This is a genomic window from Pseudomonadota bacterium, assembly GCA_016195085.1.
Classification (GTDB): Bacteria; Pseudomonadota; Alphaproteobacteria; order SHVZ01; family SHVZ01; genus JACQAG01.
In genome coordinates this window covers 1-99,818 of record JACQAG010000001.1, presented here as the reverse complement: position 1 = coordinate 99,818, position 99,818 = coordinate 1, and the positions used below count along the sequence as shown (strand labels likewise).

The window sequence follows — 99,818 nt, the reverse complement described above, 5'->3', positions numbered from 1 at the left end:
GATCAGCGTGCTATCCTGCTCGAGGGCGGCGAGGCAATGGCTCAGGTCGTCTACTTTCGGCATGGGACGCGCTCCATTGAGGTCTTTGGCGACGACAATGGTGCACCGCTTCGCCGCCCGCCCCATAGCATCTCTCCCCCAGTGGGGGGTCGGAACGGTCGGGGACGGGTCCTTCCGTCCCCGACGCAGCGTCGGAAGGATCCGGCGCTGCCGTTCCCGACGGTTGCGAAGGTTTGGCGAGGCGAAGCCAAGCCTAGCCGTAGCTGGGTGAGGGGGATTCCATCTCACCGGATCAGACTCTAGCGCGGACGGCGATGATGGACCGCGCTGCCCTCGAGGCGCTTGGGCGCCGGTGGATGCAGCTCTGGCAGGGTGGCGACCTTTCCCTGTTCGAGGCGACCCATGCGCCGGACTTCAGCGATGAGTCCAGCGCCGGGCGCGGGACCGACTGCGCCGCCTTTGGCCGCGGCGTGGCCCAGCTCTATCGTGCGTTTCCGGATTTCACGGCGACGATCGAGGCCATGGTGGTCGATGAGACGCAGGCGATGGCCGCCATCCGATGGCGCGCGACCGGTACGCAGAACGGCCCCTTTCTGGGCTTGGTTGCATCCGGTGCGGGCATCTCCTTCGATGGTATCGAGATCATCGCCTGCCGCGGCGGGCAGGTGACCAGGCGCTGGGGCCATTGGGACGAGGCGGCGCTCCTAGGCCAAATGACGCGACGCCTCGAACCCTAGTGGATCGCCTTGCATCCGCTCGCGGCACCCGCCGGCTGAGCCGGGCAATCCATCGGCGGCAGCAGCGCCCAGCGGACCTTGACCGGCATCCGTGCGGGGATGCGCGACAGCGGCAGGATCACGGTGGGTTGCGGGACCGCCGTCGGGAAGCTCCTGGCGAGCCACTCCGGCATGGCTTCGCCATCAACGTAAAGATTCCAAACGACGATGCCGCCCCGGACCCGCAGATCGTTGTCATCGATCCACGGGCTGATGCGCGGATTGGCGTCGATGAACACCGAGGGGCGATCCGCTGAATAGAAGGCGAGGTTGCCGGCGACCCACATGCGTCCGACGACATAGCGGAGCTTCGTGCCATAGGCCTCGTGCCACGCTTCGGTCGCCTTCGCAGCCAAGGTCTGGCCGGGAAAATGCGTGCGCCGCTCATGCCCGGTCAGGATCGGCCCGATCATCTGCGCTCCGGCATAGGCGACCAGCGGCAAGACGAACAGGGCCGCCCATGCGAGGCGAAACCATTTGAGCCGCAACGCCGTGAAGTGCGGTCGCACCATCATGATCACCCAAAGAGTGATCCACACCCAAAGCGGCGCGCCCCACATGCTGCGCAAGCCATGGCCGGTCACGATCGAGATGAAGATCGAGAAGGCGAAGGGGCCTAGGGCCAGCACGGAAATATAGAGTCGATCGAAGCTATCGGGCTCCCGTGCGATGGCGACGATCCGATCCGCCGGGCCGGCGCGGATCTGCGTGAGGATGAGGACGAGGAAGCCCACCGGGGCCAGGGCGAACAGCTGGCTCAGCGCAAAGCGGGCGGCGAACACGACACCGTTCAGCGGATCGGCCGCGACGCGGGCGCGATCCTGCACATAGGCGACGGACTCGTAGCCATGGGCGTGCATCCACAGGAGGTGCGGCGAAATGAGGAGGATGGCGAGGCCGAGGGCGATATACGGCCCCGGGCGCATCAGAAGCCGCCGCGCCGCCGGGTGGTTCAGCATGAACATCGCCATCGGGATCAAGAGTGTGACAATCGAGTACCGCGACAGCATGCCCAGGGCCGTCAATGCTCCGAGCAGCGCCCAGTCGCCGCTCCGGTCCTGCTTCAGGGCGCGATGGCCGATCCAGCCGATGAGCGCCGTGAACGGGAACTCGAGGATGATCGGATTGAATTCCGGCGTCGGGAAGTTGAAGTAGTAGATGGTGGCGAGCAGCAGGACCGCGATGATGGCGTCGTCGTCGCCCAGAATGTCGGATGCCAGCCGCCAGACGCCATAGAACATGACGGCGAGGCAGACTTGGCTGAGGAGGAACACGCCCCAGAGGCTGGTGCCCCCAGCCAAGCGCGTGAGCTCGAGCAGCCAGGCGAAGAGCGGCGGGCCCTTGTGGTAGCCCCATTGCCATTCGTGGCCCCAGGCGAAGCCCTCGATGACGTCGAGCGAAGCGTTGTCGGTGACCAGGGCGGGAATCAGCGTCCAGGCGAGGAGCTGGAGCACGAGAAAGCCGCAAAACACCTGGCCTGGGCCAAGGGATCTCGCGGATCCCAGGAGAGCCGGGGCGAACCCGGCTTGGGCAGAAGGGGAGCTTCGGATATCCATCGCCAGCCTCATACGGTCTAGCAAATGGGTCGTCTGCCCCCGGACCCAAAGCAAGCTTAGCATGAATTGCGGACCGCTGCTGCTCCTCGATGTCACGATGGCGCGACAAGACGCGGTGCGGCGGACGGCATAATCTTTCTAAACGCCGCAGATTGAAGACGCGTGCCGCAGACGGCGCTTGCACGTGGGAAGCAATCTACCGCCGCTCCCGGAAGAAGCCGCGCAGGAGCTCGGCCGCCCGGCTCTCCTCGATGCCGCCATAGACCTCCGGACGGTGCAGGCAGCCGGGAAGCGTGAACAGACGCGCCCCGTGTTCGACCGCACCCCCCTTGGGATCATAGGCGCCGAAATAGAGCCGGCGGATGCGGGCATGGGCGAGGGCGGACGCGCACATGGCGCAGGGCTCGAGGGTGACGTAGAGATCGCAGGCGTCCAGGCGCGGGGCACCCAGGATTGAGGCGGCCTGGCGGAGCGCCAGCAGCTCGGCATGGGCGGTCGGATCCTTGAGCTCTTCCACGCGGTTGCCCGCTTCCGCCAGCACCCTGCCGCTCGGCCCGTCCACCACCACGGCACCCACCGGAACCTCGCCGCGTCCGGCGGCGGCCTCGGCCGCGCGGATGGCGCGCAGCATGGGCGGGAGGGCCGGATCGTGAGCCTGCATGGCGCAGCTTCACGGGATGCGCCCCCAGTAGTCAAGACGAGGGGGCGTCAAGACGAAGAGGGCCCGATCGCGGGCCAAGGCATAGGGTGCGGCAACGGCGAAGTGCTATATCCCGGCCATGAGCGAATCCAAGGATGAGGGCGAACGCATCGCCAAGCGCATCGCTAGGGCTGGGCTTGCCTCGCGCCGCGAGGCCGAGCGCATGATCGCCGACGGAAGGGTCGCGGTCGACGGCAAGGTGCTCGACAGTCCGGCCGTGCTGGTGACCCAGGCGAGCCAGATCACCGTCGACGGCAAGGCGTTGCCGGCAGCCGAGAAGACCAGGCTCTGGCGCTATCACAAGCCGCGCGGCCTCTTGTCCACCCATCGCGATCCCGAAGGGCGGGCGACCTTGTTCGACAATCTGCCCCAGGACTTGCCGCGGGTGATCTCAGTCGGCCGTCTCGACCTCAACTCCGAAGGCCTCATCCTGTTGACCAATGACGGAGCGCTCGCGCGCCATTTGGAGCTGCCCAGCACCGGCTGGATCAGACGCTACCGGGTGCGGGTGCACGGGCGCGTCGATGCCGAGGCGCTCCGGCCGCTTGGCAAGGGCATCACCGTGGACGGCGTTGCCTATGGCCCGATCGAGGCAGCGCTCGAGCGCCAGCAAGGCAGCAATGCCTGGCTCGCCGTCGCGCTGAGGGAGGGCAAGAACCGGGAGGTCCGCAAGGCGATGGAGCATCTGGGCTGGTCCGTCACCCGCCTCATCCGGATCGCCTACGGTCCCTTCCAGCTGGGCCATCTCAGCCCGGGTCAAGTCGAGGAGGTCACCGGCAAGGTCTTGCGCGAGCAGATCGGCCGTGTGGGGGTCCCGGCCGCTCACGGAGGCAGGCGGCGGTGAAGATCATCGCCGGTCGGTTCAAGCGCCGGACCATCGAAGCGCCGCCGGGCACCGATGTGCGTCCGACCTCGGGTCGCGCCCGCCAGGCGCTGTTCAACACCCTCGCGCATGGCGATTGGGGCGTGGGCTTAGAGGGTGCCGCGGTCCTGGACGCGTTCGCCGGCACCGGCGCGCTCGGGCTCGAAGCCCTCTCCCGCGGCGCCAGCCATGTGAGCTTTCTCGAGAATGACCGACAGGCGCTGGCCTCGCTCCGGCGCAACATCCGCACGCTTGCGGTCGAGGCCGAAACCACGCTCATCGCCGTGGATGCGACGCGCCCCGGCCGGGCCAAGGCTGCCGTCGACCTTGCCTTCCTCGATCCGCCCTATGGGAGGGGCCTCGCCCAGAAGGCGCTGACGGCGCTCGGCGAAGGCGGCTGGTTCAAGCCCGGCGCCTTGGTCGTGGTCGAGGTCGCGGCCGCCGAGGACATCGATGATTCCGAGGCGTTTCGTCTCTTGGAGGAGCGTCGCTACGGCAAGGCGAAGCTGGTCTTCCTTGCGGCTGCGGACGGGCGGGGTTAGCCCATCACGTCCTTGACGTAGACGCCCTTGATCTGCCCCTTGAAGCGGGCATCGAGCGCCGTTTGCGCCTCCTTCTTGAAGCCCTCCACCCGCGAGGGTGTCGGCCGCCCCCCCTCGAACAGCTTCACCGCCAGCGGAAACAGGATGCCGTTCACCAGCGGCTTGTTGCCCCACAGCATCTGCCGGGCGGAGGAGTTGATGGCCTCGACCGAGACGGTGACCCGGCCCTCGAATATCTTGCCGTCCTGCAAATTGCGGATGGTATAGGGACCGAAGGGCGCATAGGTCTCCGGCAATTTCCGCTCATAGGTCTGCTCGGTCGAAAGATCCTTGCGCTTCTTTTTCGTCTCTTCCGCTTGGGCCGCGCCGAGCTCAGCCAGCACGAGAACTGCCGCCAGCGATGCCAGCAATGCGCGGATCAAGAAGGTTCGGCCCATGAGAAAATTATAGCACGGATCCGGCGCGGCGGCTTTGGCCGGGCCCGAGAGCGCTGGTAGGATCGCCTGCCTTGACCCTACCCGCCGCCTCCGCCGGGGGCGTCCGCCCCGCCCTTGCCGACCGCCGCCCGCTCGGCATCGCCTCCATGCTCATCGCCGCCGCGGTGTTCTCGGTCACCAATGTGCTGATCAAATACCTGTCGGACGGCTTTCCGACGACGGAGATCATGTTCTTCCGCAGCCTGTTTGCGCTGCCGACCGCGCTCCTCATGGTGTGGCGGGCGGGCGGCATCGGGCTGATCCGGACCAAGCATCCCATGGGGCATTTGTTGCGGGCACTCTTGGGCCTGGGCGCCATGGGCTCGCTCTATTACGCCTTCAAGCTGCTGCCGGCCACGGACACGGTCGCGATCTTTTTCGGCACGCCGATCGTGGTGACCTTGCTGTCGATTCCGCTCCTGGGCGAGCGGGTCGGCTGGCGGCGCTGGTCGGCCATCCTCGTCGGCTTCCTCGGCGTGCTGGTGATCGCCGGCCCCGAGGGCCGGATCTTCGAGATGGGCGTGGTGGCCGCACTCGCCTCCTGCCTCTTCTATGGCCTCGTCTCGGTCTTGCTGCGCACGTTGAGCCGCAGCGAGGAAAGTTGACCATCGTCTTCTACTATGGCTTCTTCTGCACCCTCGTCCTCGGCTTGGTGCAGCCCTTCTCCTGGACCTGGCCGGACTGGCGGGCGCTTCTGCTCTTTGCCCTGCTCGGCACCTTGGGGGGCGTGGCGCAATACTTCCTGACTCAGGCCTATCGGTTCGCCCCGGCGAGCCTGGTCGCTCCCTTCGACTACAGCCAGCTCGTCTGGACCGCGGCCTTCGGATTCCTGGTCTTCGGCGATCTGCCCGCGCTCGCCACCTGGATGGGGGCGCTCTTGATCGCCGGCAGCGGCGTCTACATCTTCCAGCGCGAGGCGCGGGGCCGCGAGAAGCCGTCGACACCAGCGTGAAGGAGCGGGCGCCGCATGCGAGGCCGGCCTGACCGCCATGCAGAGCGGGCACTGGTCCGGCTGGGCGCGGCACAATAGGATGCGCCGGAAGCCGTCCGAGCCCCGATCTCCCTTGCCAGCCCTCTTGCTCCCCACACCCACCCGCGAGGATATCAAGCGCGGCATCGCCTATATGTCGGCCTCGGTCTTGCTGTTCGCGCTCCTGAACGTGCTGGTGAAGTGGCTGATGGAGACCTATGCCGCACCCCAGGTGCTGCTCTTCCGCTCTCTCTTCGCCGTCATCCCCTGCGCCTGGCTGATCTGGCGGAGCGGCGGAATCGCCGTCCTGCGCACGCGGCATCCGTTCTGGCATGTGAGTCGGGCCGGGGTGCAGTTCATCTCCATGGTCGCCATCTTCACCGCCTACGGCATGATGCCGCTCGCCGACGCGGTCGCCATCACCTATGCCTCGCCCTTGTTCCTGACCGCGCTTTCGGTGCCGGTCCTGGGCGAGAAGGTGGGGGTGCATCGCTGGGGTGCGGTGATGCTGGGATTCATCGGCGTCCTCATCATGGTTCGGCCTGGGGCCGGCGGCAGCCTGATCCAGCTCGGCGCCCTCTTGGCGCTCACCAACGCGCTCATCGGCGCCTGCCTCTCCTTGAGCGTGCGCGCCATGACGGTGAGCGAGACAGCGGTCGCCATGGTGAGCTACCAGGCCTTGTTCACCTTCCTCCTGGCCCTGCCGATGCAGCCCTTCGTCTGGGTCCAGCCCACCCCGTTCGATTTCCTGCTGCTGGCCTCGCTCGGCCTCGGCTCGGCGGTCGGGCAGTATTGGTGGACCCAGGCGTTTCGCCTGGCACCCGCCTCGGTCAACGCGCCCTTCTCCTACACGGCGCTGGTCTGGGCGATCGGCTTCGGCTGGCTCATCTGGGGCGACGTGCCGAGCCAGGGACTCATGCTCGGCGCCGGCATCGTGGTCGTGAGCGGTCTCTACATCCTCTACCGCGAGACGGTCCGCCGGGTGCCGCGCTCGGCGCTGGCCGCCAAGCGGCCGGTGATCTAACGCCGCCCGAACAGGCGCTCGATGTCGGCGAGCTTCAGCTCGACATAGGTGGGGCGGCCGTGATTGCACTGGCCGGAATGGGGGGTGGCTTCCATCTGCCTGAGGAGCGCGTCCATCTCCGCCTGATTGAGGCGGCGGCCGGCGCGGATCGAGCCGTGGCAGGCCATGGTGCCGCAGACATCGGCCAGCCGATCCTTGAGGCTCAAGGCCTGATCGAGCTCAATCAGCTCGTCGGCGAGATCGCTGACGAGGCCTCTGACATCGGTCTCGCCCAGCAAGGCCGGAGTCTCGCGCACCACCACAGCACCAGGTCCGAACGGCTCCAGGACCAGGCCCAGCTCGGCCAGCTCGGCCGCCCGTTCGCCGAGCCGGCTGGCGGCCGCCTCGTCGAGCTCGACCACCTCGGGCAAGAGCAGGATCTGCCGCTTGATGCCGCCATCGCCCAGCGCTTGTTTCATGCGCTCATAGACCAATCGCTCATGGGCGGCATGCTGATCGATGAGGGCGAAGCCGGTCGCGGTCTCGGCCAGGATATAGGTGCCGTGCAGCTGTGCCCGCGCCACGCCGAGCGGCTGCTCGGCGCTGGGAGCGATGTCGGCGACCGCGACGGGCTTGCCCGCGGCCGGCATCGACAGGCCGGGGATCGTCGCCCCACTCGCGCCTGTGCTTGCCAGCGGCACCTGGTAGGCCAGCGCCTGCTCGGCCAAGCCTGGGGACACGGCGCCGCCGGAGGAGCGCCACGGCGAGCCGCCATGGACACCGGGGCGAAAGGCGCCGAGGGTCGCCGCCGAGACCGTCGTCGAGGCGCGGTGGCCGGCATCGGCCAAGGCATGCTTCAAGGCGCCGACGATGAGGCCGCGCACCATGCCGGGCTCGCGGAAGCGGACCTCGGTCTTGGCCGGATGCACGTTCACATCGATGAGCTCGGCGGGCACCTCGAGAAAGAGCGTGACCAGCGGATGGCGATCGGAGGCGAGGAAGTCCATGTAGGCGGCGCGGATGGCACCCAGGAGTGCCCGGTCGCGCACCGGCCTGCCATTGACGAAGAGATACTGGCTGCGGCTGGTCGGGCGGTTGAGCGTCGGTAGCCCGGCATAGCCGGTGAGCCTGAGGGAATCGCGGCCGGCGTCGATCCGAACCGCATTGTCGGCGAAGTCGCGGCCCATGATCTGGGCGAGGCGATCCAGACGGCGAACGAAGAGCTCACCCTGGCTGGCGGCGAGCCGTAGCTGGGTGCGTTGGCCATCGGTCACGCTGAAGGCGACATGGGGATGCGCCATCGCCAGGCGGTTAACCGCATCGATCGAGTGATCGAGCTCGGTGCGCGGCGATTTCAGGAATTTGAGCCGCGCCGGGGTCGCGTAGAAGAGATCGCGCACCTCGACCCGTGTTCCCTTCGGCTGCGCCGCCGGCACCGGCGTGCCCACCCGCCCGCCTTCGACCTCAATGCGCCAGGCTTCGGCGGCGCCTTCGGCGCGGCTGGCGATGGCAAGGCGGCTGACGGCGCCGATCGAGGGCAGCGCCTCGCCGCGGAATCCAAGCGTGCGGATGCGCAGGAGATCGTCGTCGGGCAGCTTCGAGGTGGCGTGGCGCTCGACCGCGAGCGCGAGCTCGCCCGCCGCGATGCCGCTGCCGTCGTCCTCGACCAGGATCAGGCTCTGGCCGCCGTCGCGCAGTGTAACGGCGACGCTGGACGCACCCGCATCCAGCGCGTTCTCCACCAGCTCCTTGACCGCGCTTGCCGGCCGCTCCACCACCTCGCCCGCGGCGATGCGGTTGACGATGATCTCCGGCAGGCGACGGATACTCATTCGGGCGGTGTTCCGGCAAGCAGCGCCCGCGCCCGGCGCTTGCCGTCCTCGACCGCAGGCTGGTCGAAGGCGTCGATGCGCCAATGGTGCGCGGCCAGCATCGTCTCCAGCATGAAATGCATCATGAGCCCACCCAGGCCCTCCTCGTCCAGCCGATTCAGCCGCATGACCCGGGTGGGCCGGCCGGCGCCGATGAGGGTGTCGACGGTCGCCCGCTGCTCGGCATCGAGGAGGTCGCCGAGACGCCTTCCCGCCAGATGCGCCGGGCCATCCTTGGCCAGGACCGGGCCTTTTCCGGCGGCGTCGGCAAGGATGAGGGTGAAGAGCTTGTCGCGCGGGCCGTCGAGATAGAGCTGCAGCTGGCTGTGCTGGTCGACCGGCCCCTGGGCGCGAATCGGGGTCATGCCATGGCCGCCCTTACCCAGGCTTTCCGCCCAGAGCTGCGCCCACCATCCCGACAGCGAGGCGAGCCGGTCGACATAGGGCATGAGCACGCTTTGACGAATGCCGCGGGCTTCGGCGTAGCCGACGGCGAGGGCTGCGCCGAGCGCAGGACCCGCATCCTCCGGCCGCCCTGCGGCCAAGGTCGCATCCAGAACCTGCTGGGCGCCGCGGCGAAGCAAGCGGGCGTCCAGCCCGGCGATCATCGCCGGCAGCAAGCCCACGACGCTCAAGGCCGAGAAGCGGCCGCCGATATTGGGATCGTGGTCGAAGGTGAGCAGGCGATGCCGCCGGGCGAGGTCGCGGAGCACGCTCGCCTTGGGCTCGGTGATCACGATCACCCGCTCGGCCATGTCCAAGCCGGAGAGCGGCTGCTGGAGCGCCAGGAACTGCGCCAGGGTCTCGTCGGTGCCGCCGGACTTGGAGATGACGATGAAGCCGGTATGGCGGCAATCGAGGGAGGTCATCAGCCGCGTCCAGCTCGTGGGGTCGATCGAGTCCTGGAAGATGACGCGCGGACCGGACCCAGGCCCCGTCAGCGCCGATTGCGCCAGTGCGGTGAGCGTGGCGCCGCCGAGGCTGGAGCCGCCGATGCCGAGCACCACGATGGCGGCGAAGCGCTCGCGCCAGCTCCGGGCGATCGGCGCCAGCTCGTCCAGATCGGATGTGGCCCGCGGCAGATGCAGAACCGGGAGGCTCCGATCCTCGTAGCTCTGGCGCAGCCAATCCAGGCCGTACTCGCCGCGCTGGAACAAGGGCCGGCGCTCGTCCGGGCTCAAACCGAAGGCGCCCAGCTTCTCGCCGAGCCAGCCGCCGACGTCATGCTCGAACGGGACGAGGCAGAGGTCTGGCGATGCGGTCTCGCGGACGTGGTGACGCATCTTGGCGAAGCGCTCGTCAGCTCGGTTGATCGGGAACGGGACGCGTGGGCTCGAGCCCGGAGGGTTGACCGACGACGACGAAAACCAACGCCTCGGGGTCCATGAGACGCCGGGCCACGCGGCGGAGGTCATCGAGGGACACCCGCTCGATGAGGGCGTTTCGGCGATCGAAATAATCGATGCCGAGATTGTCCTCCTGCACCTGGGCCAAGGCCCCGGCGATGGCGCGCGAGCTGTCGAAGCGGAGCGGATAGGAGCCGATGAGGTAGGTTTTGGCGTCCGCCAGCTCCTCGGCGGTGACGCCGTTCTCGCGCACCTCGCGCCAGATCTGGCGGACGAGGTCGATCGACTGGGCGACCCGGCCGTTCTGGGTGGCGACGGAGCCCATCCACAAGCCGCTCAGGCGAAAGGCGACGAGGCTGCTGTTGGCGCCGTAGGCGAGACCGCGCTTCTCGCGGATCTCGGTCATCAGCCGCGCGCCGAAGCCGCCGCCGCCGATGATGTGGTTGAGCACGAAGGCGGGAATGAAGTCGGGATCGCTGCGCAGGATGCCGGGCTGGCCGAAGGTCACGACCGATTGCGGAATGGCGCGAGGCACCACCATGATCCCGCCGGGCCCGGAAGCGATGGCGGGCTTGGGGTCATCCGCCTTGGCGCCGGAGGCCAGCCGACCGAAGGTCTGATCCAAGAGGCCCGCGAGCTCGGCCGCGGTGATGTCGCCGACCACCGAGACGATGAGACCGCCGCGGTCGATGCGTTCGGCGGCAAATCCGAGGAGATCCTCGCGCTGGATCCGGCCGATGCTGGTGGCGGTGCCGCGCCCGGGCCGTCCATAGGAATGGCCGGGAAAGGCCGCGCTGTACCAGACCCGATTGGCGATGGCGCGGGGATCCTGCCGGGAGCGCTGGACCTGCGCCAGGATCTGCGCGCGCACGCGCTCGATGGGCTCGGCGTCGAAGCGCGGCTCGGTCAAGGCGAAGCGCAGCATCTCGAAGGCGATGGCGCGGTCGCGCGAGAGCGTGCGCAACGCCGCGTGCAGGCGCTCGGCGCCGGCTGAGAATCCAAGCGAGATCGCCCGATCATCGAGGCGCGTCTGGAAGGAGGCGCTGTCATACGGGCCCGCACCCTCGGTCAGGAGCTCGGCGGTGAGATTGGCGAGCCCTTCCTTGCCTTGGGGATCGGCGGCGGAACCGCTGCCGGCGAAGGAAGCCTCCAGGGTCACGATCGGCACGGAGTGATCCTCGACCAGCCAGGCGACGATGCCGCCGGGGCTGGCAATCTGCTGGATCGGTGCAAAGGCATGGGCCGGCTGGGCGGAGACCAGGCCCGCGACGAAAAGCGCCAGGCAGAGGATGAGCCGAGCCGAAGCGGGTGGTGCCGTCCCGGCACCCGCGCCGGCCGGAGGAATCGACGTCGACATCCTCGCCTTCCCCTTCATGACGTCCGCTTCGGAAGGAGCACGCCGGTCACCGAGGATTCTAGGCGAATGACGGCTCGCGCGGCCCGCTCCACATCCTCGCGGGTGACCTTGGCGATGCGCTCCGGCCAAGCCTCGATATCGGCGATGGTGCGTCCCCGCACCAAGGCTTCGCCGAAAAGCCGCGCCGGTCCGCGGGTGCTGTCCAAGGCATAGAGATAGCTCGCTTGCATGCGCAGCTTGGCCCGCTCGACCTCATCGGCCTCGACGCCATCGGCAAGCAGGCGTGCCAGCACCTGGTCGATGGCGGCCTCGCATTCCTCCACCGTGCGCCCTTCGCGCGGACTGGCATAGACGTCGAAGGTGGAAGGACCGATCGGGTCAGGGGCGTAGCCGGCGCCGGCGCGGGTCGCGGCCCCGCCATCGCGCACCAGGGCCCGTTCGAGCCGGCTGGTCGGGCCGGAGCCCAGCACCTCGGCCAGGACCTGCAGCGCATAGGCGTGCTCGCTCGGGCCGTTCTGATAGCTAGGTGCGAGGTAGGAGCGGCTGAGCGAGGCATTGCCGACGAGGGGGCTGGTCAAGCTCACCCGCTTGGCGGCCTGGTGCGGCGGCTCGCTGGTCCAGCTTCGCTCGGGCACGGAGCCGGCGGGGATGACGCCGTAGTATTTCTCGGCGAGCCGACGGACCTCGGCCATGGTGACGTCGCCGGCGACCACCAGCACGGCGTTGTTGGGCATGTAGTAGCGCCGGTAGAAGTCGAGCGCATCCTCGCGGGTCAACCCCTGCATCTCGTGGGCCCAGCCGATCACCGGCATGCGGTAGGGATGGTTGAGAAAGAGCGCGTTCGACTTTTCCTCGTGCAGCAGCGCCGCGGGGCTGTTGTCCACCCGCGAGCGGCGCTCCTCCAGGATCACGTCGCGCTCGGAGCGCACCTCCGCCTCGGCAGGCTTGAGATTGGCCATGCGGTCGGCTTCGAGCCGCATCACCAGCTCGAGCCGGTCGGCGGCGATGTCCTGATAGAAGCCGGTGTAGTCGTAGGAGGTGAAGGCGTTGTCTTGGCCGCCATTGCGGGAGATGACGCGCGCGAACTCGCCCGCGGCCAGCGTGCTCGTGCCCTTGAACATGAGATGCTCGAGGAAATGCGCGATCCCGGTCTTGCCGGGCCGCTCGTCGGCGGAGCCGACCTTGTACCAGACCATGTGGGCGACCAGCGGCGCGCGATGATTGGGGATCACCACGATCTCGAGCCCATTGGGCAAGGTGGCGCGCTCGGCGTTGAACAGAGCGGCGGCCGCAGCCCAACTGGGGCCGAGGCAAACCGCCAGCACGAGCGCCAGCTGGCCTAGCACCGGCCGTATTCGGCACATCCAGGCGCGCTCGCCGCCGTAGAGCATGGAGCCTCCCTGCCTTGCAGCAATGGACACCGCTAAACTTAAGGCCGGAGGTTGCCGGTTCCAAGCTAGCGCCCGAGAATGGCCTCGGAGTTGGGCGAAACTGCGGCGGCAGGCCCGCTATCGCCGGCCGGGAGCGGCGCGCACGGATTTGTCGCCGGCCGAGACCGCTTGGGGTGGCCTCCCGGCTCGCCGGCGCTAGAACCAGTTCTCGAAGATGCTCTTGCCGACCCGCTTGATGCTCGGCGTCTCGCCCTCGGTCGCCGGCTTGCCGAGCGCGGCATTCTCCTGCAGGCGCTGGCTTTCCTTGCTGGCGTCCAGGATCTTTGCCGGCGCCTCCGGCTTCCGCCACCACAAGAGCTTGTTGATCGTCGGTTCATCCGCAGCGGCGAGCTGGGTCAGCTCCTCGGTCAAGACCGAGCGGATGTTCGGAAGCGCCTTGTCGGCGCCGAGACGGCTCAACAGCGCCTGCTCGCCCGAAGCGGAGCGAGAATCGGCCGGCTGAGCCGCGGCGGCAGGGCTCGGGGTGCCGGCGGGCGCTGCTGCGCTCCGGCCGAGGACACCCGGCGCATTGGCCGATGCCGGAACGGTGGGGGCGGCACCGCCGATCACCATCGCCGACACCGGGTTGCGCGGGGCAGAGCTCGGCGGTGGCGGGTCGCTGGCGACGGAGGCGGTCTGGGTATTCCCGCTGGCCGGGGCCGTCGGCTGGGGCGTACCGACGGGCGCGGGACTGCCATTGCCGAGCACTGCGGCGCGCGCGCTCAGGCTGGGCGAGGCTTCCTGCGGGCGGCTGGCACCGGGCGTGGGCGGCCGTAGCTGGGAATCGGGCGGGATGCTGAGGGGAGCATGCGCGACGACCTGGAACTCGTCGGGCGCATTCTTGCCGAGGCCGAGCATCTTCCTGGCGTCATCGGCGCAGCCGGCGAGCGCGAGGCTCGCCAGGACGGCACCGACTGAGACGACACGAGGGTTGAGAGTCACGGGCGCTTGCCTCCCCACAATTGAAGTTTATTTATCACTTTCGGGCGAGCGCTGGAACAAGGCATGCAAGATCAGCAAGGCGGCTCCGACCGTGATCGCCGCGTCGGCGAGATTGAAAACCCAGAAATGCCAGCCAAGAGCATGAAAATCGAGGAAATCCGCGACCGCCCCGAACCGGGTCCGGTCGATGACATTGCCGATGGCGCCGCCGATGACCAGCGGAATCGCCAGAATTAGCAGCCAGTCCCTCGCCCGGACCAGCCAGACCAGGAGCACACCCACCACCACGAGCGCCAGGGCAGAGAAAGCCCAGGGGCCCGCGGGGTGGCCCTGGGACAAGAGTCCGAAGGTCACGCCCCGATTCCACACCGGCGTCAGGTTGAAAAAGGCGGTGACCACGATCTGCTGCGGGGGGAAAAAGATGAGGCCGAGCAACCAGCTCTTGACCAGCTGATCCAGCCCGACGACCGCCAGCGCCAGCGCCAGCCCGATTGCCAGCCGTCGCGTCAACGTTAGTCCGCGGCCCTGGCCGCGCCGCCGACCACGCCCTCGCAGCGCCGGCAGAGCGCGCCATGCTCCTTTGCCTCGGGCAAGACCCGCCAGCAGCGTTCGCAGCGCTGGCCGGGAGCCAGCTCCGGCGCCACCGCGATCCCCGGCAATTCGGCGAGCCGGAAGGCGTCATCGGGGCCGGGGGCTTCGCCCTCGGCCTCGATCAGGGCGGCCGCCGACGTGATCCAGATTTCCGCCGGGTCGAGCCCGTCATAGGCTCGCGCGTAGGGCGGATTGACCCAAACCTTCGGTGCCGCCTGAAGCGAAGCGCCGATCCGCTTGCTGGCCCGCTCGAGCTCGATAGCGCCGGTCACGACGCGGCGGACCGCGCGGATCTTCTCCCATTTGGCCGCGAGCGCCTCGTCCCGCCACGCCTCGGGCACCTGAGGGAAGACCCGGAGATGCACGCTTTCGGCAGCATCGTCGGGCACGGCGGTGCCGCGATTGAGCCAGGCGTCCTCGGCGGTGAAACAGAGCACCGGGGCAAGCCAGGCGGTGAGGCAGGAAAACAGCGCGTTCATCGCCGTGCGCGTCGCCCGCCGCCGCGGCGAGTCCGGCGCATCGCAGTAAAGCGCGTCCTTGCGCACGTCGAAATAGAAGGCGGAGAGATCGACGGTGGCGAAGGTGTGGAGCGCGGTGAAGAGCCGATGGAAGTCGTAGTCCTCGACGGCTTGGCGCACGAAGCGGTCGAGCTCGAAGAGGCGATGCAGGACCCAGCGCTCCAGCTCCGGCATGTCTTTGGGTAGGACGATCTCCGCCTGTGAGAAGCCGGCGAGCGCGCCCAGGAGATAGCGCAGCGTGTTGCGCATGCGCCGATAGAGCTCGGCCTGGTGCTTCAGGATCTCCGGGCCGATGCGCAGATCCTCGGTGTAGTCGAGGGACACCACCCAGAGCCGGAGAATGTCGGCGCCGTACTGATCGGTGACTTGTTGCGGGGCGACCGTGTTGCCGAGCGACTTCGACATCTTGCGCCCCTGCTCGTCCATGACGAAGCCATGGGTCAGGACCGTATCGAAGGGAGCGCGGCCGCGGGTGCCGCAGGATTCCAAGAGCGAGGAGTGGAACCAGCCCCGGTGCTGGTCGGAGCCCTCGAGATAGAGCGAGGCCGGCCAGCCGAGATCCTTCCGCGCCTCCAGGACGAAGGCATGGGTCGAGCCCGACTCGAACCAGACATCGACGATGTCGCGGATGGCTTCGAAGTCATCCGGATTGTGGTCGTTGCCGAGGAAGCGCGAGGGATCGCCGGCATACCACGCATCCGCCCCGTCGATCTCGAAGGCGGCGGCGATGCGCTCGATCACGGCGGGATCGCGCAAGGGCTCGCCTGTCTCTTTGTTGACGAAGACCGCGATCGGCACGCCCCACGCCCGCTGGCGCGAGATGCACCAGTCCGGGCGCTGCTCGATCATGGAGTAGAGCCGGTTGCGCCCGCTCTCGGGCACGAACCGCGAGTCGTTGATGGCCTGGAGCGCGGTGGCCCTGAGGCCGTTCGTCTCCATGGAGATGAACCACTGCGGCGTGTTGCGGAAGATGAGCGGTGCCTTCGAGCGCCAGGAATGCGGATAGCTGTGCACCAGACTGCCCTTGGCGATGAGCATCGTCGCCTCGGCCAGAGTCTTGATGATGGCGCCATTGGCATCGCCGGGCTTGCCCGCCGCCGTATAGACGCGCTTGCCGGCGAACAGCGGCACATGGGGATAGTAGCTGCCGTCCTCGCCGACAGTGCGCGGGATCTCCAGTCCGTGCTTGCGGCCGAGCTCGAAGTCGTCGGTGCCGTGGCCGGGGGCGATGTGGACGAAACCGGTGCCCTGTTCGGTGGTGACGAAGTCGCCGGCCAGCACCGGCACGTCGAAGTCGTAGCCCTGTCCATGGAAGGGATGCCGGCAGATCGTGCCGGAGAGCGCGGCGGCGGCGAGCGTGACCGTGGCGCCGGGATCGCTGGTGAAGCGGCACGCCGCTTCGACCGAGGCTTGCAAGGCCTTGGCGACGACGAGCTTCTCGCCGATGCGCGCGAGGCTGCCGTCGCCGACGGCGGCGACGGTGAGGACGGCGTAGTCGAAGGGCTCTGCGTCGCCGGCGACGCCATGGGCGATGGCCCGGTTGCCGGGCAGCGTCCAAGGCGTGGTGGTCCAGATCGCGACCGAGGCGCCCGCGAGCGCCGGATGGCTCGCCTTGATGATCGGAAAGCGCGCATGGACGGTCGCCGATTTGTGGTCGTGATACTCGATCTCGGCTTCCGCCAGCGCGGTCTTTTCCACCACCGACCACATGACCGGCCGGTCGCCCCGGTAGAGACCGCCATTCAGCAGGAACTTGCCGATCTCGCGATAGATCTGCGCCTCGGCCGCATGCGCCATGGTGGCGTAGTGCTGCTGCCAATCGCCCTCGACGCCGAGCCGGCGGAACTCCGCCATCTGCACGCCGATCCAGTGCACGGCGAAGGCGCGGCATTCCTGGCGGAACTCCAGGATCGGCACCGCGTCCTTGTCCTTGCCCTTGGCGCGATATTCCTCTTCGATCTTCCACTCGATCGGCAGGCCATGGCAGTCCCAGCCCGGCACGTAGTTGGCATCCTTGCCCAGCATCTGCTGGGCTCGGTTCACCAGGTCCTTGAGGATCTTGTTGAGCGCCGTGCCGATGTGGATGTTGCCGTTGGCGTAGGGCGGACCGTCATGCAGCACGAATTTCGGCCGGCCCTTCGAGCGCTCGCGCAGGAGCCGGCAGAGATCGATCTCGCCCCAGTGCCTGAGGAGCTCGGGCTCGCGCTTGGGCAGATTGCCGCGCATGGGAAACTCGGTCGACGGCAGGAACACCGTCTGCTTGTAGTCCGTGGTCATGAGCCCACCTTTTGCCGGCCGGCCGGCCGCCGATGGCCGAGGATGGCACGAGCCGCCGCCGCATCCTCGTGCATCTGCTTCGTCAGCTCCTCGAGCCCGGCGAATTTCGCCTCGGGCCGGATGAAGTCGATGACCTCCATGCGTAGGTGCTGGCCATAGAGATCACTCTCAAAGTCGAACAGATGCGCTTCGACCAAGACGCCTACATTCGCGACCGTTGGCCTGATGCCGATATTGGCGACGCCGTCGTACCAGTGGTCCGGCTTCAGCGCCGGAGCCATCACGCGCACGGCATAGATGCCGAAGGCCGGGTTGAGGGTCTCGCCCAGACGAAAGTTGGCGGTCGGAAAGCCGAGGGTGCGGCCCAGCCGAGCGCCCGGTTCCACCCTGCCGTCGATCTCCCAGGGCCGCCCGAGGAGTGCAGCCGCCTCCGCCGGATTTCCTTCGCCCAAGAGACGGCGGATGCGGCTGGAGGCATAGGGTTGGCCCGAGACATCGAGGATCGGCTCCACGCGGGTGACACCGAAGCCGAGCCGGCTTCCGGCTTGGGTCAGCATGTCGACGGTGCCGCGGCGCTGATGGCCGAAGCAGAAGTCGAAGCCGACGACGACGTGGCAGGCGCCCAAGCCTTGGACCAGCACTTCCTCGATGAAGTTCTCCGCCGAGCGCTGGGCGAAGGTTCGATCGAAGGTGAGCACATAGACGACGTCGAGCCCGAGCCCCTCGAGCACGTGCATCTTGGTGCGGAACGGTGTCAGGCGAAACGGCGGCGTGCCGGGGCGAAAGAGCTGCTTGGGGTGCGGCTCGAAGGTCATGACCGCATGCGGCCGCCCCCGTTCCCGGGCGAGCCGGCCGGCCTCGTCGATCAGGCGCTGGTGGCCGAGATGCAGCCCATCGAAATTGCCGATCGCGACCACGCCGCCCTGGGCCGTGTCGGGCAATCCGGTGTGATGGCGAAAGAGCTGCATACGGGCTAACCCCTGCGGGCCCAGCACTCCGAGCCCATGTGTCGGGGCGAGTTTTCCGGTGGCGGGGCGCGCATAGTCAAATGCTTTTGCGCCTGGCCTAGCGGCGGCGACAGGGGATAGCCGGCGCGATGGCGGCCTCGCCGTCCAGCACTGTCTTGCTTTCGGCTCAGATGATCGGGCGGGAATGAACGCCATGGCAGGGAGACTCCGACGCGGACGGGGCGGGGAACGTTGCGGCAACCCGGTCCTGGGCGAGGACCGGGGCGCTAATTCGCCCAACCATGCGGAGGCTCAGTGCCATGGAAATAATATTGCCCGATCGATTCGGAAGGTCAAGGAACCGGCCCTCTAAGCCGATGGCGGCCCGGGAACCGGTCTTCTAGGCAGCCCGCGCCGGCACCATGACGGTGGCCTCGCCCTCCAGCACCACCTGATTGCCGACCCGGCAGGTGGTTTCCATCACCACCCGCTTCTTCTCCGGAACGATGCTGGTGATGGTGGCCAGGGCCACCACCGTGTCGCCGGTGCGCACCGGCGCGCGGAACTTCAGATTCTGGCTGAGATAGATGCAGCCGGGCCCCGGCAGCTTGGTGCCGAGCACGGTCGAGATGAAGCTGGCGCTCAGCATGCCGTGGGCGATGCGGCCGTGAAACATCGTCTCCTTGGCGAATTCCTCATCGAGGTGCACGGGATTGGTGTCGCCCGAGATCCCGGCGAAGAGCACCACGTCCGCATCGGTGATGGTTTTTGCGTAGCGCGCGGACATGCCGACCTTCAGATCCTCAAGGTAGTAGCCATGGCCATTCAGTTCATTCATCGCTCGGTGGCTTTCGCTCGTTACGCCGACGAACCAACCCAATCCTGCTGCTTCGCAAGATTCTTTGTGCGCTGCACTATACGTGAGAAGACTAGGGAGCGACAAGCGCGCCCCACAACTGGTAGCAGTGGTGGCCCGCATCGACCCGGTTAATAGGTGGGATTGAGCCGTAGGTAGCTCGTGCGATCGGCCGAGGGAACCGGAACCACGACCACGCGCCGCCCTTTGAGGACCGTGACCGGCACCTCGGTCCCCGCCGGCCCTTCGGCCCAAAGCTTGCGATAGAGGTCGGCCAGATCCTCGACCGGCCGGCCATGGATGGCGAGCACGACGTCGTTCTCCTTGATTCCGGCGCGTGCCGCTGGGCCGTCGGCCGAGACGCTGGTCACGAACAGCTGACCCCGGACCTCCTGGGTGTTGATGCCGAGCCACGGCCGGGGTGGCGCGCTCGGGCGGCCCTTGGCCACCATGTCGGCGAGGATCGGCTTCAGCCGGTCGGTCGGCACGAACATGTTGCCTGGAACGCCGCTCGCGGCTTCGCTGAGGATGAGCGAGCCGATGCCGACGAGCTTGCCGTCGGTGGCGATGAGCGCCGCCCCGCCGAATTCGCCGTAGGGTGGGGCGGTGAAGATCGCCTCGTCGACGAGATATTCCCAGGCGCCGGCGAAGGTGCGGCGGGAGACGATGCGAACCGCCCGCGCCCGCGCCGCACCGCCATGGCCGGCGACGAGTGCGGCGGCACCTTCGCCGAGGGAGGCGCTGTCGCCGAGCTCGATCGGCTTCAGATCGATGGGTGCGGTCGGACGCAGTAGGCCGAAGCCGCTCGCGGGGTCGTAGGCGAGCAGGCTCGCCGGCACTGCGCGCTCATCATTGCCGATGATTTCGATCTCGTCGGCCTCGATCACCAGATAGCCGATGGTGAGCACCAGCACCGATGCGCCGCCGCCGGGATTGGCGATGACGACACCATTGCCGCGGCGATCGTTGCCGAGCGTCTTGGCGGTGCGCGCCGTGCCGGGAACCTTCGCGTGAACGGCCACGACCGAAGCGAGGATCTCCTCGGCGCTGGCCGGCTGCGCTGCCGCCAGGTGGCGGGGTGCCGCCAGAACCAGCAGGAGACAAGCCGCCAGCTCGATCAGCAAGGCCCTGCGGCCTTGCTCCAGCATCGGCCAGGATCGCTTCGGACCGGGCATCGCCGGTGCCTAGCGGTGGGCGGGCGCGCCGTTGCGACGCAGGGCGCCGACCGGCCGTCGTTTGCTCGTGCTCTTGGCCCCGGGTGCGCGCCGCTGGGGCGTCTTGGCCTTCAGCCGCGCCTCGCGGGCGGCGTCGAACTGCAGCTCGACTTTGACCCCGTCGGGATCGGTCAAGAAGATCTGGTAGCGCCGGGCGCCGGGAACGATTCGCGATTCGAAGCCGATCGCAGCCTTCTCCAGGCGGCGCTTAAACGTCGCCATGCCGCTGGCGGCGAAGGCGACGTGATCGAAGGCGGCCTTCGAGCCCTGTGGGGCTTTCGGATCGCCGACGAGATGGACGACCGGCTGGTCGCCGACATAAAGCCAGGCGCCGGGAAAGGTGAACGCCGGCCGCGGGCCGAGGCGCATGCCCAGCACATCCTGATAGAAGCGCTGGGAGCGCTCGAGGTCGCGGGTGCGGATGTTCACGTGATCGAGGCCGCCGATGCCGAGCATACCCGCCATGAAACCGATCCTCCGTCTGCCGAAAGTTCCGCTTCCATGCTACCCTCTCGGCCGCTTCGCCGAAAGGGTGGGAGCGCACTTGAGCCTGAGGGATCGGGGTTGCGGTTCCGGGGGGATGGGATGAGCCGGGACTATGTCGAGGCGAAGGCGCTGGAGGCGCTCAAGGTGGCCGAGGGCGACAAGCGTCGGGCCGCCCGGATCCTGCAAGCCTGGGCCGAGGAGGACGGGCGGCTGAAGAGTGCGCTGGTGCGGCCGTTCTTCGCCAATCTCTGCGGCTTCGCCGTGCAGCGCGCCGCCGCACGCGCCGCCCGCCCGGCCAGAGCCAAGCCCGCTTCCGGACGTCCGGCCCTCGATGCGGTCATCCAGGCTTTGGGCGGGGGCAAGCGGGTTGAGGTCGATCCCGGCCCGGTGGCCGACGAAGGGCCGGCAAGCGTCAAGCACCAGCGCACGCTCAAGGTCTTGGCGCAGGCCTACAAGAAACGCCCGAACCGCTGAGTCGGCGCCGCCGAGCTTTCTCGCAAGGCGCAATCCCAAAGACCGTCATGGCCGGGCAGGCCGAAGGCCGAGACGGGGGAGGGGATTTCGGAGTCGAGGCCGCGGAGAGCGGACCGACGAGAGGATCACCCCCTCCTAAAGTCCACCCCGCACATGACAATCGATAGATGAGACGATCAGGCCTTCGGGGCCCGGCAGTCGTCCGGGCGCGAGGCCACCAGGTTCTCGTAGATCGACTTCAAGTATTTCGGGTCGGCGCCGATCATCTTGGCGTTGGCCCGCTGCTCGGCAGTCTGCGCGACGGCGGCGGAGATCATGTGCGGCGTCGCCTCGTCGGGCAGCACCAGGAAGCCGGACTTCTCCAGATCGTTGAGGATCTCCCCGGCGGTCTTGGCATAGCGGCGGAAGGAGTTGTCCATCATCGAGGCGGCTTCCCGGCGCCCGGGATTGGAGGAGCGCGACAGCGCCATCGAAATGATGTCGGTGATCAGCTGCGGGTCGCGCGTCGCCATCCAGGCGTCCACCATCGAGCGATAGATCGTGGTGACGTAGATGCGGAAGCCGCGCGGGCCCAACAGGCTCTTGCTCGCTTGGAAGGAGCTGTCGGCCTTGGCGATCATGGTCTCGCTCGGATCGCGCGGCAAAATGGCGTAGCCCGACATCTCGAAGGATTTGAGCACGCCCTCGGCGTCGCCCTTGTAGCGCTCCCATTCGCTCTCGATCAGGAACGAGCCCAAGGCGTCCGAATGCTCGTTCTGCACACGATTGAGGAACTTCGCGAATTCCTTCGCGATGAGATCCGTCACCTTGATGACAGGAGGGGGCTGGCCGCGCATTCGTTATCCCTTCTTGCGCCCGACCGGACACTCGTTGCCGCAACCGCGGCCTCCGGTCGACCGAGACTCAACGCTGTCAAAGTTGGCGCGATGCGCTTCCAGCACTCGTTCGACCACTGCCTGCACGATCTTCCAACTAGCTTGACTGTCTCATAATACGCCCGCCGCCTTTCAGCAACAGCGCAACGTCGCGCCGCCAGCCGCAAGCGCCGGTTCGCGCCGCCGGTCACAATTTCGAGCGATCACTCTGGAGAATGGCGATGATTATGATAAATATAGATAATATAGACTGATTGGAAGGGGTAATCGTGCTCTGGTTCATAAATGACGCTTCAGGTCTGCCGGGGGTTTTTGCCGCCGGCGGCGTGGCCGCCTCGCTCCTGATCACCGTCTTGGCTTGGCTTGCCTAAGGCACCACCGAGACCGATCGAGCCGGTGCGGTTCCTAACCGGAGATTGCTCAAGCCTCGGCGGGCGCGTGCCGGCAACGCAGAGGAAAACCGCGCGAATCCTTGGCCGAGCGGCGAGCAATCTCGTCGCCAAGGGCCGGGCGTGCTAGCTTAATTCCGCCTTGGGGGGCGAAGTGACATGGTCCCTGTTAGCGTCATCACCGGCGCTTGCCTGACGCTTGCCGGCCGTCGTCCCGGCCAGGCCGATGCCGATCCCAATCCCGAGTGCGGCGGCGAGCGGCTCCCGGCTTGCGCGCTTGCAGTGCTGCTCGCAGGAAGCGGTCGCTGATGCGAATCCTCGTCGTTGAAGACGATCCGGAGCTGGGCCCGCATATCGCCGAGGTGCTGCGCCAGCAGGGCTATGCGGTCGATCTCTCGCCCGACGGCGAGGAGGGACACTTTCTCGGCGACACCGAAAGCTATGACGCGGTGCTGCTGGATTTGGGCCTGCCCAGCCGCGACGGGATCTCGGTTCTGAAGCATTGGCGGGCCGAGCAGCGCCAGATGCCGGTCATCATCCTGACGGCGCGCGGCCGGTGGAGCGAGAAGGTGGCAGGCTTCGATGCCGGCGCCGACGACTACGTGACCAAGCCGTTTCAGATGGAAGAGGTGCTGGCGCGCCTGCGCGCCGTGATCCGCCGCTCCGCCGGCCACGCCAAGGCGGAGCTGGTTTGCGGACCCCTCACCTTGGATACGCGCGCGCACCGCGTGACCGTGGGCGGCGTGCCCGTGCGCCTGTCCGGCCAGGAATACAAGATTCTCTCCTATCTCATGCATCACCAGGGCAAGGCGGTGTCGCGCACCGAGCTGGCGGAGCACATCTACGACCACACCTACGACAAGGACTCGAACCTGATCGAGGTCTTTATCGGCCGCCTCAGAAAGAAGCTCGGCGTCGATGTGATCATCACCGTCCGCGGCCTCGGCTACATGGTGATGCCGCCTAGCCCGGATCTTCCATGAGGATCGGGGCAGCGACGGAGCTCATGCGGTCACAGGCAAGGAAAGCCGCGAAGAGCGATGGCGGTTAGATCCCTCGGCGACCGGCTGCTGCTGCTGTCGACGATCTGGATCGCCGGCGCCATCCTCGTTGCCGGGCTCGTGCTGTCGAACCTGTTCCACCGCCAGGTCCAGCGCGATCTCGGCCACGACGTCCAGATCCTCCTGGATACGCTTCTCTTCATCACCGACATCAATCCCGACGGCAGCCTGGTGCTCAGCCGCAAGCTCCCCGACGCCCAGTTCGACCAACCCTTTTCGGGCCGCTATTGGCAGATCCGGGTGGATGGCTTGCCCGTGCTTCGCTCCGAGTCCCTGGGCGATCAGACCCTGCCGGTGGGCGTGGCCGGCGGCGAGGACGGGCTGGTGCAGAGTGAGATCGATGGCCCCCAGGGCCAGCGGCTGCTGCTGGTGGCGCTCGAGCTGACCCTGCCGGGCTCCAACCACCGCTACAACTATTCGGTCGCGGTCGACCTGGCGGCGATCGCTCCCGATCTCGCCCGGGTCGATACCGCCATGGTGGTCATTCTGCTGCTTCTCGGCCTCTGCCTCATCGGCGCGGTGTTCACCCAGGTGCGCCTTGGCTTGAAGCCCTTGCGGCGGCTCAGCGCCGAGATCGCCAACATCCGTGCCGGCAGGCGCGAGCGTCTGTCGTCCGACTTTCCGGAGGAGGTGGCGCCCTTGGTCGAGGAGGTGAACGCGCTCATCGATCACAACAATCTCGTGGTCGAGCGGGCGCGCACCCATATCGGCAATCTCGCCCATGCGCTGAAGACGCCGATCTCGGTCCTGACCGCGCGCGCCGGCGGCGAGAGCGGGAATTTGGCCGACATGGTGCGCCAGCAAGCAGCCGTGTTGTACCGCCACGTCGAGCATCACCTGGCGCGCGCCCACAGCGCCGGGGCCAGCGGTCCGGTCGGACGGCGCACCGAAGTCAGGCCCACGATCGAGGACATGCGGCGGATCGTGGCGCAGATCTATGCCGAGCGTAATTTGGACATTCGCATCGACAGCGCGCCCGAGCTCGTCTTCCTCGGCGAGCGGCAGGATCTGGAGGAGATGCTGGGCAATCTCGTCGACAACGCCTGCAAATGGGCCCGCCACCGGGTGCGGCTAACGGCGCGCGCCGAGGGCAACCGCCTCATGCTCGCGGTCGAGGACGACGGACCGGGCCTGCCCGACGCATTCGGCGTCGAGGCTTTCGAGCGCGGCACGCGCCTCGACGAAGCGGTGCCGGGAACCGGCTTCGGTCTGGCGATCGCGCGCGACATCGCCGCCATCTATGGCGGACGAATCGCGCTCGCGCGCTCCACTCTGGGCGGGCTTGCGGCGAGCCTCGACTTGCCGCGCGCAGCACATGCGCTCATGACTCCGTGAGCCACGCTTTTCAATACTCGGTTAATGAAAATGTTGTTTTTGTCTTCGAGGAGTCGTAGAGTGCGGCCAGGTTCACTTTATTCGAGAGTATAAATCCATGCGACTCGCTCTCCTGGTTCCGGCGGCCCTGGTGATCGGCCTATTCGTGGCCCAGCCGGTCATGAGCAACGCCGCCTATGCCCAGACGCAGACGCCGGCGACCACGATGCAGAAGAAGCCGGCGATGAAGAAGAAGGCCGTGGCCAAGAAGCCGATGGCGACGAAGAAGAAGGCGACCACTGCCAAGAGCGCCGCCGCCAAGAAGAAGATGGCGAAGAAGACGACCACCAGCTAGGTCGGGTTCGACCGGCCGTCTTCGGCGCCGGCCGATGCCATGCGTCGGTCGGGGCGAAAGAATACATTCCGCGCTGCTGTAAAGTTCACGCAGGCCCTCGGTTCTCCGAGGGCCTTGCCGTGTCTCGGCAGTCTCGATCTGCCGGACTCGGCCCAGTCGTGAGCGGGACTCCCGCCCGAGGCATTCGCCATGCGGCAGCAAATCCAATAAGCTCGTGTCGACCTGAATCTGAAATTCGTGTTCACGAATTTCAGATTCACGACACCAGGCGGAGGCGGACGGCGCTCACCCCTCCTTGGGATCGAGCGCGTCGCGCAGTCCGTCGCCCAAGAGATTGAACGCCAGCACCACCGTGACGATCGCCAGGCCCGGCCACCAGGACATCCAGGGCGCCTGGCTCATGAAGTTGCGCGCGACGTTGAGCATGCTGCCCCAGGAGGGCGAGGGCGGCTGCTGGCCCAAGCCCAGGAACGACAAGGCCGCTTCGGCGATGATCGCGGTGGCGATCGCCAAGGTCGATTGCACCATGATCGGCGGCAGCACGTTGGGCAGCACGTGCTTCAAGGCGATGCGGATGTGCGGATTGCCCAAGGCCCGGGCGGCCTCGACATAGTCCTCGACCGTCACCGCCAGCACCTGCCCGCGGGTCAAGCGGATGAAGATGGGCGTGGTGGTGATGCCGATGGCGATCATCGCATTGGAGAGGCTGGGGCCGAGGAAGGCCGCCATGGCGATGGCGAGGATGAGGAAGGGGCAGGCGAGCAAGGCATCGGTAATGCGCATGAGCAGGCTGTCGACCCAGCCCTTGCAGTAGCCCGAGACGAGGCCGACCGGCACGCCCACCCCGACCGCGATGGCGACGGAAATGACCCCGGCCATAAGCGAGGCGCGCGCGCCCCAGATCAGTCGCGACAAAATGTCGCGCCCGATCTCGTCGGTGCCGAGCCAGTACGCGGCCGAAGGCGGCTTGCGCACCAGGAGGAAGTTGGTGGCGAGCGGATCATAGGGTGCCAGATAGGGGGCAAACGCGGCCATGAGCACGAAGACCACCACCACCACCAGGCCGACGATGGCGCCGCGACGCTGCTTGAGGCGCCGCCAGGCCCGGCCGCGATCGGCGGCCTCTTCGGCTTCCGGGAGCGTGATCGTGGCCATCCTGCTTGGCTCCAAGTGTCCCGCCCCTGAAATTCGTCCGCGAATTTCAGGGATAAGCGGGCCACTAATCAATTGAATCTAGTGTGATGATTCCGAAGTTCGCCGACGAACTTCGGAATCATCACACTAGGCGCGCATGCGCGGATTGACGAGGAAGTAGATGAGGTCGGCGCAGAGATTGAGGAAGAGAAAGCCGGTCGCCGTGCACAGCACCACCCCTTGCACGACGGCGTAGTCGCGGTTGAAGACGGCATCGACGATGAGCTTGCCGAAGCCGGGGATGGTGAAGACCTGCTCGGTCAAGACGGCACCGCCCAAGAGCTGGCCGAACTGGATGGCACCGAGCGTGACCACCGGTATGAGCGCGTTTCTAAGCGCGTGGCGATAGATGACGCGAGGCTCCCTCAGCCCCTTGGCGCGGGCGGTGCGCACATAGTCCGAGCGCATCACCACCAGCATGGCGCTCCTGGTGTGGCGCATGAGCACGGCGGCGATGGCCGAGCCCAAGACGAAGGCCGGCATGATCATGGCGGAGAGGTTCTGCCGCAAATCCTCGCGCGGGCTCACATAGCCCGAGGCCGGCAGCCAGCCGAGCTCGACCGAGAAGAAGAGGATCATGATGATCCCCAGCCAGAAATTCGGCACCGAGAGGCCGGCGAGCCCGACCACGTTGGCGGCATAGTCGAGGGCGGAGCCCTTCTTCACCGCCGAGATGATGCCCATCGGAATGCCGATGAGGATGGCAATGGTCATCGCCATCACCGCCAGCTGCAGGGTGACCGGCAGCTTCGCCTTAACGAGCTCGCTCACGGCGAGCTTCAAGCGGATGGACTGGCCGAGGTCGCCCTGGAGCACGCCCCAGATCCAGTAGCCGTACTGCACATAGATCGGCTGATCGAGATGATAGAGCTGGCGCATATAGGCGATGACCTGCGGGTCGCGGTCCTCGCCGGCCAGCGCCAAGGCCGGGTCGCCCGGCAGCAAGAGCTGCAGGCCGAACACCACCATCGAGACGATGACGATGGTGGGCACGCTGATGAAGATGCGCCTTAGGATGTAGGTGAACATCGCGCGACGCCGATCCGTTCAGGTGCCAAACACGCCCCCACCCCTGCCCTCCCCCGCGGTCGCGGGGGAGGGGGTGGAGCTGCGTCGGTTCCCTCCCCCGCGCGTCAGCGCGGGGGAGGGTAGGGTGGGGGCATGCGGCATCGGCGACTTGCTGCCGAGAGCGGATTCCGTGCCGCTCGTCATCGCTCTCAGTTCAGCTTCATGCCGGCCAGCCGGATCATGCCGTCGGGCACGACGTTGAAGCCGGAGAGGCGCTTGGGCGCCGCCCAGAACCAAGCGTTGTGGTAGAGGTAGATGTTCGGCAAATCATCATTTTCGAGCTTGGCGATCTGCTCGTACACGACCATGCGCTGCTCCAGGTCGTTGGTGGCACGGCTCTTGGCCAGCAGCGCATCCATATCTTTGTTGCAGTAATGCCCGTCGTTGAGCGGGGCATTGCAGGCGACGAAACTGAAGAAATTGCCGTCGGGATCGACCCGTCCGCTCCAGCCGATGTTGAAGGCCTCGAAGTTGCCGGCGGTGGACTCCTTGAGCGAGGTCGCGAACTCGGTCGCCTGAATCTTGACGTCGAAGCCGGCCTCCTTCGCCATGGCCTGAATCACCTGGCTCACCTGCATGGCCTCATTGTTGTTCGGGGTCATCAAGGTAAAGCTCGGATTGGCAACGCCGGCTTCCTTCAAGAGCGCCTTGGCCCTCTCCACGTCGCGCTTGGGAACGGGCGTGCCTTTGGCGTACCAGGGGCTCTTCGGCGACACCCACTGATTGCCGGGGGTGAAGTTGCCGTTGAACACCACCTGATTGACGGCGTCGCGATCGATGGAGAGCGACAGCGCCTGGCGCACCCGCTTGTCCTGGCCCAACGGGTTCTTGGCGCGGTCGGTATTGCCGATGTTGACGGTGATGCCGTTGTAGCCGATGCCGACCACCGAAAGCAGGTTGAGCTTGGCATCCTTCTTCACCGTCTCGACATCGGTGGCGGCGATGCGCTCGGCGAGATCGATCTGCCCCGACTGCACATTGGCGAGCCGGACCGAATTATCCACGATCGGCAGGTAGGTCACCTTGTCGAAGGCGAACGCCGCCTTGTTCCAATGGTCCTTGTAGCGCTCGAGCACGATGCGGTCCTGCTGCACGCGCTCGACGAATTGGTAGGGACCGGCGCAGACCGGACGATTGCCGAACTGGTTGCCGGCGGCCTTGGCCGCCTTGGGCGAGACCATCATGCCCGAGCGGTCGGTCAATTGCGCGATCAAGGGCGAGAACGGCTGATCGAGATTGAGCCGGATGGTCATTGGGTCGACGATGTCGATCGATTTGACCTGGTTGACCTCCCCCTTGCGCATCGACTCCTGCATCGTCTGATGCCGTTCGATGCTGAATTTGGCGGCTTCCGCGTCGAGCTTCTCGCCGTCATGGAAGGTGACGCCGGCGCGCAGCTTGAGGGTGAGCTGGCGGTTGTCGGCCGACCAGCTCCACTCGGTGGCGAGCTGCGGCACCAGCTTCAGGTCTTTATCGATGTCGATCAGCTTGTCGCAGAGCCCGGCGAAGACAATGCGGCCGACGAAGGTGCGGGCCATGGTCGGGTCGAGAATGTCCGGGTCCTCGGCCAGGCCGATGCGCAAGTTCGACTGCGCCATCGCCGGCTGAGCGAAGGCGAGCGCGGCCGTGGCCGCCAGCAATAAGGCGCGGTGCATCCTAGCTCTCCCATGACCGGGGCGTCCGGAAGGTAAGCACCGGCGCCTGTTGTAATTGCAAAGCCCCCAGCAGCCGGCATCCTAGCCGCGACGGGCGGCCCGGTTCAAGCGAGCGCCCCGATGCCCCCACCCCAGCCCTCCCCCGCCTGTCGGCGAGGGAGGGAGCAGGAGGGTCGATCTCCACTCCCTCCCCCAACTTGTTGGGGGAGGGCTGGGGTGGGGGCCTAGGTCACTCGAATTTGAGGCCGGCCAGCCGGGCCATGCCGTCGGGCACGGCGTTGAAGCCGGTAAGCCGCTTGTTCGCCACCCAGAACAGCGTGTCGTGGTAGATGTAGATGAGCGGCCGGTCGACCTGCAGCTTCTTCGCCACCTGATCGTAGACGAGCATCCGCTGCTCGATGTCGTTGGTCGCCCGCGTCTTGTCGAGGAGCGCATCCATCTCCTTGTCGCAATAGCGGCCGTCGTTCTGCGCGCCGGCGCAGGAGACGAAGGCATGGAGGTTGCCGTCGGGATCGGCCCGCCCGCTCCAGCCGATGAGGTAGGCCTCGAAGTTGCCTTTTGCCGACTGCTCGAGGGAGGTGGCGAACTCCATCGCCAAGAGCTTGACCTCGAAACCGGCCTCCCCGGCCATCGCCTGGATCACCTGGGCCACCTGCAGGGTCTCGTTGTTGTTGGGCACCATCATGGTGAAGCTCAAACTGGAGTGGCCGGCCTCCTTCAAGAGCGCCTTCGCCCGGGCCAGGTCGCGCTTGGGGATCGGGGTGCCCCTCGCATACCACGGGCTCGAGGGCGAGACCCACTGGTTGCCCGGCCGGAAATTGCCGTTGAAGACCACCTGGTTGATCGCATCGCGGTCGATCGAGAGCTCGAGGGCCTGGCGCACCCGCTTGTCCTGGCCCAAGGGCGTCTTCGCCCGCTCGCCATTGGCGACATTGATCAGGATGTCCCGATAGCCGAGGCTGACGACGGAATTGACCGTGAGCTTGTCGCCTTTCTTGATGGCTTCGATGTCGGTCGCCGCCAGCCGCTCGGCGAGATCGATCTGGCCCGACTGCAGGTTGGCGAGCCTGACGGTGTTGTCCACGATCGGCAGGTACGTCACCCGATCGAAATGGTAGGCGTCCTTGTTCCAGTGCTCCTTGAAGCGGTCGAGCACGATGCGGTCCTGCTGCACCCGCTCGGCGAACTTGTACGGGCCGGAGCAGACCGGGTTGGTGCCGAACTGGGCGCCCATGGCCTTGGCCGCCTTCGGCGAGAGCATCATGCCGGCACGGTCGGTCAGCTGCGCGATGAGCGGCGCGAACGGCACCTCGAGATTGAGGCGGACCGTCATCGGGTCCGGCATGTCGACGGACTGCACCTGACTGATCTCGGTCTTGCGCCGGGACTCGGGCAAGCTCAGGTGCCGCTCGATGTTGTACTTGACCGCGTCCGCATCGAACCGCTCGCCGTCGTGGAAAGTGACGCCGGGCCTGAGCTTGAAGGTGAGCTGGCGCTGATCGGCCGACCAGCTCCATTCGGTGGCGAGCTGCGGCACCAGCTTTAAGTCCTTGTCGATGTCGACGAGCTTGTCGCAGAGCCCGGCAAACACGATGCGCCCGACGTAGGTGCGGGCGATGCTGGGATCGAGGATGTCGGGATCCTCGGCCAATCCGATGCGCAAGGTCGATTGCGCTAAGGCCGTGCCGGCGAGTGCAAGGGAAGCGCAGGCCGCCAGCATGAGAACGCGATGCATGCGAGATCTCCCTCTTGTCGTGGTCGTCCGCGAGGACCCTCACCCCCTCCCTCTCCCGCCCAGGGGAGGGTTGGGGAGGGGGTGATCCTCACCCCCTCCCATAGGCTACCCCCAAGGCGGGAGAGGGAGGGGACCCGCGATAGCGGGGAGGGTGAGGGCAGACGCCGCGCGAGTCAGCCGCCTAGCTCTTATCCACGTTCCAGAACACCACGGTGTTGACCTTGAGCCAGCCCGAGGTGTTCTTGCGCCACAGGAAAGGCTGCTGGTACTGGCCGACCGGGATGTAGGGGATGTTCTCCTCCCACAGCCGCTTGTGCAAGGCCTCGGCGATCTGCTTCTGCTTCGCCGGATCGGTCTCGCGGATGAAGGCCTGGCGCATTTTCTCGGACTCGGCATCGCAGGGCCAGCCGAACCAGGCATCCTTGCAGTTCGTGGTCGAGGTGTTGCTGCTCATCGGGTTCGCCTGCGAGGCCGTCCCGGATCCGGTGTGGAAGATGTTCCAGCCGCCCTGGGCCGGCGGCTCCATCTTCGCGCGCCTTGAGACGACGCTGCCCCAATCGGTGATCAAGAGGTCGACGTTGACGCCGATCTTCTTCAGGTTGTCGGCCGTCACCATGGTGAAGGCATTGATGAACTGGATGTCGGCCGGCCCCATCAGGAGCACCTTCTCGCCGTTGTAGCCCGACTCCTTCATCAGCTGCCGGGCCTTCTCCAGATTCGGCTTGCGGTAGGGCTCGGCACCCGCCTCGGTGCCGTAGGTAGTGCCGCAGATCCACATCGAGAAGCATTCATGCCAATACTTCTGCGGCCCGACGCCGGCGGCCATGTAGTCCTTCTGATCGACCATCAGGGCCAGCGCCTGGCGCGCCTTCAGATTGTTGAAGGGCGGGTGCAGGTGGTTGGGCCGCATGACGCCGAAGCCCTCGATCGTCCAGATCGTGCCGACGACCACGTCGGGATTGCTCTCGACGGTCTTGACCAGCTCGAGCGAGGCTTGATCGAGGAAGTCCACCTCGCCGGCATTGAAGGCGGCGAACTTGGTGGCCTCGTCCGGGATCACCTTGTATTCGACCCGGTCGACCTTGACGACCTTGCCGCCGGCGAAGCCCGAGGGCTTCTCCGAACGAGGAACGTAGTCGATGTTCTTGTCGTAGACGACTCGGCTGCCCGGCACCCACTCCGCCTTGTTGAACTTGAACGGGCCGGAACCGATGGCCTCGGTGATCAGCGTGTTCGGGTCGGTAAGCGCTTCCTTCTCCCGGTAGATGCCTTCGAGATTGGGCGAGCCGCCGATGGCGAAGAGCAGCAGGCCGAACGGCTCCTTCAGGCTGATGGTGAAGGTCTTGTCGTCGACCGCGTCGACCGAGGCAAGGAAGGGCTCGATCGAGCGGCCCAAGACCTCGCGCTTCACCATGCGTCGCAAGGAGGCGACCACGTCCTTGGAGGTGACGGGCTGGCCATCGTGGAATTTGAGGCCGGGCCGCAAGGTCATCGTGTATTTGAGCTTGTCGCTCGAGACCGTGTAGCGCTCGACCATCTGCGGCTGGTTCTCGATGTTCTCGTCCCAGCTGAACAGCGTGTCGTAGACCGAGCCCATATGCATGGAGGTGATGGTCGCGGTGGTCTGGTAACCGTCGAGCACCTTGAGGTCGGCATGGGGCACGACCCGGAGCACCTTTTGCTGCGCTTGGGCCTCGGGTGCGGCCGTCGCCGCCAGCGCCGCCAGCGACAGGGCGCAGAGCGCCTGGCGCAGCGATGGTTTACGCAAAGCCATGTCCTGTTCCTCCTGACGGTTGGTCCGTGTTTCTTATCGGAACTATTTGTCCACTCTCGTCGGAGGCTCCGCAAGGCCTATATGCGCCGGCGGAGTATGCGGGTCTGGATTACGAGGCGGCTTCCCCGTTCCGGCGCGGCCGACGGAAGGCGCCTTGCAGCCGGGCCAGCCGCTCGCTGCCTGCCGAGCTCGAGGGCCTCGGCACGATGGCGCCCGCCGGGCCGATCTCCGCCCAGAAATGGCATGCGGTGGCGTGCCCGTTCGTCTCCGGGCGAAGCAGCGGCTCCTCCACCCGGCAGCGCTCCTTGGCGAAGGGACAGCGCGTGTGGAAGCGGCAGCCGGGGGGCGGGTTGATCGGGCTCGGCACGTCGCCCTCGAGAATGACCCGGTCGCGGTTCAGCCGGGGATCGGCGATGGGAATGGCGGAGAGGAGGGCGCGCGTATAGGGGTGCCTGGGCTCGGCGAACAGCGCCTGCTTGTCGGCGAGCTCGACGATCTTGCCGAGATACATGACCGCCACCCGGTCGGCGATGTGCTTCACCACCGCCAAATCATGGGCGATCAGCACGTAGCTCAAGCCGAACCGGCTCTGCAGATCCTGCAGGAGGTTGATCACCTGGGCGCGGATGGAGACGTCGAGCGCGGAGACCGGCTCGTCGCCGACGATGAGCTTCGGCTCGACCGCGAGTGCCCGCGCGATGCCGATGCGCTGGCGCTGGCCGCCGGAGAACTCGTGCGGGTAGCGCCTGGCGTGGTAGGGGGCGAGCCCGACCAGGTCCAGGAGCTCGCGCACCCGCTCGCGCGCCGCCGCCCCTTGGGCGAGCCCGTGCAGCCGAAGCGGCTCCTCCAGCATATCGCCCACCGTGAGGCGCGGATTGAGCGAGCCGTAGGGATCCTGAAAGACGATCTGCATGTCCCGGCGCAGCCGGCGCATCTGGCCCTGGTCGAGGGTGAAGATGTCGTTCTCATTGTAGTAGACCGTGCCCGCGCTGCGATCGATGAGGCGCAGCACCAGGCGTCCCAGGGTCGACTTGCCGCAGCCGGATTCGCCGACCAGCCCCAAGGTCTCGCCCGGGGCCACGCTGAAGCTGACGCCGTCGACGGCGCGCACCGAGGCCACGATGCGGGCGAAGATGCCTTTGCGGATCGGGAAGTGCTTCACCAGGTTCTCGACCCGGAGGAGCGGAGTGGCGGTGGCCAAGCTTACGCCTCCGAGCCGCTCAAGGGCGCCCGCCAGCAGGCGACCGCATGCTCCGGGGCGACAGTGCGGAGCCCCGGCGTCTCGTCGATGCAGCGTTGCTCGGCGAACGGGCAGCGCGGGTGGAAGGCGCAGCCGGCCGGCGGCATCGCCGGATTCGGCACCTGGCCCTCGATCGCCGCCAGCCGCGGCTGCTCCAGATGCAGCTGCGGGATCGAGCCCATGAGCCCGATCGTGTAGGGATGCTCCGGCCGGGCAAAGAGGCGCAGCACCGGCGCGCGCTCGACCACCTTGCCGGCATACATGACGATCACCTCGTCGGCCATCTCGGCGACCACGCCCAGATCGTGGGTGATCAGCATGATCGCCATGCCGGTCTCCTGGCGGAGCCGGCGCAGGAGATCGAGGATCTGCGCCTGGATGGTGACGTCGAGGGCCGTCGTCGGCTCGTCGGCGATGAGGAGGTTGGGCGCGCAGGCGAGCGCCATGGCGATCATGACGCGCTGGCGCATGCCGCCGGAGAGCTTGTGGGGATATTCCGAAAAGCGCTGCTCGGGCGAGGGAATGCGCACCCGGCGCAGGAGCTCGATCGCCTGATTGCGCGCCTCCTCGCGGCCGATCGGGCGATGCCGGAGGATTCCCTCGGTGATCTGATCGCCGATGGTGAAGGCCGGGTTGAGCGAGGTCATCGGCTCCTGGAAGATCATCGCCAGCCGGTTGCCCCGCATCTCCTGGATCTCGCTCTGCGGCAGCTTCAAGAGCTCGATCCCGTCGAAGGTGACGCGGCCCCCGGCGATGCGGCCCGGCGGGTCCGGCACCAGGCCCATGATCGACAGCGCGGTGACACTCTTGCCGCAGCCGGATTCGCCGACCACGCCCAAGGTGCGGCCGCGCTCGAGGGTGAACGACACCCCGTCCACCGCTCTCACGACGGCATCATCGATGTGGAAATGCGTGACCAGATCTTCGACGCTGAGCAAGGGCTCGGCCGATTGCGCCTCGGGCACGGGCCGAGCCAGGCTCACGAAGCCGTCGCAGCCGCGCGGGCGATGATCTCCTCGATCTCCTCCCGGTCGAAGATCCCCGTCGGGTTGGCGCGGGTGGCGAGGCAGCGCTTGAACGCCTGGGCCCGACCATTGAATACGCCATAAAGGCGACGGAGCTCGATCAGGGGATCGGCATGGTCGTCGACGCGGAGATCGATGTCGGCATAGTCCTCGCTCGTGTAGACGATGAGTGCTGCCGATTGCCTGCCGCGCTTGTCGCCGCCGGCTTCCTGTCCGGCATCCATCGCCGCCATCAGCCGCTCCGGGAAGGGGTTGCCGGCACCCCGCTGGTAGGCGGCAGCCGTGTCTTCGATCACCTTGGGACCGGCCAGCATGTTGCCGGCGACCGAGACCTTGTCGGCAACGAGATGCCCGCACCAGGCGACGCAGTCGCTCCCGGTATGGGCGGCGTTCCGGCCTTGGGCATCGAGCACATGCAGCTGGCGCGTCCTCTGCCCGGCATCGGCGCCGATGAGGAGGCGCACCACGTCCTCGGCGGCCACACCTTCGCCGAGCAGCCGGAGACCCCGGGGCCCATAGGTGACGTTGACGAGCGCCTGCGTGGCAAGCGCGCCGACGCCGCTCTTGGCGAAGGGACAGAGCGAGCCGACGGCGAACGCCTTGGTCGAGACGATGACGCCGAATGCCCCGGTCTTTTCCTCGCGAGCGACGACCGACCAGGTCATGGGGGAGACCACATCATGGGGACGGACGCTAGCGGGTTTGATCAGCTCAAGCAACCAAACCGCCGCCTTGCGCCATGTTCAACTTTGCTTGAGCATGCCCCGGCCGCAACGCCTTCGGAGCCTTCATGTCCGCCGCCAAACCCCGCATCGCCATCCTCGGCTTCGCGCTCGAGAGCAACCGCTTTGCTCCGGTCATCGGGCGGGCCGAGTTCGAGCTCAATGCGTTTCGCGGACCGGAGATTCTGGGCGAGGCAGCGAAGCCCAATCCGCGCATCGCCCACAATGTGACGAGCTTCATCGAAACCATGAATGCCGGCGGCCCTTGGACGCCGGTTCCGATCCTGGTGACCTCCGGGGGTGCGGCGGGCCCGGCCGATCCCCGCTATTTTCGCGACTGCCTGGAGGAGTTCCGCAACGGACTGAAAGCGGCGATGCCGCTGGACGGGGTCTATTGCTCTCAGCACGGTGCCGCCACCACCACCGAGAGCGATGATCCCGACGGCGAGATCCTCGCCGCGACGCGGGCGATCGTCGGAGCCGACGCGCCGATCATCGCCACCCTCGATCTGCACGCCAATATCTCCGACCGCATGGTGGCATCGAGCGATCTCCTCATCAGCTATATCACCAATCCGCATGTGGACATGCGCGAGCGCGGCATCGAGGCGGCCAAGGCGATGCGCGAGCGGCTTCAGGGTGTCCGCTACTATCCGAGCTTCATCCGGCTGCCGCTGGTGTCTCCCTCGGTGGCGCTGCTGACGGCCAGGGGCCCCTACGCCGACCTGATCAGCTACGGCCAATCCCGGCTCGGTCCCGACATCGTGAATGTGTCGATCCTCGGCGGCTTCGTCTGGGGCGACACCGACCACAACGGCATCGCCATCATCGTGACCTCCCGCAACGATCCGGCACCGGGCAAGCGTCTGGCCGAGGATCTCGCCCGGCTGGGCTGGGCCGACCGGGCGCGCTATGTCGCTCGGCTGACGCCGCTCGAAGAGGCGATCCGAATGATGCTGGCGAATGGCAGCGACCCGGAGCGGCCGGCTGAGATCTTCGCCGACTGCGCCGACAATCCCGGCGGTGGCGGCCGCGGCAACACCACCTGGATCCTCGCCGGCGCGCATGCCGCCGGCGCCAAGGGGGTGGCGATCTCGCCCTTCTTCGATCCCGATCTCGCCGCCGAGGCGCATCGTCTGGGTCTGGGCCAGCGATTCCGCGCGCGCTTCAATCGCGCCGAGACGACCGAGTTCTCGAAGCCCTTCGAGGCCGAGGCGACAGTCGCCCATCTCTCCGATGGCAGCTTCGTCGGCAGGCGCGGCACCGTCGCCGGCCGCACGGTCAGGCTGGGGCCGACGGCGACCCTCGATTTGGGCGGCATCCGCGTCGTCGTCGTCAGCCGCCGCCAGCAGGCCTTCGACACGGGTTATTTCGAGAATTTTGGCGTGAAGATCGACGCGCTGCGCTCGGTGGTGGTCAAAAGCCGCGGGCATTTCCGCGCCGGCTTCGATCACCTCTTTCCCCCGGAGCGCACCATCGAGGTGGACGCTCCCGGTCTCGTCAGCCAGGTGCTGACCCGCTTTACCTGGAAGCGCCTGAAGCGGCCGATCTACCCCCTGGACCCGGAGACCACCTGGCCGGCGCCCGCGGCGTAGCGGTCCCATTCCGCGCCGATTTCGACCCTCACCCTCCCACGCTTTGCGCGGACCCCTCCCTCTCCCGCGATGCGGGAGAGGGGCTAGCGAAGCATTTCTTTGACTCCCTCTCCCGCTGGGGGTGGACTTTGGGAGGGGGTGAGGATCACCCCCTCCCCGACCCTCCCCGGGCGGGAGAGGGCTGGGGTGAGGGTCTTTCGCCCAGACATCTTTGGTCTCGGGAACGAGATACTTACCGCCGACGCAGCACGAGATTGAAATAGTGCCAATGCTTGGCTTTGCCGATGGCGGTCTCGCCGTCGCGCTCGATCTCGTCCAGCTCTTCCACGGCGAAATCCGTCGCCAGCGCTTCGATCTCGGCGCGGGTGAGCACGGTCAAGCCCGGATGCTCTGCCCAGCCGTCGCGGGGCCCGTAGAGCTGGCCGGCGAAGCGGCCGCCGGGAGAGAGCGAGTCGGTCACGCGGCGCCACAACTGGGGGAAGAGCGCCCGCTCGACCAGAGGCAAGGCGAAGCTCGCATTGACGAGATCGACCATGCCCCAATCGGCCTCCTCGAACCGTTCGCAGCGCAAGGCGAGCATCGGTTCGGCGGGCAGATCCAAGCGCGCCTGCAGCCGACCCAGCGCGCTCATCTCCTTGTCGATCGCGATCACCCGCCAACCCCGGCGCAGCAGCTCGACCGTATCGGTGCCGCTGCCGCAGCCGAGATCGGCGGCGGTGCCGGCCCCGCGACCCTCGGCCTGAAAGAGCTGGAGCGCCTTCAGCAAGCTCGGCCGCGGCGGCGTCTCTGCGACCGCTTCGTAGTAGCGCTCGAACTTGCCGGGCTCGCTCGCCATTGGCATCACCCGATCATGCTAGGTTCGTCAGGTTCAAAGGGCCGCGCACCACCATGCCGTCTCGCTTACGCCATCTCAAGGCCGCGGACTACCGGGTCATGCCCTGGAAGAACGGCGGCGGCAGCACGACCGAGATCGCCGTCGATCCGCCGGGTGCGGGCGTCGCCGACGCCTTCCTCTGGCGGCTCAGCCTGGCGCGGGTGGAGCGATCCGGTCCGTTCTCGCCCTTTCCCGGCTACGAGCGCAGCATCATGCTGATGTCGGGCGGAGGCATGGCGCTCGACTTCGGCGATCATGGCGGCGCCCGGCTGGAGCGGCCCTTCGAGCCGGTCGGTTTCCAGGGCGAGTGGCCGACCACGGCGACGCTGTTGGGCGGGCCATCGGAAGACTTCAACGTGATGACCGACCGCGCCCGATTGCGCCACGAGCTGACGGTCTCGCGGCCGCTGGCACCGCTGGAGCTGCCGCCGGTGCCGGCCGTGGCGATCCTTTGCTGCCACGGCCGGGTCGAGGTGCAGGGCCTCGGCTCGCAGGCGCTGATGTCGCGGGAAACGCTGATCGTCGATGATCCTGGCCCGCTCGTCATCAGCGGTCCCGGCATCGCCGCGGTGGTGCTGTTTCAGCTGCGGAGTTAGGAGCCCCCGACGATCCGAGCCCACACATGGGGACTATCCTCGACGATCATGGCGAGCGCCACATAGAGGACGAGTGCCAGCCCGATCCAGGCGATCCAGCGGTGGCGATCGAGGAGGTTGGCCAGAGCGTTGGCGGCCACTCCCATCAGCGCCACCGACACGCTGAGGCCCGCGACCAGCACCCAGACATGCTCGCCCGCCGCACCGGCCACGGCCAGCACATTGTCGAGGGACATGGAGACGTCGGCGACGATCACCTGCAGCACCCGCTGCCGGAAGCTCTTGGCCGATGTCGGCGACGGTTGCTCGCCCGCTTCTGGCCCGGCCGTGTCCAGGGCAGGGCTCGCGCGGAGCTCGCGCCACATCTTCCAAGCGACCCAGAGCAAGAGGATGCCGCCGGCAAGGGTGAGGCCGATGATGTGCAGGAGCTGGGTGGCCACACCGGCGAAGATGAGGCGCAAGAACGTCGCCGCCGCCACGCCGACCAGGATCACCCGTCGCCTTTGCCGCGGCTCCAGCCCCGCCGCGGCCATGCCGACGACCACGGCATTGTCGCCCGCCAGCACCACGTCGATCATGATGACGGTCGCGAGCGCGTAGAGCGAAGACGGGGTGAGCGCTTCCAGCATCCACACTCTCTCAGCGCAACAGGAAGCCCTGGGCCAGCGGGTCGTCATCCTCGAGGGTGAACCGCGCCGTCCCGGCATAGTGCGCGTGCCCGCCGACCTCGACGACGACCGCTTCATGGACGCCTGACCGCGCGCGGCCGATCGCCCTTCCGGTGAAGCGGGCGCCGGTCAGGCTTTCGAAGGCGCGTTCTTGTCCTTCCTGGATCAGCCCCTTGGCGCGCTGGAGGGCGATGCGGGCGGTGACCCCGCTGCCGGTCGGGCTGCGGTCGACCTGACGGTCGGCGAAGATGCAGACGTTCAGGCTCGGCTCCGGCGACCAGGCATCGCTGCCGTCGGTCAGGATGGTGCCATAGAGGAAGCCCAGATCCTTGTCCTCCGGATGCTGGATCGCCAGCTGATCGCGGACGGCCTCGCTGACCAGGCTGGCGCGCTCGACGATGGCGGCAGGGGGTGTTTCTTTCAGCTCGAGCCCGAGCCGGCTCGCCGGGAGCACGGCATAGAACGCCCCGCCATAGCCGATGTCGACGGCGAGCCTGCCATGGCCGGGCACCTCGACGGAACGTTCGAGCATGAGCGCGAAGGCCGGCACGCTCTCGAACCGGACGCGGCCGGAGCGTCCGCCCTTGACCTCGACCCGGAGCCGGACGACCCCGCAAGGACATTGAATGGCAAGCCTGGTCTCCGGCTCCCGCGGGGCGACCCGTCCGCTGTCGACGGCCCAGCGGCCGAGCGCGATGACCGCGTGCCCGCACATGGTGGAGTAGCCTTCATTGTGCAGGAACAGCACGGCGAAATCCGCGTCGGGCGCATCGGCCTCGAGCGGCACCGCGCCATACATGTCGAAATGCCCGCGCGGCTCGCGCATGAGGAGCCGACGCACGTCGTCGTGGTGCTCGAGCGCGTGACGCCGACGCTCGAGCAGGGTTGCCTTGGGCAGCGCCGGATAACCGCCGACGACGATGCGCACCGGCTCGCCGCCGGTGTGCATCTCGACCGTGTCGATGGGTTGCATCTCTTTGCTGTCTATGTCTTCGCCAGCCCGACCAGCGCCTGGCGGATGACGTCGTTCGAGCGCGAGAACACCATGATCTTCCACTCCGGCACCGAGGGATAGAACATCTCGCGCATGAACGCCTTGATCTCGCGGCCCTGCGGCGAGGCGAGATCGCCATGGCAATGCAGCCAATTATCGGCGCGAATGGCTTTCAGCACCGAGTTCACGTCGTAGGTCCCGTACTCGATCACCATCGGCACGGTCGTGCGCTGGGCGAGGCTCTCATCGAGCGCCAGGGCCAGCAGACCCGATGGCACATGCCAGGTGGCGCCGGCGCCGGGGACGGTCGAGACCTCGTCGTACCAGGAGCGCGCCAGATCGAGATGGCGGCGGCCGCGAAAGCGGAGGTCGCCATGGCCGAGCGGGCCTAGGCCGGTGTGGTAGTCGATGAGGCCGATCGCAGCCGCACCGGAGCAATGGCCGGCGAGAATCGCCCGGAAGATCCGGTTTGCCCAGGTCGGCGCGTCGCCGCCATAGAAGGTGCCCTTGGCGTTGACATATTGGCCGCCATGCACGGCGCTGGGCAGGAAGTCGGCATTGGGCAGGCCGTAGTGGCGGGCGATCGCCGCATCCGCCTTCGCCAAGGACTCGGGCGTCCACGCAATCGGATTGATGTGCTCGGCCAACACCTCATAGTCGGCGTTCTGCGGATGCGGCTTGCCGTGGTCGAGAAAGTTTCGGTTGAGATCGACATTCTCCTCGGTCACGCGCCGCCCCCAGGCGAACCCGTGGGGGTTGATCGCATGAACGAGGATGACGGCGGTGTCCGGCTGGGCGTCGCGGTGATAGTGCCCCTTCAAGAGCCAGCCCACCTGGCAGCCCGACCCGCAATAGCCCTCGATGCCATGCGTGGCGGAATTGAGCACCAGGAGCTTCTTGGCGTTCGCGGGGCCGATCCGCGCCACGTCGGTGAAGAGCGCGCCGCCATCCGGGCCCAAGGTGGGATTCCTGTGGCTGTCGATGAGCACCGCGCCGGAGCGGCCGACGGCGTCCAGGAATTTCTGACGGGCCTCGGCGTAGGATTCGGCGAAGAACGACGCGACCGCGACCATTGCACCTTATCCCTGAGCCTGGGCCCCCGATTGTCTCGCCGCATCGCTCGCCGCGGCCGGCCGCCCGCATGATGGACCGGCGCAAATTGCGCCGTCCACTCCTAGAGCGCCGGCCGTGCCACGGATCGGTCATTTGGCGGCGAAGCGGCAGCGCCTCGATCAGCCCAAGACGTAGCTGGCAGCCGCGCCGGCCTGGCGAGGATGTCGAGATCATGGCCGAAGCTACGGTCCGCGTCCGGAAGCGCCGCCGGCGTCTCGCGGAGGACGGTCAGCCCCGGCTGGGGAAAGGCCTATGGTCGGCGATGTCGATTGGCTGGCGCGGGCATCTCATCCGGGCGGCCCCAGGAGTCGATCCACTCGCCGACCGCATCGTCCTCGACCAATTCGCCGCGATCCGCGGCCGCGATGCCGAGCTTGATCGCCTCCATTTGCCACGCTTGGTCGTACGCGGAGATCACCGTCATCGCAATAGCGCTCGGAACACCGCTTCGGGTTCGCGTTCGACGATGCGCAGGAGCGATCTAGCGGCCTGGTCGGGCGAGCGCTTGCCCTGTTCCCAGTTTCGAACCGTCTCGACCGAAACTCCGATCTGCCGCGCAAAAGCCGCTTGGCTGAGCTTCAGGCGATGGCGAATGCCACGGGCGTAGGCCCCGGCATCCGCTTGCGCGGCGCGCTCATCGTCCATCGCTTGCCGAGCAAGCTCGGCTGCCGTGGTCGCATCGATCCGCGCGAGATCGGCCCGTGGCCGCATCTTGCTTTGCCGTCCACGGCCAAGCCGAACCGCGCTACCGTCTCGGGCCAGGCGCGCTCTAACGATCGGCACGTGTGATCCTCCTTTCGTCTCTACGATTGGCCCGGCGCGCGGAAATGATCCGGTGCACGGTTCCGCGCAAGGTGTAGACGACGACGTAAAGCCGTCCTTCTATCTTGCCGTAGACGATGCGGCGTTCTTCCCCATAGTCATAGCGGTCATCGACGACATCGACGCAGTCGGGGTCGAGGAACACGCCGGCGGCATAGAGGAAATCGAAACCTCGCTCACGGTAGCAGGATTCGGATTTCGTCGAATCCCATTCGAGATCCACGTTCTTCATGCACCCGGCCAGTATAGGCCATTGGCCGACTAGTTCAATGGCCTATGAATGCCGCGCACGCCGATGCGTTCCCCAAGCCGCTCAGTGGATCTCCGGCTCCGGCACCCGCGCCGTTGCCGCTAGGATGTCGAGATCGCAGCCCTGGTCGGCTTGGGTGATGTGGCGGGCGTGCAAGGCGCCGTAGCCTCGCTCGTAGCGCGGCGGCGGCGCCTTCCAGGCCGCACGGCGGCGAGCGAGCTCGGAGTCCGCCACCTTCAGCGTCAGCGTGCGCTTCTCCACGTCGAGCTCGATCGGATCGCCGGTCTTGACCAGGGCCAAGGGGCCGCCGACGAAGCTCTCCGGCGCCACATGCAAGACGCAGCAGCCATAGCTGGTGCCGCTCATGCGCGCATCGGAGACGCGCACCATGTCGCGCACGCCCTCTTTCAAGAGCTTCTTCGGGACCGGCAGCATGCCCCATTCCGGCATGCCCGGGCCGCCCTGGGGGCCGGCGTTGCGCAAGACCAGGACCGAGTCGGCGGTGACCGGCAGGGCCTCGTCGTCGATCCTGGCGGCCATGTCGTTGTAGTCCTCGAACACGACCGCGGGACCGGTGTGCTTCAAGAGCTTGGGATCGGCCGCCGCCGGCTTGATGACGGCCCCGTTGGGGGCCAGGTTGCCTCTGAGGATGGCAAGGCCGCCGGCGTCCTTGACCGGTGCGTTGCGGCTCCTGATCACCTCGGCGTTGTAGATCTCGGCACCTTTGATGTTCTCGCCGATGGTCTTGCCGTTGACGGTCATGCAAGCACCGTCGATGAGCTCGCCGAGCGCGGCCAACAGCGCCTTGAGGCCGCCCGCATAGTAGAAATCCTCCATCAGGAACTGGCCGGAGGGGCGCACATTGGCCAAGAGCGGCACCCGGCGCGAGATCGCATCGAAGCGGTCGAGGTCGAGGCCGGCTTGGGCGCGGCCGGCGACCGCAATGAGATGGATGACCGCGTTGGTCGAGCCGCCGACCGCGAGCACCGTGGTGACGGCGTTGTCGAAGGCGGACTTGCCGAGGATCCGGGCGGGCGTCAGATCCTCCCACACCATCTCCACGATGCGCCGTCCCGTCATCTCCGCCATGCGCGGATGATTGGAGTCCGCAGCCGGGATCGACGAGGCGCCGGGCAAGGTCAGGCCCATGGCTTCGGTCGCCGACATCATGGTGGCCGCGGTGCCCATGGTCATGCAGGTGCCGGGCGAGCGGGCGATGCCCTCCTCGATCTCCCGCCAGTCATTCTCTGTGATGTTGCCGGCGCGGAGCTCGGCCCAGTACTTCCAGCTGTCCGAACCGCTGCCCAGCACATGCCCATGCCAATTGCCCCGGAGCATCGGTCCTGCCGGCATGAAGATACAGGGTAGCCCCATGGAGATGGCGCCCATGAGCAAGGCCGGCGTGGTCTTGTCGCAGCCTCCCATCAAGACCGCGCCGTCGACGGGATAGGAACGCAAGAGCTCCTCGGTCTCCAGCGCCAGCAGGTTGCGGTAGAGCATCGTCGTCGGCTTCTGGAAGACCTCGGAGAGGCTGATCGCCGGCAGCTCCATGGGAAAGCCGCCCGCCTGCCAGACGCCGCGCTTCACCTCCTCGACCCGCTGCTTGAAATGCGTGTGGCAGGGGTTGATGTCGGACCAGGTGTTGATGAGCGCGATCACCGGCTTGCCTTCCCAGTCCTCACGCGCATAGCCCATCTGCAGCGTGCGCGAGCGGTGCCCGAAGGCGCGGAGGTCCTCCACCCCGTACCAGCGTTTGGAGCGCAGTTCGTCATAGGTCTTGCGGCGGCGCGCGGTCATGCTCTCGAGCTTCCTTCCCCTGGGATTTCGTGGCGACAAGTTGGGCGCGGATCAGTTGACCCAGCGAGGCTTGCCCCTGTCAATGCCGGGGCGGCGGCTCAATGCTGCTTGGCCAAGAAGGCGATCAGCCGTTCCAGCTTCGCCTTGGCTTGGGCGGCATAGGCCTTGCCGTCGCGCTTCGTCCAGTCATAGAAGCCGCGCCCGGTCTTGATGCCGTAATGCCCCTGTTCATAGAGCTCCTGGCAGATGCGTCCGGGCTGATCGGAATGGTTGAGGTGCGGCACGATCTGGCGCTGCACCGTCGCATGGGTGTCGAGGCCGGAGATGTCCTTCTGCTCGATCAAGCCGGTGATGCACATGCGGGGCCCCAGGAGATGCCGGGCTACCTCGTCCACCTCCTTCGCCCCGCACACGCCTTCATCGATGAGATAGTAGGCCTCGTGCAGGATCGCGTGCTGCAGCCGGTTCATGAGGAAGCCGACGATCGGCCGATTGAGCAGGATCGGCTCCTGGCCGCAGGCGCGCACCGCGGCTGAAACCGCGTCCGCCACCGAGGCGGCGGTGTCGAGGGTCTTGCAAACCTCGACCATGGGCATGACCTCGGCCGGCTGGAAGTAGTGCAGGCCGATGAACCGCTCGGGGTGTTTCAGCTTCGCCGCCAGATCTTCGAGCGCCAGGCCCGAGGTGTTGGTCGCCAGGATCGGCCGTCCGGCGTATTTCGCCTCGATCTTGGCGTAGAGCTCCTGCTTCAGATCCACCCGCTCGGGTATGGATTCGACGATGAGGTCGGGGGCCGTCTCGGGAAGCGCTCCGGCGCCCGCCGCGCCCTTGACGATCTCGGCGATCTTCTCTGGGTTGCGGCTCAGCACGGCGACATGGCAGCCGGCGCGGAGGAACGCGGTCGCGATGCCGCGGCCCATGACGCCGGAGCCGGCGACGAGCACGCTGCGAATACGGATGGACATGATGCACCTGGAGGGGGGAGAGGACAGGGGGCCATGATGCCGGCCGCAGGCGGAGGGTCAAGGGGCGGCCGGAGGCGCCCCGGATAAGATCGTCAGGTGAGCTCGCGCCGATTGAGGCGCGCCTGCAACTGGGCGTCCTCGTCCTCCGGCTCCGTGGTGGTCGAGACCGGCAGCGGCTCCAGATAGAGGACCTGCGGCAGGGCCCCGCAGCGCGTCGTCTCGAGCTCACGCAGGCTGGTGGGCTCGAGTGCTGCCAGCGTGCGCCAGACCCGGCAGAGGTAGGCCAGCTGCTGGCGCGGCTTGCCGCCCTGATAGTGGACGATCGCCTGCCCCCAGGTGCCGTAATCCTCCTTGAAGAGTGTGAGGAAGCGCGCGGCATAGGCGACATTGGCGCCGGGATTCAGCATCTGCTCGGGCGAGGGGAAGTTGGCGCGGTGATAGCGCACCGAGAGCTGCATGCAGCCGGCAAAGGCGTTGGCGCGCAGCCTGCCCTTGGCATCCCTGAGATACTTGCCCGCCGCCGCCTGGCTCGAGGCATAGATCGCGCGGCCGGCGACATGCACGGTCCAAGGATGGGGAATGCCGTTGACGCCGCTTTCGGTAATGGCGATCGCCAGCAGCAGGCGGGAGGGAATACCGTATTGCCGCTCTGCCGCGTCGATGGCGCTGGTGCAGGGATTGGCAAAGGCCGACCCGCTGACCAAGCCGGCGATGAGGAAGAGGACGGCGGGGACCACGCGGCGTGCCCGCTCGGCCAGGAGCCGAATTGTGGCGAAGATGTGGCGCGCCCCGCTCATGTCGGCGTTTTCCGTGACAATCCCGCCACGGTCAAGGGGATTGTTTTCTTGACAAGCCGCAACCCAAGGCACCCGCTAGGTCCAACGCCCCCGCGGGGGGCGAGAAACGACGGGGAGGGGACGAACCATGATGGATCGCCGCAGAGTCCTTAAGGGGATCGGCGGGGCGATGGCGCTCGCGGCACCGGGCCTGGCCCGGGCCGCGACACCCTCATTCCTGCCTCTGGGACTGCCGGATGGGGAGTACGAAACCGCCATCCTCGATGCTCTCCCCGGCAAGAAGCCCTTGATCAAGCTATCCTACCGGCCACCCAACTATGAGACGCCGGTCTCGTATTTCGGCTCGGCGATCACGCCCAACGACGCCTTCTTCGTGCGTTATCACCTGGCCGTCATTCCCCCGGAGATCGACGCCGGAAGCTGGACGCTCAGGATTGGCGGCGAGGGGGCGGCGAGCCCGTTCGAGCTTACCCTCGCGGATCTGCAGCGCGGCTTCGAACAGGTGGAGATCGCCGCCGTCTGCCAATGCTCGGGCAACCGGCGCGGACTCTCCATCCCGCATGTGCCTGGCGTGCAATGGGGTTTGGGCGCCATGGGCAATGCCGTCTGGAAAGGCGTTCGGCTGAGGGACGTGCTGGCCAAGGCCGGCATCCGCAAGGAGACGGTCGAGGTGGTGCTGAACGGCGCCGATGGCCCGCTCATCGACAAGACGCCTGACTTCATCAAGAGCATCCCGGCTTGGAAGGCGCTGGATGAGAACACCATCATCGCCTACGAGATGAACGGTCAGCCCTTGCCGCATTGGAACGGCTTCCCGGCGCGCCTCGTCGTGCCGGGGTGGACCGCTACCTATTGGATGAAGCACCTCATCACCATCGATGCCGCGACCAAGCCCTATGACGGCTTCTGGATGAAGAGCGCCTACCGCATTCCCAACGGCAAGTTTCCGGTGGTGCAGCATTTCCTCACGCAGATGACCGAGGTGAACGAGCCGATCACCGAAATGGTGGTGAATTCGGTCATCGCCTCTCCGGCGGCGGGCCGCAAGCTCGAGCGCGGCAATTCCGTGGACGTGCGCGGGGTCGCCTGGGACGGCGGCTACGGGATCCGCCGCGTCGAGTATTCGAGCGATGGCGGCAAGCTCTGGCGCCAAGCGCTTTTGGGCAAGGATCTCGGGCGCTTTGCATTTCGCCCCTGGAGCTTCCGGTTCGCCTCGACCACCCCCGGCACCTTCAAGATCCTGGTGAAGGCGAGCAATGCTCTCGGGCAGACGCAGACCGAGAGCCTCATCTTCAATCCCGCCGGCTACCACAACAACGTGATCCGCCCCTTGGCGATCACCGTCACCTGACCGGAGCAGCCCGATGAAGACACCGTTGGCAGCGTTGGCGCTGGTTCTCATGACCGCGACCGGCGCCGAGGCCGGAGAGCGGCCCGTGCCCTTGAAGGATGCGCCGGGACGGGACGCGGTCGAGGCCAATTGCGCCTCCTGCCACAGCCTCGACTATACCCGCACGAACGCCTCCTTCATGGACCGCAAGACCTGGGAGGCGGAGATCAACAAGATGGTCAATGTCTTCGGTGCGCCGATCGCCGCCGCCGACGCCAAAATCATCCTCGACTATCTGGTCAAGAACTACGGCGTGGGCGGCTGAGGCGCCTCGAGCGGCCTCAGTGGGCGTGGACCGGCTCGCCCTTGGCCATCGCCAGGTGATGCGGCTGATGATGTGCGCCGCTCGCAAGGATGCCGATGAAGCCGAGGCCGCGAATATGGGCGACCTCCGCCGGATCGGCCGCAGTCACCCTTAGCCGGACGCCGTCCGGCAAGACTTCGGCCGTGGCGCTCCAGCTGTTGAGGCGCACCCGATCGACTTCCGCGGCATGGGCCGGCACCATCCGCTGAATCGCCGCCAGCGTGCGGCGGCTGCCGGTGACGCGGATCTCGAGTCCGCCCGCGATCGGCGCGGACGAAGCCTCGGCATTGAGCGTCACCTCGTTCATGTCGACGAGGTGCCGGCGGAGGCTTTCGAGGTCGACCTTGGACCAGTCCGTCTTCGGATCGGCCTCCAGGATCCCGACGATTTCCTGGACGGCGCCGAAGGCATCCTGGCCGGGCATCGCTGGAATGTTGCCTGGCGGTTGGCCTGGCCGAGGCGGCATCCCCATCATCGGCTGATCGTGCGGCATCGAGCCTGGCATCTGTCCATGCCCCTGCGTCATGCCCGGCATCGACCCGTGACCAGGGGACGCTTGCCCCGTTATGGGAGGTGCCGGGGTTTGCGCCGACGCGGTCGCCACGCGCTCGGCGAGTTGGGCGATCGACAGGCCGGCGACGGCGACGAGCGAAATCGCGAACGCTGCTTTCCGCGGGTGGGAATTCATGGGACCTCCGGGTTGGGGTTGGTTGCAACCCTAACCGAGCGACCTCCTCCTCCCTATGATTTGAATCATAGGGAGCGTGATTTTTGAAGAACGATGGATGATGGCGTTCGCCGGATCCGCCGGTCCCTCTCCAGGGCTGCCAGGGTTCGATACAGCGTCTCGTGGCTGAGGCCGATCTCGCTGGCGAGATTCATCAAACTGCCCGGGAGCGGCACGGTTCGGCCGTCCGGCCCGGCCGAAAGCGCCAGGTGCTGCAGAACGCGCTCGCGCGCCGAGCGGATGTTGCGCGCTTCCAGCCGCGCCCTGAGGCTATGGACCTGGTGGGCCAGCGCCTCCAGGAACCGCTCTGCGAGCTTCGGATCTTCCCTGAGCGCGGCGAGCACGTCCAGCTTTGGGTAGACGCGGACCCGAGAGGCGACAGGCGCCACCGCTTCGCATTGGTACTTGGCGGAGAACAATGAGGCCTCCGCGAACAGCTCGCCCGGGCGCGCCGTGTGCAGGGTCACCTCATGGTCGTCGGCGGTGCGGCGGACGAGACGCACGCGGCCCTGCTCGACCGCAAAGATGCCGAACGCAGCGCCGCCTTGACGGAACAGGGCTTCGCCGGCTGCAAGCGTTCGCAGCGTCGAGCGGTCCTTGAGGTCTTGCGGGAGCCAGTCCGAAGGGGTCGTCATTCGATCCAGCCATTGGCTAGTGTCGACCTGAATCGGAATTTCGTTGCCACGAATTTCAGATTTAGGTCGACACTAGCCTATTGAATTTACAGCGTGCCGACCGTTCCGAAGCTCGCCGGCTATGCCGGCGCGCTTCGAAACCGGCACACCAGCGACGGGTGATCCAGACGAAGGCATCTATGCGCCCTTCCTCGGTTGGATCAAGGGCGCGTTGCCTTTGCTCCGGTGCCGCATTCGCGATATGCGTGAGCCGGCAGGGCGTTGGCCCTCTTGCGCGGAGGAAACACGGTGGATCGCATCGGCTTTATCGGTCTGGGGCGCATGGGCCGGCCCATGGCGACCAATATGCAGACCAAGGGTTTTCAACTGACGGTCTATGACCTCCTCGAGGCGCCGATGCGGGCCTTGGAGCAGCGCGGCGCCAAGATTGCGCGCCATGCCGGCGAGGTCGCAAGGGCATCGGACGTGGTGATCACCATGTTGCCGAACTCGCCGGACGTGGAGGCTGTCCTGCTTGGTGAAGGCGGCGTCCTCGAGGCCGCGGCCAAGGGCACGGTCATCATGGACATGAGCACGGTGGCACCGGAGACGACCGATCGGCTGCACCAGGCGGCGACGGCGAAGGGACTCATCTTCGTCGATGCGCCGGTCGGCCGACAAGCCCAGCATGCCGATCGCGGCGAGAGTCTATTCATGGTCGGTGCCGAGGCGGACGCTCTCGAGCGGGTGCGGCCGCTGCTCTCGGCCATGGGTACGACGGTCATCCATTGCGGGCCTCCCGGCGCCGGCATCCGCATGAAGCTCGTCAACAACTACCTCGTGCTCGTCGCCTGCCAGATGAACGCCGAGGCCTTGACCTTGGGATCGAAGCTGGGTCTCCCGGTCGAGCGCATGCTCGAGGTCTTCAACGGCACCACGGCCACCAACGGCCACCTCAAGATGGGTTGGCCGGTCAAGGTGCTGGCGGGCGACATCGAGCCGGGCTTCACCATCGAGCTCGCCTACAAGGATCTCTCCCTCGGCGTCGAAGCCGCCGCCAAGGCCGGCGTTCCGGTGTTCGTCGGCGCGGCGGCGCGCGAGTGCCTCGGCCAGGCGCGCCGGGTGGGCGATTATGCGCGCAAGGACATGTCGGCCTTGCTGGACGTGACCGCGCTCGCCGCCGGCATCAGACCGCCCCGGCTCTAGGATTGAGGAGCGGTCTAGCCGGCCACGCCGGGCCGCTCCTGCGCCACCCGGCTGATGTGCTGGGCGAGCCCGTCATGGGCAGCGATGAAGCGCTGGAAGTCGCGCGCCTGCAAGGTCAACAACCAGCAATATCCGAGCGCGCGCACGCCGGCGTTGCGCGGGCGATGGGTCAGGAGCGCCACCTCGCCGAAGAAGTCCCCGGTGCCGAGCCGGACCGCCGGGCCGGTCTCGATCTCCACCTCGACCGCACCCGAGGAGATGAAGAACATCGCATCGCCCCGGCCGCCGCGCTCGAGGATGCGCTCATCCGGCAGTGCCAGACGCGGCCGCAACAGCCGGGCCACTTGGCCGCGCTGATCGGGGGTCAGCGGAGCGAACAGCGGCATCTTGGCCACCAGCACTTCGCGGCTGATGCCGAGATCGAGCCGGAGCGGGCGGTTTACCAAGGCGCGGCGCTGGGCCAAGTCGCTGTCGAGCGCGCTGTAGACCTCCGGTCCGATCACGCGCTCGGCCAAGAGGGCGCGGTATTCGTCGCCCTCGCGTTGCTGCGCGGCGCGGGCGAGATAGCGGGCATCCAAGGTCTTGGCGTAGTCGGGGTATTGCAGGCGCATGGCCTCCAAGGCGCGCGCCACGCCGTCCCGCCGATCCTCCAGGATGGCTTCGAGGGATTGGCCGATGTCGTCGCCGAGTGCGGCGGCGAGCCGACCGCGGATGAAGGATTTGAGCTCGTCCACCGCCAAGCGGACGATGAGCAGATGCTCGAACCGGTCGGCCAGCCCGCGCGCCAAGGGCGTGCTCCAGGTGAAATGCTGGTGGAGCGCGACCGCCAGGCGAAAGGCGCGGCTGAAGCCGAGGGCCTGCAGGGCCGCCTTCTGATAGCCGGCGACGGCGCCGCCCTTGACGGCGTCGATGAGCCGCCCGGCTTCGGCCAGCAAGCCGTCGACGATCTCGCGGCTGACCACGCGGTCGCGGAAGCGCTGCAGATACAGCTCCTCCTCGCGGTTGGCCAGCGTCAGCAGGCCGATATAGGCCCGCTCGTTCTCGCTCAAGGCGGCGACCCGCTTGCGGCTTTCGGTGATGGCGGCGATGCGGCTCTCGTAGCGCGTGAGCACCGCTGCGGCCGCTTCCGGATCGATGCGGTTGTCCTCCGCCGCAGTCGCCACATGCTCGCGCACCGAGGCATGGCTCAAGCGGATCGCCTGATCGCGCATCGCTTGGTCGGCCGGCGACAGCCGATCGAGACCGAGGAGCCGGATGAGCCAACGCAGGCTGGGGGCGTTGACGAAGAGCGTGACCAGCACGAAGCCGGTCGCCAGCAGCGCCACGAAGCGCTTCACCTCGTCGGGCACGCCGGCATGATCGGCCACGCCCAAGGCGAGCGCCAGGGTGACGGCGCCGCGGAGGCCCCCCCACAGGATCACCAGGAGAAAGCCGTGGCTGATGCGCTGGGCAAGTCCGATCCAGGAGAGGATTGGCAGCAGCCCCCAGAGCACCAGCGCGCGGGCGAACAGCGCCGCTGCCGCCAGAACCAGCAGCAGCCAGAGCTCGCCCGTGTGCATCGCCATCAAGGTGCGCGGCACCAGCGTGGAGGCGATCAGGAAGATGAGCGAGTTCGCCCAGAAGCCGAGCTGCCGCCAGCTCGCCAGCAGCGTGTCCCAATTGTCGGGGGAGAGCCGGGTGCGTCCGTAGACGGCGACCGCGATGCCGCCGGTCACCACTGCCACCACGCCGGAGACGTCGGCAAATTGCTCGGCCAGGATGAATAAGGCATAGGCGAGCGCGATGGTGAGCGTGATCTCGGCCAGGCTGATGTCGCGCAGCCAGCCGAACAGCCAGACCGTCGCCCACGCGGCGGTCCAGCCGAGGAGCACGCCGCCTAGAAACTTGACGACGAAATCACCGACGCCGGCCAAGAGATCCGGTTCATGGCCGCCGGTCAGCATGGCCAAGAGCAGCGTGAACAGCGCGATCGCCGCGGCGTCGTTGAGCAGGCTCTCGCCTTCGACCAGGACCGACAACCGCCTGGGCGCGCCCAAATCGCGGAAGATTCCGACCACCGCGATCGGGTCGGTGGTGGAGACGATCGCGCCTAGGAGCATGCAGGCGACCAGCGAATAGGACGACGTCATCGCAATCGCGCCGCCGACCACCGCGGTCGAGACCAGAACGGCGACCACGGCGAGCAGCAGGATCGGAGCCAGATCGTCAACCAGGCGCCTGACGTCGATCGAGAGCGCGGTCTCGAACAGCAAGGTCGGCAGGAAGATGTAGAGAAACGCTTCCGAGCTGAAGCCAAGCTGGGAGAGCGCGTGCAGGAAGGCGATGCCGGGCTTGTTGGCCTCCATGCCGCTGCTCCACAGGGCCAGCGCCCCCAGCACCGAACCGGCGAGCGCCAAGAGCACGGTCAGCGGAATGTTGAACCGCTCGGCCAGGGGCGGCAGGCAGCTCGTCACCAGGAGGAGGCCGCTGAGGCCGAGAAGCGTGAGGACGACGTCGTGCATCCCGTTCCTAGCGCTGAATTTCCATCGATGCGGCGGAAGATCGCCCCGGCGAAGCTAGACGCTCGGAAGGCCGCGCGGCAAGCCGGCGCCCTCGCCCCTTCGCGAGCAGACATGCTATGGATTCCAGCCGCTTTCCGCCATGTTCGCCAGCTCGAAAGGCAACAGCCCATGTTTCTCGTCGGCCGCTATCTCTCCCCCTTCGTGCGTCGCGTCGGCGTCAGCCTCAATGAGCTGGGTCTGCCGTTCGAGCGGAAGATCCTGTCGACCGTGTCGGACCGCGCCGCGATCGAGGCGTACAATCCCTTGGCGCGGGTGCCGGCCCTGATCCTCGACGATGGCGAGGCGCTGATCGATTCCGCCGCCATCCTCGACTATCTGGACGAGCTCGCCGGCCCGGCGAAGGCGCTGACCCCGGCCAAGGGGCCGGAGCGCCGCCGGGTGCAGAAGATCGTCGCGATCGCGCTGGGCACGATCGAAAAGGCGGTCGGCGCCGCCTATGAGATAAACCGGCGCCCGGCGGAGAAGGTGCACCAGCCCTGGCTCGACCAGCTCTTGGCCCAGACCGCCGGCGGCCTGGCCGCGCTCGAGGCCGCACTCGCCGGGTCGTGGTACGTCGGCAACCGTCTGACCCAAGCGGATATCACCGTCGCCGTCGGCCACGGCTTCATCGCCCGCAGCCAGCCGACGGTGCTGCCCCCGGGCCGCTACAAGAAGCTGGACCAGCTGACGACGCGCCTGGAAGCGACCGCTTCCTTCAAGGCGGCCCAGCCGGAAACGGTTTGAGGATCGGTTCCGGTCGATCGAGAGGGACCCCGGAGCATGACGCGCTTCTTCTTGCCGGTGGGCGCGCTGATGCTGGGCATCGCGCTCATGCTCTTGGGCAATGGGCTGTTCTCGACCTTCATTGCGCTCCGCATGACGCTCGAGGGCTTCGCCACCTCGCTCATCGGTCTTGTCGTCGCCGGCTATTCCGTCGGCTTTCTCGCCGGCTGCATTGTCGGCGGCAGGCTCATCCGCCGCATCGGCCATATCCGCGCCTTCGCCGTCCTGGGTGCGCTCACCTGCTGTCTGTCCCTGTCCTATCCCTTCCTCATCGACCCCTATGCCTGGATCGTGCTGCGCACCGCCAACGGCTACTGCGCGGCCGGCATGTTCATGATCGCCGAGAGCTGGCTCAATGCCCGCACCCCGACGAAGCTCCGGGGAAGGGTGCTGGCGCTCTACACCATCTCGAACAAGCTCGCCTTCGGCGGCGGCCAGCTTCTCTTGCTGCTGGCCGACCCGGCGGGCCCGCTCCTCTTCATGACGGCGGCCTTCGTCTATTCCTTGTCCTTGGTGCCGGTGGCGGCGACGACGCAGACCGCGCCCACGATGACCCTCTCCGAGCGCGTCGGCATCCGCCGGCTCTATGAGCTCTCGCCCTTGGGCGTGGTCGGCTGCATCTTGACCGGCCTCATCGCCTCCTCGATCTCGGGCATGGCCCCGGTGTTCGCCGCCGGCATCGGCCTCTCCACCGGCGAGGTGGCGCAATTCATGGCGTTCATGGTCTTGGGCGGCCTAGGCCTGCAATGGCCGATCGGCTGGCTCACCGACCGGTACGACCGCCGCAGCGTGCTGCTGGCGGTGGTTCTCGTCATGTCGGTCATGAGTGCCGCCCTGGCGGTGGTTTGGCAATGGTCGCTGCCGGCGCTTTACATTCTCTTCGCTCTCCATGGCGGGCTCCTGGGTGCCCTCTATCCGATCTGCGTTGCCCATACCAACGACTTCGTCGAGCGTCGCCAGGTCGTATCGGTCAGCGGCAGCCTGCTGCTTTTGTGGGCAGCCGGTGCGGCCACCGGCCCAGCGATCGCAAGCCAGATCATGGCGGTGATCGGACCGACCGGACTCTTCTGGTTCGTGACGCTGCTGAGCCTGGCGCTGGCCGGCTTCATTGCCTGGCGGATGAGCCAGCGGGCCGGCAAGCCGGCCGACGAGCAAGGGCGATTCGTGCCCCAGCCGGCGGCCACACCGGTCGCTGCCGCACTTCAGGGCGATGGCTCGCCGGAAGACGACGCGGCGGCCGAGGCGCAGGCCGGGGCCTGAACCGACCGCCTTGGGGGCGGTCCGGGGTCACGTTCATGTCAAGACGGCACGAGGCTCTTTCGGCGGTCTACGCGCTGGGCTATTTTCTGTAAGGAAAGGCTTTTCACGATAAGGGCGGCGCTAGACCGCCGAGCGGAGCCGATCCGGGAGCAAGCGTGGAGAGTGGGGTGGACGACACGGGCGATATTCCCGACGCAGCACGGCACCGCATGCTCGCGCATGAGGCGGCTCGCCCATGCGCCTGGTAACGCAGCTCGGCGTCGTCGCCGTCCTTGCGGCCATCGGCGGCGGCGCCTGGTTCTACCGCGGCCAGCTAATGCCCAGCCCTTCCACGAGCGCCACCGCCGCCACCGGACCGGCCGCCGCGCAACGCGCCGTCCCGGTGAACGTGAAGCCGGTCCGCCTCGGCCCGATCGATGACTCGATCGAAGCGGTCGGCACCGCGCTCGCCAATGAAAGCATCACCGTGACGGCGAAGACCGCCGGCATGGTCAAGGCGGTGCGCTTCACCGACGGACAATCGGTCAAGGCCGGAACCGTGCTCCTCGAGCTCGACGACCGGGAGACCCTGGCCGAGCTCGACGCCGGCAAGGCCGCACGCGAGCAGGCGCGCGTCGCCCTGGAGCGTGCCCGGGCACTGCTCGGCACCGGCAATGCGCCGCAATCGCGCGTCGACGACCTCGAAGGCCAGTTCCGCTCCACCGATGCGCGCGCCCGCATGAGCGAGTCGCGCTTGAACGACCTGAGGATCGTCGCACCGTTCTCCGGCAAGCTCGGCTTGCGTCGCGTCAGCGTCGGCACGCTCATCAGCCCGGGCACGGTGATCACGTCCCTCGACGACATCGACACGATCAAGCTCAGCTTCGCGGTGCCGGAGACGGCACTCGCCAAGGTGAAGCCCGGCTCCGCCGTGGCGGCATCCGCCAGCGCCTATCCCGGACAACCCTTCAAAGGGACGGTGACCGTGGTCGACAGCCGCGTCGATCCGGTCAGCCGCTCTTCCGAGGTCAGGGCCGAAATTCCCAACCTCGAAGGCGCGCTCAAGCCCGGCATGTTCTTGACCGTGCAGCTGACCCTTGGGCGCCGCGAGAACGCCATGCTCGTGCCGGAGGAGTGCTTGGTGCCCGAGGGGACCAGGCAATACGTCTACGTCGTCGCCGATGGCAAGGCGGTGAAGACCGAGGTCAAGATCGGGCTCCGGCGCCAGGGCGACGTCGAGATCGTCGGCGGCCTCAAGAATACCGATTCCGTCGTGACCGCCGGCGTTCAGAAGATCCGCGACGGCACTCCGGTTAGGGCGGTCGAGGGCCTGGGAGGCTAACGCCGATGATCCTATCCGACGTCTCCATCCGCCGCCCGGTCTTCGCCTCGGTCATCAGCCTGGTGGTGGTGATCTTCGGGCTCTTCGCCTTCCAGCGCCTGTCGGTGCGCGAATACCCCAACATCGATCCGCCGATCATCTCGGTCACCACCAACTATCGCGGCGCCTCGGCCAACGTCATCGAGGTCAAGGTGACGCAGATCCTCGAGGACTCGATCAGCGGCATCGAAGGCGTGCGCACCATCGTCTCCTCCTCGCGCGAGGGCTCGTCCTCGATCTCGGTCGAGTTTTTCCTCAACCGCGACATCGAAGCCGCGACCAGCGACATCCGCGACAAGGTCGGCCGCGTGCTCTCCAAGCTGCCGACCGAGGCCGACCCGCCGGTCATTGCCAAGGTCGAGGCGGACGCGCGGCCGATCCTCTGGGGCTCGCTCTCCAGCGACAACCTGGTCGGCCTCGAGCTCACCGACTACGCCAAGCGCTTCCTGGTCGACCGCCTCTCCAATATCGCCGGCGTGTCGGCGGTGCGCATCGGCGGCGAGCGCCGCTATTCCATGCGCATCTGGCTCGATCGCCAGTCCTTGGCGGCGCGCAGCCTGACGGTGCAGGACGTCGAGAACTCGCTCCGGCGCCAAAATATCGAGCTGCCGGCCGGGCGCATCGAGTCCTCGAACCGCGAATTTACCGTGCGCACCGACACCGGCCTCAAGACCCCCGACCAGTTCCGCAACGTCATCGTGGCGGTGCAGCAGGGCTACCCCGTTAAGCTGGGCGAGCTCGCCAAGGTCGAGCTCGCCGCCGAGGATCTCCGCGGCGAGATCCGCAACAATGGCCGCTCCGCCGTCGGCATCGGCATCGTCAAGCAATCGACCGCGAATACCCTCGAGGTCGCGGACAAGGTCAAGGCGCTGTTCGAGCTCATGCGCCCGACCCTGCCGCCCGGCGTCTCGATCGACATCTCCTTCGACACCTCGCTCTTTGTCGCGCAGTCGATCCACGAGGTGTTCCTGGCGCTCGGCATCGCGCTGGCGCTGGTCGTCGGCGTCATCTTCGTGTTCCTGCGTTCCTTCAAGGCGACGCTGATTCCGGCCATTTCCATTCCCGTGGCCATCATCGGCGCCATGATGGTGATCGCCGGCTACGGCTATTCCTTGAACGTGCTGACCCTGCTGGCCCTGGTGCTGGCCATCGGGCTCGTGGTCGACGACGCCATCGTCGTCTTGGAGAACATCCACCGGCACATCGAGGAGGGCATGCCGCCGCTGCTGGCGGCGGTTCGCGGCGCCCAGCAGATCGGCTTTGCCGTCGTCTCGACCACGCTGGTGCTGATCGCCGTGTTCGTGCCCATCTCCTTCCTGCCGGGCAATATCGGACGGCTGTTCAGCGAGTTCGGCATCTCGGTCGCCGCCTGCGTGCTGTTCTCGGGCATGGTCGCGCTCTCGCTCACCCCGATGCTGTGCTCGAAGATGCTGACGCCAGTCGAATCCGAAGGCTTGTTGCACAAATTGACCGAGCCGGTGTTCCAAGGGATGACCACCGGCTACCATCGCCTGCTGGGTGCGGCGCTGAGGGCGCCGGTCATCGTCATGGCGCTCGGCCTGGCGACCAGCTTGAGCGCGATCGGCCTCTTCAACATGCTGCAGAAGGAGTTCTCGCCGATCGAGGATCGCGGCTTCTTCCTGATCCAGGTGGTGGCGCCGGAAGGCTCCAGCATCAACTACACCCGCGACAACGTGATCGAGGTCGAGAAGATCCTGAAGCCGCTGGTGGACGACGGCACCGCGCTCCGCGTCTTCGCCAACATCGCCCCTTCCTTCGGGCGCCCGGGCGACGTGAAGCAGGCCTTCATCACCGTGCGCCTCAAGCCGTGGAGCGAGCGCACCCGCAAGCAGCAGGACATCGTGCGCGGGCTCTTCGCCAAGCTGAACGGCATGCCCGGCGTGCGCGCGGTCGCCATCAACCAGCCGAGCCTGGGTCAATTCTTCCAGCAGCCGGTGCAGGTGGTGCTCGGCGGCAGCAGCTACGAGGAGCTGGTGGGCTGGCGCGATGCTTTGATGGACCGCATGCGCCAGAATCCCGGCCTGCAGAACATCAGCGCCGACTACGATCCAACCAAGCCGCAGCTCCGCGTGGTCATCGACCGCGCCCGCGCCGCCGATCAGGGTGTGGCCATTGACGAGCTCGGCCGTACCTTGGAAACCATGCTGGGCGGACGCATCGTCACCACCTTCAGCGACCGCGGCGATGAGTACAACGTCATCGTCCAGACCTCGGCCGAGAACCGCGCCCAGCCGCGCGACCTGACCAACATCTTCGTGCGCTCGCAGACGACGCGCACGCTGGTGCCGCTGAACAGCCTGGTGACTCTCCGCGATGTGGCGGACGCCGCCGAGCTGAACCGCGTCGATCGCCTGCGCTCGGTCACCATTCTTTCTTCGCTCGCGCCGGGCTACAGCCTCGGCGAGGCCTTGAGCTTCGTCGAGCAGGTGGTGGCGAGCGAGCTGCCGCCCCAGGCGCGGCTCACCTACAAGGGCGAGAGCCGGGAGTTCAGGGAATCGACCTCGGCGCTCTATTTCACCTTCGGCATGGCGCTGATCGTGGTGTTCCTGGTGCTGGCCGCGCAGTTCGAGAGCTGGATCCATCCCTTGGTCATCATGCTCACCGTCCCCTTGGCGGTGACCGGGGCCTTGGGCGGAATCTGGTTCTCCGGCGTGACCCTCAACGTCTACAGCCAGATTGGCATGATCATGCTGGTCGGCATCGTGGCGAAGAACGGCATCTTGATCGTCGAGTTCTCGAACCAGCTCCGTGCCGGCGGCAAAGCGGTGACGGCGGCGGTGCACGAGGCCGCGGTGATCCGCTTGAGGCCCATCCTCATGACCTCGATCGCCACCGCTTTCAGCGCCCTGCCGCTCGCCTATGCGACCGGTGCCGGCGCCGAGAGCCGGCAGGCGATCGGCGTGGTGGTGGTGTTCGGCGTGTTGTTCGCCACCTTGCTGACGCTGTTCGTGGTGCCGGTCTTCTATAGCCTGCTGGCCGGCTATACCAAGCCGTCGAGCCATGTGAGCGATCTCATCAACCGCCTCGAGCATGGCGAGCGCCGCGGCGAGGCGCCGGCGCACGCAGCACCGGCGCACGGGACCCCGCAGCCGGGCCCGGCGCCGGCGGAGTAGTGGCTTAGCCGCGCCTGAGGGTCCGGTCGCGGAGGCTCAAGAGCGCCAACACCACATCGAGGGTGGGTGTCGCGACGCCGGTCATGAGTGCCATCTCCTTGACCGCACCCATGATCGCCTCCACCTCCATCGGCCGACCCTGCTCGACGTCCTGCAGCATCGAGCTCTTGAAGGCGCCGAGGCGGGCGCCGGTCTCGATGCGTTTTTCCGGCGACATGCCGAGCGTGATGCCGAGGCTCTCGGCCACCGCATAGGTTTCGCTGGTGACCGCCAGCAGCACCTCGCGCACGCCCGGGTGATCGTACATCTCCGCCGCCGTGCCGTGGGTGAGGGCACTCACGGTGTTGGAGGAGACGTTGCCGGCCAGCTTGAGGAAAACCTCGGTCCAGACGTGCGCGGTCGTTTTCACCTCGAGGCCGGGAACCGAAAGGCTCTTGCCCAGCTCTTCCAGGCGCGGCGAGGAACCACCCTTGGGCTCGCCGATGACCAGTCTGCCGCCTATGGAATGGCGGATGAGGCCCGGCTCCGGCACGTCGGTTGCCATGTAGATGACGGCGCCGATCAGCCGTTCCAGCGGGATCGCCCGGCCGATCGTCCCGCCGGGGTCGACGGACTCCAGGACCCGGCCCCGCCAGGGCCCATCGAAGCCGGCGAAGAACCACCAGGGAATGCCGTTCATCGCCGCCATGATCTGCGTCTTGGGCCCGAGGAGCGGGCGTAGGCGTCCGGCGATGGCGGCGATCGCCGGCGCCTTCACCGCGAGGACGACCAAGTCTTGCGGACCGGCCGCTTCCGGCGAGTCGACCGCCTCGACCTCGATCCGATGCCGTTCGCCAGCCATCTCCAAGGTGAGGCCGCCCCGCTGCAGGGCGGCGAGATGCGGCCCCCGGGCGATGACGGCGACCCGATGGCCCGCCCGGGCGAGCTGGGCTGCGACATAACCGCCGACGGCACCCGCTCCGTAAACGCAGATTTTCACCGGGCCTCCCTTTTCCAAAGATCCGCCTCGGCGAAGAGGACGGAGCGGCCTCTTAGCCGGATGTTCGGCGCTGGGCAAGGCCGTCGGTGTCGCCGGCGAGCACGGGTTCCCTCCTCGGGCGAATGCGGTAGAGTGCGCCCTGAAGCTGCGACAACACCCGGAACGGGGACGGACGCCCATGACTTCCCGCTTGACCCGCCGCCATCTGCTGGGTGGCCTCGCTGCGGCGCTTTGCCCGCTCTGTCTTGGCACCGGCCGGGGCGCTCGGGCGGCAAGCGCCCATTGGAGCTATGAGGGCGAAGCCGGCCCCGAGGAATGGGGCAAGCTCGACCCGGAGTTTCGAATCTGTGGCCTCGGCAAGGAGCAGAGCCCGATCGACCTCGCCGGCACGGTGCGCGCCGAGCTGCAGCCGCCCCAGGTGGAGTGGCGGCCGATGCCGCTCGCCATCCTCAACAATGGCCATACGGTCCAGATCAACGCCGTGCCGGGAAACCTGATGCGGCTCGCCGGCGAGCGCTACGATCTCCTGCAGTTCCACTTCCATCATCCAAGCGAGCATCTCATCGGCGGACGCCGCTTCGACCTCGAATGCCACTTCGTGCACCGCTCGGCTGCCGGACGGCTGGCGGTGCTCGGCGTCATGATCGAGCCGGGCCCGGCGAATGCCGCCTTGCAGCCGATCTGGGAGGCGATGCCCCGGGCCGAGGGCCCGGAGCTGAAGCTGGCGACGACGATCGATCCGAGACCGTTGCTGCCGAGAAGCGGCGGCCTGTTTCGCTATCCGGGCTCGCTCACCACCCCGCCCTGTGCCGAGGGGGTGAGCTGGATCGTCTTCCGCGAGCCGATTCAGGCCTCGCGCGAGCAGATCGGCAAGTTCGCCCAGCTGTTTCCCTTGGATGCGAGGCCGGTGCAGGGCTTGGGGCCGCGCTTCATCCTGGAATCGAGCTAGGCCTCTCCGGCGCCGGCGCCGGCCGGCAGCGGATCGTATTGCGGCGCGGTCCTGGCGGCCCGGAGTTAGACTTGAGCCGCGTGGCAGAAGCGCCAGCTCCTGCCCTGCAAGCCGTAGAGCAGGGCAATTTTCGGGCTGGCCGAGCTGTCGATCACCACCTTCAGCTTCGAGCCGCCGCAGGCCTGCTGGGCAGCACTCGTCGGCACCGGCACCTTCTTCTCGGCCAAGCACTTCTCGACCGATTTGGGCAGGCTCGCGAGCGGGGCCGCCTTCTTGCCGTTGAAGGCCATCGCATAGTCCTCGGCCTTGCCGCCCTTGACGATGCCGCGCACCTCGATCCGGCCGAAGCGGGACTTGTAGAGGCCGGCCTCCTGCTCGCCATCGGACATGCCGTCGGCCACCGGCCGGAAGTCGATGGCAGCACAGGTGGGCGGGCTCTTCTGCTGGGCCTCAGCCGGGCTTGCAGCGACGACGAGACTGGCGAAGGCGAGGACGAGAAGCGACCTTTGCATGGCGACAAGCTCCGTTTTATCGAGCGTGGAATAGCTGAGCTAACTCTTCGCTGAGACCACGCGCAAACGCAAGTGGACGCCGAGGAGTGCCCCCACCCCAACCCTCCCCCGCGAAGACGCGAGGGAGGGAGCCGAGAGCGCGACGCCCTTACTCCCTCCCCCGCGCGTCAGCGTGGGGGAGGGTTGGGGTGGGGGCACTCCACGCGATCGTGAGGCAGGGCGGTAAACGCAAGTGGGGCGCAGCACGCGATCGTGAGGCCGGGCGGAGACGGCCAGTGGTAAAGTTGCGGCCATGACGACGAGACGGCTCATCTTATCGCTGGCGCCGGTCTTGGTCGGCCTCGGCCTCATGAGCGCTGCGGCCGAGACACGGGCGCCGGTGGTGCTCGAGCTCTTCACCTCCCAGGGCTGCGATTCCTGCCCGCCGGCCGACGCCTATCTGGGCGAGCTCGCCAAGCGCCCGGACGCAATCGCGCTCGCCTTCCATGTGGATTATTGGGACTATATCGGCTGGAAGGATCCCTATGCCCTGGCGGACGCCACCAAGCGGCAGCGGGACTACGGGGGCGCGCTGGGCGCGCGGGTGATCTACACCCCGCAGCTGGTGATCCAAGGGGCCGTGCATGAGGTGGGCTCCGACCGCGGTGCCGTCGCCCGCTCCATCGCCGCCGCCCTTCGTCCCACCGTCTCCGTCAGGCTCAAGCGCGAGGCGGACGCGCTCAAGCTCGAGATCGGTGCCGGCTCCGGACCGGGCGAGGTCTGGCTGGTGGGCTACGACCCCAAGCACGAGACCAAAGTCCCGCGCGGCGAGAACGCCGGCAAGACCCTGGTCGAATACAACATCGTGCGCGGCTTCCGCCGCGTGGCCACCTGGTCGGGTGCCGCGCTCAGTCTCGATCTTCCGGTTGGCGAACTGCCCCTGGGCAGCGCCTATGCGGCCCTCCTGCAGGTTCCGGGTCCAGGCCCGATCCTGGGTGCCGCCAGCCTTCCCGCCTTAGCCGAATAGCGGTCGGTATCTGCTTCAAAGTTCGAATGCCCCCACCCCGACCCTCCCCCGCGCTGACGCGCGAGGGAGGGGGTAAGAGGGCCTATTTTCCCCCTCCCCCAACCTGTTGGGGGAGGGCAGGGGTGGGGGCATGCGATGACTGCAACGGGTCCCTGCGCCAGTGCAGCATCAAGCGACCAGACCGCGCTCCAGCATGTCGGCCAGCCGCTTGGCGAAGGCCTTGGGATCGGGCACCGGCTCGCCTTCGACGATGCGCGCCTGATCCAAGAGCAGCTTGGCGCTCTCCTCGATCACCGGGGCCGCACCCTTCCGGCTCGCCATTTGGGCGAGCTTGCGCACGAGCTTGTGCTTGGGGTTGACCTCGAGGATGCGCTTGAAGCCGGCTTCGAGCTGCTTGTGCTGCCTGAGCATGCGTTCGAGCCGCATGTCGAGATCGTGCTCGTCGGCAACGAGGCAGACCGCGCTGTCGGTCAGCCGCTCGGTCTTGCGCACGTCCTTGACGCTGTCGCCCAAGGCCAGCTTGAACATGGCCAAGAGCGCGCCGATGTCGTCCGTCGCCGCCTCGGGCTCGAGCGGCTTGTCGGCGGACTTGATCTTGGCAAGATCGACGCCGCCGCGCGTCGCCGACTTGAACGGCTTGCCCTCATAGTCGTTGATCGTCGATACCCAGAACTCGTCGATCGGGTCGGTCAGCAGCAGCACCTCCACGCCCTTGGCGGCGAAGCCTTCGAGCTGCGGGCTGGCGCGGAGCGCATCCAGCTCCTCGCCGCTGATCGTGTAGATCGCGTCCTGTCCGTCCTTCATGCGGGCGATGTACTGGGCTAGGCTGGCAAGCGCCGGCCCGTTGGTCGAGTGGAAGCGGGAGAGCTTGAGGATGGCATCGCGGTGCTCGCCGCGGTCCTCATAGAGGCCTTCCTTCAAGACCGCGCCGAAATTCTCCCAGAACTTGCCGTAGGATTCCTGATCGGCGTCGGCCTGCTTCTGCAGCTCGCTCAGCACCCGCTTGGTGATGCCGCCCCGGATCTTGGCCATCAGCGGGCTCTTCTGCAGCATCTCGCGGCTGACATTGAGCGCCAGATCCGGGGTATCGACGACGCCGCGCAGGAACCTGAGCCAGGTCGGCACCAGCTCCTTGCAGTCGTCCGTGATGTAGACCCGCTTCAGATAGAGCTTCACCCGGTGCCGGCGGTCGGGATGAAACAGATCGAAAGGCTTCGACTCCGGCACGTACAAGAGGCTCGTGTATTCGATCGTGCCCTCGGCCTTGTGGTGGATGGTGAGCCAGGGCTGGTCGAGGGCATGGGCGACGTGCCGGTAGAATTCGCGGTATTGCTGCTCGGTGATCTCCGATTTCGGCCGGCTCCACAGGGCCGAGGCGGCATTCAAGGTCTCGGGCTTGCCACCCTCGGTGAGCTCGATGGGAACCTGGATGTGGTCGGAGTAGCGCTTGACGATCTCGCGCAAGCGCATGGGCTCGAGGAACTCGCCGTCCTCGGCCTTGAGATGCAGCACCACGGCGGTGCCGCGGCCGCTCTTCTCGGCCGCCGTGACGGTGAATTCGCCCTTGCCGTCGGAAGACCACAGCCAGGCCTCGCGCTCGCCCGCCTTGCGCGCCAGCACCTCGACCTTGTCGGCGACCATGAAGGCGGAATAGAAGCCGACGCCGAACTGGCCGATGAGCGCCACGTCCTTTTTCGCGTCGCCGGAAAGTTGGTTCAGGAACGCCGAGGTGCCGGAGCGGGCGATGGTGCCGAGATTGTCGACGATCTCCGCCTTGCTCATGCCGATGCCATTGTCGGCGACGGTGAGCGTGCGGGCCTCCTTGTCGAGGCCAAGCGAGATCGTGTACGCGCCGCCGCCCTCGGCGAGATCCGGCTGGGTGATCGCGGCATAGCGCAGGCGATCGCAGGCATCCGAGGCGTTGGAGATGAGCTCGCGCAGGAAGATCTCTTTTTCGCTGTAGAGCGAATGCGCGACGATATCGAGAAGCCGGCTCACCTCGGCCTGGAAGCTCATCTTCTCCCCGGGTCGACTCTCGGGGGGCTGAGTCTCGGTGGTCTGTGCCTCGGACATCTTCTTGTCGCTCCTCCGCCAGTACCTGATCGCGCAAATTCGTGAGTCGCAGTCGACTCACGAATTTGCACGTGAATCAGGTACTTGCCTAAAACGATTTGTACCGACTTTCTACGAAAGTCGGTACTAGGTCTTTGCTACGCCGCTCATATGTGCGAAACCGGCCCGGCCTGCAAGGGGAATGCTCCGGGTAAAGCATCCCGGGTCCACCCGTCCGGGGCTCAAGGCCGGGTGAGCAAGGCCTTCAGCGCCGTCAGGTCGTGACCATTGACGGTGAGCCGTCCGGCCGGGTCGAGCTCGAGGTGATAGTCGTAGAGGATCCGCCGGTCGGCGCCCAGGCGCGGCTGGCCGAAGCCTCGGACCAGCGTCAGCATGAGCGCATGGTTGGATCGGCCGGGCTCAGCCGGGCGCTTGGCTGCTCCATCGAGAAGCTCGGGCAGGCCCGCGAGGCTCGCCTCGATCGCGCCGACATAGGGGGCACCCGGCACCGCGGACGCCACCGAACCTTTCAGCGTCAAGGCGAGGCTGGCGTTCTCGGCCAGTCCATGCGGGAGGACGATGCGGGCACCCGCCGCCTGCAAGGCGGCCAGCGGACCGGCGGCAAACAGCGTGCCGAGGGCGGCAGCCAGCGCGTCGGTCATGTCGAGCGCCAGATCGATGCGTGCCGGCGTGAGCTCGCTCGGCATGAGCGGGCTTAGAAATCCGCTCTGCTCATGCACGAGATGTCCGGAAAGGCGCTCGCCTCCGGCGGGCTCGAGCATGAGCCGCGTCTTGGCGTGGTCGAGCGCAAAGGCGGGCTCTCGGCCGGCACTGCCCAGCTCGAGCCCATGGACGGAGAGGCTGAGGTCGACGGGACCGATGAGCGCCGGCAGCTGCCGGGCGAAGGCTGCCCGGAGATTGCCTTGCGGACCGCGGCGCCAATCGATGCCCATCGCCTGGGCGGCGGCGGCATAGTCGAGGAGGCGCATTTTGCCGGCACTTCCGGCGAGGTTGATGAGGGCGAGCCGCACCCGCTCGGCGCCCTCGCCCAGGCTGAGATCGCTCAGCTCCACCGACCATTTGCCGCTCCAAGCGCCGGCCGCACCCTCCTCGAAGCGAGCCTCCAGGCTCATCGTCGCGAGGTGAAAGCTCTCCCGGCCGTTCCGCCCGCGCCCGCGGATCTGATCGATCCTGAGGTCCAGCCGGCTAAGGCCGCCCAAGCGCCGGTCCCAGAGTCCCTCGATGCGCTGGCGGCCGAGGGTGACTTGGCCGCTTCTCTGACCGGTGCGATCGAACAGCGGCATGGTCGCCGGGAGCGTGAGGCGCACCCGCGCCCGCTCCTCGTCCACCGGCACGATCTCAAGGCTCGCCCCGGCGAGGGTGAGCCGTTCATGGCCGGCCCTGATCCAGTCGAGCGGCGGCAAGAGGAGCTGCCATCCGCCCACGGCCGCTTCCGCCCGGGTCCGGCCATGGGCGAGAAGCGCCGAGCCGCCGCCGGGCGCGTGCCAGGAGGCGAGGACCGAATCGGCCTCCAGGCCCATGGGCTCGCCGATCCCGACCGCTCCGGCGGCGGCGAGCCCGCTTGCCCACGCCAACAGCCAGACGAGCGCCAGGGGGGCGAGTCGCCCGATCCGCAATCCATGCTCCATCCGACCCGTGCTCCCCGGTCCCGACTTCTTAACGCGATTTCCGGCGGCGCTTGCAAGCGCCTTGGCGAAAGACGATCTTGGAGGGGTTCGTGGTTCAAGGACCAGCCGTGGCTCGCGACGGACGCACGCGCATCACCGCCGTACTCGGCCCGACCAACACCGGCAAGACCTATCTCGCCATCGAGCGCATGCTCGGCCACCGTTCGGGCAGCATCGGCTTTCCCTTGCGGCTCTTGGCGCGGGAAAACTACGAGAAGATCGTTCGCCTGAAGGGTGCTCGCCACGTGGCGCTGATCACCGGCGAGGAGAAGATCGTCCCGCCGGGTGCCCGCTATTTCGTGTGCACCACCGAATCGATGCCGCTCGACCGGCCGGTGGCGTTCCTTGCCGTCGATGAGGTGCAGCTGGCCGCCGACTGGGAGCGGGGCCATGTCTTCACCCAGCGCATCCTGGAGGCCCGCGGCCTCGAGGAGACGATGTTCCTCGGCGCCGAGACGGCAAAGCCGCTCATTCGTCGACTGGTTCCCGAGATCGAGTTCGTGGCGCGGCCGCGGTTCTCGACCTTGACCTATGCCGGCCCGAAGAAGCTGACCCGGCTGCCGCGCCGCGCGGCGGTGGTCGCCTTTTCGGCGGCCGAGGTCTACGCCATCGCCGAAGTGGTTCGCCGGCAGCGGGGCGGCACCGCGGTGGTGATGGGGGCCTTGAGCCCAAGGGCACGGAACGCCCAGGTCGGCATGTACCAGGCGGGCGAGGTCGACTATCTGGTGGCGACCGATGCCATCGGCATGGGCCTCAACATGGACCTGGACCATGTGAGCTTTGCCGGGCTCGCCAAGTTCGACGGACGCGGCCAGCGTCGACTGGGTGCGGCCGAGCTGGCGCAGATCGCCGGGCGCGCCGGCCGGCACATGAGCGACGGCAGCTTCGGCACCACCGCCGAGGTGGGCCCGCTCGAGCAGGAGCTGGTCGAGCGCATCGAGGACCACCGCTTCGATCCGGTGACCCATCTCCTCTGGCGCAACGATGCCTTGTCGTTCCGCTCGGTCGCCGCCCTCATCCAGAGCCTGGAGCAGCGGCCCTCGCTCTCCTTCCTCATCCGCAAGCGCGATGCCGACGATCAGCTGGCCCTCCAGGCACTGGCGCGCGACGAGGCCGTCATCGCTCGCGCCGGTTCGCCCGATCGGGTGCGGCTCTTGTGGGAGGTCTGCCAGGTCCCGGATTTCCGTCGCACCATGGCCGAAGGGCATACCAGGCTGCTGGCGCAGATCTTCCACTATCTCTCTGAGCCCGAGGGGCGGCTGCCGGCCGATTGGGTCGCTCGCCAGGTCGATCGTCTCGACCGCGGGGATGGCGACATCGACACCTTGACCCAGCGCATCTCCCATATCCGCACCTGGAGCTATGTGGCCCACCGCGCCGACTGGCTGGCCGAGGCGCTGCACTGGCAGGAGCGCACGCGGGCGATCGAGGACAAGCTCTCCGATGCGCTGCACGATCGCTTGACCCAGCGCTTCGTCGACCGTCGGGCCGCCGTGCTGGTGAAGGCGCTCAGCGACCCGGCGGAGCTGATGGCCTCTGTCCGCAGCGACGGCGAGGTGCTGGTCGAGGGCCATCCCGTCGGTCATCTCGAGGGTTTCCACTTCGTGCCCGACGGCGAGGCCTCGGCGGAGTCGGCGCGCCATCTGCTGGCCGCCGCACGGCGCGTGCTGCCGGCGGAGATCCAACGGCGCATCGAGCGCCTCATCGCCGCACCGGACGCGGACTTGGCACTCGATGAGAACGGCCGCATCCGTTGGCAAGGGGCGGTGGTGGCGAAGCTTGCTGCCGGCCGAAGCGCGCTGGCGCCCACGGTGGAGCCGCTGGCCAACGAGTTCGTTCACCTGGCGTCCCGCGAACGCATGGCCAAGCGGCTTTCGGCATGGCTCGATCGGGAGCTCGACCGGCGCTTGGCTCCGCTCCTCGAATTGACCCGCGCCGAGCTCAACGGTGCTGCCCGCGGGCTTGCCTTCATGCTGGCCGAGAGTCTCGGCTGCATCCGGCGCAGCGAAGCCGCCCCGCAGGTGGCCGCGCTTGCCAAGAGCGAGCGCAAGGAGCTGGCGCGCCTCGGCGTCAGGCTGGGAGCGCATGCGATCTACCTGGCGGCGCTGTTCAAGCCCGGCGCTCTTAGGCTGAAGGCGCTTCTCTGGGGTGTGCGCAACGGGCTTGCACCCTCTTCTCTGCCGAAGCCGCAACCGGCGATGTGGCCGAGGGCCGCCATCCTGCCCGATGGCTACTATCATGCGATCGGGCATCTGCCGCTCGGCAACTTCGTGCTCCGGGTCGACCGGGCCGAGGCGGTTGCCGCCAAGGCGGAGCGCATGGCGGCCAAGGGCCCCTTCGCCGCCACCGCCGAGCTCGTCCGCTTGGCCGGCTGCCTGCCGGGGGAGATCGCGGCCGTGCTGGTGGCGCTTGGCTATCGTGCCGGGGTGGGCGAGGACGGGGTCAGCTTCCGGGTCGAGCATCGGCATCGGCGCCTCGCCAGGCGCCCCGGCGCCAAGCGCGATTCCCCCTTTGCCAAGCTCGAGGTGCTGGCGCGCCGGCGATGAGCGATGAGGATCCTCAGGGAACGCTGCGCCTCGACAAGTGGCTGTGGTTCACCCGGTTCTGCAAGAGCCGCAGCCTTGCCGCCAAGCTCTGCTCGACCGGACGGGTCAGGCTCTCCGGCCGCATCGTCACCAAGGCGCACCAGATCGTGCGCATCGGCGACGTGCTGACCTTCCCTCTGGGCCCGCATATCCGGGTCATCGAAGTAAAGGCGCTGGGAGAGCGCCGCGGCCCGCCGGCGGAGGCCCGCACTCTCTATCTCGACTTGTCGCCGGCGCCGCCGCGTTCGAGTGCACCCACGCCCTCGGGCGCCCGCGAGCCCGGCGCCGGCAGGCCGACCAAGGCCGAGCGCCGCGCCACCGACCGGCTGAAATCGGGAGAGGAAGGCTCCGGTTAGCGGCCAAGCCCCGCGACCGCCTCCACCACCGTTCCGGTCCGCCCAGCGATCTGCAGATAGGCGAGGTCGTTGCTGACATATTCGTTCTGCCCGGTGAGGATGCGTTCGCCCGGCTTGAACGGCATGGCATAGAACGCCATGTCCCAGGCCCTGGTGGCGTTCTCGACGACGGCGATCTCCGCCGGCCGGGCGCTGATCAGCCGGGCGGCCGAATCGTAGACGCCGGCCATTTCCGGCGTCTCGGCACGGGCTCTGGCGGGGGCGATGCCGGCGACGGTCAGCGGGACCGCATGAGCGTCCGATTCGGCCGCAAGGCCCAGTTGTTGCGCTGTCGTTGCGGCTTGATATATGTGAGTGCCGGTCGGCCGCAACGCTCTGTTGGGGAACAATGGCGCGGCCGCAAAGCGGAGACGAGCATGACCTACGTGGTGACCGAAGCCTGCATCAAATGCAAGTACATGGACTGCGTCGAGGTCTGTCCCGTCGATTGCTTCTATGAAGGCGAGAACATGCTGGTGATCCACCCCGACGAGTGCATCGATTGCGGGGTGTGCGAGCCGGAATGCCCAGTCGAGGCTATTGTCCCCGACACCGTGGGCGACATGGAGAAATGGGTCGCCCTCAACCGGCAATATGCCGAGGAGTGGCCCAACATTACCCGCAAAGGCGAGGCCCCGGCGGATGCCGACAGCTTCAAGGATACCAAGGACAAGTTCGAGAAATTCTTCAACGCCGAGCCGGCCAAGCGGTAGGGCGCGCGAGGGGCTCTCCCCCTACCGGCGGTAAGACCGCCGGGGAGCTCCCCCAGGCCTTGGGAAACCGCCCTGGGGCACGAATTTGTGTAGGCTGGTATGCGGGCAACGCCGGCTCCACCCCTACCATTTTAGCCAGATATGTGTTATATTAATGCTTTGCGGGTCAATGCGAGGAGCCCTGGGCCGGCTTGGGTCCGTCGCGGCCTCCTCGCCCGCTTTCAGAGCAATTCGGGGTAGGGCGGTTTGGCAGATGGCGCCGCCGGGTGGGATTTTGACCTCTCGTGGAAGGCGCTGCAAAGGCAAAGGGTTCTGCAACGACTATGTCCAAGAGCAATTCCAAGACCAAGGCCGCGGGTCGGCTGCCCGCGTCCGGCAAGAAGGCGGCCGCTGCTGGCAAGGCCGGCCGCGGCCTTTCGGCCGGCAAGGCGCACAAGACCAGCGCTGCGGTCAAGACGGCCCGCACGCCGGCAAAGCCGGCTCACCGTGCCGTCGCCAAGCGACCCGGCCAGAAACGGGCGGCGGCGATTCGCCAGGCGAAGCCGACCGGCCGGCATGACCGAAGCAAGGTCCAGCGTCCGAGCCCGACCAGGGCCGCCGCCAAGGCGAAGCCCCGCGTCGTGGCACCGGTGAAGGCGGCGAAGGCCAAGCAGGCCCCCCCCAAGGCGCCCCCCCGCAAGGTGGTGGCGAATCGCCCCAAGACGGGGAAGGACCAGCCCGTGCTCAAGGTCGTCAAGACCGCCCAGGCGGCCCCGGCAAAGCCGGTGAAGCCCGCGGTGAAACCCCCGGTTAAACCGATGACGGCCAAGGCGCCCATTGCGGCGGTGCCGGCGGTGAAGCCGGCAGCGGCGCCGATCGCGAGCCCGGAGCGGCCTTTGCTGGCGCGACCGGAGACGGTGCGGCCGCCGCAGCCTCATGGCAAGCGGCCGATGCCGATGCGGCCGCACCTCCTCTCGGGGCCGCCAAGGCCCCATCTGCACGGGCCGATGCACGGGATGCGGCCGGGCCAGCCGGCACTGGCGCCGAAGCTGCCGGGCCACGCCCAGGTGGTGGTCAAACAGTCGCCGGCGCTGGCGCTCAAGAATGCCGGCTTCGCCACCGGCGATTTCGTCGTCTATCCGACTCATGGCGTCGGGCGCATCATCGCGGTGGAGAATCAGCAGATCGCCGGTCACGATCTGCAGCTGTTCGTGATCAATTTCGAGAAGGACCGCATGACGCTCCGCGTCCCGGTGCCGAAGGCGCACACCTCGGGGCTGCGTCGGCTGTCGACCCGCAAGGAGATGCAGGCGGCGCTGACGAAGCTGCGCGGCCGCAGCCGCGCCCGGCGCACCATGTGGAGCCGGCGCGCGCAGGAATACGAGGCGAAGATCAACTCCGGCGATCCCAACTCGATCGCCGAGGTGGTGCGCGATCTTCACCGCAACGCCGGCCAGCCGGACCAGTCCTATAGCGAACGCCAGATCTACCAAGCGGCCCTCGACCGCTTGGCGCGGGAGTTTGCGGCGATCGAGAAGATCGACGAGCAGACCGCCGCGCAACGCCTCGAGCAGATGCTGCGCGCGGCTTAGGCCGGCTGGGAGCGGGGTTTAGGCAGGGCAGTGGCCGATCGCGACAAGTTCGCGATCCTGCATGGAGCAGAGCGCGTCTGGGCAATCGCCGCGATCCACGGCGAAGCGGAGCGGCTGAAGGAGCTGCACCGCCGGCTCGGCGAAGCTTTGGCGCCCAAGGATCGCGTCGTCTATCTCGGGAACTATCTGGGCCACGGAGCCGGCGTCCGCGCGACGCTGGACGAGCTGGTGCGCTTCCGGCGATGGTACCTTGCCCGCGGCTGGACCCGGGTCTGCGCGGTCGCCTATCTCAGGGGCGCGCAGGAGGAGATGTGGCACAAGCTCCTGCAGCTGCAATTCGCCACCGACCCCCGGCAAGTCTTGAGCTGGATGCTGGGCCATGGGGTGGGGGCGACGCTTTCGGCCTATGGCGGCAGCGGCGAGCGGGGCCTCGCCGCCGCGCGCGAGGGGGCGGTTGCGATCACCCGCTGGACCAATCAGCTCCGCGCCGCCGTCAAGGCGGCACCCGGCCATGACCCGTTCCTGGCGGCGCTTCGCCGGGCGGCCTACACCGAGGATGGCAGGCTCTTGTTCGTTCATGCCGGGATCGATGTGACCCGGCCGCTGACGACGCAGAGCGACAGCTTCTGGTGGGGCAGCGGCCGCTTCGCGGAAATCGACCAGCCCTATGGCGACTTCTCCATGATCGTGCGCGGCTACGACGTCCAGCATCCGGGCGTGCTTGCCGCCGGGTTCACCACGACGCTTGATGCCGGCTGCGGCTTCGGCGGCTCGCTCATCGCCGGCTGCTTCGATCGCGCCGGAAAGCTCCTCGCCACCATCGAGGGCTAGGCGCGCGAATTCCGCGGCCTCGGCCTCTTCCGGTTCGCCTCGCTCGGCCGCTCTCCAACCTTCGTATAGTGCGAGCCGTTCCGGCCGAGGGTTAGGCTCGCCCGCGAAGGGCCATGCTCATTCCGGGATATGCCCCACCAGTCTCGCTCGTCTTGCAGCCGCGCGCGGTCTGCGAGCCCAACGAGCGCCAACGGGAGCTTCCGACATGCTGAAGCTGCACTCGCTCAGGACACGGCTCGTCGCCATCATCGCCCTCATCGTGGTCCTGGTTTGCGCCGGGCTCGCCGCTTTGTTCCTGCCGCAGCAGGAGCAATTGACCCGGCTGGCACTCGACCGCGAGATGCGCGCGCAATATCAGAGCGTGCTCGCGGCAGTGGACTATGAGCGCAAGACCGTCCTGGCGCTGGCCACCTTCGCCGCCTCGTTGCCCGAGGTGCCGGGCGCATTCGCCGCCAGCGATCGCGACCGGCTGGTCGCCGAGCTGGGCGGCGGCCAGAAGGCGATTGCCCAAGCCTTCGGCTACGACCTGATGACCCTATCGCGGCCGCCGGCCACGGTCGTGGTCCGGGTGCACAGTCCCGCCACCTTCGGCGACGACCTCCAGGCGCGCCGCAAGATGGTCGTGGGCGTGCTTGAGGACGGCAAGCCGCGCTCGGGCATCGAGCCGGGCCTGACGGCGATGAGCATCTTCGGCACCGTGCCCTTGATGCAAGCCGACAAGCAGATCGGCGCCTACGACGTCGGCATGAGCATCGGCAAGCCCTTCGTCGACGCGATCAAGGCGCGCTTCGGCATCGACATCGCCGTCCATCTGGCGGACGGCAAAGAATTCAAGACGATCATCTCCACGCTGCCGAACAGCACCGTCGGCACCGCGGCGGAATACGCCGCAGCCTTCGCCGGCGCTCCAGTGATCCGGCGCGCCGCCGTCGATGGGAACGCCGTCGCCGCCTATTTTGGGCAGCTCCGGGATTTCTCCGGCACGCCGATCGCCGTCGTCGAGGTGGTCAAGAACATCGCAGACTTCGAGGCGATCGCCGGCAAAACCCGCAACTATCTGATCGGCGCGACCTTGGCGGTCCTGGCCGTCGCCGTGCCGGTTGCGCTGTTCCTGGCATTCGGCCTGGCGCGGCCGATCGCGCGCATGACCCAGGCGATGAACCGCCTGTCGGGAGGCGACACGGCGACCGACATTCCCGGACGCAAGCGCAAGGACGAGATCGGCGAGATGGCCGTCGCCGTGCAGGTGTTCAAGGACGAGATGCTGGAATCGGAGCAGTTGCGGGCCGGGCAGGAAGCGATGAAAATCCGCGCCGAGGCCGAGAAGAAGGCCGCTCTCGAAGCGATTGCCGACCGGTTCGAGGCGAGCGTCAAGGGCGTGGTGGAAGGCGTCTCGACGGCGGCGAGCCAGATGCAGTCCTCGGCCCAGTCGATGTCGAGCACTGCCGAGGAGACGAGCCGGCAGGCCGTGGCGGTGGCGGCCGCCTCCGAGGAAGCCTCGACCAACGTGCAGACGGTGGCGAGCGCGGCCGAGGAGCTGTCGAGCTCGATCGCCGAGATCGGCCGTCAAGTCAGTCAGTCGACGGAAATCGCCGGCCAAGCGGTCGACGAGGTCGGTCGCACCAACACGCAGGTGCAAGGCTTGTCCGAGGCGGCGCAGAAGATCGGCGAGATCGTCGGGCTGATCAACGACATCGCCGGGCAGACCAGCTTGCTTGCCCTCAACGCCACCATCGAGGCGGCCCGGGCCGGCGAGGCTGGCAAGGGCTTCGCGGTGGTGGCTTCGGAGGTGAAAAGCCTGGCGACGCAGACCGCGCGCGCCACCGGCGACATTGCCGCCCAGGTCAACGCCATTCAGACCGCGACCGGCGATGCGGTGAAGGCGATCCAGGGCATTTCCGGCACGATCAGCCAGATCAGCGAGATCGCCACCCAGATCGCCTCGGCGGTGCACGAGCAAGGGGCCGCCACCCAGGAGATCGCCCGCAACGTCCAGCAGGCCTCGGCCGGCACCAACGAAGTCTCCGCGAATATCACCGGCGTCACCAAGGCTGCCGGAGAAACCGGCGCTTCGGCCGCCCAGGTGCTGGGAGCGGCCGGCGCGCTCTCCAAGGAGGCCGATCGCCTCAGCAGCGAGGTCGAAGGGTTCCTCGGGCAGATCCGCGCCGCCTGAAGGCCCTATTGCGGGGCTTCGAGCGCCACCTGGAAGACCTCGATCGGCGTTGACCGGCCGCGCAGATTGCGCAGGCCGAGGCTGGTCAGCTCCCGTGCCGGCAGCCCGGCCTGCTCGACCGTATCGGAAGAGGCCAGGACCGCCACCTCGGCCTCGACCTGCCGGCCGAGGGAGACGATGCGAGCGGCGGCATTGACCGTGTCGCCGACGATGGTGAAGTTGATGCGGCCGGGCGAGCCGATATTGCCGACGACGGCAAGGCCGCTATGCAGGCCGATGCGCATGCGCAGGCGCTGCAGGCCGTCGGCCTCGCGCACCCGGTTGTCGCTGTCGACCGCCCGGGCGATGGCGCGCGCCGCTCTCAGGCCGCGGAGCGCGTGGTCGGGCTGCGCCGAGGGCGCGTTCCAGAACGACATGACGCTGTCGCCGATATACTTGTCCACGATCCCCTCCTCGGCCTCGACGCAGCGGTTGATCATGGTGAAGTGATGGTTGAGGAGGGAGGCGACCTCGGCGGCACCCATCTGCTCGGCCATGGTGGTGAAGCCGGTAATGTCGGTAAACAGCACCGTCATCATGCGCTCTTCGGAGCCGGCACCCGGCGCCTGGCTTTCGCGCATGAGACGGGTGACCAGCGCGCGCGGCACATAGGTCTCGAACCAACGCAAACCCGCCAGCATCTGATTGAAGGCGGTGGCGGCATCGTCGAGCTCGCGGATGGAGCTGGCGGCGGCCGGGCCGCTGGCGGTGAAATCGAGGTCGCGCACGCTTTCGGCCGCCTTGGCCAGCATGCGAATCGGCCGACCGAGCCACCGCGCCATGGCGAGTGCCGCCAGGATGGAAAGCACCAGAACGGCGGCGCCGGCGATCGCCGACCTCCACAGGCGCTCCAGCTCCCGGTCGACCTCGCCCAGGGCAAAATAGGTGCCGACGTACCAGGGCGTGTCGCCGTAGTCGCCGATCTGCCGATAGAGAAATACGTAGTCGGCACCGACGACGTTCTGGACGACATGGGCATTGAGCGCTCCCGGCCGGTCCGAGGTCCCGAGGGCCGGGATCGCGCGGGAGGACCAGATGGCGGCGATCACCGGATCGCCGATCGCATCCAGTTCCGGCAGCAAGCGGCCGGGTGCCAGCTCCGGCGAACGGGCGCCGAGATTGGGGTGTGCCAGAACTTGGTCGCGCCCGAGGAGAATGAAGGGCACGCCGCTGCCGGCGGTGGCCAGGCCGGAGAGATAGCGCGAGAGCTCGCCCACCGAGACGACGCTGGCGACGATGCCGACGTAATTGCCTCCCCGCCACAGCGGCATCCGCAGATTGATGAATGCACCCTCGCGCGGTCCCTCGCGGACCAGCTCGCCCCAAAAGGATTGCTTGGTGCGCCCGGCCAGCTCGAGCCAATTGCGAACGCGCGCATCGGCGCTCCAGTCGTCGATGAGAACCGCACCGCTGCGCGTCACGCGAAACGCTTGGCCGGCGGTGTCGAGAACCGCCAGCGCGGCCACCTGCGGCGTGCCGGCGAGCGCCGCGTAAAGCGTGTCGGCGAGACGCGGCTTGTCCTCGAGCGACAGCTCGCTGGAAGCGACGAGCTGGGCCAGGAACTCCGCCTGCTGGCGCGGCGCATCCAGGTGCTGATGCACCTGCCCGACGATGTAGCCGACCGCGGTCTCCGCATTGCTCCTGAGGAGATCGTAGGTGTTCTGGCGGCTGGTGGTGAGCCCGATGGTGAGGACGCTGGCGACCGCGACCAGCACCAGGCCGGCGATCCCCACCAGCAGCACGCCCGCAATCGGAAAGCGCGGCCAGCGGCCGCCGGAAGCGGGGGCGCGCGACCGCCCGGGCCCCGCCGATTCCGCGGCTGCGGGACGCCGAGCCGCTTTGCCAAGGAATCCCATGGCGTCTATGATCCGCCCTCCGTACCAGCCGACACGCTTTTCCATGGCCCCGCCCGAGCTATATCCAGAAATCGAACCATTTAACAGCGGGCGGCTCCGCCTCGATTCGCGCCACGTGATGCATTGGGAGGAATGCGGCAACCCCAGGGGCGTGCCGGTCATCTTCCTCCATGGCGGCCCCGGCGCCGGGGCCTCGCCCACCCACCGGCGCTTCTTCGATCCCGAATTCTACCGCATCGTCATCTTCGACCAGAGGGGCTCGGGACGCTCCCAGCCCCTGGGCGAGCTCCTCGACAATACCACCCCCGATCTCGTCGCCGACATCGAGACGCTGCGCCGTTCCCTTGGCATCGCCTCCTGGCTGGTGTTCGGTGGGTCCTGGGGCTCGACCCTGGCGCTCGCCTACGGGCAGAGCCATCCCGAACGCTGCCTCGGCTTCGTGCTGCGCGGCATCTTCCTCGCCCGGCAAAGCGAGATCGACTGGTTCCTCACGGGAATCCGCACGGTCTTTCCCGAAGCCTGGGCCGCCTTCGCCGGGCATTTGCCCGAAGCCGAACGAGGCGATCTCCTGGCCGGCTACCACCGTCGCCTCGTCCACCCCGATCCGGCCGTGCATTTGCCCGCCGCCCGCAGCTGGGCGCGCTACGAGGCCGCCTGCTCGACGCTCTTGCCCAATCCGGAGCTGCTGGCGCAATCGACGAACGACGTCCATGCGCTCGGCCTGGCGCGCATCGAGGCGCATTATTTCAGCCATGGCGCCTTCCTGGCGCCCGCCGGGCTCCTCGCCGGGATCGGGCGCATCCGCCATCTGCCGGCAAGCATCGTGCAGGGACGCTACGACATGGTGTGCCCTCCGGTCAGCGCCGACGCGCTGGTTCGCCTCTGGCCGGAAGCGGAATTCCATATCGTGCCCGATGCCGGCCATTCCGCCCTGGAGCCCGGCATCCGCCAGCAACTGATCAAGGCGACCGACCGCTTCCGCGCGTTGTTGGCGCCGGCCAACCGCAAGGAGAAGCGCGCATGACGGCCAAGACGGCGACTGCGGTCCGGCTGAGCGAGGAGACGAAGCGGCTGTTCTTGAAGTCGAGCTCGGCCACTCTCACCACGCAGCTCTTCAAGCGCGGCTTGCGCAACACCTTTCTGACGGGGCTCCGCCCGGTCAATCCCAAGGCCTGCCGCTTCGTCGGCGAGGCCTACACCTTGCGCTACATCCCAGCCAGGGAGGATCTCGACCATCTCGGCGTATTCGAAGATCGCCAGCATCCGCAGCGCAAGGCAATCGAGGACATACCGCCCGGCCACGTGCTGGTCATGGATTGCCGCGGCGACATGCGCGCCGCTTCGGCCGGCAGCATCCTGATCACGCGGCTGATGCGCCGCGGGGCCGCGGCCGTGGTGAGCGACGGCGGCCTCCGCGACACGCCCACCATCGCCGAGCTCGACATTCCGGTCTTCTGCCGGGGCCCGTCGGCGCCGACCAATCTCATCCACCATCATGCGGTGGATATCAACCAGCCGATCGCCTGCGCGAATGTCGCGGTCTTTCCAGGCGATGTGCTGGTCGGCGATGGCGAGGGTGTCGTGGTGGTGCCGCGGCATCTGGCGTCCGAAGTCGCAGCGGACGCCGCCGAGCAGGAGCGCTTCGAGGACTTCGTCACCGAGAAGGTGCTGGAAGGACGGCCGATCTTCGGCCTCTATCCGGCCGACGCGGAGACCAAGGCGGAATATCAACGCTGGAAGCCCAAGAGCTAGGCGCCGGGGCGGGGGGAGAAACATGCGGCTGGTCGCTTGGTCGAGAATGGGCGGGCTTGCCCTCGGGCTCCTGTTGGCGGCGCCGGCGGCGGCGGAGACGCCGGCGCTGTTGAGCGTCCATGCGGGTGCCTTCGATTTCCTCAAGGAACGCAAAGCGGGGCTCGTCGATGTGGAGTATCGCGGGCGGCCGCTCTTGTGGTGGTTCCGCCCGGTGGCGGGCGGCATGTTCGATACCGACAACGCCGCCTACGGCTATGGCGGTCTCGCGATCGAGATCTGGTTCGGGACCCAGATCGTGCTGACGCCGAGCGCCGTGGCCGGCGTCTACGGCAACGGCGACCGCAACGCCAAGAAGCTGGGCAGCAGCACCGAGTTCCGCACCGGCTCGGAGCTTGCCTGGCGCTTCCAGAACGACACGCGCGTCGGCATCGGCTTCCATCACATCTCTAGAGCGCGTTCCGGTTAGGTGGAACCATCCTCTTATCGTCACCCACGGACTTGATCCGTGGGTCCATCTTGCGATCGCACGATGGATTGCCGGGTCAAGCCCGGCAATGACGAAGAAAAAGTGATTCCAGCCGAACGGATTCCGCTCCAGTGTCCCGCTCATCTATTGAATCGAGGGTGATTCGGATTCCGAAGTTCGTGGGCGAACTTCGGACTCATCACACGAGGGCGTGAACTCATGAATCCGTAGGCGTCGGCGGACTTCCGCTTTGGTGCGCATCAGGGACTCAAGTCGGACATCGCCCGAGGTCCGAAGAGTGCCATAGCCGACATTGAGAGGCGAACTCCAGGTCAGACCGAGGCGATAAATCGGCAGAGTAACTAACTCGACGAGCGTCTATTGCGAATGCTGGTTTTGCCGATACGGTCCGAGCGGCTCTTCATGTGCTCGATAAAGGCGCGCAGCTTCGGCAAGACTTGGCGTCTGCCCGGGTAGTAGAGAAAGACCCCAGGCGTCGTGACGGCAAAGGGCTTGAGGAGTGCTTCCAATCGACCGTCAGCAACTGGCTCCTTGGCGAGCGGACCGGGCACCTGTGCAAGGCCCAGCCCTTGGATCGCCACTCCGAGGAGCGTGGGGTAGTCGTGTGCGATGAGCGACCCGGAGACTGTTGCCTCGACCGAATTGTTGCCGTCGATAAAGCGCCAGGGCGCGATCGATCCATTCGAGCGACGCAAGCGCAGGCAAACATGGTCACGGAGATCGTCGACGCGTTGCGGCCGCTTCCGCTGGCGCAGATAGTCGGGGCTACCGACGACCATGAATGGGAAAGGCGGCGTTAGCCGTACGACGACCATATCGGGCGCGATGAACTGGCCGAGACGGATACCGGCATCGAAGCCGCCTGCCACAAGGTCCACCATCTCGTCGCTTGCGGCGATCTCCAGCTCGATCTCGGGGTAAGCCTGGCAGAACGAGGCGAGCATCGGCTCCAGGATCAACGGGACGACCGCCCGGGGAACGGAGAGGCGCAACAGCCCGGTGGGGCGCCGTCCTAGATCGCGCGCCGACTCGCCGGCGGCGACGAGCTCGTCAAAGGCTGGCCGGGCGCGCTCAAGGAAGCGCTGGCCGGCCTCGGTCAGGCCGACGCTACGAGTGGTGCGCGCGAAGAGCGTCGCGCCAACCCGCGCTTCGAGCGCCCGAACTGCCTGGCTGACGGCCGACGGCGTGACCCCGAGAGCCGCGGCCGCACGGCGGAAGTTGCGGTGCTTCGCCACCGCAAGAAACGTCTCGACGCCGTCGAGTGCACCTTGCCGGATTGTGAAGTTCCGCTTCATGGCCTGTCAACAATATCGCGAATAGTCCGTCATGCGAAGCGGTCGTACATCTGCCGTGCAAATCGAGAGTGACGCGGGATGTCGACGCTCAGCATCTGCGCCATCAACCGGGAGCATCAGAGGAACCGCGTTATGACCGATGTGCTTGATGGCGTGCGCGACCACTATCACCAGACCGGCCTCATCGAGCGGCTGAAGACGGCGCTCACGGCCCTTGGACCGCACGATCGGCGGCTCACACCCCAGCAGCTGGGTGCGCTTGACCAGTTTCACACTCGCGGACTCGCTGCGACGATCGAGCTTGCCAAGACTGTCGGGATCAGCGCCGACATGGCGGTTCTCGATCTCGGCTCCGGCCTGGGCGGGCCGGCGCGATACCTGGCTCAGACCTATGGCTGCGAGGTTACCGGCGTCGACCTCAGCGAGTCATTCGTGGAGGCTGCGCGTTATCTGACTGAGCGCACTGGGCAGAGTGGGCAGGTCTCGTTCCGGGCCGCCAGCGCGCTCGAGCTGCCCTTTGTGGACGGCCGCTTCGACGTCGTGTTTTTACAGCACGTGTCGATGAACATCTCGGACCGGGCGCGGCTCTACCGCGAGATCCGGCGCGTGCTCAAGCCAGGCGGCAGGTTTGCGACCTTTGACGTCGTGTCACAAGGCGGCGAGCCCCACTACCCCGTTCCCTGGGCGCGAACGCCGGCAACGAGCTTTCTCTTGACTGCGGCCGCCACGCGCGAGGCGATTGAATCCGCCGACTTCCGCGCGCTGGCATGGCAGGACGACACCGAGGCCGCCAAGTCCTGGATCTCCATGCTGCGCGCGTCGGGGCCACCGCCCTCACCAAATCTCGGCGTGGTGATGGGGCCGGACTTCGCTGAGCTTGCCGCCAATTTGGGAAGAAATCTCATGGAAGGACGGATCGGAATCGTAACCGCAGTATTCGAGACCACGTCAACCAACACCTGAGTGGAGAGCGAATGTCCGCGGCGAGGTCGCTTGGGAGCCCCGGCGTGGCGACGGAGGAGATCATACCCATGACAGGCCAGGATCGCGCGATCGCGGTGAGGCTGACCGAGGTCACCAAGACCTACCGCACCGGCACGGTGGAGGTGGCGGCCTTGCGGGGCATCAGCGGCGACATCCCGCTACGCAGCTTCTCGATGGTCGTCGGGCCGTCGGGCAGCGGCAAGACGACCTTGCTCAACCTCGTGGGGTGCATCGATGCGCCGAGCACGGGGACGGTCGAGGTGTGCGGCCAGCGCATCGGTGAGCTCAAGGACAACGCGCTGGCCGATTTCCGCGCCCGGCACGTCGGCTTCGTGTTCCAGAACTTCAGCCTCGTTCCGGTCCTGTCCGCGTACGAGAACGTCGAATACCCGCTTCTCCTGATCGGCCTGCCGGCGGCGAAACGCCGCGAGCGCGTGCTCGACATGCTGGAGGCGGTGGGATTGGAGAACCAAAGCCGACAGCGCCCCAACGAGCTGAGCGGCGGCCAGAAGCAGCGGGTGGCGATCGCACGAGCGCTGGTCAAGGAGCCCACGCTGGTTCTCGCCGATGAGCCGACCGCCAATCTCGACACGGAAACCGGGGCTGCGATCATCGACCTGATGCACCGGGTGCAGGGCGAGTTCGCCACGACGTTCGTGTTCTCGACCCACGACCCGCACCTGATGTCGCACGCGGACGAGACCTTCGTGATCCGCGACGGTCGGCTGGTCGATCACAAGGCGGGAGCGGTGCAATGAGCCTTCTGTTCAAGATCGCGTTCCGCAACATCCTGCGCAACCGGCGGCGGTCCGCGATGACCGGCTCGGCTGTCGCGGCGGGTGCGCTTGCGATGCTGCTCTTCGGCGGCTTCACGACATATATCTTCGCCGGCCTTGAGACCAACAATGTGCAGCGGATCGGCCATCTGACCGTCTTCCGCAACGGCTATTTCCTGTTCGGCGCTGGAAACCCGACGGCCTACGGGATCGACAATTACAAGCATCTGATGGACCTCATCGCCGACGATCCGGTCCTCAAGCCGATGATCAACGTCCTCACGCCGACCCAATCGCTGGTCGGCATCGCCGGTAATTTCTCCGAGGAGGTCGATGCGTCGAAGACGTTCCTGGGCGTTGGGTTGATCCCCTCGGACCGCGACCGGATGCGCCAATGGGATCAGTTAAAGATCGACGCCGTGCGGCTACCAGATCCGCGGCTTTCCGACGGCGATGAGACGCGCGGGCTGATGGGCTTCGGCCTCGCCCGCATACTCGGCCTGTGCGCGCGCCTCGCGCTCCTCAATTGTCCGTCTCTGCCGGACGCGGAGCGGCCGGCCACTAAGGTTGCGTCCGCTGTCGATCAGGACATCGCCAGCCTGGCGCAGCGCGAGGCGGGCACTGTTGCTGCGTCCGGCGCGCCGCAACTACAGCTTCTCGCCGCCACAGCCGGCGGCGCACCCAATGTCGTGAGCCTCTCGGTGAGTGGCGCAGAGCCGCAGGGGGTCAAGGAGCTCGACGACAACTACATCGCGATGCATCTGGCGCTGGCCCAGCAGCTCGTCTACGGCCGCGGCGAGCACAAGGTCACGGGGATCGTGCTTCAGCTGCACCGCAGCCAGGACCTGCAAGCGGCGCGGGCGCGGCTGGTGTCGCTCTTTCACGAGCAGCACCTCGATCTCGACGTTCGCGATTTCGGTGAATTGACGCCGTTCTACGGCCAGGTCGTGCAGCTGTTCAGCGTAATTTTCCTGTTCATCGCACTGGTCATGGGCGTGATCGTGCTGTTCGCGGTGGTCAACACCATGACCATGAACGTCATGGAGCGGACCAACGAGATCGGCACGACCCGCGCCATGGGTGCGCGCCGCGCCGGCATCCGCCGACAGTTCATCCTCGAGGGGGCCCTGATCGGCGCCGTCGGCGCCACGGCGGGCACCATCCTCGCCATCGTCATCGCGGCGCTGGTGAACGGCGCCGGTCTCACCTGGGTGCCGCCCGGCAATGCCAACCCGTCGCCGCTTTATCTCTACGTTCTCGGCCGGCCTGGCCTCGCCATCGGGGCGTGGCTCGGCCTCGTGCTGATCGCGACGCTCGCCGCCCTCATTCCCGCCAATCGCGCGGGGCGGCTGCCGGTCGTGGATGCGCTGCGTCATGTCTAAGGTAATCACGATGCGGGCTATGGCCGTTATCTTCCTGGCGCTCGTTGCGACAAACAACGCCGCCCGGGCCGAGACGGCGCAGGAGATCGTCGCCGCCTCGGACAAGGTGCGGAACCCGGGCGAGCCGTTTCGGTCGACCAATACCCTGACCGAGTTCATCGCCGGCAAGCCGCGCGACCAGAACGTGCTCGTCGTCTATGCGAAAGAGGACCCTGCCACCCATCAGTTTCGCAACCTGATCCGCTACGCAGAACCGCCGCGCGACCAGGGCAAGATGGTGCTGCTCGACGGCCGCGTGCTGTGGTTCTACGACCCCAATTCCAAGGCGAGCGTGCGCATCTCGCCGCAGCAGCGGCTGATCGGCCAGGCCGCGATCGGCGACGTCCTGACGGTCAACCTGGCGATCGATTACAGCGGCACCTTGCTCGGCGATGAGACGATCCAGGACGCCGGCCGCAAGGACCGGCAGTGCTGGCATCTCGACATGAAGGCGGCCAACGACCAGGCGGTCTACAACCGCGTCGAATATTGGGTCGAGCACGGGACCCACTACCCGGTTAAGGCCAAGTTCTATTCGGACAGCGGCCGGCTCCTGAAGATCCTTTACTACCGCGGTTTCGAAGAGCAGCTCGGCCGCATCCGGCCGACCGAGGCCATCATCATCGACGCGGTCGACACCTCGCTGGTCACGACATTCAAATTCGGCGATTTCCACGCGCAGAACATCCCGGACGCGTGGTTCCAGCGCGACTATCTGCCGCGGTTGCAGCCAGAATGATTGCGCGCATGTGCCTCGTACTTCTCGGCCTTGCCTTGGCGGACGCGGCGGCGCTTGCCGACGAGAACAGCGACCTTGATCTGATCCCCGATGCGGCGACAAAGCCGCACGGCCCAGCCCCAGCGACGCCCGCCGGCGCGGCCAACCAGCGCATCTATCTCGAAGACGCGTTTACGGCGGCGGCGCGGCATGGCGGCCTCCTCGTGCCGTCTCCGCCACCCAAGCCGGCCGCGTGGCAGGAGCACCTGTTCGTCGATGCGCGGAAGCAGTGGTCGCTTGATGACCGGCTGAATTTCACGCTCAGCGATCGCTTCAACCTGCGCGCCCAGGACACCCTCGATGTCCCGAGTCACGAGAACGCGATCAACGACTTCCGCGAAGGCTATCTGAGCTGGGAAGCGCTCGACCGCACCTATCTCGACGCGGGTCGGATCAATCTCAAGAGCGGGGTGGCGGTCGGGTTCAACCCGACCGACTTTTTCATGACGCGCGCCGTCGTCGACCCGCTATCGGTCGATCCGACTGTGCTCCGGGAGGACCGGCTCGGGACGGTGATGGGTCTCGGCGAACGCGTCTGGCAGGGCGGAACGCTGACGGTGGCAGTTGCGCCAAAGCTCTACGACCCGACACCGGTCTACAACAACACCAACCTGCGGAGCTTCGATCCGTCCCTCGACCGCACCAACGCGCATGACCGATTTCTGCTCAAGGGCAGCGCCGATCTCGCCGACGATTTCGCGCCCGAGCTCCTCGTTTATCACGAAAGCAATCGCACCTCCCTTGGCGCCAACATCACCGAGAGTATCGGCCAGAAGACGGTCGCCTATGCCGAGTGGGCGGGCGGACGCCGCTCGAGTCTGATCGATGAGGCGCTACGCTACGGCCGCCGGACGGGAACCCTGCCGCCGAACGCGTCGAGCCCGCTGCCGGAGGATTCAAGCCTTCATTTCCAGAACCAGCTCTCGGTCGGCGGCTCGTACACGACCGAGTCGAAGATCACGTTCAATCTCGAATATCACCTCAACCAGGCCGGGTTCTCGCGGCGAGACTGGAACAATTGGTTTCGCGTCGGCTCGGCTCGAACCGCATCAGCGGCGATCGCGAAGCAGCTCTGGTACATCCGCTCCTACGCGGCCGAGCAGCAGGACCCGCTCAGCGAGCATTCGCTCTTTCTGCGCGCCGATTGGGTCGACGCATTCGTTCCCCATCTTGAGCTTACCGGCTTCATCAATGCCGATCTCTACGACGGCTCGAGTCTCGTGCAGGTGACGGCCAACTATCACCTCTCCAACGCGTGGACGATCGGGGCTTTGGCGACCGCCGATCTTGGCCGCGCGCGTTCGGATTTCGGCAGCCTTCCGCGGGCGGCAAGCGTGCTGTTCAGGCTCGCCCGGTATTTCTGATCTCTTTCGAAAGAGAACGCCGATGCTCGCCATCGTTCAGCACACGCCGCGAAGGACCACCTGCACCAAGCGGCCAGGTGCAAAGGCGCAACAGGCAGCAAATGACGTTTGAAGGAGGACGAATATGAAATTGAACCTAGCCATCGCCATCGCGGCGACGCTTGCGAGCCTATCTCTCTCTGGACCTAGCTTGGCCCAGCCAGAGAATCCGCCGACGCCTACGACCCGCATCCTGGCGATCGGAACCATCAACCCCGGAGTCGATCCCGCGGCCGTGCGGTCAATCCTGCCGACCGAAGTCCGCGAAACGGTGAAGCTCTATCTGGACGGCAAGATAGATCAATGGTTTTCGCTTCAAGGACGCAACGGCGTTGCGTTCATCCTGAACGTAACCGACCCGGCTGCTGCGCACGACATGCTCGAAAAGCTGCCGCTCGACCAGGCGCACCTGATGAGATTCGAGCTCATCCCGCTCGCGCCGCTTAATCCGCTTCGGCAACTGCAGGGAATGTCCGCTGGGTCGCCGTAAGTACTTGGTGCGACCCTGACGTCCGCCGACGGCAGACGCAGCCTGTCAAAGAGCAGTCAGTCCTCGACTGGCGTGTGGGAGCGGCTCGGCCCTTGCTTCACTGTTGCGGCCTGCCGACGTGTCGTTGCCCATGCATGTCCCGGCCGGCAGTGGAGCGAGCACATCTCACGCTCAACGATGAGCGGGGATGCGCATCTTCGGGCTGACTGGCATGGGGATCGTCGTTGGACATTGGCGAGAGATGAATCGATTCTCCCGGTTCGCGGTTCTCGTCAGCATTCTCCTGCTATTCGTTGCGTTGGCCGTCGCCATCGACATCGGCGGGGCGGGTACCCCAGCCGCTGTCAGGCAGCTGCTGTCGCTCAGGACCACAGAGGATTTCCGCCGTTTCGCCGAGTCCTGGGGCACCTGGGCGGCGCTCGGCTCGATCACGTTGATGGTGCTGCATCCGGTCCTGCCGCTTCCAGCCGAGCTGATTGCGGCCGCCAACGGCACCCTCTTCGGTTGGCTATGGGGTACGGCGATTACCTGGACGGGCGCCATGCTCGGCGCGGCGCTCTCCTTCGGCATCGCTCGATCGCTCGGCCGTCCAACGCTTCGCCGGTTGGCATCGGCTGGTTTCCAACGTCGCATCGAACAGTGGCAGAGCCGGCCCGCGTACCTGCTGATGATCAGGCTTGTCCCGGTGATCTCTTTCAACCTGATCAATTACGCCGCCGGGGTGACCGGGTTGGGCTGGTGGCGTTTCCTATGGACCACCGGGTTGGGAATCCTGCCTATCACCGTCGCGAGCGTCGTCCTCGGTCAGGAGCTCCTCGAGGCGCCCTGGTACGTTTGGGCGGCGGCTATCGGTGGAGTGATCATTCTGTGGCTCCTCACGCGGTTCTTTCGCGCCCGGATCATCGGCGAATGATAGCGAGCCCGCTGCAGCGCTTGCTCGCCGCCGTCAGTCCCTAGAGCGCGTTCCGGTTAGGTGGAACCATCCTCTTATCGTCACCCACGGACTTGATCCGTGGGTCCATCTTGCGATCGCACGATGGATTGCCGGGTCAAGCCCGGCAATGACGAAGAAAAAGTGATTCCAGCTGAACGGATTCCGCTCTAGTGTCCCGCTCATCTATTGAATCGAGGGTGATTCAGATCCCGAAGTTCGTGGACGAACTTCGGAATCATCACACTGGGGCATGAACTCATGAATCCGTAGGCGTTGGCAGACTTCCGCTTTGGTGCGCATCAGGGACTCAAGTCGGACATCGCGCGAGGTCCGAAAAGTGCCAGGGGACCTTCGTCGATCACCGTATGCCCAAGACATCCATCATGGAATACAAGCCGGGAGGCCGTGTTTCGATCCACACGGCAGCGTGTACGGCGCCGGCAGCGAAAGCGCGTCGGTCGAACGCACGGTGGGTAATGGCAATGTGCTCCGTGGCGGAGGCGAATAGGAGCGTGTGCTCGCCGACGACTTGACCGCCGCGCAGGGCGGCAAACCCAATGGCTCCCGGTGCGCGAGCGCCGAATTGACCTTTCCGCCCGCACTCCATGACGTCTTCCAGATCAACTCCACGCCCGCGTGCCACCGCCTGGCCGATTCCAATTGCCGTACCGGAGGGAGCGTCAACCTTCTGGCGGTGATGCAATTCCACGATCTCAGCATCGTACTTTTCAGCGGGAAGTGCGGCGGACATCTGTTCGGCTAGAGCCAGCACGAGGTTGACGCCGGGAGTGAAATTGGGAGCGTAGACCACGGCGATGCACTTTGCGGCGTCGGAGACGACGCTTTCCTCCGCTGCTGTTAAGCCTGTAGTGCCAAGAACCCAGGCAGTCCCTGCGGTAGAAAGCGCCTTAGCGTGTGCATCTACAACGCTGGCATGCGTGAAATCGATCACCACATCCGACGCGTCGGCAAGGGCTGCGATATTGACGAACAAGTGGGTATCGCCAGAGCGCGAGGCGCCGCCGCGGTTAATTCCGCCCGCTAGCAGCAGACCAGCAGCAGCAACCTCCTCAGTAAGCAAGGAGCCCATTCGTCCGGTAATGCCGGCAATGCCAATTCCTTTGTCCATAGCGATACTCGAAGTTAATAGGTACGCAAAGACGCCGCCGGTCGAGGCCACCAACCTCTAAATCGTTGGGCCGAATACGGAGTGAGTTTCGTCTCCGGTGTCGCCCCTCTAATCATTGCGGCAACAAGACTCGCAGTGACAGGTGCGCTTGCTAGGCCGACATGGCCGTGACCGAAAGCATGTACGATGTCACTGCTCTTAGACGCCTCGCCAATCACCGGCAGGCCGTCCGGAGTTGAAGGGCGGTGGCCCATCCACCGGGAAATTCTGGCCTCTGGAACCACGCTCGGGAGGCCCTTGTAGGTCGTAAGCACGTGGTCTAACAGAACGCGCGCGCGATGCCAGTTCGGCAGCGCATCGGGACTGGAAAACTCAACCTGGCCCGCGGCGCGGAGGCCATGAACCATGGCGGTGTTTCCCATCTTCGTGTCGCTTGGCTGCACCGGAATATCGGGTATCGCCTCTGGGTCGGAAATGACGACGTGATAGCCGCGCTCGCTCACCAACGGTATGGAATCTCCGGCTGCACGAGCGAGTGTTTGAGACCAAATACCCGCGGAAACGACCGCCCGATCACAGACGATCGGGGCGTCTTCCGTCGCCACCGCCCTGAGGCGGGTAGCCTCAATTTGGAAGCCGGTCGCGCGCGCTCGGATGCGGCGAACGCCGAGAGCCACAGCATGCCTGGCAAGAGCCGCTACATAACCACCGGGATCCGTGCAATGGGCGCCAGCCTGAACGAACGCCCCGAAGCCGTATCGATCCACCAGGGAAGGTAGTTTTTGGTGGAGAGCGGCCTTGTCCAGCTCCGTCCAGGTCAAACCATTTTGTCGGCGCAAGCGCCAGGCCAACGCGTCATTCTCATAGTCTCGACGTGTCGGGTAGATATAAAGAAGACCCCAGCGTCGGATCATGTTGGGTACGTCCGCTGCGGCGGCCAGCTCAGCATGCAAGCCTGCCGCTGGCTCCAGCAGTGGCCGCAGCGCCCGGGCCGTCGCCTCGACCCGACGCACAGTGGCCCCGGCATAGAGAAACCTTAGGAGCCACGGGAGGAGGCGGGGGAGCGATGTCCAACGGATAGTAAGAGGCCCGTGCGGATCCAAAAGTATCCGCGGCACCTTCCGCCAGAGCCCCGGCATCGAGATCGGCACGACCGAAGCCGGGCTTAACCAGCCCGCATTGCCAAAGCTCGCGGCCTGCTCTCCCCCTGGCTCGCCTGGATCGATCAGGCTGACCTCAAAGCCGGTATGGCGCAACGCGAGCGCCGTGCAGACGCCAACAACGCCGGCTCCCAGGACGGTGACGTGCAGGGTCATGAACTGCCGGGTCCCGGCGCAGTGCCTAAAGATCCGCTAGACTGTTACCTAATCAGCAGCCGCGCTTTCGGCGAGGAGTTCCTTAACTATCTCAAGAACCAGTCGGACCTGGTTGATCGTCGACGTTTCGGTCCAGAACCCACAATGCGCAGTGAGCGTGACGTTTGGAGCGGTACGGAGGGGATGACTCTCGGGCAACGGCTCGGTCTGGAAGACGTCAAGAGCCGCATGACCCAGCGAGCCCGCATGAAGGGCATCGACCAGAGCAACTTCGTCGATGAGCGCGCCGCAGGCCGTATTGACCAGTAGCGCCCCTGTCTTCATAGAGGAAAGACGATCCCGGTTCAGAAACAGGCGCGTCTCGTCGTTCAATGCGAGGTGAAGGCTGATGACGTCGGATGTCCTAAGCAGTTCATCGAGTGCTACGGTTCGCACGCCGGGCTCGGAAAGGGGAGAGCGGTTCCAGACGACGACCTCAAGCCCGATGCCTGCGCAGATTCTCGCCACCTCCCGCCCTATGCCGCCAAAGCCGACAATTCCAATGCGCTTACGTCGCAATTCGATGCCTTGGAGCTTTTTCCATCCGCCCTGTCGCATCACCTCGTGCTGCTGCGCGATCTGCCGAGCTGCGGCAAGGATCAAGCCGACTGTCAACTCGGCCACGGTGGTGTCACCGTAGTTCCTGATCGTATGAACCTCGATGCCTTGGCGTTTTGCTTGGGCAAGGTCGAGGATGCTGGCTGCCCCCGTTCCGAAGTAGACAAAATGCCTGATCGAGCGGCACTGCGCGAGGATTTCAAGCGTGAAACGCGTGTGGTCGTCGATACACACGTCGTACCCTTCCAACATCCTAGGAATGTCGGCAGGATCGAATGCGCCTGTGTTTACGTCCACAGAAACGCCGAAATCCCTATTTGCGTCCTGCCACAGCTTGTATTGCGGAGAACCGCAATCGAGAAACTTTGCTCGCATTGCCCAGACTCCTAGTGGTGCTCAACTACGGCTAGAAGGATCGCCGTTGGCGCGCCGAGGCTCGGTGCTCGCCCGCGTGAATTGTTTCGGATGCAACCCGGATGTCCCGCGTAGCCGCGGTAACGATCTCACGAATTCGGCTCGCGGCGATCTCGATCTGCTTCGATGTCACGTCAAGATGCGTTACCGCGCGGACGAGCGTCTCATTCGGCCACGCACCCATCCGTACACCGAACTGGCGCAACCGCTCGACCAGTTGCTGGGCTGTCAGCCCCGCATCGCCTACATCGAAGAAGACGATGTTCGTCCGGATGTCGTCCGGATTTACGCGTATCCCCGGAATATCAGACAACAGCGTGGCAAGCAGCTTCGCATTGGCATGGTCATCGGCCAGCCGATTGACGTTGTGGCGCAGCGCATAAAGCCCAGCGCCGGCGACGATACCGGCCTGGCGCATAGCGCCGCCGAACAGATGCTTGTAACGCCGAGCTTCCTTGATGAGTGGCCGGTTGCCCGCCAATAGGGCTCCGATCGGGCAGCCGAGCCCTTTGGTGAGACAGAGCGTCACTGAATCATATCCGTTCGCATGGGCTGCCGCCGATTGTCCGGATGCAACCATCGCGTTTATGAGCCGAGAGCCATCCATGTGTGTGGCCAGCCCAAGCCTGTGCGCAGTCTCGGCAACGGATTTGAGCTGATCGAGAGACCAGACGGCGCCCCCACCGCGATTCGTCGTTTGCTCGACGCAAACGAGGCTGGTGCGAGGGCAATGCAGGTCGTCTCTCCGGATGCCGGCTTCGACTTGATCGCCCGTAAAGATGCCGCGGGCGCCCACCACTCCGTGAAGCATGACGCCGGAAAGAAATGCCGGCCCACCGGCCTCTGAAGTCACATAGTGTGACGAAGCGTCCAGAATAACCTCGTCGCCATGGCGGGTATGAACCTTGAGTGCGATCTCATTCGCCATGGTTGCCGACGGCAGGAAGATCGAGGCTTCCTTGCCCAAGAGGTCCGCGACCTGATCTTGAAGCGCATTGACGGTCGGATCTTCTTGCTTTTGATCGTCGCCGACAGCGCAGCCCATCATGAACGCGATCATCTCGCGCGTAGGTTTGGTTGCCGTGTCGCTGCCGAGATCGATAAGGCTCAGCATGTTTGTGATCATCCTTCCTGTATCGCTGTCTCGCCTGTCACGAGTTGCACGCCCGCGAACGGGCCCGTCGGGGACTAGGCCACCTTGCTGACAACGTCGTCGGCTCGGATGGGTCCACTTGTGATCTCGGCCATTAGCTCGGCATACGCATTGCCCAGCCGCTCGACGCCGGCCGCAATCTGCTCCGGCTTGCTGTAGCTGAAGGCGAGGCGGAGAAAGTTTGTCGACGGTGACTGGGCGAATGAGAGCTTGCCGGAGAACACGGTGACGCCCAGCTTTGCCGCGCGCCTCACCAATTCCTCGGCATCAACGCCCTTAGGCAGCTCGACCCAAAGGAAATAGCCCCCATTTGGCACACGAACTCTCGCGTCCGGCAGATGATGGTGGATCGCCGCTACCATCGCATCGCGGTGGCCGCGTAGAACCTTCGAGAGTGCGGCGATGTGCTGGTCGACCTTCCCGTTGTGAAAGAGCAGGGCGACGATCCTCTGAAGCAGGGGACAGGTGCCATGGTCGGACTTGTGGGCCGCCATCCGCCGCACAATGTCCGGTGTCGCATTCACCCAGCCAATGCGCAATCCGGGGGCCAATATCTTGGAGACCGTCCCCAGCCCGACGACTGAACCCGTCCGATCGAACGTCTTGATGGGCGGTACAGGCGAACCCTCGAATCGGATGCGACGGTAGGGGTCGTCCTCGACGATGACAAAATCGTAGCGTTCGGCCAGCTCCACCAACCGCTTCCTGCGATCCGCAGACATCGTGACGCCTGTTGGGTTATGAAAATCCGGTACGTCGAACAGAAGCTTGGGCATGGGCGCGCCGATGTCCTGCCTGAGCTTCAACTTCAGCTCAAGTTCGTCCGCGTTCAGGCCGCTCTCATCTTGCGAGACCGACAGGAACGTCGCCTCGGCAGCTTTGAGGATCGAGACGGCCGTCAAATAGGTCGGAGCTGTTACGATGACCGTATCGCCCCTATCGATGAAGACCCGGCAAGCCAGGTCCAATCCGTGCTTGGCGCCGTTTACGACGAGAATGTTTTCGCGGCCGGCCACGATCCCGTCTTGCTGGAGATAACGAGCTATCTCGTCGCGTAGATCGTCCAATCCGTAAAGGGGGCCGTATTGCAGGCCCTCGTCGCGATCTTTCGCCGCTGCAATCGCCTCAGCGACAATATCTGGCAATTCTTCAGGAAATCCGTATCCGCCGCCGAGCTGGATGCTGTTTCCGCGAAATCCAGCGGGAGCAGCTGGCGCTACCGTCGCTTGGGCGCGATCGGCCCAGCGGTAGTTCTTCATGACCTGACTCATGCGGCATCCTTTCCATGGGGCGGCGACAAGTCTCAACCGAGCGTCAGACCGCCATCGATGGTCAAAGTTGTCCCGGTGATTTGCCGGGCCTCTTGCGATAAGAGAAAGCTAATGGCGGCGGCGATCTCGTCCGTTTCGTTCAAGCGGCCGGTGGGGGTGCGCTGCGCCGCCTGCTGCCAACCAGCCGCGGTCATAGACCCGAGTTTTCCCGGGTCTTTCTTGGTGAACCCAGGAAGGATGGCGTTGACGGTGGTGCCGGTCGGTGCAAGCTGAAGTGCAAAGCACTTGACCAGCGCCTCCATGGCGGCCTTAGCAGCGGCGGATGCTGGCGCCAAAGTCGCGCTTTCAAATTTGTGGGCGATGAAGGAGCTGACGGCGACGACGCGCCCGATAGCAGATTGAGCGAGACTCGGCATTGCCGCCGATACGATCTCCAAGAACGCGCCAGGCATGACCGCGATGCAACGGTCGAAGTCGGATCGCGTCAGCTCGCCAAGCCGCGTTTTATTGGGGTAACCGGCCGCATGGATAATTTGGTCCAAGCGTCCGAAATTCTGCAAGGCGGCATCCACGCTCGCGCGTCCCCGACCGTCCTCGGCTAGATCGCCCAATGCGGCCGCGCAGTGCGCGCCCGACCGTTCGCACACTGTGCGGACGGTCCCCAGACGATAAGCACTCTCCGATGACGTCCCCCCTCCCTGAAGAAGGAGTCCGACATTGGGGGCTGCGAGACGCCTTGCGACGGCCGCACCGATCCCCGACGTCGCGCCGGTGATGAGGATGGCGCGTTCACAGATCATCTACGCCGGACTCTCGGCCGAGATCGCGGCTTCTTATTTGGGGCTTTAGGAACAGCCTTCGTAGATGGTTCCTGCGTCACTTGCGGCCGGCCCCTCTGCCGCTCTTTCGGCCACCTGAATGTGGAAGCCGCAGCGATCTCGCTTGCCAGCTCGGCGTCAGGCGCCGTTGCCATGTGAATCAGACAATCCCCCCGTCGCGCTGGCCCCGACCCACGGGTGCACACGACGGTACCCGAGGGTGCGGTGATCTTGACTTCATAGGGCTCAGCTAAGGGACGAGATGGATCGTGGATAAAGCCCGCTGTAGTGCCAGAAGAAACTTCGTCGCCCAGCTCTATTGTGGGCTCGAACAGACCATCGAGGAGCGCATAAACAAAATCGCTGTCTTGGCGAACTACGCGGACCACCGGCCTTTTCGGTCCCGCGCTCCTGCCGTTGTCTTCGACAACGCCGGCCCATCGAAGGACATTCATGATCCCGGCGAACGTCATCTCGACAGGCTTCGGCCCTCCGATCTCCGTCGCGATGCGGACAGCGCCAGCGCGCTTAGCGGCTCCGGAGGAGTTGCGCTCCTCGAAGCTATGGAAAACTAGTACCGACGGCGCGTCGAACGACATCGCCAAAGCAAGGCGCTCAAGGCGAACATCCGGATCCGCGTGATAAATCATGGTCGCGCAGGGCAGATACCGGATCGAGCGCGCGTCGCTGTGCAGATCGAGCACGATGTCGCTAATCGGCATTAGCTGCCGCTCTAAGTAGTCAGCGATTACGCGGGTCGGCGTACCACGCACGTCTCCAGGATAACTGCGATTGAGATTGAGGCCGTCGATTGGCGAGTTGCGTGTGCTAGCGCGCGCTGCCGGTTCGTTCGCCATCGGCACGATGATGACCCGACCGTTCAAATTGCGCGGATCGAGGTTACGGGCCACTCGACCGAGAGCGATCTGGCTGTCGAATTCATCACCATAGGAGCCTGCAAGCAGCAGGACGGTCGGCCCATCCCCTTCTGCAACAACCGTGATCGGGAGCGGGATGAATCCGTATGCAGAAAGATCGGACGAGAACGGAATTTTGGCATAGCCCGTGACTTTGCCGGATGAGGGGAGCTCATCAGTGAGCCCGAACAAATGCTCGGTCCTATTCATGCGACGACCTCCGGAAGGGACGCGTTCGACGTTAGCCCATGCATTCGTCTCTCCGTAGTTGGATTGGAAGCAATCGGGCTGACGCCTTGAAGGGGCCGACTTGCCGGGTCGCGGGGCGGGATCGGCAGATTGCCGCATATAGTTGCCAAAATGCCGGAGACGGCGCCAGAATGGCGGCCTGGCGCTCGAGCCGAGTATACCAGGCGATGAGCGGCGACATAAACTCGCCGCAGGAGACCGGCAATCACCAAGGCCAACGACGACGTCGATCGGAGGCTGATTTCTCTCCTCCAGGCTAACGCGCGGGAGTCGACGACTAACCTTGCGAAGAAGCTCAGCATCGCCCGCACGACTGTTCAGGAGCGGCTCGCACGTCTACAGAAGAACGGCACGATCAGCGGCTATTCAGTCGTGCTCAAGCGGGACCCGTTCGAACAGTATGCGGAGGCGGTGCTGCTGATCTCGGTTTTACACCGCCGTCAGCGCGCCGTGACCGAGCACTTAAAGGCATTTCCCGAGATCAAGCTCTGTCAGACAATCAATGGCGACTATGAGCTGATGTGTCGCGTCAAAGTGCCTCAGCTGGAGGATATGGCTGCGGTTCTCGAGACCATCTCGGAAATACCCGGTGTCGAGCGCATGAAGTCGGTGGTGGTTCTAGCGACAAATTTCGACCGCAGTTATACCGAGACCGCCTCCTTGGCGTCTCTGCAGGCTGCGGGGATCGATCGGGGCGAGGCGGGCTAGTCCGGCAAAATGCCGCCATTTATGAGCTAAATGCCGGAATCGGTATTTTCAGCGTCGCCTGGACTGTAGAATCCGTCAATTCGGACGGGCAGGTTGCCGGCAGATTACCGGGAGGAACGAGCATGCCTAAGAAATCCGCTACTTCCTTGGTCCGCAGAATCTCTCGTCGCGAAGTTCTGGCATCCGGCGCAGCCGCCGCAACATTGGCAATGCCATTCGTCATCGTTCCCGGTCGCGCTCGCGGCGCCGGTCGGGTGGTGGTCGTCAACTTCGGCGGCGCCATGGGCGACGCCAAACAAAAGGCGATCTATGGGCCGTTCACCCGCGACACCGGCATCGAGGTGTTGGCGGTCCCTGGTCCAGACCTCGCAAAGATTCGAGCTCAGGTTCAATCTGGTGACGTCGAATGGGACGTAGTGGACCTCCTTGACGCCTGGGTGCCGGCGGGAACGCGCATGGGTCTGTTGGAACCGATCGACGAGCGGATTGTGGATCGGACCGGCGTTGTTCCTCTGGCAAAGCATGACTACGCCGTTGGTGGGAGCATCTCTGCCGGTGGGATAGCGTTTCCGACCAACCGCCTTGGCGGCAAGGTGCCCAAGACCTGGCCGGAATTTTGGAATGTCGCCGGCTTTCCGGGGCGCCGCGGTCTCCGCAACCGGGTCAGCGATACCCTCGAGATCGCATTGATGGGAGACGGTGTAGCCCCGAAGGATGTATATCCCTGCGACGTAGAGAGGGCGTTCAAGGCGCTCGATCGCATCAAGCCCTCGGTCAGTCACTGGATCGCGCAGACCGCTCAGACGGTTTCGCTCATTCAAACCAACGAGACGGACTTCACTTTCACCTATACCACCCGCGTCAAAGACATGCAGGCCGCGGGGGTGCCGATGGGCTATTCGTTCCAGCAGAATATCCTTGGCGTAGGATGGGCTGGGGTCGTCAAAGGAACGCGGAATAAAGAGGCGGCGATGCGCCTCTGCGCTTACATCGCAAAGCCTGAACGCCAAGTCGAGCTGGCCAACCTCTCAGGCGATGCCCCCTGCTACCCCGATGCCCTGGCCAAGGTGGCCCCGGAAGCGCGGAAATGGATGCCTGACGTCGGCGATTCCAATAATCTCTTCATCAATCCGGGTTGGTGGGATACTCACATCGACGACCTAACGAAGCGTTTCAAGGAGTGGCTTCTGGTCTGACAAGGGGGTCGGGACGATGTTTGTGCGCTCTCATACACAACATGCAAAGAGCGACGAACTAGCGCGATGTAGCAAGGTCCGGACCTTACCCTGATATGGCACGCATGAGCGCGCTGGAGCGGCGACAGGCGATCTGGATCGCCCTCTATGCCGCGCCGGCAACGATACTCATGCTGGCAGTGTTCGCGGTCCCGCTCGGGGCCGTTTTGGTGCAGAGCCTGACGTCGGAAGCTGCGACCTCATTCTCTCTCGAATCATACGCGAAGATAGCCTCGGCTGCACTCTTCCTGCGGGTAGGTTGGACGACGATCGAGATTACGTTACTGGCGACCTGCTTCGCGTTGTTCCTGGCATACCCTCTCGCCTACTACATGGCTCAGCAGCCTGCGCATCGCCGGGCTCTCCTTATGGTCCTCGTTCTCGTGCCCTTCTGGACCAGTGTTCTAGTCAAGAGCTTCGCCTTCACCGTTCTTCTCGGACAATCCGGTCTCGTCAACACCGCGATAGGATGGCTCGGCCTCCCCCCGGTTAAGCTCCTGTTCAATCGCGTCGGTGTGGTCGTTGGCATGAGTCACTTTCTCGTGCCGTTCATGGTTCTCCCGATCCTGACCAATCTGCTGAACCAACCCCGAGAGCTGCGGCTCGCGGCAGCGATTTTGGGGGCCAGCAAGTGGCGCATCTTTTGCCGTGTCACGCTCCCACTGAGCCTCCCCGGTGTCATGGCCGGCGTCCTTCTCGTCATGATCCTGTCGCTCGGCTTCTACGTGGTACCGGCGCTGCTGGGAGGCAGGCAGGACATGATGTTGGCGAATCTCGTGGATTTCTATGCGCGTGAGCTGATCAATTGGCCAATGGCATCCGCGCTGTCCGTCATCCTGATGGGAGCCGCGGCGACCGCGGCTATTTTCCTCTCGCTCGTTCCGGGCGGATCTGCCCTTCTTGGCGGAGAGGAGCGCTGATGCTCCACGGTTCATCCCACACCCGTGCCGTCGGCGTCGCCGCTTGGACGATTCTCGCTTTTCTCCTGCTTCCGAGCCTCATCGTTATTCCCATCGGATTCGGAAACGTGAACGAGATCGTGTTCCCGCCAGCGTCCTTCGGGATCAAGCTTTTCACTCGCTTTTTCACCGAGCCTGGCTGGGTGAACGCCACGATCGTCAGCCTCCGCGTCGCATGCTGGACGACGTTGCTTTCGATCTTGGTCGGTGTCCCCGCAGCCTATGCACTGTCTCGAGGGCAGTTCCCAGGCAAGCGCTACCTGGCGCTGTTCTTACTTAGCCCGATAATGGTGCCGGCGGTCGTAATCGCGCTTGCTCTGTACATCTATTTTGCCCGAATCGGGCTTCGCGACGGCGATATTCGTCTCGTCCTTGGGCACACGGTCGCAACCCTGCCCTTCGTCATCGTCACGGCAATGGCTGGGCTCCGACAGGTCGATCCGGCTCTGGAGACGGCCGCAACAATCATGGGTGCCGGTCGCTTTTATGTGTTCCGTCGCGTGACGCTGCCGCTCATCCGGGCCTCGATTTTGGCCGGCGGACTTTTCGCCTTTCTGATCTCGTTCGACGAAGTAGTTATATCGTGGTTCGTGGCCCGGGCCGATACCGTCACCCTTCCGGTCAAGATGTTTTCCTCAATCCAGTGGGAGGTGTCAGCTATCCTAGCCGCTATCTCCACCATGCTAACGGCACTTTCGGCGATCGTCTGTCTCATGGTCGCGGGCCTCAGCCGTCAGAGCTCCACCTGATGTCAATCGGCGATCACAAAAATCCGATGGTGCGTCTCGAGAACGTAAGCAAAGCTTACGGCTCGATTCAGGCCCTTCACCCGATCAGCCTCGATGTGCAGAAGGCCGAATTCCTGACGCTGCTTGGCCCAAGCGGCTCCGGCAAGACGACCTTGCTCAACATGATTGCAGGGATGACCGGGGTCAGCGAAGGACGGGTTTGGATCGATGGCCGCGAGGTGACGGAGATGCCCCCCTCCAAGCGTGGGATCGGGATGGTGTTCCAGAGCTACGCGTTGATGCCGCATATGAGCATCTTTCAGAACGTGGCGTTTCCGCTGGAGGTTCGGCGCGTACCTAAAGCAGAGATCCGAAATCGCGTAATGAAGGTGCTCGAGCTGGTCCGTCTTCCCAACGTTGCGGACCGCAAGCCGAAAGAGCTGTCCGGCGGGCAGCAGCAACGAGTCGCTCTCGCACGATGTATCGTCTACAACCCGATGCTTATCCTAATGGACGAGCCGCTAGGTGCTCTCGACAAGAACCTGCGCGAGCAGATGCAGCTGGAAATCAGGCGTCTTCATTCTGCGCTCGGCATCACGATGATCTATGTGACGCACGATCAAGAGGAAGCGCTCAACATGTCCGATCGGATCCTGCTCATGAACGGCGGATCGGTCGAGCAGCTCGCAACTCCTCATGACTTGTATTTCGCCCCTTGCTCCAAATTTGCCGCTGAATTCATCGGGAGCTCGACCTTGATTCCAGCCGAGATGGTGGCTGCAGGGTTTGCAAAGCTCAGCGACGGCACGACCGTTCAGGTCATGCGGGGAGCTTCCTCGGGGCGGGGGCATCTCATGATCCGACCCGAGAGCATGCGACTGGCCAAGCTCAGTCAGGTAAACGGGACCGTCAATGCGTTGAAGGGTACCTTGCAGGACACTCTCGTCACCGGAGGATCCATCAAGCATTTCGTCGCGCTATCCACCGAAGGCACCGTCATCGTACAGGAGCTGGCAAACGAGCAACGGACCGACTTCGCCCGGGGCGAGCCAATAGCGGTCATATGGCCGCCAAATGCCGGAATCTTCCTCGATCACTAGTTCCCAATGTCGGCTTGGGGTCAATGGACTAAACCGCTTTCGCGGTAGAGCGCTGCACGCAGGCGTGTGCCTGAGGCGATCAGCGGGGCAATAACGGTCAAGGAGCGTCTTGTCTGAGGATCGGGTTGTTCGACCCACCCTCAGCACAGGAGCATCCCATGACTG

93 protein-coding genes and 1 pseudogene are annotated in these 99,818 nt (G+C 66.2%); 44 read left to right on the top strand and 50 right to left on the bottom strand.

Features of this window, described 5'->3' with window-relative positions:
* The first annotated feature begins 317 nt into the window (after positions 1-317).
* Entirely contained in the window at positions 318-737 is a 420-nt protein-coding gene (locus HY058_00470; protein MBI3495759.1) for an ester cyclase, read from the top strand.
* On the opposite strand, the gene HY058_00465 is transcribed toward HY058_00470, so the two are convergent.
* Together HY058_00465 and HY058_00460 are read right to left on the bottom strand one after the other, a co-directional pair.
* Positions 734-2,230 carry a glycosyltransferase family 39 protein gene (locus tag HY058_00465; protein MBI3495758.1) on the bottom strand — a complete coding sequence of 499 codons (1,497 nt, stop codon included), beginning with the start codon at positions 2,228-2,230 and terminating at the stop codon, positions 734-736. The two genes, HY058_00470 and HY058_00465, sit on opposite strands and share 4 nt — an antisense overlap.
* A gap of 298 nt (positions 2,231-2,528) precedes the next feature.
* Complete coding sequence (locus HY058_00460) at positions 2,529-2,963, bottom strand: nucleoside deaminase (GenBank protein ID MBI3495757.1); 435 nt, start codon at positions 2,961-2,963, stop codon at positions 2,529-2,531.
* 148 nt (positions 2,964-3,111) lie between these two features.
* Between HY058_00460 and HY058_00455 the strand changes: the two genes are divergently transcribed.
* Together HY058_00455 and rsmD are read left to right on the top strand one after the other, a co-directional pair.
* On the top strand, positions 3,112-3,876 hold the full coding sequence (locus tag HY058_00455) for an rRNA pseudouridine synthase (protein ID MBI3495756.1): 765 nt from the start codon (positions 3,112-3,114) through the stop codon (positions 3,874-3,876).
* Positions 3,873-4,436: a 16S rRNA (guanine(966)-N(2))-methyltransferase RsmD gene (gene rsmD / locus HY058_00450; GenBank protein MBI3495755.1), complete on the top strand. Its 564-nt coding sequence runs from the start codon at positions 3,873-3,875 to the stop codon at positions 4,434-4,436. Before HY058_00455 ends, rsmD begins: the two co-directional genes overlap by 4 nt.
* On the opposite strand, the gene HY058_00445 is transcribed toward rsmD, so the two are convergent.
* The gene (locus HY058_00445) at positions 4,433-4,873 is read right to left on the bottom strand and encodes a hypothetical protein (protein ID MBI3495754.1); all 441 of its coding nucleotides are present in this window, start codon (positions 4,871-4,873) and stop codon (positions 4,433-4,435) included. The genes rsmD and HY058_00445 overlap by 4 nt on opposite strands.
* A gap of 71 nt (positions 4,874-4,944) precedes the next feature.
* Between HY058_00445 and HY058_00440 the strand changes: the two genes are divergently transcribed.
* The 3 genes from HY058_00440 to HY058_00430 all read left to right on the top strand — a co-directional run bounded on the left by HY058_00440 (position 4,945) and on the right by HY058_00430 (position 6,906).
* Positions 4,945-5,517 carry a DMT family transporter gene (locus HY058_00440; GenBank protein MBI3495753.1) on the top strand — a complete coding sequence of 191 codons (573 nt, stop codon included), beginning with the start codon at positions 4,945-4,947 and terminating at the stop codon, positions 5,515-5,517.
* Positions 5,514-5,864: a DMT family transporter gene (locus tag HY058_00435; protein ID MBI3495752.1), complete on the top strand. Its 351-nt coding sequence runs from the start codon at positions 5,514-5,516 to the stop codon at positions 5,862-5,864. Before HY058_00440 ends, HY058_00435 begins: the two co-directional genes overlap by 4 nt.
* Positions 5,865-5,943: 79 nt before the next feature.
* Positions 5,944-6,906 (top strand): DMT family transporter, encoded by a 963-nt coding sequence (locus tag HY058_00430; GenBank protein ID MBI3495751.1) that lies wholly within the window; start codon positions 5,944-5,946, stop codon positions 6,904-6,906.
* On the opposite strand, the gene mutL is transcribed toward HY058_00430, so the two are convergent.
* From mutL to HY058_00375, 11 genes are all read right to left on the bottom strand, one after another.
* Positions 6,903-8,717, bottom strand: coding sequence for a DNA mismatch repair endonuclease MutL (mutL, locus tag HY058_00425; protein ID MBI3495750.1), 1,815 nt, complete (start codon positions 8,715-8,717; stop codon positions 6,903-6,905). The two genes, HY058_00430 and mutL, sit on opposite strands and share 4 nt — an antisense overlap.
* On the bottom strand, positions 8,714-10,039 hold the full coding sequence (locus HY058_00420) for a glucose-6-phosphate isomerase (GenBank protein MBI3495749.1): 1,326 nt from the start codon (positions 10,037-10,039) through the stop codon (positions 8,714-8,716). The genes mutL and HY058_00420 overlap by 4 nt, the downstream gene beginning before the upstream one ends.
* A gap of 16 nt (positions 10,040-10,055) precedes the next feature.
* On the bottom strand, positions 10,056-11,459 hold the full coding sequence (locus HY058_00415; GenBank protein ID MBI3495748.1) for an insulinase family protein: 1,404 nt from the start codon (positions 11,457-11,459) through the stop codon (positions 10,056-10,058).
* Between the two features lie 14 nt (positions 11,460-11,473).
* On the bottom strand, positions 11,474-12,823 hold the full coding sequence (locus HY058_00410; protein MBI3495747.1) for an insulinase family protein: 1,350 nt from the start codon (positions 12,821-12,823) through the stop codon (positions 11,474-11,476).
* Positions 12,824-13,045: 222 nt separating this feature from the next.
* The gene (locus tag HY058_00405; GenBank protein ID MBI3495746.1) at positions 13,046-13,831 is read right to left on the bottom strand and encodes a DUF3035 domain-containing protein; all 786 of its coding nucleotides are present in this window, start codon (positions 13,829-13,831) and stop codon (positions 13,046-13,048) included.
* 27 nt (positions 13,832-13,858) lie between these two features.
* Positions 13,859-14,329, bottom strand: a complete 471-nt coding sequence (gene lspA / locus HY058_00400; protein MBI3495745.1) for a signal peptidase II — start codon at positions 14,327-14,329, stop codon at positions 13,859-13,861.
* A 14-nt stretch (positions 14,330-14,343) separates the two neighbouring features.
* A complete protein-coding gene (locus HY058_00395) occupies positions 14,344-17,217 on the bottom strand; it encodes an isoleucine--tRNA ligase (protein ID MBI3495744.1) in 2,874 nt (957 codons plus the stop codon).
* Positions 17,214-18,185 carry a bifunctional riboflavin kinase/FAD synthetase gene (locus HY058_00390; GenBank protein ID MBI3495743.1) on the bottom strand — a complete coding sequence of 324 codons (972 nt, stop codon included), beginning with the start codon at positions 18,183-18,185 and terminating at the stop codon, positions 17,214-17,216. The genes HY058_00395 and HY058_00390 overlap by 4 nt, the downstream gene beginning before the upstream one ends.
* A 379-nt stretch (positions 18,186-18,564) precedes the next feature.
* Entirely contained in the window at positions 18,565-19,002 is a 438-nt protein-coding gene (locus HY058_00385) for a MaoC family dehydratase (GenBank protein MBI3495742.1), read from the bottom strand.
* 149 nt (positions 19,003-19,151) lie between these two features.
* Positions 19,152-20,168: a serine protease gene (locus HY058_00380; GenBank protein ID MBI3495741.1), complete on the bottom strand. Its 1,017-nt coding sequence runs from the start codon at positions 20,166-20,168 to the stop codon at positions 19,152-19,154.
* A gap of 36 nt (positions 20,169-20,204) precedes the next feature.
* Positions 20,205-20,690, bottom strand: a complete 486-nt coding sequence (locus HY058_00375) for a VOC family protein (protein MBI3495740.1) — start codon at positions 20,688-20,690, stop codon at positions 20,205-20,207.
* 129 nt (positions 20,691-20,819) lie between these two features.
* Between HY058_00375 and HY058_00370 the strand changes: the two genes are divergently transcribed.
* Entirely contained in the window at positions 20,820-21,194 is a 375-nt protein-coding gene (locus tag HY058_00370) for a hypothetical protein (protein MBI3495739.1), read from the top strand.
* A gap of 176 nt (positions 21,195-21,370) precedes the next feature.
* On the opposite strand, the gene HY058_00365 is transcribed toward HY058_00370, so the two are convergent.
* The gene (locus tag HY058_00365) at positions 21,371-22,030 is read right to left on the bottom strand and encodes a hypothetical protein (GenBank protein MBI3495738.1); all 660 of its coding nucleotides are present in this window, start codon (positions 22,028-22,030) and stop codon (positions 21,371-21,373) included.
* Positions 22,031-22,617: 587 nt separating this feature from the next.
* Between HY058_00365 and HY058_00360 the strand changes: the two genes are divergently transcribed.
* From HY058_00360 to HY058_00345, 4 genes are all read left to right on the top strand, one after another.
* Positions 22,618-22,767, top strand: coding sequence for a hypothetical protein (locus HY058_00360; GenBank protein MBI3495737.1), 150 nt, complete (start codon positions 22,618-22,620; stop codon positions 22,765-22,767).
* A complete protein-coding gene (locus HY058_00355; GenBank protein MBI3495736.1) occupies positions 22,767-23,441 on the top strand; it encodes a response regulator transcription factor in 675 nt (224 codons plus the stop codon). Before HY058_00360 ends, HY058_00355 begins: the two co-directional genes overlap by 1 nt.
* A gap of 57 nt (positions 23,442-23,498) precedes the next feature.
* Positions 23,499-24,854, top strand: coding sequence for a hypothetical protein (locus HY058_00350; protein ID MBI3495735.1), 1,356 nt, complete (start codon positions 23,499-23,501; stop codon positions 24,852-24,854).
* A gap of 97 nt (positions 24,855-24,951) precedes the next feature.
* Positions 24,952-25,188 carry a hypothetical protein gene (locus HY058_00345; GenBank protein MBI3495734.1) on the top strand — a complete coding sequence of 79 codons (237 nt, stop codon included), beginning with the start codon at positions 24,952-24,954 and terminating at the stop codon, positions 25,186-25,188.
* A gap of 285 nt (positions 25,189-25,473) precedes the next feature.
* On the opposite strand, the gene HY058_00340 is transcribed toward HY058_00345, so the two are convergent.
* From HY058_00340 to HY058_00305, 8 genes are all read right to left on the bottom strand, one after another.
* Positions 25,474-26,343, bottom strand: a complete 870-nt coding sequence (locus HY058_00340) for an ABC transporter permease (GenBank protein MBI3495733.1) — start codon at positions 26,341-26,343, stop codon at positions 25,474-25,476.
* 126 nt (positions 26,344-26,469) lie between these two features.
* Positions 26,470-27,411 (bottom strand): ABC transporter permease, encoded by a 942-nt coding sequence (locus HY058_00335; GenBank protein MBI3495732.1) that lies wholly within the window; start codon positions 27,409-27,411, stop codon positions 26,470-26,472.
* Between the two features lie 188 nt (positions 27,412-27,599).
* The gene (locus tag HY058_00330; protein ID MBI3495731.1) at positions 27,600-29,105 is read right to left on the bottom strand and encodes an ABC transporter substrate-binding protein; all 1,506 of its coding nucleotides are present in this window, start codon (positions 29,103-29,105) and stop codon (positions 27,600-27,602) included.
* Positions 29,106-29,334: 229 nt separating this feature from the next.
* Complete coding sequence (locus tag HY058_00325; GenBank protein ID MBI3495730.1) at positions 29,335-30,840, bottom strand: ABC transporter substrate-binding protein; 1,506 nt, start codon at positions 30,838-30,840, stop codon at positions 29,335-29,337.
* A gap of 181 nt (positions 30,841-31,021) precedes the next feature.
* Positions 31,022-32,614, bottom strand: a complete 1,593-nt coding sequence (locus tag HY058_00320; protein MBI3495729.1) for an ABC transporter substrate-binding protein — start codon at positions 32,612-32,614, stop codon at positions 31,022-31,024.
* 109 nt (positions 32,615-32,723) lie between these two features.
* The gene (locus HY058_00315) at positions 32,724-33,815 is read right to left on the bottom strand and encodes a dipeptide ABC transporter ATP-binding protein (protein ID MBI3495728.1); all 1,092 of its coding nucleotides are present in this window, start codon (positions 33,813-33,815) and stop codon (positions 32,724-32,726) included.
* Between the two features lie 2 nt (positions 33,816-33,817).
* Positions 33,818-34,819: an ABC transporter ATP-binding protein gene (locus HY058_00310; GenBank protein MBI3495727.1), complete on the bottom strand. Its 1,002-nt coding sequence runs from the start codon at positions 34,817-34,819 to the stop codon at positions 33,818-33,820.
* 14 nt (positions 34,820-34,833) lie between these two features.
* Positions 34,834-35,544, bottom strand: a complete 711-nt coding sequence (locus tag HY058_00305) for a DUF1028 domain-containing protein (protein MBI3495726.1) — start codon at positions 35,542-35,544, stop codon at positions 34,834-34,836.
* Positions 35,545-35,669: 125 nt separating this feature from the next.
* Here HY058_00305 and HY058_00300 point away from each other — a divergent pair, with 125 nt between their 5' ends.
* The gene (locus HY058_00300; protein ID MBI3495725.1) at positions 35,670-37,196 is read left to right on the top strand and encodes a M81 family metallopeptidase; all 1,527 of its coding nucleotides are present in this window, start codon (positions 35,670-35,672) and stop codon (positions 37,194-37,196) included.
* Between the two features lie 232 nt (positions 37,197-37,428).
* Here the strand turns inward: HY058_00300 and HY058_00295 are convergent, their stop codons facing one another.
* Positions 37,429-38,037 (bottom strand): class I SAM-dependent methyltransferase, encoded by a 609-nt coding sequence (locus HY058_00295; GenBank protein ID MBI3495724.1) that lies wholly within the window; start codon positions 38,035-38,037, stop codon positions 37,429-37,431.
* 47 nt (positions 38,038-38,084) lie between these two features.
* Between HY058_00295 and HY058_00290 the strand changes: the two genes are divergently transcribed.
* Positions 38,085-38,666 carry a HutD family protein gene (locus tag HY058_00290; protein ID MBI3495723.1) on the top strand — a complete coding sequence of 194 codons (582 nt, stop codon included), beginning with the start codon at positions 38,085-38,087 and terminating at the stop codon, positions 38,664-38,666.
* Here HY058_00290 and HY058_00285 read toward each other — a convergent pair.
* From HY058_00285 to HY058_00245, 9 genes are all read right to left on the bottom strand, one after another.
* Positions 38,663-39,295, bottom strand: coding sequence for a TerC family protein (locus HY058_00285; protein MBI3495722.1), 633 nt, complete (start codon positions 39,293-39,295; stop codon positions 38,663-38,665). The genes HY058_00290 and HY058_00285 overlap by 4 nt on opposite strands.
* A 10-nt stretch (positions 39,296-39,305) precedes the next feature.
* On the bottom strand, positions 39,306-40,283 hold the full coding sequence (locus HY058_00280; protein MBI3495721.1) for a proline racemase family protein: 978 nt from the start codon (positions 40,281-40,283) through the stop codon (positions 39,306-39,308).
* 35 nt (positions 40,284-40,318) lie between these two features.
* Complete coding sequence (locus HY058_00275; GenBank protein ID MBI3495720.1) at positions 40,319-41,401, bottom strand: DUF2817 domain-containing protein; 1,083 nt, start codon at positions 41,399-41,401, stop codon at positions 40,319-40,321.
* A gap of 290 nt (positions 41,402-41,691) precedes the next feature.
* The gene (locus HY058_00270; protein MBI3495719.1) at positions 41,692-41,865 is read right to left on the bottom strand and encodes an antitoxin; all 174 of its coding nucleotides are present in this window, start codon (positions 41,863-41,865) and stop codon (positions 41,692-41,694) included.
* Complete coding sequence (locus HY058_00265) at positions 41,862-42,152, bottom strand: helix-turn-helix domain-containing protein (GenBank protein MBI3495718.1); 291 nt, start codon at positions 42,150-42,152, stop codon at positions 41,862-41,864. The genes HY058_00270 and HY058_00265 overlap by 4 nt, the downstream gene beginning before the upstream one ends.
* A 58-nt stretch (positions 42,153-42,210) precedes the next feature.
* A complete protein-coding gene (locus tag HY058_00260) occupies positions 42,211-42,486 on the bottom strand; it encodes a BrnT family toxin (protein ID MBI3495717.1) in 276 nt (91 codons plus the stop codon).
* Between the two features lie 90 nt (positions 42,487-42,576).
* A complete protein-coding gene (locus HY058_00255; GenBank protein MBI3495716.1) occupies positions 42,577-44,310 on the bottom strand; it encodes a dihydroxy-acid dehydratase in 1,734 nt (577 codons plus the stop codon).
* Between the two features lie 98 nt (positions 44,311-44,408).
* Positions 44,409-45,275, bottom strand: a complete 867-nt coding sequence (locus tag HY058_00250) for a hypothetical protein (protein MBI3495715.1) — start codon at positions 45,273-45,275, stop codon at positions 44,409-44,411.
* A 92-nt stretch (positions 45,276-45,367) separates the two neighbouring features.
* Entirely contained in the window at positions 45,368-46,072 is a 705-nt protein-coding gene (locus tag HY058_00245) for a transglycosylase SLT domain-containing protein (protein ID MBI3495714.1), read from the bottom strand.
* A 127-nt stretch (positions 46,073-46,199) separates the two neighbouring features.
* On the opposite strand from HY058_00245, the gene HY058_00240 reads away from it, so the two are divergent.
* Together HY058_00240 and HY058_00235 are read left to right on the top strand one after the other, a co-directional pair.
* Entirely contained in the window at positions 46,200-47,423 is a 1,224-nt protein-coding gene (locus HY058_00240; protein ID MBI3495713.1) for a molybdopterin-dependent oxidoreductase, read from the top strand.
* 13 nt (positions 47,424-47,436) lie between these two features.
* Positions 47,437-47,727, top strand: a complete 291-nt coding sequence (locus HY058_00235) for a cytochrome c (protein MBI3495712.1) — start codon at positions 47,437-47,439, stop codon at positions 47,725-47,727.
* Between the two features lie 16 nt (positions 47,728-47,743).
* Here the strand turns inward: HY058_00235 and HY058_00230 are convergent, their stop codons facing one another.
* On the bottom strand, positions 47,744-48,271 hold the full coding sequence (locus HY058_00230) for a hypothetical protein (protein ID MBI3495711.1): 528 nt from the start codon (positions 48,269-48,271) through the stop codon (positions 47,744-47,746).
* Positions 48,272-48,519: 248 nt separating this feature from the next.
* The gene (locus HY058_00225) at positions 48,520-49,128 is read right to left on the bottom strand and encodes a Crp/Fnr family transcriptional regulator (GenBank protein ID MBI3495710.1); all 609 of its coding nucleotides are present in this window, start codon (positions 49,126-49,128) and stop codon (positions 48,520-48,522) included.
* Between the two features lie 288 nt (positions 49,129-49,416).
* Between HY058_00225 and HY058_00220 the strand changes: the two genes are divergently transcribed.
* Complete coding sequence (locus HY058_00220; GenBank protein MBI3495709.1) at positions 49,417-50,313, top strand: NAD-binding protein; 897 nt, start codon at positions 49,417-49,419, stop codon at positions 50,311-50,313.
* A gap of 14 nt (positions 50,314-50,327) precedes the next feature.
* On the opposite strand, the gene HY058_00215 is transcribed toward HY058_00220, so the two are convergent.
* Entirely contained in the window at positions 50,328-52,814 is a 2,487-nt protein-coding gene (locus tag HY058_00215; GenBank protein ID MBI3495708.1) for a cation:proton antiporter, read from the bottom strand.
* Positions 52,815-52,925: 111 nt separating this feature from the next.
* On the opposite strand from HY058_00215, the gene HY058_00210 reads away from it, so the two are divergent.
* The 4 genes from HY058_00210 to HY058_00195 all read left to right on the top strand — a co-directional run bounded on the left by HY058_00210 (position 52,926) and on the right by HY058_00195 (position 59,390).
* The gene (locus tag HY058_00210) at positions 52,926-53,597 is read left to right on the top strand and encodes a glutathione S-transferase family protein (GenBank protein MBI3495707.1); all 672 of its coding nucleotides are present in this window, start codon (positions 52,926-52,928) and stop codon (positions 53,595-53,597) included.
* A 36-nt stretch (positions 53,598-53,633) separates the two neighbouring features.
* Positions 53,634-54,896, top strand: coding sequence for an MFS transporter (locus tag HY058_00205; protein ID MBI3495706.1), 1,263 nt, complete (start codon positions 53,634-53,636; stop codon positions 54,894-54,896).
* A gap of 235 nt (positions 54,897-55,131) precedes the next feature.
* Positions 55,132-56,217: an efflux RND transporter periplasmic adaptor subunit gene (locus tag HY058_00200; protein MBI3495705.1), complete on the top strand. Its 1,086-nt coding sequence runs from the start codon at positions 55,132-55,134 to the stop codon at positions 56,215-56,217.
* Between the two features lie 5 nt (positions 56,218-56,222).
* Entirely contained in the window at positions 56,223-59,390 is a 3,168-nt protein-coding gene (locus HY058_00195) for an efflux RND transporter permease subunit (protein MBI3495704.1), read from the top strand.
* Between the two features lie 4 nt (positions 59,391-59,394).
* On the opposite strand, the gene HY058_00190 is transcribed toward HY058_00195, so the two are convergent.
* Positions 59,395-60,369, bottom strand: coding sequence for a 2-dehydropantoate 2-reductase (locus HY058_00190; protein MBI3495703.1), 975 nt, complete (start codon positions 60,367-60,369; stop codon positions 59,395-59,397).
* A gap of 190 nt (positions 60,370-60,559) precedes the next feature.
* Here HY058_00190 and HY058_00185 point away from each other — a divergent pair, with 190 nt between their 5' ends.
* Complete coding sequence (locus tag HY058_00185; protein MBI3495702.1) at positions 60,560-61,318, top strand: carbonic anhydrase; 759 nt, start codon at positions 60,560-60,562, stop codon at positions 61,316-61,318.
* Positions 61,319-61,383: 65 nt separating this feature from the next.
* On the opposite strand, the gene HY058_00180 is transcribed toward HY058_00185, so the two are convergent.
* On the bottom strand, positions 61,384-61,830 hold the full coding sequence (locus tag HY058_00180; protein MBI3495701.1) for a hypothetical protein: 447 nt from the start codon (positions 61,828-61,830) through the stop codon (positions 61,384-61,386).
* 292 nt (positions 61,831-62,122) lie between these two features.
* On the opposite strand from HY058_00180, the gene HY058_00175 reads away from it, so the two are divergent.
* A complete protein-coding gene (locus tag HY058_00175) occupies positions 62,123-62,836 on the top strand; it encodes a DUF1223 domain-containing protein (protein ID MBI3495700.1) in 714 nt (237 codons plus the stop codon).
* Positions 62,837-63,004: 168 nt separating this feature from the next.
* On the opposite strand, the gene htpG is transcribed toward HY058_00175, so the two are convergent.
* Positions 63,005-64,909: a molecular chaperone HtpG gene (htpG, locus tag HY058_00170; GenBank protein ID MBI3495699.1), complete on the bottom strand. Its 1,905-nt coding sequence runs from the start codon at positions 64,907-64,909 to the stop codon at positions 63,005-63,007.
* Positions 64,910-65,130: 221 nt separating this feature from the next.
* Positions 65,131-66,537, bottom strand: a complete 1,407-nt coding sequence (locus HY058_00165) for a hypothetical protein (protein MBI3495698.1) — start codon at positions 66,535-66,537, stop codon at positions 65,131-65,133.
* A gap of 188 nt (positions 66,538-66,725) precedes the next feature.
* On the opposite strand from HY058_00165, the gene HY058_00160 reads away from it, so the two are divergent.
* Together HY058_00160 and HY058_00155 are read left to right on the top strand one after the other, a co-directional pair.
* Complete coding sequence (locus HY058_00160) at positions 66,726-69,122, top strand: disulfide oxidoreductase (GenBank protein ID MBI3495697.1); 2,397 nt, start codon at positions 66,726-66,728, stop codon at positions 69,120-69,122.
* Complete coding sequence (locus HY058_00155) at positions 69,119-69,517, top strand: RNA-binding S4 domain-containing protein (GenBank protein MBI3495696.1); 399 nt, start codon at positions 69,119-69,121, stop codon at positions 69,515-69,517. Before HY058_00160 ends, HY058_00155 begins: the two co-directional genes overlap by 4 nt.
* On the opposite strand, the gene HY058_00150 is transcribed toward HY058_00155, so the two are convergent.
* A complete protein-coding gene (locus HY058_00150; protein ID MBI3495695.1) occupies positions 69,514-69,747 on the bottom strand; it encodes an aminotransferase class V-fold PLP-dependent enzyme in 234 nt (77 codons plus the stop codon). The genes HY058_00155 and HY058_00150 overlap by 4 nt on opposite strands.
* 186 nt (positions 69,748-69,933) lie before the next feature.
* Between HY058_00150 and HY058_00145 the strand changes: the two genes are divergently transcribed.
* The 4 genes from HY058_00145 to HY058_00130 all read left to right on the top strand — a co-directional run bounded on the left by HY058_00145 (position 69,934) and on the right by HY058_00130 (position 74,844).
* On the top strand, positions 69,934-70,269 hold the full coding sequence (locus HY058_00145; protein ID MBI3495694.1) for a ferredoxin family protein: 336 nt from the start codon (positions 69,934-69,936) through the stop codon (positions 70,267-70,269).
* A 995-nt stretch (positions 70,270-71,264) separates the two neighbouring features.
* Complete coding sequence (locus HY058_00140) at positions 71,265-71,840, top strand: CarD family transcriptional regulator (GenBank protein MBI3495693.1); 576 nt, start codon at positions 71,265-71,267, stop codon at positions 71,838-71,840.
* A gap of 30 nt (positions 71,841-71,870) precedes the next feature.
* Entirely contained in the window at positions 71,871-72,671 is an 801-nt protein-coding gene (locus HY058_00135; protein MBI3495692.1) for a hypothetical protein, read from the top strand.
* 205 nt (positions 72,672-72,876) lie between these two features.
* Positions 72,877-74,844, top strand: coding sequence for a HAMP domain-containing protein (locus tag HY058_00130; protein MBI3495691.1), 1,968 nt, complete (start codon positions 72,877-72,879; stop codon positions 74,842-74,844).
* Between the two features lie 5 nt (positions 74,845-74,849).
* Here the strand turns inward: HY058_00130 and HY058_00125 are convergent, their stop codons facing one another.
* Positions 74,850-76,784 carry a HAMP domain-containing protein gene (locus HY058_00125; protein MBI3495690.1) on the bottom strand — a complete coding sequence of 645 codons (1,935 nt, stop codon included), beginning with the start codon at positions 76,782-76,784 and terminating at the stop codon, positions 74,850-74,852.
* Between HY058_00125 and pip the strand changes: the two genes are divergently transcribed.
* From pip to HY058_00110, 3 genes are read left to right on the top strand one after another with little or no spacing between them, the layout of a single operon-like run.
* The gene (gene pip / locus HY058_00120; GenBank protein ID MBI3495689.1) at positions 76,783-77,763 is read left to right on the top strand and encodes a prolyl aminopeptidase; all 981 of its coding nucleotides are present in this window, start codon (positions 76,783-76,785) and stop codon (positions 77,761-77,763) included. The genes HY058_00125 and pip overlap by 2 nt on opposite strands.
* Positions 77,760-78,491 (top strand): ribonuclease activity regulator RraA, encoded by a 732-nt coding sequence (locus HY058_00115; protein MBI3495688.1) that lies wholly within the window; start codon positions 77,760-77,762, stop codon positions 78,489-78,491. Before pip ends, HY058_00115 begins: the two co-directional genes overlap by 4 nt.
* 22 nt (positions 78,492-78,513) lie before the next feature.
* On the top strand, positions 78,514-78,957 hold the full coding sequence (locus HY058_00110) for an acyloxyacyl hydrolase (GenBank protein MBI3495687.1): 444 nt from the start codon (positions 78,514-78,516) through the stop codon (positions 78,955-78,957).
* Between the two features lie 362 nt (positions 78,958-79,319).
* Here the strand turns inward: HY058_00110 and HY058_00105 are convergent, their stop codons facing one another.
* Complete coding sequence (locus HY058_00105) at positions 79,320-80,273, bottom strand: LysR family transcriptional regulator (protein MBI3495686.1); 954 nt, start codon at positions 80,271-80,273, stop codon at positions 79,320-79,322.
* A 132-nt stretch (positions 80,274-80,405) separates the two neighbouring features.
* Here HY058_00105 and HY058_00100 point away from each other — a divergent pair, with 132 nt between their 5' ends.
* From HY058_00100 to HY058_00070, 7 genes are all read left to right on the top strand, one after another.
* Positions 80,406-81,236 carry a class I SAM-dependent methyltransferase gene (locus HY058_00100; GenBank protein MBI3495685.1) on the top strand — a complete coding sequence of 277 codons (831 nt, stop codon included), beginning with the start codon at positions 80,406-80,408 and terminating at the stop codon, positions 81,234-81,236.
* A gap of 68 nt (positions 81,237-81,304) precedes the next feature.
* On the top strand, positions 81,305-82,015 hold the full coding sequence (locus tag HY058_00095; protein MBI3495684.1) for an ABC transporter ATP-binding protein: 711 nt from the start codon (positions 81,305-81,307) through the stop codon (positions 82,013-82,015).
* A complete protein-coding gene (locus tag HY058_00090) occupies positions 82,012-83,415 on the top strand; it encodes an ABC transporter permease (GenBank protein ID MBI3495683.1) in 1,404 nt (467 codons plus the stop codon). The genes HY058_00095 and HY058_00090 overlap by 4 nt, the downstream gene beginning before the upstream one ends.
* Before the next feature lie 19 nt (positions 83,416-83,434).
* Positions 83,435-84,193 (top strand): outer membrane lipoprotein-sorting protein, encoded by a 759-nt coding sequence (locus HY058_00085; GenBank protein MBI3495682.1) that lies wholly within the window; start codon positions 83,435-83,437, stop codon positions 84,191-84,193.
* Between the two features lie 8 nt (positions 84,194-84,201).
* Positions 84,202-85,596, top strand: coding sequence for a hypothetical protein (locus tag HY058_00080; protein MBI3495681.1), 1,395 nt, complete (start codon positions 84,202-84,204; stop codon positions 85,594-85,596).
* A 148-nt stretch (positions 85,597-85,744) separates the two neighbouring features.
* Positions 85,745-86,125, top strand: coding sequence for a hypothetical protein (locus HY058_00075; protein ID MBI3495680.1), 381 nt, complete (start codon positions 85,745-85,747; stop codon positions 86,123-86,125).
* A gap of 187 nt (positions 86,126-86,312) precedes the next feature.
* Positions 86,313-87,038: a TVP38/TMEM64 family protein gene (locus tag HY058_00070; protein MBI3495679.1), complete on the top strand. Its 726-nt coding sequence runs from the start codon at positions 86,313-86,315 to the stop codon at positions 87,036-87,038.
* A gap of 379 nt (positions 87,039-87,417) precedes the next feature.
* On the opposite strand, the gene HY058_00065 is transcribed toward HY058_00070, so the two are convergent.
* The 7 genes from HY058_00065 to HY058_00035 all read right to left on the bottom strand — a co-directional run bounded on the left by HY058_00065 (position 87,418) and on the right by HY058_00035 (position 94,884).
* A complete protein-coding gene (locus HY058_00065; GenBank protein MBI3495678.1) occupies positions 87,418-88,188 on the bottom strand; it encodes a 4-hydroxy-tetrahydrodipicolinate reductase in 771 nt (256 codons plus the stop codon).
* Positions 88,189-88,202: 14 nt separating this feature from the next.
* Positions 88,203-89,504 carry an FAD-binding oxidoreductase gene (locus tag HY058_00060; protein ID MBI3495677.1) on the bottom strand — a complete coding sequence of 434 codons (1,302 nt, stop codon included), beginning with the start codon at positions 89,502-89,504 and terminating at the stop codon, positions 88,203-88,205.
* A 48-nt stretch (positions 89,505-89,552) separates the two neighbouring features.
* Entirely contained in the window at positions 89,553-90,476 is a 924-nt protein-coding gene (locus HY058_00055) for a 3-phosphoglycerate dehydrogenase (protein MBI3495676.1), read from the bottom strand.
* Between the two features lie 31 nt (positions 90,477-90,507).
* Positions 90,508-91,629: a low specificity L-threonine aldolase gene (locus HY058_00050; GenBank protein MBI3495675.1), complete on the bottom strand. Its 1,122-nt coding sequence runs from the start codon at positions 91,627-91,629 to the stop codon at positions 90,508-90,510.
* A 74-nt stretch (positions 91,630-91,703) separates the two neighbouring features.
* Positions 91,704-92,939: a PLP-dependent aminotransferase family protein gene (locus HY058_00045; protein MBI3495674.1), complete on the bottom strand. Its 1,236-nt coding sequence runs from the start codon at positions 92,937-92,939 to the stop codon at positions 91,704-91,706.
* A 32-nt stretch (positions 92,940-92,971) separates the two neighbouring features.
* A complete protein-coding gene (locus HY058_00040) occupies positions 92,972-93,739 on the bottom strand; it encodes an SDR family oxidoreductase (protein ID MBI3495673.1) in 768 nt (255 codons plus the stop codon).
* Positions 93,736-94,884 carry a succinylglutamate desuccinylase/aspartoacylase family protein gene (locus tag HY058_00035; protein MBI3495672.1) on the bottom strand — a complete coding sequence of 383 codons (1,149 nt, stop codon included), beginning with the start codon at positions 94,882-94,884 and terminating at the stop codon, positions 93,736-93,738. The genes HY058_00040 and HY058_00035 overlap by 4 nt, the downstream gene beginning before the upstream one ends.
* A gap of 243 nt (positions 94,885-95,127) precedes the next feature.
* On the opposite strand from HY058_00035, the pseudogene HY058_00030 reads away from it, so the two are divergent.
* The 6 genes and pseudogenes from HY058_00030 to HY058_00005 all read left to right on the top strand — a co-directional run bounded on the left by HY058_00030 (position 95,128) and on the right by HY058_00005 (position 99,653).
* Positions 95,128-95,301: pseudogene (locus tag HY058_00030) on the top strand (AsnC family transcriptional regulator).
* A complete protein-coding gene (locus tag HY058_00025) occupies positions 95,296-95,631 on the top strand; it encodes an Lrp/AsnC ligand binding domain-containing protein (protein MBI3495671.1) in 336 nt (111 codons plus the stop codon). Before HY058_00030 ends, HY058_00025 begins: the two are co-directional and overlap by 6 nt.
* 122 nt (positions 95,632-95,753) lie before the next feature.
* The gene (locus HY058_00020; protein MBI3495670.1) at positions 95,754-96,827 is read left to right on the top strand and encodes an ABC transporter substrate-binding protein; all 1,074 of its coding nucleotides are present in this window, start codon (positions 95,754-95,756) and stop codon (positions 96,825-96,827) included.
* A 104-nt stretch (positions 96,828-96,931) separates the two neighbouring features.
* Positions 96,932-97,786: an ABC transporter permease gene (locus HY058_00015; protein ID MBI3495669.1), complete on the top strand. Its 855-nt coding sequence runs from the start codon at positions 96,932-96,934 to the stop codon at positions 97,784-97,786.
* Positions 97,786-98,574 (top strand): ABC transporter permease, encoded by a 789-nt coding sequence (locus HY058_00010; GenBank protein ID MBI3495668.1) that lies wholly within the window; start codon positions 97,786-97,788, stop codon positions 98,572-98,574. The genes HY058_00015 and HY058_00010 overlap by 1 nt, the downstream gene beginning before the upstream one ends.
* Positions 98,574-99,653 carry an ABC transporter ATP-binding protein gene (locus HY058_00005; GenBank protein MBI3495667.1) on the top strand — a complete coding sequence of 360 codons (1,080 nt, stop codon included), beginning with the start codon at positions 98,574-98,576 and terminating at the stop codon, positions 99,651-99,653. The genes HY058_00010 and HY058_00005 overlap by 1 nt, the downstream gene beginning before the upstream one ends.
* Positions 99,654-99,818: the final 165 nt, after the last annotated feature.

Bases quoted from the DNA above. Each gene is read 5' to 3' on its own strand.
- HY058_00470 (MBI3495759.1), top strand. From the start codon at position 318: ATGGACCGCGCTGCCCTCGAGGCGCTTGGGCGCCGGTGGATGCAGCTC.
- HY058_00460 (MBI3495757.1), bottom strand. From the start codon at position 2,963: ATGCTGCGCGCCATCCGCGCGGCCGAGGCCGCCGCCGGACGCGGCGAG.
- HY058_00455 (MBI3495756.1), top strand. From the start codon at position 3,112: ATGAGCGAATCCAAGGATGAGGGCGAACGCATCGCCAAGCGCATCGCT.
- HY058_00445 (MBI3495754.1), bottom strand. From the start codon at position 4,873: ATGGGCCGAACCTTCTTGATCCGCGCATTGCTGGCATCGCTGGCGGCA.
- HY058_00430 (MBI3495751.1), top strand. From the start codon at position 5,944: ATGCGCCGGAAGCCGTCCGAGCCCCGATCTCCCTTGCCAGCCCTCTTG.
- mutL (MBI3495750.1), bottom strand. From the start codon at position 8,717: ATGAGTATCCGTCGCCTGCCGGAGATCATCGTCAACCGCATCGCCGCG.
- HY058_00420 (MBI3495749.1), bottom strand. From the start codon at position 10,039: ATGCGTCACCACGTCCGCGAGACCGCATCGCCAGACCTCTGCCTCGTC.
- HY058_00415 (MBI3495748.1), bottom strand. From the start codon at position 11,459: ATGTCGACGTCGATTCCTCCGGCCGGCGCGGGTGCCGGGACGGCACCA.
- HY058_00410 (MBI3495747.1), bottom strand. From the start codon at position 12,823: ATGTGCCGAATACGGCCGGTGCTAGGCCAGCTGGCGCTCGTGCTGGCG.
- HY058_00395 (MBI3495744.1), bottom strand. From the start codon at position 17,217: ATGACCACGGACTACAAGCAGACGGTGTTCCTGCCGTCGACCGAGTTT.
- HY058_00390 (MBI3495743.1), bottom strand. From the start codon at position 18,185: ATGCAGCTCTTTCGCCATCACACCGGATTGCCCGACACGGCCCAGGGC.
- HY058_00385 (MBI3495742.1), bottom strand. From the start codon at position 19,002: ATGAATGAACTGAATGGCCATGGCTACTACCTTGAGGATCTGAAGGTC.
- HY058_00380 (MBI3495741.1), bottom strand. From the start codon at position 20,168: ATGCTGGAGCAAGGCCGCAGGGCCTTGCTGATCGAGCTGGCGGCTTGT.
- HY058_00375 (MBI3495740.1), bottom strand. From the start codon at position 20,690: ATGCTCGGCATCGGCGGCCTCGATCACGTGAACATCCGCACCCGCGAC.
- HY058_00370 (MBI3495739.1), top strand. From the start codon at position 20,820: ATGAGCCGGGACTATGTCGAGGCGAAGGCGCTGGAGGCGCTCAAGGTG.
- HY058_00365 (MBI3495738.1), bottom strand. From the start codon at position 22,030: ATGCGCGGCCAGCCCCCTCCTGTCATCAAGGTGACGGATCTCATCGCG.
- HY058_00360 (MBI3495737.1), top strand. From the start codon at position 22,618: ATGGTCCCTGTTAGCGTCATCACCGGCGCTTGCCTGACGCTTGCCGGC.
- HY058_00355 (MBI3495736.1), top strand. From the start codon at position 22,767: ATGCGAATCCTCGTCGTTGAAGACGATCCGGAGCTGGGCCCGCATATC.
- HY058_00350 (MBI3495735.1), top strand. From the start codon at position 23,499: ATGGCGGTTAGATCCCTCGGCGACCGGCTGCTGCTGCTGTCGACGATC.
- HY058_00345 (MBI3495734.1), top strand. From the start codon at position 24,952: ATGCGACTCGCTCTCCTGGTTCCGGCGGCCCTGGTGATCGGCCTATTC.
- HY058_00340 (MBI3495733.1), bottom strand. From the start codon at position 26,343: ATGGCCACGATCACGCTCCCGGAAGCCGAAGAGGCCGCCGATCGCGGC.
- HY058_00335 (MBI3495732.1), bottom strand. From the start codon at position 27,411: ATGTTCACCTACATCCTAAGGCGCATCTTCATCAGCGTGCCCACCATC.
- HY058_00330 (MBI3495731.1), bottom strand. From the start codon at position 29,105: ATGCACCGCGCCTTATTGCTGGCGGCCACGGCCGCGCTCGCCTTCGCT.
- HY058_00325 (MBI3495730.1), bottom strand. From the start codon at position 30,840: ATGCATCGCGTTCTCATGCTGGCGGCCTGCGCTTCCCTTGCACTCGCC.
- HY058_00320 (MBI3495729.1), bottom strand. From the start codon at position 32,614: ATGGCTTTGCGTAAACCATCGCTGCGCCAGGCGCTCTGCGCCCTGTCG.
- HY058_00305 (MBI3495726.1), bottom strand. From the start codon at position 35,544: ATGACCTGGTCGGTCGTCGCTCGCGAGGAAAAGACCGGGGCATTCGGC.
- HY058_00300 (MBI3495725.1), top strand. From the start codon at position 35,670: ATGTCCGCCGCCAAACCCCGCATCGCCATCCTCGGCTTCGCGCTCGAG.
- HY058_00295 (MBI3495724.1), bottom strand. From the start codon at position 38,037: ATGCCAATGGCGAGCGAGCCCGGCAAGTTCGAGCGCTACTACGAAGCG.
- HY058_00290 (MBI3495723.1), top strand. From the start codon at position 38,085: ATGCCGTCTCGCTTACGCCATCTCAAGGCCGCGGACTACCGGGTCATG.
- HY058_00285 (MBI3495722.1), bottom strand. From the start codon at position 39,295: ATGCTGGAAGCGCTCACCCCGTCTTCGCTCTACGCGCTCGCGACCGTC.
- HY058_00280 (MBI3495721.1), bottom strand. From the start codon at position 40,283: ATGCACACCGGCGGCGAGCCGGTGCGCATCGTCGTCGGCGGTTATCCG.
- HY058_00275 (MBI3495720.1), bottom strand. From the start codon at position 41,401: ATGGTCGCGGTCGCGTCGTTCTTCGCCGAATCCTACGCCGAGGCCCGT.
- HY058_00270 (MBI3495719.1), bottom strand. From the start codon at position 41,865: ATGACGGTGATCTCCGCGTACGACCAAGCGTGGCAAATGGAGGCGATC.
- HY058_00265 (MBI3495718.1), bottom strand. From the start codon at position 42,152: ATGCGGCCACGGGCCGATCTCGCGCGGATCGATGCGACCACGGCAGCC.
- HY058_00255 (MBI3495716.1), bottom strand. From the start codon at position 44,310: ATGACCGCGCGCCGCCGCAAGACCTATGACGAACTGCGCTCCAAACGC.
- HY058_00250 (MBI3495715.1), bottom strand. From the start codon at position 45,275: ATGTCCATCCGTATTCGCAGCGTGCTCGTCGCCGGCTCCGGCGTCATG.
- HY058_00245 (MBI3495714.1), bottom strand. From the start codon at position 46,072: ATGAGCGGGGCGCGCCACATCTTCGCCACAATTCGGCTCCTGGCCGAG.
- HY058_00240 (MBI3495713.1), top strand. From the start codon at position 46,200: ATGATGGATCGCCGCAGAGTCCTTAAGGGGATCGGCGGGGCGATGGCG.
- HY058_00235 (MBI3495712.1), top strand. From the start codon at position 47,437: ATGAAGACACCGTTGGCAGCGTTGGCGCTGGTTCTCATGACCGCGACC.
- HY058_00230 (MBI3495711.1), bottom strand. From the start codon at position 48,271: ATGCCAGGCTCGATGCCGCACGATCAGCCGATGATGGGGATGCCGCCT.
- HY058_00225 (MBI3495710.1), bottom strand. From the start codon at position 49,128: ATGACGACCCCTTCGGACTGGCTCCCGCAAGACCTCAAGGACCGCTCG.
- HY058_00215 (MBI3495708.1), bottom strand. From the start codon at position 52,814: ATGCACGACGTCGTCCTCACGCTTCTCGGCCTCAGCGGCCTCCTCCTG.
- HY058_00210 (MBI3495707.1), top strand. From the start codon at position 52,926: ATGCTATGGATTCCAGCCGCTTTCCGCCATGTTCGCCAGCTCGAAAGG.
- HY058_00205 (MBI3495706.1), top strand. From the start codon at position 53,634: ATGACGCGCTTCTTCTTGCCGGTGGGCGCGCTGATGCTGGGCATCGCG.
- HY058_00200 (MBI3495705.1), top strand. From the start codon at position 55,132: ATGCGCCTGGTAACGCAGCTCGGCGTCGTCGCCGTCCTTGCGGCCATC.
- HY058_00195 (MBI3495704.1), top strand. From the start codon at position 56,223: ATGATCCTATCCGACGTCTCCATCCGCCGCCCGGTCTTCGCCTCGGTC.
- HY058_00180 (MBI3495701.1), bottom strand. From the start codon at position 61,830: ATGCAAAGGTCGCTTCTCGTCCTCGCCTTCGCCAGTCTCGTCGTCGCT.
- HY058_00175 (MBI3495700.1), top strand. From the start codon at position 62,123: ATGACGACGAGACGGCTCATCTTATCGCTGGCGCCGGTCTTGGTCGGC.
- htpG (MBI3495699.1), bottom strand. From the start codon at position 64,909: ATGTCCGAGGCACAGACCACCGAGACTCAGCCCCCCGAGAGTCGACCC.
- HY058_00165 (MBI3495698.1), bottom strand. From the start codon at position 66,537: ATGGAGCATGGATTGCGGATCGGGCGACTCGCCCCCCTGGCGCTCGTC.
- HY058_00160 (MBI3495697.1), top strand. From the start codon at position 66,726: ATGCTCGGCCACCGTTCGGGCAGCATCGGCTTTCCCTTGCGGCTCTTG.
- HY058_00155 (MBI3495696.1), top strand. From the start codon at position 69,119: ATGAGCGATGAGGATCCTCAGGGAACGCTGCGCCTCGACAAGTGGCTG.
- HY058_00150 (MBI3495695.1), bottom strand. From the start codon at position 69,747: ATGGCCGGCGTCTACGATTCGGCCGCCCGGCTGATCAGCGCCCGGCCG.
- HY058_00145 (MBI3495694.1), top strand. From the start codon at position 69,934: ATGACCTACGTGGTGACCGAAGCCTGCATCAAATGCAAGTACATGGAC.
- HY058_00140 (MBI3495693.1), top strand. From the start codon at position 71,265: ATGCGGCCGGGCCAGCCGGCACTGGCGCCGAAGCTGCCGGGCCACGCC.
- HY058_00130 (MBI3495691.1), top strand. From the start codon at position 72,877: ATGCTGAAGCTGCACTCGCTCAGGACACGGCTCGTCGCCATCATCGCC.
- pip (MBI3495689.1), top strand. From the start codon at position 76,783: ATGGCCCCGCCCGAGCTATATCCAGAAATCGAACCATTTAACAGCGGG.
- HY058_00125 (MBI3495690.1), bottom strand. From the start codon at position 76,784: ATGGAAAAGCGTGTCGGCTGGTACGGAGGGCGGATCATAGACGCCATG.
- HY058_00115 (MBI3495688.1), top strand. From the start codon at position 77,760: ATGACGGCCAAGACGGCGACTGCGGTCCGGCTGAGCGAGGAGACGAAG.
- HY058_00110 (MBI3495687.1), top strand. From the start codon at position 78,514: ATGCGGCTGGTCGCTTGGTCGAGAATGGGCGGGCTTGCCCTCGGGCTC.
- HY058_00105 (MBI3495686.1), bottom strand. From the start codon at position 80,273: ATGAAGCGGAACTTCACAATCCGGCAAGGTGCACTCGACGGCGTCGAG.
- HY058_00100 (MBI3495685.1), top strand. From the start codon at position 80,406: ATGACCGATGTGCTTGATGGCGTGCGCGACCACTATCACCAGACCGGC.
- HY058_00095 (MBI3495684.1), top strand. From the start codon at position 81,305: ATGACAGGCCAGGATCGCGCGATCGCGGTGAGGCTGACCGAGGTCACC.
- HY058_00090 (MBI3495683.1), top strand. From the start codon at position 82,012: ATGAGCCTTCTGTTCAAGATCGCGTTCCGCAACATCCTGCGCAACCGG.
- HY058_00085 (MBI3495682.1), top strand. From the start codon at position 83,435: ATGGCCGTTATCTTCCTGGCGCTCGTTGCGACAAACAACGCCGCCCGG.
- HY058_00080 (MBI3495681.1), top strand. From the start codon at position 84,202: ATGTGCCTCGTACTTCTCGGCCTTGCCTTGGCGGACGCGGCGGCGCTT.
- HY058_00070 (MBI3495679.1), top strand. From the start codon at position 86,313: ATGCGCATCTTCGGGCTGACTGGCATGGGGATCGTCGTTGGACATTGG.
- HY058_00065 (MBI3495678.1), bottom strand. From the start codon at position 88,188: ATGGACAAAGGAATTGGCATTGCCGGCATTACCGGACGAATGGGCTCC.
- HY058_00060 (MBI3495677.1), bottom strand. From the start codon at position 89,504: ATGACCCTGCACGTCACCGTCCTGGGAGCCGGCGTTGTTGGCGTCTGC.
- HY058_00055 (MBI3495676.1), bottom strand. From the start codon at position 90,476: ATGCGAGCAAAGTTTCTCGATTGCGGTTCTCCGCAATACAAGCTGTGG.
- HY058_00050 (MBI3495675.1), bottom strand. From the start codon at position 91,629: ATGCTGAGCCTTATCGATCTCGGCAGCGACACGGCAACCAAACCTACG.
- HY058_00045 (MBI3495674.1), bottom strand. From the start codon at position 92,939: ATGAGTCAGGTCATGAAGAACTACCGCTGGGCCGATCGCGCCCAAGCG.
- HY058_00040 (MBI3495673.1), bottom strand. From the start codon at position 93,739: ATGATCTGTGAACGCGCCATCCTCATCACCGGCGCGACGTCGGGGATC.
- HY058_00035 (MBI3495672.1), bottom strand. From the start codon at position 94,884: ATGAATAGGACCGAGCATTTGTTCGGGCTCACTGATGAGCTCCCCTCA.
- HY058_00020 (MBI3495670.1), top strand. From the start codon at position 95,754: ATGCCTAAGAAATCCGCTACTTCCTTGGTCCGCAGAATCTCTCGTCGC.
- HY058_00015 (MBI3495669.1), top strand. From the start codon at position 96,932: ATGAGCGCGCTGGAGCGGCGACAGGCGATCTGGATCGCCCTCTATGCC.
- HY058_00010 (MBI3495668.1), top strand. From the start codon at position 97,786: ATGCTCCACGGTTCATCCCACACCCGTGCCGTCGGCGTCGCCGCTTGG.
- HY058_00005 (MBI3495667.1), top strand. From the start codon at position 98,574: ATGTCAATCGGCGATCACAAAAATCCGATGGTGCGTCTCGAGAACGTA.